This window comes from Xanthobacter lutulentifluminis (assembly GCF_043194675.2).
Classification (GTDB): domain Bacteria; phylum Pseudomonadota; class Alphaproteobacteria; order Rhizobiales; family Xanthobacteraceae; genus Xanthobacter.
Genome location: NZ_CM195525.1, coordinates 3,576,719 through 3,690,079, shown reverse-complemented (window position 1 = coordinate 3,690,079; position 113,361 = coordinate 3,576,719). Strand labels below are relative to the sequence as shown.

Here is a 113,361-nt window from a genome sequence, read left to right as displayed (position 1 = left end):
AGCTTACAAAGGCCGGCAGATTCAAATTCGCATCAAAGCTACTCGAAAGGAAGGCTAGCCCAGAAGCACGAGACGCTTTAATATACTTTGAAATTGATAGATCTAATAAATGTATTTCGCGCTCAATCATCTGATTTGAAAAGTCTGACGACCTAATATTGGCATATATTGTATCAAGATACGAACGAATAGACAACAACTCGTCGCGATATTTTTCCTTGAATTCAATCACTTCATTTAATGGAACATCTTTTACTGGAACCGGAATAACATTATGTAGACGCACCGAAATGCCTCGATCGCGCTCTAGGTCTCCGTAATCGAAGTCGATCGAATTTACCCCCTTGCCAAGACTCCAGACGCCAGGCTCGGAACGGTCTAAGGCTCTATAGACGCGCCTATGTCCATCGACAAAGGCCGGCTCCATGAGAAACGCACCTGTCGGCGTTGGCATTTTGGAACGCTGCAGTACCCCGATATCGATAAGATACTGCGCATCCTGGGAGAGTCCAAAAGACAACAACGAGGACTCAGGCCAATCTAATTTATCCCAAAAAAGCAAAGAGAATCGGAGATCCTGCGGATCGAGATTGGTGTCGATCTTTAAGCTTCTCCCTCCCGCCTCGGCCTTGATAGGACAAGAAATCACAAGCCCTCTGCGATCCATGGCCGTTCCGCTCCGCGCTCTTTAGTTGTAAGTCATCATAATTCTCGTTCTAGTTCAATCTCCATCTCACCCTTGACACCCGCCCCCGCCCGGGCGTATCGCCATCCGCGGGACACCTCCCCCCAACGGGAGGCGCCCATCTGTGAGGATGGATACATGACTGCGAATCCTGCCCCGGCCACGCGCCCGGAGAATCCCAATTTCTCGTCGGGCCCCTGCGCCAAGCGTCCCGGATGGACGCTCGAAGCGCTCGCGGATGCTCCGCTCGGCCGCTCTCACCGTGCCAAGGTCGGCAAGACCAAGCTGAAGGAAGCCATCGAGCTCACCCGCGAGGTGCTCGGGGTTCCGGCTGACTACAAGATCGGCATCGTTCCCGCGTCCGATACCGGCGCCGTCGAGATGGCGCTGTGGTCCCTGCTCGGCGCCCGTCCGGTGGACATGCTGGCCTGGGAATCCTTCGGCGAAGGCTGGGTGACCGACGTCGCCAAGCAGCTCAAGCTGGCCGATGCCCGCACTCTCACCGCCCCTTACGGCGCCCTGCCCGACCTGACCCAGGTGGACTTCACCCACGACGTCGTCTTCACCTGGAACGGCACCACCTCCGGCGTCATGGTGCCGGATGCGGAGTGGATCCCGGCCGACCGTCAGGGCCTCACCATCTGCGACGCCACCTCGGCCGCGTTCGCGCAGAAGCTCGATTTCGCCAAGCTCGATGTGGTCACCTTCTCCTGGCAGAAGGTGCTCGGCGGCGAGGCGGCCCATGGCATCCTCATCCTCTCCCCCCGCGCGGTGGAGCGGCTCGAGACCTACAAGCCGGCGTGGCCCCTGCCCAAGATCTTCCGCCTCACCAAGGGCGGCAAGCTGATCGCCGGCATCTTCGAGGGCGAGACCATCAACACCCCGTCCATGCTGTGCGTCGAGGACTATCTCGATGCGCTCAAGTGGGCGAAGAACATCGGCGGCCTTGAGGCCCTGCAGGAGCGGTCCAACCGCAACTTCGAGGCCATCGCCCAGTGGGTGCACCGCACCGCGTGGGTGGACTTCCTCGCCGCCGATCCGGTGACGCGCTCCAACACCTCGGTCTGCCTGAAGGTGGTGGACGCCGACGTGACCGCCCTGCCGGCGGACGCGCAGGCGGCCTTCGCCAAGGCCATCGCCTCGGGCCTCGAGAAGGGCGGCATCGCCTACGACATCGGCGCCTATCGCGATGCCCCTCCCGGCCTGCGCATCTGGTGCGGCGCCACGGTGGAGCGCGCCGACGTGGAAGCTCTGACCCACTGGCTCGACTGGGCCTACACCGAGGCGAAGTCCGCGCTGCCCAAGGCGGCGTGATCGGACCTGCGTGAGGCGCCCGGAATGATCCGGGCCCATCGGTCAAGGTCCGCGTGAGGCGGCGGCGGGTTGGGCCGCCCCGCCTTTCGACGGCCCGGTCCTAAGGCCCGCATCGCCGGCACGCCCCGCAACGCCAGCCGCCTCGGGACCGTCCCGAGCGCCCCACAGACGAAGGCGGCGCGCCGCCTTCCCTCCCCCAAGGTTCCGCCGGGCCGTGCCCGGCCCTTCCCGCGGCCCGATGGCTGCGCCCGAACGGGCGCGCCGACGCCGGTCGCGGATGCCCGGCCGGCTGCCGGGCAGGACGGCACTTCGTTCGGCACCTTCATCCGGCACCCGCCGCGCAATTCCCTTCTCCGGAGGCCCATCATGGCACCCCGCGTTCTCATCTCCGACAAGCTCTCCCCCGCCGCCATCCAGATCTTCAAGGACCGCGGCGTCGAGGTGGATTTCCAGCCCGACCTCGGCAAGGACAAGGACAAGCTGGCCGAGATCATCGGCAATTATGACGGCCTCGCCATCCGCTCGGCCACCAAGGTCACCCCGAAGATCCTGGAGAAGGCCGACCGCCTGAAGGTCATCGGCCGCGCCGGCATCGGCGTGGACAACGTGGACCTGCCGGCCTCCACGGCCAAGGGCGTGATCGTGATGAACACGCCGTTCGGCAACTCCATCACCACCGCCGAGCACGCCATCGCCATGATGTTCGCGCTGGCCCGCGAGATCCCCGCCGCCGACGCCTCCACCCAGGCCGGCAAGTGGGAGAAGAACCGCTTCATGGGCGTCGAGGTCACCGGCAAGACGCTGGGCATCATCGGCTGCGGCAACATCGGCTCCATCGTCGCCGAGCGCGGCGTCGGCCTGCGCATGAAGGTGATCGCGTTCGATCCCTTCCTGTCGGTGGAACGCGCCCTCGACCTCGGCGTGGAGAAGGTGGAGCTGGAAGACCTGCTCGCCCGCGCCGACTTCATCACCCTGCACACCCCGCTCACCGAGAAGACCAAGAACATCCTCTCGGCCGAGAACCTCGCCAAGGCCAAGAAGGGCGTGCGCATCATCAACTGCGCCCGCGGCGGCCTGGTGGACGAGGCGGCCCTGCGCGCGGCGCTCGACAGCAAGCACGTGGCCGGCGCCGCTTTCGACGTGTTCACCGTCGAGCCGGCCGAGACCAACCCCCTGTTCGGCCATCCCAACGTGGTGTGCACGCCCCATCTCGGCGCCGCCACCACCGAGGCGCAGGAGAACGTGGCCCTGCAGGTGGCCGAGCAGATGAGCGACTACCTGCTCACCGGCGCCATCTCCAATGCGGTGAACTTCCCCTCCATCACCGCCGAGGAAGCCCCCCGGCTGAAGCCGTTCATCGAGCTCGCCGAGAAGCTCGGCTCGTTCGCCGGCCAGCTCACCGACACCAACATCAAGACGGTCCGCATCGTCTATGAGGGCGCGGTGGCTCAGCTGAAGGTGAAGGCGCTCACCTCCGCCGCCGTGGCCGGCCTGCTGCGCCCGGCCCTGCCGGACGTGAACGTGGTGTCCGCCCCGTCCGTCGCCAAGGAGCGTGGCATCATCGTCGAGGAGACGACCCGCGCCGCCACCGGCGACTTCGAGAGCCTCATCACCCTCACGGTGGTGACCGACAAGTACGAGCGCTCCGTGTCGGGCACCGTGTTCGCCGACGGTCACCCGCGCATCGTCAACATCAAGGGCATCAAGGTGGACGCCGAGTTCGCGCCCTCCATGGTGTACATCACCAACGAGGACAAGCCTGGCTTCATCGGCCGCTTCGCCAGCGTGCTGGGCGATGCGGGCGTGAACATCGCCACCTTCGCCCTCGGCCGCGACCATGCGGGCGGCGACGCCATCGCCCTGGTGGCGGTGGACGGCAAGGTGCCTGCCGAGCTGGTGTCCAAGCTGGAGGCCCTGCCCCACGTGAAGCAGGCCAAGACGCTCGGCTTCTGAGCGCCCTCGGCTTCTGGGCCCGCTCGGGCTCGGAGCCCTGCGCCTCCCGCGCGAGGAGGCGCCCCCGGTACGCGAAACGGCCGCCCCCTCGGGCGGCCGTTTTTCCTTTGGCGACTACCGGGCCCGGCGCTGTGTCCGGCGAAGACCGTCTCGCGCCAGCGCGTGCCGGTAGCGGCCGGAAGCTCCGGGCGCGGATCTCAGTGCGGCAGGCGGTCGGCGATGCGGGCGAGGCCGGCGGCGGCGCAGGCCTCGTCCTTCTCGCCGCCGGGCGCGCCGCCGACACCGATGGCGGCGACGATCTCGCCCTTCACCTTCACGCCCACGCCGCCAGCCAGCAGCAGCACGTCCGGCAGCGACGCCAGCGCCTGCGTGTTCGGCCCACCGCGGGTCTTCTCCACGAAGGTGGAAAGCGCATCGAACCCGAACACCGGGCCCAGCGTCACCACCGTGTAGGCCTTGCGGAAGCTGGAGACCTTGGTGTGGACGGTGCTGTGGTCGCCCTTGGCCAGCACCTTGGTTTCGCCCGAGGCGTCCACCACCGCCGCGGTCACCGGCCAGCCCCGCTCGGCGCACACGCGCACCGCTTCCAGAGCCGCCTCGCTGGCGAGGGCGAGCGGCAGGTCATAGCCGACGTTGCGCACCTGCGCGCCGGCGGGCCCGGCCCAGCCGGATGCCCCGGCGAGCACGGTCATGCCCAGTATTGCGGAACAGAGCCTGCGCCGCAGCGCGGCCGTCTCATGCGTCATCGGTCTCACCTCCTGCCGGGTCGGTCCGGCAGAGGGCTCATACCAATCTGGAGTAACCTATATAATCAGTTTTTACAGGTTTCACGCGCCTGTGACGTCACCCCCGCTGCCGCCGCCGCCCGCTGCCGTACGCCGGCCTTGGCGGAGGCTGTCGCGAAGCCGATGCCGAGAATGACCAGCGCGTAGCCGAGGAAATGGTACCAGGCGAGGCTCTCCCCCAGCACCACGATCGCCAGCGCTGTGCCGAACACGGGCATGAGATGCAGGAACGGCGCGGCCGCGTTGGCACCCACGAGCTCCACGCCCCGGTTGAAGAACAGGTAGGCCAGAAGCGAAGGCCCGGTCATCACGTACAGCAGCGTGCCTATGGTCAGCCGGTCGAAGTGCAGCACCCGTCCCTCATGCATCTCCCACAGGGCGAACGGCGTCAGCAGCACCGAGCCCAGCGCCATGATGACCGCCAGGAACGACAGCGGCCCCAAAGCCGGCCGCTTGCGCAGGATGGCGGCATAGAAGGCGTAGATGACGAGGGCGGAGATGATCCAGATGTCGCCCACGTTGGGCTTGAGATGCAGCAGCACGTCGAGGTCGCCGCGGCTGATGATGATCATCACGCCCGTCAGCGAGGTGATGATGCCCGCCAGCTGGCCGAGCCGCAGGCGCTCACGGAACAGCACGAAGGTCCACAGCGCCACCAGCAGGGGCGCGATGGACTGCACCATCAGCCCGTTCACCGCCTGGGTATATTGCAGGCCGTAATAGCTCATGGCGTTGTAGCAGGCGATGCCGGTGGCCGCGAGCAGCGTCAGGAGCCAGAAGTGGGCGCGGATCAGCGGCATGTCGCGCCGCAGCTGGCCGTAGGCGAAGGGCAGGATGATCAGCGTCGCGCCGATCCAGCGCAGCCACGCCAGCGACACCGGGGGCACATGTCCGGCGATGAAGCGGCCCACCACCATGTTCACGGCCCACAGCAGCGAGGTCAGCGTGAGCAGCAGGTAGGGCGCATCGAACGCCGCAAGATACAACGGACGCGGGGGCTTCGCCGTCATGGATCCTCCCGTCGCGCCGTTCATGCGGCGCTGACGCTTCGCTGGTCTTGTGCCCGCGCCACGCCTGCCGCGCCCCCCACGGCCCGCCGCGCGCCGGCCCGCCCGCGGACGGGCCGGTTGCACAGCACCCTCTAGCGCCAGACGCGCCGGGTGGGAAATTCAATCTGCCGCCCGCGCCCATCACGACGGGTGATGGGTGCAGGCGCGGGGCTCAGGCCGGCTCGAACCGCGCCGTATTGCCGGAGGGATCGCGCACCAGCAGGGCGCCCGCCTCGATGCGGGTGGCGATGCCGGCGGCAGCGAGCCGGGCCGCCAGCGCGGCGATGGCATCGGCGGGCAGCCGCACCACGAACTGATCGAGCCCGGCCGTGCCGTCTGCCGGCACCGGCGCTCCGGACGACTGCCAGGTGTTGAGGCCGATGTGGTGGTGGTAGCCGTCGGCGCTCAGGAACAGCGCGCCGGGATAGCGCGCCATGATGGTGAGGCCCACCGTATCCACCCAGAACCGCCGCGCCGCCTCGAGGTCGGACACCTTGAGATGCACGTGGCCCATGTCGGTCGCGGCCGGAGCCGGCACCGGCGCGGCGGGCGCCTCGCGGGCAAGGGCGGCCAGATCGAGCGGCAGCGTCGCCATGGCGATGGTGCCGTCGCCGGAGCGCGGCCATTCGCTCTCCGGCCGGTCCCGATAGATCTCGACGCCATTGCCGTCCGGATCATCGAGGTAGAGCGCCTCGCTCACCAGATGGTCCGACGCGCCGAGGCGCAGGCCCAGCCGGTGGATGGCGAGAAGACGGGTGGCGAGGCTCTCGCGGTCGGGCACGCGGATGGCCATGTGGAACAGGCCAGGGGCGCGGCGGGGCGCAAGGCCGGCGCCGGCGTGGCGCTCCAGCACCACCAGCGGCCGCCCGCCGGCGCCGAGCACCGGCGCCTCGCCATCCGACAGCACGTCGAGGCCCACCGCATCACGGTAGAACGGCACCAGACGGGCGGGATCGGCGCTGCGCAGGGTCACGGCGCCGAGGGCGAGATCGTGCGGGCGGGTTTCGGCGGAAGGAAGGGTGGTCATGATGAAGCTCCGGGCCGGCGACGCCTCAGGACGTCGCGTTGGCGTTGTTCCAAATATGGTCGAGCGCGCAGCCGGATGCCATTGCGCTGATGCAAGCAAGTCCCGGCGACGCCGCATGGCGGCGCTCAGTCCGTGGACCACTCCTCGCTCACCGTGCGCAGCTTGCCGCGGCGCCACTCATAGGTCTGGGAGCAGCGCATGTAGCGGTCCGGATTGGGCAGCTTGCAGTGGGCGTAGTGCGAGAACACCTCGAGGCGGGGCGGCTGCCCGTCCTTCGCCTCGGTGATCTCGAAGATGCGGGCGGGCCGGTCGAAGGCGCGTGTCCACCGGCCCGGTCCGGTGGACACGAACAGGATGTAGCGGAAGCCGTCCGAGCCGACCCACGGCGTGACGCCGCCGTCGCAGGCGATGGCGTGGGTGTCGATCAGAAAGTCCGGCCAGCCGTCGGTGGAGACGTTCACCACCTGGTACACGCCGGCGGGAGACCAGTGCGCGGTCCCCTCCTCCTTGCGGCAGGCGGCCTCCAGCTGGCGCACCGCCCGCGCCACCACTTTCGGCAGGCCGCGATAGGGACTGCCCCCGGGTGCGGCGGCCGGCGCAGCCGCGTCCGCATCGGCAGTCGCGGCAGCGGGGGATGACACGGGCGCGGAGGCGGCAGGCGCCGGCGGCACAGCACCGGTGGAGACCGCCGGCGCGCCAGCGGCTCCCGTCGGCGGAGCCCCGGACGCGGGAGCGGGCGAGGCAGGCGCGTCCTTGCCGGGCACGGCCGCAGGAGGGGCGGCATCGCCGGGAGATGCGGGGCCGGCGCCCGAAGCCGCCACCGTCGGGGCGGCCGCAACGGGACCGGACCCGGCGCCGGGAACATCCTCCGCGCGCACCGGTCCGCCGAGGGCGGCGAGCAGGACAATCACACAGGGTACCGGACGCAGCCGCATGGGCCTTCCTGCGCCTCGACAGGTCACCGCGGTGACGGGCGAGGCGGGCCCGTCACCGCGGGATGGCACCTCATGCCCGACCGGCGCGCCGCTCCGGCCGCTGCGACCGGACACAGCCTGTGGGGGCGCATGCCTTGCGGGCGCTACCGCCGCGCGGGGCAAGGCCCCGCGCGGCATGCGGACTCAGGCCGCCTTCTGGTTCTGGCCGTCCACGATGGTGACGATGTCGGCCATGATGCGGTTCAGCTCGAAGTTCTTCGGCGTGTAGACGGCGGCGACGCCGAAGCCCTTCAGCTGGGCCTCGTCCTCCGGCGGGATGATGCCGCCCACCACCACCGGCACGTCGGACAGGCCTTCGGCGCGCATGCGGTCCATCACGTCCTTCACCAGCGGCACGTGGGAGCCGGAGAGGATGGAGAGGCCCACCACGTGGACGCTCTCTTCCAGCGCGGCGTTGACGATCTCCGCGGGGGTCAGGCGGATGCCCTCGTAGACCACTTCCATGCCGCAGTCGCGGGCACGCACGGCGATCTGCTCGGCGCCGTTGGAATGGCCGTCGAGACCCGGCTTGCCCACCAGGAACTTGATGCGGCGGCCGAGCTTCTCGGACACCGCGTCCACGCTCTTGCGCACCTCGTCGAGGCCCTGCGTGTCGACGCGGGCGGCGCGGCCGACGCCGGTGGGGGCCCGGTATTCGCCGAACACCTCGCGCAGGCAGGTGCCCCACTCGCCGGTGGTCACACCCGCCTTGGCGGCGACGATGGAGGGCTCCATGATGTTGCGGCCTTCCTGCGCCGCGCTCTTGAGATCGGCGAGAGCCGCGGCCACCGCCTTGGCGTCGCGCGCCTCGCGCCAGGCCTGAAGCCGCGCGATCTGCTCGGCCTCCACGCCCTCCGGCACGGTCAGGATGGCGCCTTCTCCGGTGGTCAGCGGCGAGGGCTCGCTTTCGGTCCAGCGGTTGACGCCCACCACCACCTGGTCGCCGCGCTCGATGGCCTCGAGGCGGCGGGTGTTGGACTCCACCAGCTGCTGCTTCATGTAGGAGTTCTCGATGGCCGCGACGGCGCCACCCATGGCATCGATGCGGGCGAGCTCGGCGCGCGCCTCCTCCTTCAGCTCCTCCACCTTCTTGGCGATCTCGGTGGAGCCGTCGAAGATGTCGCCGTATTCGAGCAGGTCGGTCTCGTAGGCCACCACCTGCTGCATGCGCAGCGACCACTGCTGGTCGAACGAGCGCGGCAGGCCGAGCGCCTCGTTCCAGGCCGGCAGCTGCACCGCGCGGGCGCGGGCCTTCTTGGAGAGGGTGACCGCCAGCATCTCCAGCAGGATGCGGTAGACGTTGTTCTCCGGCTGCTGCTCGGTGAGGCCCAGCGAGTTCACCTGCACGCCGTAGCGGAACAGCTTCTGCTTGGCGTCCGTGATGCCGTAGCGGTTGACGCAGATCTCGTCCCAGAGGTCCACGAACGCGCGCATCTTGCACATCTCGGTGATGAAGCGCATGCCCGCGTTCACGAAGAAGGAGATGCGCCCCACCACCTCGCCGAACACGGCGCCTTCCGCCTCGCCCGACTTCTTCACCGTGTCGAGGATGGCGATGGCGTTGGCGAGCGCGAACGCCAGCTCCTGCACCGGCGTCGCGCCAGCTTCCTGCAGGTGGTAGGAGCACACGTTCATCGGGTTCCACTTCGGCAGGGCGCCGGTGGTGAAGATGATGGTGTCCTTGGTCAGACGCATGGAGGGCGCGGGCGGGAACACGTAGGTCCCGCGCGACAGATACTCCTTGATGATGTCGTTCTGCGTCGTGCCCTGCAGCTTCGAGCGGTCGGCGCCCTGCTCGTCGGCGGTGGCGATGTAGAGCGACAGCAGCCACGCCGCGCAGGCGTTGATGGTCATGGAGGTGTTCATCTCGGCCAGCGGGATGCCCTGGAACAGGGTCCGCATGTCGCCGAGATGGGAGATGGGAACGCCCACCTTGCCCACCTCCCCGCGCGCGAGCGGGTGGTCGGAATCATAGCCGGTCTGGGTCGGCAGGTCGAAGGCGACGGACAGGCCGGTCTGGCCCTTGGCGAGATTCGAGCGGTAGAGCTTGTTGGATTCCGCGGCGGTGGAATGCCCCGCATAGGTGCGGAAGAGCCAGGGTTTGTCGCGGACTACCATTCAATCTCCCCATCGACTGGATCTTGTGTCGGCGGGATTGTGCGTCGCAATGCGCGCGCCGTCGATGGGAAATTTGTCCGACGGCCGCAACCACCGGCGGGCGATCGCGGCCGATGTGTCCATCCCTTGCCGCGTCAGCGTTTCACCAGCGAGATGACGAACAGCAGGATCACCGCGCCGATGGTGGCGGAGATGATCTGGCCGATCATGCCACCCACCACGAACACCCCGCCGAACAGAAAACCGCCGATGATGGCGCCGACGATGCCGACCGCGATGTTGCCCACGAGACCGAAGCCGTAGCCCTGGAACAGCTGCCCCGCGAGGAAGCCGGCGACGGCGCCGACGATGATCATCCACAAGATGCCCATGTGCCTCTCCCCTGCCCGGCGCCGGACGGGGAAGAGCCCCCGGGCGGCGCGAGCGTCACTTTAGCGGGCGGCGGCGGCCGCGGGAATGGCGGCGCGAGCGTGGCCGTTCGCCGCCCTGCTCAATTTTCCACCCTGTGGGAATGGTTCCAAAGAGGGGTATCGCCATGGAAATTTTCTCTGCTACGCTGCACTGCGATACAGCCCCCAAAAAGCGACCGAAACGGTCCCGAGGGTCAGGAGAGGACGAGCGCTATGGCACAGACGGCAGCCGCCAACACGAACGAGGGACCGGTGAAGGACCTTTATGAGCTTGGCGAGATCCCGCCGCTCGGTCATGTGCCGTCCAAGATGTACGCTTGGGCGATCCGCCGCGAGCGCCATGGACCGCCGGAAGAGTCGTTCCAGCTCGAGGTCGTTCCCACCTGGGAGCTGGGCGAGAACGACGTGCTCGTGCTCGTGATGGCGGCGGGCGTGAACTACAACGGCATCTGGGCCGGCCTCGGCCAGCCGATCTCGCCGTTCGACGTGCACAAGGCCCCGTTCCACGTGGCCGGTTCGGACGCGTCCGGCATCGTGTGGGCCGTGGGCTCCAAGGTGAAGCGCTGGAAGGTGGGCGACGAGGTGGTCGTCCACTGCAACCAGGACGACGGCGACGACGAGGAGTGCAACGGCGGCGACCCGATGTTCTCCCCCTCCCAGCGCATCTGGGGCTATGAGACGCCGGATGGCTCGTTCGGGCAGTTCTGCCGCGTCCAGGCCCGCCAGCTCATGGCGCGCCCGCAGCACCTGACCTGGGAAGAGAGCGCCTGCTACACCCTCACCATGGCTACCGCCTACCGCATGCTGTTCGGCCACCCGCCGCACACCGTGAAGCCGGGCGACTACGTGCTGGTGTGGGGCGCCTCGGGCGGCCTCGGCGTGTTCGGCGTGCAGCTCGCCGCCGCCTCCGGCGCGCACGTGATCGGCGTGATCTCCGACGAGACCAAGCGCGACTACGTGCTCGGCCTCGGCGCGAAGGGCGTCATCAACCGCAAGGATTTCAAGTGCTGGGGCCAGCTGCCCAAGGTCAACTCGCCGGAATACGTCGAGTGGACCAAGGAAGCCCGCAAGTTCGGCAAGGCCATCTGGGACATCACCGGCAAGCGCGACGTGGACATCGTGTTCGAGCATCCGGGCGAGAGCACCTTCCCGGTCTCCACCCTGGTGGGCAAGCGCGGCGGCATGATCGTGTTCTGCGCCGGCACCACCGGCTTCAACATCACGTTCGACGCCCGCTACGTGTGGATGCGCCAGAAGCGCATCCAGGGCTCGCACTTCGCGCACCTGAAGCAGGCCTCCGCCGCCAACCAGTTCATCATCGACCGGCGCGTGGACCCCTGCATGTCGGAAGTGTTCCCGTGGGACCGCATCCCCGAGGCGCACACCAAGATGTGGAAGAACCAGCACGCCCCCGGCAACATGGCGGTGCTGGTGAACTCGCCGCGCACCGGCCTGCGCACCTTCGAGGACGTGCTGGAAGCGCTGCCGAAGAAGTAACACGGCGCCGCCCCGCGCGGCTGCCACACAAAGACAGGGGGGCTGCGGCGTGCCGCGGCCCCCTTTGTTTTGGCGCGCTCTGTTCTGGTGCGGTCTGCTCCGGTGCCGAGGTGCGGCCTGCCGCTCCCCGGAGCCGCCGGTCAGGCCGCCGGCTTGAGGGCGGCCAGTTCCCCCGGCAGGGCATAGGCCCAACCGGAGATGGAGCCGGCGCCGAGGCAGATCACGTAGTCGCCGGGCTTCGCCAGCCCCGCGACGATGCCGGCGAGCTGCTCCGGGCCCTCCAGCGCGGTCACCGAGCGGTGGCCGTGGGCGCGCAGGCCCTGCACCAGATGGTCCCGGTCCGCCCCCTCCACCGGCGCCTCGCCGGCGGCATAGACGGGGGCCACCACCACATGGTCGGCATCGTTGAAGCAGGTGCAGAATTCATCGAACAAAGAGGCGAGACGGGTGTAGCGGTGCGGCTGCACCACAGCGATCACCTGCCCCTCGCTGGCGGCCCGGGCGGCGCGCAGCACGGCGGCGATCTCCACCGGATGGTGGCCGTAATCGTCGAACACCGTCACACCATTCCATTCGCCGGTGCGGGTGAAGCGGCGCTTCACCCCGCCGAAGCCGGAGATGGCCTCGATGATCTTGTCGTCCGGCACCTTCAGCTCGTGGGCGACGGCGATGGCGGCAGTGGCGTTCAGCGCATTGTGCTTGCCGGGCATGGGCAGCTTCAGGCCGCGGATCTCGTGCACGGTCTCGCCCGCACGGTTGCGGAAGACGACGCCGAAGCGGGTGATGCCGCCCTTCAGGTCCACGTCCACGAGGCGCACGTCCGCCTGCGGGTTCTCGCCATAGGTGATGACGCGCCGGTCCTCGATGCGGCCCACCAGCGCCTGCACCACCGGATGGTCGATGCACATCACCGCGAAGCCGTAGAAGGGCACGTTCTCCACGAACGCCTTGAACGCCTCCTGCACCTTGTCGAAGGTCTTGAAGTGGTCGAGGTGCTCGGGATCGATGTTGGTGACGATGGCCACTTCCGTGGGCAGCTTGAGGAAGGTGCCGTCGCTCTCGTCGGCCTCCACCACCATCCAGTTGCCGTCGCCGCGCCGGGCGTTGGTGCCATAGGCGTTGATGATGCCGCCGTTGATGACGGTCGGGTCGAAGTTGCCGGCGTCGAGCAGGGTCGCCACCAGCGAGGTGGTGGTGGTCTTGCCGTGGGTGCCGGCGATGGAGACGCAGCTCTTCAGGCGCATCAGCTCGGCCAGCATCTCGGCGCGGCGCACCACCGGCAGGCGGCGGGCGCGGGCGGCGACCAGCTCGGGATTGTCGCGCTTGATGGCGGAGGAGACCACCACCACGTCGGCGTCGTCCACATTGGCGGCCGCGTGGCCGATCATCACCTTGATGCCGAGCTCGCGCAGGCGCTTCACGTTGGCGCTGTCCGCCACGTCCGAGCCCTGCACCTCGTAGCCGAGATTGTGCAGCACCTCGGCGATGCCGCTCATGCCGATGCCGCCGATGCCGACGAAGTGGATGGAGCCGAGGCCGGACGGCAGCTTCATGCCTTGTTTCCCCTGAAGGTTGCGACCGTGCCGCCGCCCGCCAGGTGCTGGACGAGATCGCCCAGCCGCTCCGCGGCGTCGAGCACGCCCTGGCTTCTGGCGCGATCGGCCATCCGCGTCAATGACATGGGTTCGGTGGCGAAGGTGTTCAGCTCCAGCGCCACGCGGTCGGGATCGAACTCCACCTGCCGCAGCACCAGCGCGGCGCCGGCATCGGCCAGCGTGCGGGCGTTGGCGGCCTGGTCCTGGTCCAGCGCATGGGGCAGCGGCACGAGGATGGAGGGCCGGCCGATGGCCGCAAGCTCCGCCACCGTGCCCGCGCCCGAGCGCGACACCACGAGGTGCGCTGCGGCCATGCGCCGGGGCAGATCATCGAAGAAGGGCGCCACCTCGGCCGCGACGCCGAGCCGGGCATAGGTGGCCTTCACGCGATCGAGGTCCTCCTCGCGCGCCTGCTGGGTCAGAACGAGGCGGGCGCGCAGCTCGGCCGAGAGCCGCTCCACCGCCTCCGGCACCACGTCGGACATCACCCGTGCGCCCTGGCTGCCGCCGAAGACGAGCACCCGCAACGCACCGCCCGGCAGGGGCGGATCATAGGGCGTCGCGGCGGCGGCGATGGCCGCCGGGCGCAAAGGATTGCCGGTCCATACGGCCTTCGCGGAAAGGGCGGGATCGGCCACGACCACGCCGGAAAAGCCGGTGGCGATGGCGCTCACCCGGCCCGCCAGCATGCGGTTGGCCCGGCCCATCACGCCGTTCGCCTCATGCACGATGCTCGGCACGCCGGAGAAGGAGGCAGCGAGCAGCGGCGGCACGGTGGGATAGCCGCCGAAGCCGATCACCGCGGCCGGGCGGATCCGCCGCAGCAACGCGAGGCTGGAGACGAGGCCCGAGGCGAGCGCGAAGCCGGTGCGGGCCAGCGCCACGGGCGAGCGCCCGCGCACCGTGTCGGCCGGCAGCACATGCAGCTCCCGCGCTGGGAAGTGGCTGGCGTAGCGGGCGGCTCTGGCGTCGGTGGCGAGATCCACCTGAAGGCCGCGCCCGGTCAGCACCGCGGCCAGCGCCTCGGCGGGAAACAGGTGGCCGCCGGTGCCGCCGGCGGCGAGAAGAACAAGATTGCCCACATCCACCTCGTTCGGCCGTGCTGCGGCCGCCGGGGCCTCACTGCCCCGGCAATGCGGCGGTTCCGCGATAGGTCAGGCCGGCCCCGGCACCGCGTCCGGCACGGCCGGCTCGATGGGACGGGCGGCGCGCTGCTCCGGCGCCGGCTTCTCGGTCAGCGCCGCCAGCGCCGCCGCGCCCGGCCGCCGCCGCGAAAGCGCGAGCAGCATGCCCATGCCGAAGGCCAGAGAGATGAGCGAGGAGCCGCCATAGGAGATGAAGGGCAGCGTCATGCCCTTGGCGGGGGCGATGTGCACGTTCACCGCCATGTTGATGGACGCCTGCAGGCCGAACAGCAGCGCAAGGCCGGTGATGGCGAAGCGGGCGAACGGGTCCTGCTCCCTGGCCGCGCGGGAGAGCGCGCGCAGGATGATGAAGGCGAACAGGGCGAGGATGATGAGGCACAGGATGATGCCGAATTCCTCGCCCGCCACCGCGAACACGAAGTCGGTGTGCCCGTCCGGCAGCAGGCGCTTCATGGTGCCCTCGCCCGGCCCTTGGCCGAACCAGCCGCCGTTGCGGAACGAGTTGAGCGCGGCGTCGATCTGGTAGGTGTCGCCGGAATCGGGATTGATGAAGCGGTTGATGCGCTTCTGCACGTGCGACACGGTGAGATAGGCGATGAAGCCGCCACCCGCGCCCACGCCGACGAGGCCCACCATCCAGATCCAGCGCAGGCCGGCGAGGAAGAACAGCGACGACCACACGAGGCTGATCAGCAGGCTCTGGCCGAAGTCGGGCTGCTTCACCAGCGGGCCCAGCACGCTGAACAGCAGGCCGAAGGCGAGCAGCTGGGCCGGCATTTCCGGCCGCTTGGTGCTCTCGGAGAACAGCCAGGCCGCGAGGATGACGAACGCCGGCTTGATGAATTCCGACGGCTGCACGGTGATGCCGGCGATGGTGAGCCAGCGCCGCGCGCCCTTCACTTCCGGTCCCACCACCAGCGTCGCCAGCAGCAGCAGGAAGAACAGGCCGAACACCACCACGCAGATGCGGCGGATGGCGCGCGGGGAGAGGAAGGAGGTGGCCACCATGACCACCGCCGCGGGCACCAGGAACAGCACCTGCCGGTTCACGAAGTGGAACGGGTCGGAGATGCTCAGGCGCGCCGCCACCGCCGGGCTCGCGGCGAGGCACAGGATGATGCCGATCACCATCAGGCCGACGAGGCTCGCGAGCAGGGCACGGTCCACCGTCCACCACCACTCGCTCAGCACGGTGCGGTCGGCGCGCGACATCATGGGACGGCAACTCCGGGTACGGGTTCTTTCCCGCACCATGCCCCCGCGAGGGTTGACGGCCGATTAAGGACGTTGCCGCGCCCCGCGCCTGCAGGAGGAGAATGGCGGCGCGGGAACATTCGCTCGCCGGCGCCGGCCGGAAGGCTCGCGGATCGGGCCGGGGCTGCCTACATTCGCCCCGTGTCCAAGGCGAAGCGCAGGGGGGCGCGGCCCCTTCCCGAACCGTTCGAGGGCTGGTTCCGCGCCCGGGGCTGGTCGCCGCGGCCGCACCAGCTCGACCTGATCGACGCCGCCGAGAGCGGGCGCTCCGTGCTGCTCATCGCCCCCACCGGCGCGGGCAAGACGCTGGCCGGCTTCCTGCCGACCCTGATCGAGCTCACCCGGACCGAGGCCGAACGCAAGGCCCGCGCGAAGGCCGCCTTGCCGGCGAAAGCGATCCGCCTCGCCCCCTCCGACGCCCTGCCCGGCTCCGCTCCGGCCGTTGCCGGGGAACAACCGCCCAGCCCCGGCGCGCAGGCCGCGAAGGCGAAGACCAAGGCGAAGGCGAAGGACACGGCGCGCCCCGGCGCCGGCGCGGTGGCGATGCCGAGCGACCTAGCCCCCTCCGGTCCCGCCGAGCCGCCTGCGGCCCCCCTCCCCTTCGCCCGCTGGCAGGCCGAGCGGGAGAAGTCGCCGCTGCACACGCTTTATATCTCGCCGCTGAAGGCGCTGGCGGTGGACATCGCCCGGAACCTGGAGGCGCCCATCGAGGAGATGGGCCTCGACATCCGCGTGGAGACACGCACCGGCGACACGCCCGCCTCCCGCCGCCAGCGCCAGCGGCGCGATCCGCCCCATATCCTGCTCACCACCCCCGAGCAGATCTCCCTGCTGCTCGCCTCCAAGGATGCCGAGCACCTGTTCTCGGGCCTGAAGCGCGTGGTGCTGGACGAGTTGCACGCCCTCGTCACCTCCAAGCGCGGCGACCTGCTCTCGCTGGCGCTGGCGCGGCTGCGGGCCATCGCGCCCGGGCTGCAATGCGTCGGCCTCTCCGCCACCGTGGCCGAGCCGGATGACCTTCGACGCTGGCTGGTGCCGCAGGGCGGCGGCGACGGCGAGGCGGACACGGGCGCCGGGCCGCTCGCCGATCTCGTGGTGGCGCAGGGCGGCGCGGCGCCGGACATCTCCATGCTGGAGAGCCGGGCGCGCATGCCGTGGGCGAGCCACACCGCCCAGCACGCTTTCGGCGAGATCTACGAGATGATCTCGCGCAACACCCTCTCGCTGGTGTTCGTCAACACCCGCTGGCAGGCGGAATTCCTGTTCCAGGAGCTGTGGCGCATCAACGAGCTGAACCTGCCCATCGCGCTCCACCACGGCTCGCTGGCGGTGGAGCAGCGGCGCCGGGTGGAGGCCGCCATGGCAGCCGGCAAGCTCAAGGCGGTGGTTGCCACCTCCTCCCTCGACCTCGGCATCGACTGGGGAGACGTGGATCTCGTCATCAATGTCGGCGCGCCCAAGGGGGCCTCGCGGCTCATGCAGCGCATCGGCCGCGCCAACCACCGGCTGGACGAGCCCTCCCGCGCCGTGCTGGTGCCGGCCAACCGGTTCGAGGTGCTGGAATGCCGGGCGGCGCTGGAGGCGGTGCGGGCCGGGGCGCAGGACACCCCGCCCGAGCGGACCGGCGCGCTGGACGTGCTGGCCCAGCACATTCTCGGCATGGCGTGCGCCGCGCCATTTCATGCCGACGCCCTGTTCGCCGAGGCACGCTCGGCCGCCCCCTACCGCGCCATCAGCCGTGCGGATTTCGATGCCACGCTCGATTTCGTCGCCACCGGCGGCTACGCGCTGCGCGCCTACGAGCGCTACGCCAAGATCCGCCGCACCAGGGACGGCCTGTGGCGCGTCGCCAACCCCATGGTGGCGCAGGCCTACCGGCTGAACGTGGGCACCATCGTGGAAGCCTCCATGCTCAAGGTCCGCCTCGTCTCCGCGCGCGGATCGGCGCGCACCGGGGTCGCCGGACGGGTGCGGTTCGGCGGGCGGATGCTGGGCGAGGTGGAGGAATATTTCGTCGAGACCATGGTGCCCGGCGACACCTTCGTCTTTGCCGGGGAGATCCTGCGCTACGAGACGCTGGTGGAGGACGAGGTCTACGTCTCGCGCACCACCGCCAAGGAGCCGCGGGTGCCGGCCTATGCGGGGGGCAAGTTCCCGCTTTCCACCTTCCTCGCCGACGGGGTGCGGGCGCTGCTGGCGGCGCCGGAGCGCTGGCCGGCGCTGCCGCCGCAGGTGCGCGACTGGCTGGAGCTGCAGCAGGCCCGCTCACGCCTGCCGGGACGTACCGACCTGCTGGTGGAGACGTTCGAGCAGTCCGGGCGGCATTATCTCGTCACCTATCCGTTCGAGGGCCGCCTCGCCCACCAGACCCTGGGCATGCTGCTGACCCGCCGGCTGGAGCGGGCGCGCCTGAAGCCGCTGGGCTTCGTGGCCAACGACTACGCGCTCGCAGTCTACGCGGCCGGCGACATGAGCCTCGCCATCCGGCAGGGACGGCTCTCGCTCGGAGACCTGTTCGACGCGGACATGCTGGGGGACGACCTGGAGGCGTGGCTGGCCGAGAGCGCGCTCATGAAGCGCACCTTCCGCCATTGCGCGGTGATCGCGGGGCTGATCGAGCGGCGGTTCCCCGGCAAGGAGAAGACATCGCGGCAGGTCACCATCTCCACGGACCTGATCTATGACGTGCTGCGCCGGCACGAGCCCGACCACATCCTGCTGCGCGCCGCCCGCGCCGACGCCGCCACCGGGCTGCTCGACGTGCGGCGCCTCGCCGAGATGCTGGCGCGCGTCCGGGGACGCATCGTCCACCAGCCGCTGGAGCGGGTGTCGCCGCTCGCGGTGCCGGTGCTGCTGGAGATCGGGCGGGAGAGCGTCGGCGGCGAAGCCAGCGACGCTCTCCTCGCCGAGGCGGAGGAGGAACTGATTCGAGCCGCCACCGAATGAGGCGCAGCCGCCATCCGGGCCATGTCGGGACAGACTCCCGACCGGCGGCGGATGCCGTCCGGCATCCGTCTCGCAGCCGCGAAGGGGCCGCACAGGCTGTTGCGCAGGAGATACGGGCAACTAGGTACGGCCATCCTTTCATTCACAAGAGCGTGATCGGATGGCGTGCACAAGCCCCGCGCAACGTGCCGGATATCAGAACATCGGAGCCCCGAGCACGGCTGCCGTGGCGGCAGACGCCTCGTGGGGCGCGAAAAACGCAGCAATTCCAAGGATCGTCACCAGCGCACCGGTGACCGCAAGCTTCCGCAGCATGGCCACACTCCCAAGTCGCAGTCTGCATGGTTAACGATGCAGGCTGATTAAGAGTTCCTTAACCAAACCTCTCTGAACCCCATTTGATGCTTGTGTTCAGACAGTGTTCAGGAAAGTCACGGCTGCGTGACGTCCTCCCCCCTCGGAGGGGCAGGAGGATTGACCTTTGCCCCGCGCAATGCTGCATCGCCACAGGAGCGTGCCGCCCGCCGGGCGGCGCGGCGACGGCGGGAGAACAGGGCCATGACGCAGAACGGCGGCGGGCGCAGCCGGTGGCATGATGTGGAGGCCCCCGGCCTCGATGCCTTCGAGCAGCTGGCGGCGGAGGCCTTCGCCGGCCTGCCCGACTCGTTCCGCGCGCTGTGCCGCGACGTGGTGATCCGGATCGAGGACTTCCCCACCGACGAGGTGCTCGACGCGCTCGACGCGGAAACCCCGTTCGACCTGCTCGGCCTGTTCCAGGGCATCGGCCGCGCCCAGGACGGCGCCGTTTCCCAGACCGGGCAGATGCCGAACATGGTCTTCCTGTACCGTCGCCCGATCCTCGACTACTGGGCCGAGCATGAGGAAACCCTCGGCGACATCGTCACCCATGTGCTCGTGCACGAGATCGGCCACCACTTCGGGCTGTCCGACGACGACATGGAAGCCGTCGAGGACCGAGCCAATTGACCGCAGGGAAAGTGCCCCCAGGCGGCTGGACCTCGGCCGCGCTCCTTTCTTAGAATAGCTCAAAACAAGGAGGCTTCCCGTGCCCGTCGATCCCCAACTTCAGCGTTACGGCGCATCGCTTCGCGCCATCCACTGGCTCACCGTGCTCGCCATCATCACCGTCTATGGCGTCACCTATCTCGAAGAGCTGTTCGCGCGCGGGACGCCTGCGCGGGCGATGGTGTGGTGGGTCCACATGTCGGTGGGCCTGCTGGTGCTGGCGCTGGTGGCGCTGCGCATCCCGGTGCGCATCTTCGGCCGCCACCCGGCGCCGTCGCGGGCGCTGAGCCGGCCGGTGCAGATCGCCTCGGCGGCGGCGCACGGCCTGCTCTACCTGCTCCTCATCGTCACGCCGCTGGTCGGCATCTACCTCGCCTTCCTGCGCGGGGCCGACATCCCCTTCTTCGGGCTGTTCACCATCACCCCGCCGATCCCGGCGGACCGGCCGCTCGCCCGGCAGGTGCAGGAGGTGCACGAATGGCTGGCGAACGGGCTTGTGATCCTCGCCCTGCTCCACGCCGCCGCGGCCATTGTGCATCACGTGATGCTCAAGGACGACGTGCTGAAGCGTATGCTGCCGGCGCCGCGCTGACCGCGCCCGGCCGCCGGGGCCCGCTCCGGCATCGGGGCGCGGCGCTGGGCAAGCGCCGAAACGCCTGATATGGAAGGGGGGACAGGCGCCGCCGGCATCCGCCCGGCCCGCGCCGCCCCCCAACCGTCTCAGGAACGCACAAGGGTCCCATGGACAAGTTCACCGTTCTCGAAGGTGTCGCGGCGCCGCTGAAGCTGGTCAATGTCGATACCGACATGATCATCCCCAAGCAGTACCTGAAGACGATCAAGCGCACCGGCCTCGGCAAGGGCCTGTTCTCCGAGATGCGCTACAAGGAGGACGGCTCGGACGAGCCCGGCTTCGTCCTGAACCAGAGCGCCTACCGCAATGCCAAGGTTCTGGTGGCGGGCGACAATTTCGGCTGCGGCTCCTCCCGTGAACACGCCCCGTGGGCGCTGCTCGACTTCGGCATCCGCTGCGTGATCTCCACGTCGTTCGCCGACATCTTCTACAACAACTGCTTCAAGAACGGCATTCTGCCCATCGTCGTCTCCAAGGACGAGCTGGACAAGCTGTTCGACGATGCCGACCGCGGCTCGAACGCCACCCTCACCATCGACCTGCCGGCGCAGGAGATCCGTGGTCCGGACGGCGGCGTGATCCACTTCGAGATCGACCCCTTCCGCAAGCGCTGCCTGATCGAGGGGCTGGACGACATCGGCCTCACCCTCGAGAAGGCGCCGGCCATCGCCGCCTTCGAGACCGCCAAGGGCGCCGAACGCCCCTGGCTGTGATGACGCGCCGGGCGCTGCCGGCCACGCGCGGGCCCGAGGCATCGCGCCCCCGGACGGCGCGCGCGCCGCGCGGCGATAGCACCCGAGGCGCACGCCGGTGAACCGGCGCCTGCCCGACGCCCTCGACCGGGCCCTCGACCGCGCCACGCGGGAAGGGCCCGCCCGGCGGGCGGTCGTGGTGGGTGCCTCCGCCGGCGGGCCGGCCGCGCTCCAGCAGTTGCTGCCTGGCCTCGATCCCGCGCTGGATGCCGCGGTCGTGGTGGTGGTCCATGTCGGTCCCGACGGGCCCGACCTGCTCCCCTCCCTGCTCGACCGGAGCTCGGCGCTGCCGGTTGTGCTGGCGACCGAGCGTCGCCCCCTGGTTCCCGGGGTCGTGCACTTCGCGCCCAGCGGCTATCACCTGGAAGTGGAGCGGGACCGGCGGTTTTCCCTCTCGACGGACGCGCGGGTATGCTACTCCCGTCCTTCAATCGATGTGTTGTTCACGAGTGCAGCGGCAGCGTATGGCGAAAGTCTCGCGGGCGTGGTGCTCAGCGGGGCCAGCAGCGACGGCGCCGAAGGGCTGGGGACTATTCGCGACCTGGGAGGTCTCGCTCTGGTGCAGACGCCGACTGAAGCCGAGATCGACACCATGCCCGCGGCGGCGCTGGCCCGGGCCGGCGCCGACCTGTGCGCGCCCGTGACGGAGCTGGCGCAGCGCATCAACGCCTTCGGACGGCGCGGATGACGCCGGCCGCGCCCGCAGCCGAGGAGCTGCCCAAGATCCTGGTGGTGGACGACGTCCGCGCCAATCTCGTCAGCATGCGCCGGCTGCTGTCGCCGGTGAAGGCGCAGATCTTCGAGGCCCATTCCGGCAACGAGGCGCTGGCCCTGTGCCTCGACCACCGCTTCGCGCTGATCCTGCTCGACGTGCAGATGCCCGACATGGACGGGTTCGAGGTGGCCTCGCTGCTGAACAACGATCCCGAGACCTGCGACATCCCCATCGTGTTCGTGACCGCGGCCTATCACGACGACATCAACCGCCTGAAGGGCTACACGTTCGGGGCGGTGGACTACATCGCCAAGCCGATCAACGACGCGGTGCTGCTGTCGAAGGTCACGGTCTTCCTCGACCTGCACATCTCCAAGCTGCGCCTGAAGGGCGCGCTGGAGGAGCTGGAGAAGCGCAACCGCCAGCTGGAGGTGGAGATCGAGGAGCGCCGGCGGGTCGAGAAGCAGATCCGCCACATGGCCACCCATGACGCGCTGACCGGCCTCGGCAACCGCATCCTGTTCGTGGACCACCTCTCCCGCGCCCGGGCCCGCGCCCAGCGCGACAAGACCTCGTTCGCCCTGCTCTACATCGACATCGACGGCTTCAAGCAGGTGAACGACCGGTTCGGCCACCTGATGGGCGACCGGCTGCTGTGCGCCATCGCCGAGCGGCTGCGCGGCAGCCTGCGGCACGAGGATTACGCCGTCCGCCTCTCGGGCGACGAGTTCGCCGTCATCATGGTCGGACTTGCTGCCGCCGAGCAGGCGCTGGAGCAGGGCGAGCGCCTGTGCCTGCTGCTGCGCCAGCCCTATGCCATCGACCTCGACGGCGGCACCCCCGCCTTCACCATCGGCGCCAGCATCGGCATCGCGCTGTTTCCCGACCATGCGCGCGAGGAGGCCGAGCTGATCAAGCTGGCCGACGCGGCCATGTACCAGGTGAAGCAGCAGGGCAAGGCCGGCGTCCGCCTCTGCAGCACGGACGCCGCGGCCACGGCGCCCTAGAACGGTCTCGCACGAAGCGGATACTGGTTCGGGACGAGAGCCGCCTGGATCGATGATCGGGCGCGATGTTCGCGCGCCAGGGTGATTGGAAATCACGCTGGAGGACGGTCCGCGCCGGCTCCGGCCCCGGGCGCCCCTCGTCGGCGGCCACGCCCCGCCCGCGCGCCCTTGTGGGCGAAGGGTCGACGCGCGCCCGGGCCGCCTTTCTCGGCTGCCGCGCCCATGCTATCGCAGAGCGATGGGACGGCGCAGCCGGCCCCGCCGTCCGGGAGCATCATGCCGAGTTCGCCGCGCGCCAGCAGATCCGTCGCCGTCGATCTCATCGCCGTGCTCGCGGCCGTCACCGCGGGGGAGCCGCGGGTGATGACCGTGGACCGGGGCAGCGCCCTGCCTTCCGGCCCGTTCGGCCTCGCCCACCGCTCGCTTCAGCAGGGCCTGCGCGACTGGGTGGAGCAGCAGACGCACCATCCGCTCGGCTATGTGGAGCAGCTCTACACCTTCGCCGACAAGGATCGCGCCGGGGCGGAGACCGGCCCGCGCACCATCTCCATCTCCTATCTCGGCCTCACCCGGGAGCAGGGCGATGCCGAGGCCGGCTGGCACGGCTGGTACGAATACTTTCCCTGGGAGGACCACCGCGCCGGGCCGCCGGCCCTCATCGGACGGCAGATCGCGCCCGCCCTCGCCGCCTGGGCGGATACGGCGCCGGGCCCCGGTGCCCGCGCCGAGCGGCGGATGCGCGCCGCCGCCACCTTCGCGCTGGACGGCGCCCGCTGGAACGAGGAGCTGACCCTCCAGCGCTACGAGCTGCTGTACGAGGCCGGGCTGGTGGCCGAGCGGCTGCGCCATGACGCAAGCGAGGCAGGCAACGGCGCGGGCGAGCCGGCCGTCCCCGAACCCCTCGGCGCCGGGCGCCCCATGATCGCCGACCACCGGCGCATCCTCGCCACCGGCATCGCGCGGCTGCGCGCCAAGATCAAATACCGCCCGGTGGTGTTCGAGCTGATGCCCCCCACCTTCACCCTGCTGCAGCTGCAGCGCTGCGTGGAGGCGATCGGCGGGCGCACCCTGCACAAGCAGAATTTTCGCCGGCTGATGGAGCAGCAGGAACTGGTCGAGGAGACCGGCGGCACCACATCCGAAACCCTTGGCCGGCCTGCAAAACTCTTCCGCTTCCGCCACGCGGTGCTGGAAGAGCGGGCGCTGGCGGGAACGAAATTGCCCCTCGCACGCTCTTGACAGTGCTTATGCTCAGTATAAGCATATGACCAACATATGCTCAAACTGAGTATAGACAATGGTTGGATACGCCCAGACTGCGGCCCCGGTTGCCGCCCGAGTTGCCGCCGCCGAGACCCTCGCCCGCACCGCCCCGCTCTATGAGCGGATCCGGCGGGTGGTTCCCCCCGCCGACTGGGCCTTCCTGGCCGATGACGCGGAAGCCATCCTGCGCCTGAAGCGCGAGCGCAACGCGGTCATCCTCGCCCACAATTACCAGACGCCCGAGATCTTCCACTGCGTGGCCGACATCGTCGGCGACAGCCTCGCCTTGGCGCGCGAGGCCATGCGGGTGGATGCGGACGTGATCGTCCTCGCCGGCGTCTACTTCATGGCCGAGACGGCGAAGCTCCTGAACCCGTCCAAGACCGTGCTGATCCCGGATCAGGACGCCGGCTGCTCGCTGGCCGATTCCATCACCGCCGCCGACGTCCGGCTGATGCGCCAAGCCCATCCCGGCGTGCCGGTGATCGCCTATGTGAACACCTCGGCCGCGGTGAAGGCGGAGGTGGACGTGTGCTGCACCTCCGGCAATGCGGCGCGGGTGGTGAAATCTTTCGGCGTGCCCAAGGTCATCATGCTGCCGGACCAGTATCTGGCGCGGAACGTGGCGGCCGAGACCGGGCTCGAGATCATCACCTGGGCCGGCCAGTGCGAGGTGCACGAGCGCTTCACCGCCGCCGACGTGCGCGAGCTGCGCGCCGCCCATCCCGGCGTCACCGTGCTGGTGCATCCCGAGTGCCCGCCGGAAGTGGTGGCGGAGGCCGATTTCGCCGGCTCCACCGCCGCCATGAGCGATTATGTGGGCCAGAAGCGCCCGCCGCGCGTGGTGCTGCTCACCGAATGCTCCATGAGCGACAACGTGGCGGTGAACTACCCGGACATCGACTTCGTGCGGCCGTGCAACCTGTGCCCGCACATGAAGAAGATCACCCTGGCCAACATCCGCAAGGCGCTGGAGGAGAACCGGCACGAGGTGACCATCGCGGCGGACGTGGCGGACCGCGCCCGCGCCTCGGTGGAGCGGATGCTGGCGCTGTGACCGCGCCCGAGCGGCTCGAGGGCCGGCCGATCATCGTCGGCGCCGGCATCGCCGGGCTCGCCGCCGCCCTCTTCCTCGCCCCCGAACCGGTGGTGCTGGTCACCCGCGCCCTGCTGGGCGGTGACGGCTCCAGCCCGCTGGCGCAGGGCGGCATCGCCGCGTGCGTCGGCGCCGATGACGATGCCGACCTCCACCTGTCCGACACCCTCGCCGCCGGCGACGGCCTGTGCGATGCCGATGCGGCGCGCCGCATCCTGGCTGCCGGCCCGGCCGCCATCCAGGCGCTGGAGCGGCTCGGCGTCGCCTTCGACCGCACGGCGGAGGGCACGCTGGCGCTGGGGCTGGAGGCCGCCCACAGCCGGCGGCGCATCGTCCATGCCGACGGCGACGCCACCGGGCGGGAGATCGTGCGCGCCCTCGCGGCGGCCGTGCGGGCCTGCCCATCCATCACCGTGGTGCAGGCGGACGCGCGGCGCATCCTGATGGAGGACGGCGCGGTGGCCGGCCTGCTGGTGGTGCGCGGGGCGGAAGCCCAGGTGTTGCGCACCCGCCGGCTGGTGCTCGCCACCGGCGGCATCGGCGCGCTGTTCGAGCACACCACCAATCCCGCATCCGCCTTCGGCATGGGCCTCGCGCTCGGTGCCGAGGCCGGAGCGGTGCTGGCGGACCCGGAATTCGTGCAGTTCCACCCCACCGCGCTGGCCGCCGCCGCGCGCCCGCTGCCGCTGGTGAGCGAGGCGGTGCGCGGCGAGGGCGCGACCCTCGTGGACGCCGCCGGCCGCCGCTTCCTCGCCCGCGTGCCGGGGGCGGAGCTCGCCCCGCGCGACGTGGTGGCCCGCGCCGTGTGGCAGGAGATCATGGCCGGGCGCGACGTGTTCCTCGATGCCCGCGCCAGCCTCGGCGCGCGCTTTTCCGGGCGCTTCCCCTCCATCGCCGCCGGATGCCGGGCGGCGGGCATCGACCCGGAGCGCGACCTCATCCCCATCCGCCCCGCTGCGCACTACCACATGGGCGGCATCGCCGTGGACGCGGAGGGCCGCAGCTCCATCGACGGCCTGTGGGCGGCCGGCGAAGTGGCCTCCACCGGCCTGCACGGCGCCAACCGACTCGCCAGCAATTCGCTGCTGGAGGCGGTGGTGTGCGGTCGCGCCGTGGCCGAAAGCGTCGCCGGCGCCGGTGCGCGCCCCGCCGCGCGGTGCCGCGCCGCGCCGGCCCTGCCGCCCGCGCCCGATGCCGGCCCGGTGCGCCCCTTGGTCTCCCGCCATCTGGGGGTGACGCGCGATGCCGCCGGCATTTCCACCGCCATCGCCCGCCTGCTGCCTCTGGCGGAGGGCACCGGTCCTGCCGCCGCGCCGGCCCGCGTCGCGCTCATGATGGCAGTCTCAGCCCTCGCCCGCACCGAGAGCCGGGGCGCCCATGCGCGCACCGATTTCCCCGCCCGCGCGCAGGCTGCACGGCGCTCGCGGATCACGCTGGCCGAAGCGCTCGCCGCGGCCCGCGCGCTCACCGCCGAGGCCCACTCCCGGCGCGCCGTCGCGGCGCCCGTGGCCGCGCTCGGCGCCTGAACGCACCTCTTTCTCCCATCCGGACGGACACATCCATGGCCCTCGACCCGCTTCCCGAGCTGATGGTGGAGCCCATCGTGCGCGCTGCGCTCCTCGAAGATCTCGGACGCGCCGGAGACATCACCACCGATGCCGTGGTGCCCGCCGGCCATGTGAGCCGGCTGGTGCTGGCGGCGCGCCAGCCGGGCGTGGTGGCGGGGCTGGACTGCGCCCGCCTCGCCTTCCGCCTGCTGGATGCTTCCGTGCATTTCACCCCGCGGGTCGCCGACGGCACGGCGGTGGAACCCGGCACCGTGCTGGCGCAGGTGGAAGGCCCCTCCCGCGCGCTGCTCACCGGCGAGCGCACCGGCCTCAACCTCGCCTGCCGCCTCTCCGGCATCGCCACTGCGACGGCCGGGCTGGTGGCGGCGGTGGCGGGCCACCGGGCGCAGATCGTCTGCACCCGCAAGACCACGCCGGGCCTCAGGGCGCTGGAGAAATACGCGGTGCGCGCCGGCGGCGGCTCCAACCACCGCTTCGGCCTCGATGACGCGGTGCTCATCAAGGACAACCACGTGGCCATCGCCGGCTCGGTGCGCGAGGCGGTGGCGCGGGTGAAGGCGCGGGCCGGGCACATGGTGAAGATCGAGGTGGAGGTGGACACCCTGGCCCAGCTGGAGGAGCTGCTGTCCATCGGCGCCGACGCGGTCCTGCTCGACAACATGGACCCGCCGACGCTGGCGGAAGCCGTGCGCATGGTGGGCGGACGCATGCTCACCGAGGCCTCCGGCCGGGTGAGCCGCGACACCGCCCCGGCCATCGCCGCCTCCGGGGTGGATCTCATCTCCGTGGGCTGGCTGACCCACAGCGCGCCCATCCTCGACATCGGCCTCGACTGGGTGGGCTGAACTTCCGCGCAAACGAAAACGGCCGGGCAAGAGCCCGGCCGTTCGCATTCAGGAAGCCGCGCGGCGCTCGGAGCACCGAGGGCCGTTCAGAACTCAGGACGCCTTGGGCCAGTGGCGCACGTCCACGAACTTGCCGGCGATGGCCGCCGCCGCCGCCATGGCGGGGGAGACGAGGTGGGTGCGGCCCTTGAAGCCCTGCCGGCCCTCGAAATTGCGGTTCGAGGTGGAAGCGCAGCGCTCCTCGGGCGCGAGGCGGTCGGCATTCATGGCGAGGCACATGGAGCAGCCCGGCTCGCGCCACTCGAAGCCGGCGGCGAGGAAGATCTTGTCCAGCCCCTCGGCCTCCGCCTGCTCCTTCACGAGGCCGGAGCCCGGAACGATCATGGCGTTGACGTTGGCGTTGACGGTGTGGCCCTTCACGATGGCCGCCGCCTGGCGGATATCCTCGATGCGGCCGTTGGTGCAGGAGCCGATGAACACCCGGTCGATGCCGATGTCGGTGATCTTGGTGCCGGCGGTGAGGCCCATGTAGGCCAAAGCGCGGATCTTGGCGGCGCGCTTCACCTCGTCGGCGATCAGCTCCGGATCCGGCACCATGCCCTCCACCGAGATCACGTCCTCGGGGCTGGTGCCCCAGGAGACGATGGGCGGCAGGTTGGCGCCGTCGAGCCGGATCTCGCTGTCGAAATGGGCGCCCTCGTCGGTACGCAGGGTCTGCCAGAACTTCACCGCCGCATCCCAGTCCGCGCCCTTGGGCGACTTGGGACGGCCCTTCAGGTACTCGAACGCCTTCTCGTCCGGCGCCACGAGACCGGCACGGGCGCCGCCCTCGATGGACATGTTGCACACCGTCATCCGCCCTTCCATGGACAGGGAGGTGATGGCGTCGCCGGCATATTCGATCACGTAGCCGGTGCCCCCGGCGGTGCCGATGGTGCCGATGATGGCGAGCACCACGTCCTTCGCGCCCACGCCCTCGGGCAGCGGCCCGGTGACGGTGACGCGCATGTTCTTTGCCTTCTTCTGGATCAGCGTCTGGGTGGCGAGCACGTGCTCCACCTCGGACGTGCCGATGCCGTGGGCGAGCGCGCCGAATGCGCCGTGGGTGGAGGTGTGGCTGTCACCGCAGACGATGGTGGTGCCGGGCAGGGTGAAGCCCTGCTCGGGACCCACCACGTGGACCACGCCCTGGCGCTTGTCGAAGCCGTCGTAATACTCGACGCCGAATTCCCTGGTGTTCTCGGCCAGCGCGGCGATCTGGGCGACGCTCTCCGGGTCCGGATTCGGCAGGGTGCGGTCGGTGGTGGGGACGTTGTGGTCCACCACGGCGAGCGTCTTCTGCGGCGCGCGCACGGTGCGGCCGGTGGAGCGCAGGCCCTCGAACGCCTGCGGGCTCGTCACCTCGTGCACCAGGTGGCGGTCGATGTAGAGCAGGCAGGTGCCGTCATCCTGCCGGGCGACCACGTGGTCGTCGAAGATCTTGTCGTAGAGGGTGCGGGGGCCGTTCGCGGAGGCGGTCATCGGATCTGTCCTGAGGAGAGGCCGGCGCGCGCGGGCGGCCGGTCCGGTGTCTGTGACGGGTGTGCTCGGGCGCGTCAGGCGCGAAGCTGGGCCGAGGCCGCCGTCGTGAAGCGGCCGAAGAAGCGGCCCGGCAGGCGCACGTGGTCGGGCACCGCCGCGAACTCCATGGTGGTGCGCGCGAACGGGCCGGCGGCGCACAGGGCCACCCGGCTCAGGATCTCGATAGGCGCGCACGCATGAGGCATGGGCCGGCTTGTACCAGTTCCAGCCTGCCGCGACAATCCGGCGCGCGGGCATGTGAAAACGTCTTCAGCGCCGCTTTCCCCTTGCCCTGCCGGCCGATGACGGCGAGGAAGTGCCCCCATCGGCACCGGCGGCTGGGGGACATCGCCTTGCGCTTCATCGCGACCTTCGATGCGGTTTCCTTTCTCGACACGATGGTGAGCCTTTTCGCCGCCTTCGTGCTCGGCACCCTGATCGGCGCGGAGCGGCAGTACCGCCAGCGCACCGCGGGCCTGCGCACCAACGTGCTGGTGGCGGTGGGCGCGGCCGCCTTCGCCGATCTCGCCTCGCGCATCGGCGGGCCGACGGATGCCATGCGCGTGGTGGCCAACGTCATCACCGGCGTGGGCTTCCTCGGCGCCGGCGTCATCATGAAGGAAGGCCTCAACGTGCGGGGCCTGAACACCGCCGCCACCCTGTGGTGCTCGGCCGCCGTGGGCAGCTGCGCCGGCACCGACATGCTGGCGGAGGCGGTGCTCATCACCTTCATCATCATCGCCGGCAACACCATCCTGCGCCCGGTCGCCAAGGCCATCGACCGCATCCCCATCGACGACCGGCGCTCGGAAGTCAGCTACGAGGTGCGCGTGACGGTGGACACGCCGCAGCTCACCGCCCTGCGCGACACGTTGATCGAGGCGCTGGAGGCGGCGAAATATCCGGTCGGCGACGTGGAGGAGGCGCCCGGGCCGGACTATACCGCCGTGCTCATCGCCAAGCTGGTGGCCACCGCCGTGGAGCCGGCCGAGCTCGATGCGGTGACGGACCGGCTCGCCGCGCTTCCGGGCGTGCGCCACGCCACCTGGGAAAGCACCACCGAGGAGTGAACGCGCCTCACACCCCGGCCAGATGGTGCAGCACGATGCCGGAGGTTGTGGCCACGTTGAGGCTGTCGAAGCCCGCCGCCATGGGGATGGAGACGGTGCGGGTGCGGGCCATCACCGCATCCGGCAGGCCCGGCCCCTCGGTGCCGAACAGGGCCGCCACCCGCTCCGGGCGTTGCAGCCGGGAGAGCACCTCGCGGCCGGAGGGCGAGAGCGCCACCGTCTCGAACCCCCGCGCGGCAAGAATGTTCAGCAGGCTCGCGGCATCCGCCACGCGGGCGAACGGCACCACGAGGCTCGCGCCCACCGACACCCGGATCGCCTTGCGATAGAGCGGATCGCACGAAGCGCGGTCGATCAGCACCGCATCGGCGCCGAAGGCGGCGGCGTTGCGGAAGATGCCGCCCATGTTGTCGTGGTTGGTGAGGCCGAGGGCCGCCACCACCAGCGCCCGTGGCCCCAGCCTGTCCAGCAGCGCGCCCGGCTCCGGCAGCGGCCGCGCCGCGCCCAGCGCGAGGATGCCGCGATGGATGGGAAAGCCGACGATCGCGTCCATCACCGCCTGCCCGGCCACAAAGACGGGGAGCTCGGCAGGCAGCGCCGCGATCACGTCCGCCAGCCGCTCGGCCTGCTGTTGCGACAGCAGGAGCGACAGCAGCCGGTGCCCGCCCGCCTCCCCCAGCCGCGCGGCGAGGAGGCGCAGCACCACCTCGCCCTCGGCCATGAAGCGGCCGTCGCGGCCCACGAGGTCGCGCTCGCGCACCGCGTGATAGTCGGCGATGCGCGGGTCGTCGGCGTCGGCAACCGGAACGATCATGCGGGCCGGCGCTTCACCGGCACGGGCGGCGCGGTGGTCGAGCGCACCACCAGCTTCGGCGCCATCTCCACCCGCTCCACCGGGCGGGCGGGATCGGCGATGCGCTTCAGCACGAGATCGGCGGCGGCCCGGCCATACTCGGGGATGAAGGTGTGCACCGTGGTCAGCGGCGGATGCCAGAGCTTCGATTCGGCGATGTCGTCATAGCCCACCAGCGAGAAGTCCGTGCCGGCGGTGAGGCCCGCCGCCTGCAGGCCCATGAGGGCGCCGAAGGCGGAGAGATCGTTGAAGCAGACGGCCGCGGTGGGCGGCTCCTCCAGCGCCAGCAGGCGGCCCACCGCCCGGCGGCCCTCCTCGCGCAGGCCGGGCCCCTCCATCACCAGCTGCGGGTCGTAGGCGATGCCCGCGGCCGCCAGCCCCGCCCGGTATCCGGCGAGGCGCTTGCGGCCGGTGGAAATGGCGTCATAGCCGCCCACCATGCCGATGCGCCGGTGCCCCAGCTTCACCAGATGGGCGACGCCCAGCGCCACACCCGCCGTGTCGTCCGAGCCGGCGAAGTCGAAGCCCGAGCCCTCGATCTCGCGCGTCACCTGCACCACCGCGATGCCGGTGGAGGCGAGCGCCCTGAGGTCGTCGACCGTGGAGAAGGCGGCCGGGGAGACGATGAAGGCATCCGGACGATATTCCGCGAGCGTGCCGAGGGTGCGCGTCTGCCGCGTCACATCCTCCTGGCTGACGCCGAGGAGCACCGTCTTGCCGGCGGCGGACAGCGCCTCCTCCACCGCCGCGAGCAGCTCGGTGAAGGACGGGTTGACGATGTCGTGCAGGCCCATGGCCACGATGTTGGTGCGCGCGGTGCGCAGCGCGGCGGCGCCGCGATTCGCCACATAGCCGCGCAGGCGCGCCGCCTCCTGCACCTTGAGGCGCGTCGCCTCCGCCACCATCGGGCTGTCGCGCAAGGCGAGCGAGATGGTGGCAGTGGAAAGCCCGAGCTCGCGGGCGAGGCCCTGGAGCGTGACCTTGCCGAGGGGAGGTGAGGCCTGAGCGGGGATCGTCTCGTCCATGGGCGTTCCCTATAACCGGAACCGATGTGTCTCGCGCCATCCTTATCTTCATGCTAAACGATTTAACCGTTGGGCCAAGACCTATCGGGAGTGGAATTATGACCAAGGCGCGCGTGGGCTTCATCGGCGTCGGCCTCATGGGCCACGGCATGGCGAGCAACATCCTGGCCAAGGGCTTCCCGCTCACCGTACTGGGCCACCGCAACCGGGCTCCGGTGGAGGATCTGGTTGCCAAGGGCGCCGCCGAGGCCACCTCCCCCGCCGACCTGGCGCGGCGCAGCGACATCATCGTCCTGTGCGTCACCGGCGCGCCGCAGGTGACCGAGGTGCTGCGCGGCGAGAACGGCATCCTCGCGGGCGCGCACGAGGGCCTGCACATCGTCGACACCTCCACCTCCGAGCCGACCCTCACCATGGCGCTGGCGCAGGAGCTGGCCGGGCGCGGCATCGCCTTCTGCGACGCGCCGCTCGGCGGCACGCCGATCCAGGCGGAGACGGGCCAATTGTCCGCCATGGTGGGCGCGACCGATACCGCCTTCGCGGTGGTGGAGCCCACCATCGCCGCCTTCGCCAGCCGCATCGTGCGGGTGGGCGCGCCGGGGGCCGGGCACACCATGAAGCTGCTCAACAACTTCCTGTCTCTGGGCTACGGCGCCATCTACGCCGAGGCGCTGGCCATCGCCGCCAAGGCGGGCGTGACGCCGCAGGTGTTCGATCAGGTGATCCGCGGCGGGCGCATGGACTGCGGCTTCTACCAGACCTTCATGGGCTATGCGCTGGAGGGAAACCCCGAATCGCACCGCTTCACCATCACCAATGCGCACAAGGACATGCGCTACGTCACCAACCTCGCCACCAACACCGGCGCGGCCGCCTTCATCAGCGCCACCGTCAAGAATCTCTATGCCACCGCCGACGGCCTCGGCTACGGCGCCAGCAACGTGCCGCTGATGGTGGACGTGGTGGGGCGCATGAACGGCGTCCCGCCGGTGACCGATCGGCGCGAGGCGGCGGAATAGCGCGCCGGGCGCCGCGCGGGGAGGCTCGGGCCCGGATGATCCGAGCGCGTGCCCGACACGGCATTTCGGTTGCCGCCGGGCGCATCCCCTTCACCCGCCTTTAACCCCTGCCCCCCACACTGCAACCCGTGCGTAAGCGTTGCGTAGGGTTGCGTCATGCGTAGTGTGGCCAAGGGGGCGGCCGGGCGGACGGCGCGCCGGTTGGGCGTCCGTCCGGAGTATCCCGAACCTGCCCCCTTGGCGGCCCCCTCCCCCGTGGGGAGCGCCGCCGGGCTGCCGCTCGATCAGGTGATCCTGGGCGACAGCGTGCGCGCCATGGCGGCCCTGCCCGCCGGCAGCGTGGACCTCGTGTTCGCCGATCCCCCGTACAATCTCCAGCTCGGCGGCGAGTTGAAGCGGCCGGACGAAAGCCGCGTCGATGCGGTGGACGACGCCTGGGACCAGTTCGAGAGCTTCGCCGCCTACGACGCCTTCACCCGCGCCTGGCTGCTGGCCGCGCGCCGGGCGCTGAAGCCCGACGGCACGCTGTTCGTCATCGGCTCCTATCACAACATCTTCCGCGTCGGCGCGATGCTGCAGGATCTGGGCTTCTGGATCCTCAACGACATCATCTGGCGCAAGGCGAACCCCATGCCCAACTTCCGGGGCCGCCGCTTCACCAATGCCCACGAGACGCTGATCTGGGCGGCGCGCGACCCGCAGGCCCGCTATACCTTCAATTACGAGGCGTTGAAGGGCGGCAACGACGACGTTCAGGTCCGCTCCGACTGGCTGTTCCCCCTGTGCACCGGGCAGGAGCGGCTGAAGGATGGCGCCGGGCGCAAGCTGCACCCCACCCAGAAGCCCGAGGCGCTGATCGCCCGCGTGCTGCTCTCGGCCACCAAGCCGGGGGATGTGGTGCTCGATCCCTTCTTCGGCTCCGGCACCACCGGCGCGGTGGCCAAGCGCCTGCGCCGCTCCTTCATCGGCATCGAGCGGGAGGAGGCCTATGCCGAGGCCGCCCGCGCCCGCATCGCCGCCGTCGAGCCCCTGTCCGAGGCCGCCCTCATCGCCCCGCCGAGCGCGCGGGAAGCGCCGCGCGTCGCCTTCTCGGCGCTGGTGGAGCGCGGGCTGGTGACGCCGGGCGCGGAGCTCACCGACGCCAAGGGCCGCTTCCGCGCCGTGGTGCGGGCGGACGGCACCATCGCCCTCGCCGAGCCGGCGCCCGGAGCCCAGAACGTCGGCTCCATCCACCGCGTCGGCGCCCTCGCGCAGGGGGCGGAAGCCTGCAACGGCTGGACCTTCTGGCACGTGGAGGAGGCCGGCCGCCGCCACCCCATCGACGTGCTGCGCGCCCGCCTCAGGGCGGAGATGGGCATCGCGGCGGAGTGAGCCCGGCCGGGCTCGCGTCGCACGCCCCCAGACGGCGAGGCGCCGCCCCGCCCTGCGCACCTGCACGGATGACTGCACAGAAGCGCCCTGCGCAGGACGATCCCGCGGCGCCGAACCTTGCGGCCTTAACGCGCCGGCGCATCTCCCACCCGCCCGTGGGCGAGCACCTTGCGCATGAGCGAGGGCAGCGCCTCGGCATCGAAATCCCTCGGCAGCACAAAGCGCGCGCCAGCCGGTGCCGGCGTGCCGGCGGGCAGGTCCGCGCGCCACACGGCCAGCTCCAGCTCGAAATGGGTGAACACGTGCCGCACGCTTCCCGGCAGCGGCCGCCAGCGCGTCTCGAGCGGAGCGTGGACGGCCGGGTCCGCCGGCATCGCCGCGCCGCGTGCAGACCAGGGGGTGGCCGGCACCTCGGTCATCTTCGCCAGCAGGCCCTTGTCGGGGCGGGTGCGCAGCAGCACCGCCCCGTCGGCACGGACCGCCAGGAAGGCGACGCCGGCCCGCCGCGGCTTCTCCCCCTTCGCCGCCTTCACCGGATAAAGCGCCGGCTCGCCCTCCGCCCGCGCCCGGCAGGCGGCGGTGAACGGGCAGAGCGGGCACGCCGGGGAGCGCGGCGTGCAGATGGTGGCGCCCAGATCCATCATCGCCTGCGCGAAATCCCCCGGCCGCGCGTCCGGCGTGAGGGCGGCGGCCAACGCCTTGATGACGGGCTTCGCGCCGGGCAGCGGATCGGCCACCGCATGAAGGCGGGAGATGACGCGCTCGATGTTGCCATCCACCGGGCTCGCCTTGCGGTCGAAGGCGATGGCGGCGATGGCGGCCGCCGTATAGGGGCCGATGCCCGGCAGGGCGAGCAGCGCAGCCTCTTCCTGCGGGAAGGCGCCGCCGTGCCGCTCCGCCACCGCCTGAGCGCAGGCGTGAAGGTTGCGCGCCCGGGCGTAATAGCCGAGCCCCGCCCAGGCCGAGAGCACCTCTTCCAGCGGCGCCGCCGCGAGGTGCGAGACCGTGGGCCAGCGCGCGAGAAAGGCGCCGAAATAGGGCCCCACGGCCTTCACCGTGGTCTGCTGCAGCATGATTTCCGAGAGGAACACATGGTAGGGATCCGCCCGCCGCCCCGGCTCGGCACGCCACGGCAGCCGGCGACGATGGCGATCATACCAGGCGAGGAGGTCGGCGGGATCGGGAGCGTGCACAGGTGCACGGAGGGGCTGCGCGGGACGGGCGACGCCTACCGGCGCGCCGGCACCCTCCCCGCTCGCCCCGGCCTCAACCAAGACAGTGCGCTGGCGGCGCTTCCCCGCACCGACCGCGTCCACGGGAAGCGCGAGCTGATGTTGAAGCCCGACATCCCCCGGCGCGCCGTGCTCACGAAGAACCGGGCGGTCCGCGGCCTCCCCGCGCTCCTCCGAGACCGCGGGAACGGGAGCGGTACCGGCAATGGCAGGCCGGCGGCGGCCGCGGGCGGCCCTTGAGCCGGGCCTGATGCCGGAATCGCCGACGGAATCGCTGGCGGCCTTAGCCCCAACCTGCGTGCCGACCCGTATTTCGGCCCGGACGCCGGGATCGGCGGCGGCTTCGGCGAAGGGATCGGTGCCGGCCCGGGCGGCCTTCCCGGCGCCGGCGGCAGCGGCCCGCTGCGAGCCTTCCCTCGCGGCTTCCCTGGCGGCTTCCTTGGCCCCTGCCCTTGTGGCGGTGCGATCGTCGGGAGAGGATGTCATGGCGCCAAGGTGGCCGCCTCGGCGCCCGCCGGCAAGGGGATGGCGGCAACAGGATGCCGGCCGCCGCCGCACCCGCGCGCCTCTGCGCCCCCATAGATACGCCCCCATGGATACGCCGCCTGCGCCGGTCCACGCGCGGCGCTGCTCCACCGTTGGCATTGATCGATCGGTGGCGTTGATCCACAGTCCCCGGCGCCCGCCGTGCCGGCGCGGCCGCCGTTCCACCACACCCGCAACGATCCGCACAGAGCCGCCCGTGTCCCGCCCCGCTCCTTCCCGCCGCCGCGCCGGCCCCCGTCCCCTCGCCAATTTCGTGGCGCCGGGCATCGCCGACGTGTGCGGCAAGGCGGGTTTCTCGGCGGTGGAGGTGGTGACCCACTGGGACGAGATCGTCGGGCCGGACCTCGCGCCCCGCTGCCTGCCGGTGCGCCTGCAATGGCCGCGCGAGGAGGGCGCCGCCGCCACCCTCGTGGTCCGGGTGGAGGGCGCCTATGCCATCGAGCTGCAATACGCGGCCGGCATCATCGTGGAGCGGATCAACTCCTATTTCGGCTGGCGCTGCGTCGGCCGGCTGCAGCTGCGCCAGGGGCCGGTGCCGCAGCGCCACGCCCGCCCGCCCGCGCCCGTCGAGCCGGACCGGGCCAGCGTCGCGACGGTGCGCGAGGAGATCGGCCGGTTCGAGGACGAGGCGCTGGCCGCCTCCCTCGCCCGCCTCGGCGCGCTGGTGCGGCGCGAGCGCGGGCGCTCCTGATCCTTCGGGCCCGGATGCTGAACGAGCTGTGATCGCAGCGCGGTTTGCCGCCACAAGGGCGACATGTTAGAGCGCGAGGAATGGTGAGGCATTCCCCCGTGCCTGCCGGGTCCGCGCGCGCCACAGGCCGCGCAGCACGATCCGGGAGGCGCGACGGGCAAGGCTTCCGCCACCCGGGCGCCCACGCAGGCGCCGCGACCATTTCTTCCGGTCCTCTCGGAGATGTCCATGATTGTCGATCGCCGCCGCTTCCTGGTCGGGGCCGGCCTTGCCGCCCTCGCCGCCGGCCTGGGCGTGCCCTTCACCTTCGAGCCGGCCGCCGCCCAGACGGTGGAGCAGGCCAAGCTGATGGCGCCCGCGGCCAGCCCGCTGCCGGAGAAGGCGCTGGGCAGCGCCACCGCGCCGGTGACGGTGATCGAATACGCCTCGATGACGTGCAGCCATTGCGCGGCCTTCCACACCACCACCTTCCCCGAGCTGAAGACGAAGTACATCGACACGGGCAAGGTGCGGTTCGTCTTCCGCGAGTTCCCGTTCGAGCCGGTGGCCACCGCCGCCTTCATGCTCGCCCGCTGCATGCCCGAGGACAAGTATTTCCCCATGGTCTCGACCCTGTTCGAGACGCAGAAGACCTGGGCCTTCAGCAACGATCCGGCCGCCGGCCTCCTCGCCGTGGCCAAGCAGGCGGGCATGAGCCAGGCCGATTTCGAGAAGTGCCTGACCGACCAGAAGCTCGGCGAGAACGTGCAGGAAAGCGCGCTCTACGCCAACAAGGAGCTGGGCGTGAACGCCACGCCCACGTTCTTCATCAACGGCAAGAAGATCTCCGGCGCCCTCGGCATCGCCGAGTGGGACAAGGAGCTCGCGCCCCTGCTCGCCGGCAAGTAGCGCCTGCGAGTGATACGCGCGGCCGGTCCTGCGGGGCCGGCCGGTTCTGGATGTGGCGGGTGGCGACGCCCTGCCTCAAGGCGCCGGCGCGCACGCCCGGCGCCTTTTTTTGCTTCTCAGGCGGCGCGCAGCTTGCGCTCCACATAGCGGCTTTCCTGGGTGCGCCCGCCGTAGCCATAGGCATCGGCCTTCACCTCCCGCACCAGGATGTAGCTCTCCGGATGAAGCCGGGGCAGCAGTTCGGCCATGGCGTCGAACACGGACTGAAGGTAGGCCGCCTTCTCGTCCTTGGTGTTGGTGCCGTCCACGATCAGGATGTCGAGGGCGAAGGAGGAAGCGTTCGCCTCCACCAGCGATCGCCCGCCCACGAACCACTGCTCCCCCGGCACGAACGAGACGGCGACGGCGGTGAGCGCCGGGTCCTTGCGCAGGATGCGGGCGGTGAGGTCCGACAGGGTGGCGGCCGCGCGGGCGGCGAGGGCCGGGTCCGGCGCGCCGGAGAGCTTGACGTCGAGAAGGGGCATGGCAGCCTCCGTTTCAGTGAGCACGGCGAGAAGCTAGCGCCGGAATTATCATGAGAAAAATTGAATTCAAAAATCTCAGAGATTGGTTATCCTCATGAAATGATCCGCAACCTCGACCTCGATCTCCTGCGCAGCTTCGCCGCCGTGGCGGACCTCGGCTCCATTTCCGCCGCCGCCCGCAAGGTGGGGCGCAGCCAGTCGGCGGTGAGCCTGCAGATGGACCGGCTGGCCGAGATGGTGGGCTTCCAGGTGCTGGAGCGGCGCGGCCGCGCCGTCTCCCCCACGCCCCGCGGCGCCGCCTTCCTGGACGACGCCCGGCGCCTGCTGGACCTGAACGACCACCTGCTCACCCAGCACGTCCATGGCGCCTTCGCCCAGCCGCTGCGGCTCGGCTTCGTGCAGGACGTGGGCGAGGCGGTGATGCAGCGCATCCTCACCCGCCTCGCCGCGAGCTTCCCGCAGGCGCCCATCACGGTGCGCGTGTGCACCACCTCCACCATGCTGGACAAGCTGAAGGCGGAGGATCTCGACCTTGCCGTGGGGCTGCGCAACGACAGCGATCTGCCCGCCACCCTCATGCTGCGCGAGCCCATGATCTGGATCGCCGCCCGCCACCTGCGGCTCGACCGGGACCAGCCGGTGCCGCTGGTGCTGTTCGAGACGCCGTGCGTGTGCAGGAGCGCCGCCATCTCCGCAATGAATGCGGCCGGGCGGCCGTTCCGCGTCGCCTTCACCAGCCCCAGCCTGCCGGGCCTGATGGCCGCCGTCGGCGCGGGCATCGGCGTCACCGTGCGCTCGCCGCGGGCGCTGCGCCCCGACCTCGCGGTGGTGGCCGACCTCGACCGGGCGGCTCTGCCGGACATGGAATTCATGCTCTATGCGCGCCCCGGCAACCGCCCGCCGGCGCTCGGCAAGGTGGAGGAGATCCTGACGGAGGAGCTCCGGCGCGAGCATCCGCTCTACGCGGTCGCCTGAGCCGGCGGGCGGGTCGGCGCCGCCACGCTGGACATCGCCCGGCCCAGTCCCCACCTTTGCCACATATGGACCGCCCGGGGGTCTGCCCCTTTTCTAGCCCCGGGGGAGATTGCCCGCATGAGCCTTTCCGCCTCTCACGTTGCCGCCGGCGAAGACACGTCGGCCCCCGACCTGTTCCCGTTCGACAATTCCTATGCCCGCGACCTCGCCGGCTTCTATGCGCCCGCCACCCCGACGCCGGTGGCCGCGCCGGCGCTGATCAAGCTCAACGTCCCGCTCGCCGAGACGCTCGGCCTCGATCCCGTCGCGCTCGCCAGCCCGGCGGCGGTGGAGGTGTTCGCCGGCCAGCGCCTGCCGGCGGGTGCCGAGCCCATCGCCCTCGCCTATGCCGGCCACCAGTTCGGCCATTTCACCCCGCAGCTCGGCGACGGGCGGGCCATCCTGCTGGGCGAGGTGGTGGGCCGCGACGGCCTGCGCCGCGACATCCAGCTGAAGGGCGCCGGCCCCACCGCCTTCTCCCGCCGCGGCGACGGCCGCGCCGCGCTCGGCCCGGTGCTGCGCGAATACATCGTCTCCGAGGCCATGGCCGCGCTCGGCATTCCCACCACGCGCGCGCTGGCGGCGGTGACCACGGGCGAGCCGGTGCTGCGCGAGCGCCCGCTGCCCGGCGGCGTGCTGGTGCGCGTGGCCGCGAGCCACATCCGCATCGGCACCTTCCAGTTCTTCGCCGCCCGCCGTGCCGTGGATGCGGTGCGCCAGCTCGCGGACTACGCCATCGCCCGCCACTATCCCGAGCTGCAGGGCTCGGCCGAGCCGCATCTCGCCCTGCTGGAGGCGGTGATCGCCCGGCAGGCGGCGCTGGTGGCGCGCTGGCTGAACATCGGCTTCATCCATGGGGTGATGAACACGGACAACATGTCCGTCTCCGGCGAGACCATCGATTACGGTCCCTGCGCCTTCATGGACGCCTACGACCCGGAAACGGTGTTCTCCTCCATCGATGAGTTCGGCCGCTACGCCTTTGGCAAGCAGCCGGACATCGCCCACTGGAACCTCGCCCGCCTCGCCGAGAGCCTCGTGCCCCTGTTCGATCCGGACAAGGAGGCGGCGGTGGCCAAGGCCAATGCGGCGCTCTCCCGCTTCCCGGAGCAGTTCCGCGCCGCCTACCACGCCGGCCTCGCCGCCAAGATCGGGCTGCCCGGAGCCACCGAGGACGACACGACGCTGGCGCTGGACCTGCTCTCGGTCATGGCGGCCTCGAAGGCCGATTTCACCCTCACCTTCCGCCGGCTCGGCGCGGCGGCGGCGGACCCGGAGGCGCTCGGCGCGGTGCGCGACCTGTTCCTCGACCGCGAGGCGTTCGACGCCTGGGCGGCGCGCTGGCAGGCCCGCCTCGCCGCCACCGGCCGCCCGGCGGACGAGGTGCGCGCGGGCATGGATGCGGTGAACCCGCTGTTCGTGCCCCGCAACCATCTGGTGGAGGCGGTGATCACCGCAGCGGTGGAGGACGGCGATTTCGGCCCGTTCGAGACCCTCAACCGCCTGCTCGCCCATCCGTACGAAGAGCAGCCCCGGTACGCCCGCTACGCGGAGCTGCCGCCGTCGATGGAAGGGTATCGGACCTTCTGCGGGACCTGAGGGGGAAGCGGCGCCGCGGGACACTCGCCGCCGGCCCCGCACCCTCTCGGCCGAGGGGCTTAGAGGGACAGTCCGCGGGTCGAGCCTTCGGGGGCCGCCATAAGCGGAGGCTCCCTGCGGCGCGCCTCCTGTCTGCCAGAGGGCGGAAGCTGGAGCCCAAGGCATGACGGCAAACGAAAAGGGCGCGGCCAAAGCCGCGCCCTTTCCTTTTCGATCATGACCGGACATGCCCGAAGCCGGCGCCGCCGGCTTCGGTACCGGACACGGACTTCCTCAGAAGTCCATGCCGCCCATGCCGCCCATGCCGCCGCCGGGCATGGCGGGCATGCCGCCGTCCTTCTTCGGCAGCTCGGCCACCAGCGCCTCGGTGGTGACGATGAGGGCCGCGATGGAGGCGGCGTCCTGCAGGGCGGTGCGCACCACCTTCGCCGGATCGACGATGCCGGAGCCGATCATGTCCACATATTCTTCGGTCTGGGCATTGAAGCCGAAGTTCTGGTCGTTGCTCTCCTGCACCTTGCCCACCACGATGGAGCCTTCCACGCCGGAGTTCTCGGCGATCTGGCGGATGGGGGCCTCGAGCGCGCGGAGCACGATCTTGATGCCGGCGGCGATGTCGGGGTTCTCGGAGTTGAGGGCCTCGACGGCCTTCTTGGCGCGCAGCAGGGCCACGCCGCCGCCGGGAACGATGCCCTCTTCCACCGCGGCGCGGGTGGCGTTGAGCGCGTCGTCCACGCGGTCCTTCTTCTCCTTGACTTCCACCTCGGTGGAGCCGCCGACGCGGATCACCGCGACGCCGCCCGCGAGCTTGGCCAGGCGCTCCTGGAGCTTCTCACGGTCGTAGTCCGAGGAGGTCTCCTCGATCTGCGCCTTGATCTGGGCGACGCGGGCCTCGATGTCGGCCTTCTCGCCGACGCCGTCCACGATGGTGGTCTTCTCCTTCTCGAGGATCACCTTCTTGGCGCGGCCGAGCTGGGCGAGGGTCACGTTCTCGAGCTTGATGCCGAGATCCTCGGAGATGACCTGGCCGCCGGTGAGGATGGCGATGTCCTCGAGCATGGCCTTGCGGCGGTCACCAAAGCCGGGGGCCTTCACGGCCGCGACCTTCAGGCCGCCGCGCAGCTTGTTCACCACGAGAGTGGCGAGGGCCTCGCCCTCCACGTCCTCGGCGACGATGACGAGCGGCTTGCCGGTCTGCACCACGGCCTCGAGGACCGGCAGGATCGGCTGGAGGCCGGAGAGCTTCTTCTCGAAGATGAGCAGGAAGGGGTCTTCCAGGTCGGCGATCATCTTCTCCGCATTGGTGATGAAGTACGGAGAGAGATAGCCGCGGTCGAACTGCATGCCCTCGACCACCTCGAGCTCGGTCTCGGCGGTCTTGGCTTCCTCGACGGTGATGACGCCCTCGTTGCCCACGCGCTGCATGGCGCCGGCGATCATCTCGCCGATGGAGGCATCGCCGTTGGCGGAGATGGTGCCCACCTGCGCGACTTCCGCGGAGGAGGAGACCTTCTTGGCGCGGGCCTGGATGTCCTTGATGGCCGCGGCGACGGCGAGGTCGATGCCGCGCTTCAGGTCCATCGGGTTCATGCCGGCGGCGACCGACTTGGCGCCTTCCTTCACGATGGCCTGGGCCAGCACGGTGGCGGTGGTGGTGCCGTCGCCGGCGAGGTCGTTGGTCTTGGAGGCGACCTCACGCACGAGCTGGGCGCCGAGGTTCTCGAACTTGTCCTCGAGCTCGATCTCCTTGGCCACCGACACACCGTCCTTGGTGATGCGGGGGGCGCCGAACGACTTCTCGATCACCACGTTGCGGCCCTTGGGACCGAGGGTGACCTTCACCGCGTTGGCGAGGATGTCAACGCCGCGCAGCAGCTTCTCGCGGGCGTCGGAGGAAAACTTGACTTCCTTGGCAGCCATTCCGGCCTCCTGAATATGAATGTCCGTGCCGACGGGCGCGCGGGATGGGCCGCAGGGGCCGCGCGCGCCCGGACCGGCGCATCAAACGCGTGTCAGGAGCGCATCACTTGGCGATGACGCCGAGGATGTCGCTTTCCTTCATGATGAGCAGGTCCTGGCCGTCGATCTTCACCTCGGTGCCGGACCACTTGCCGAACAGCACGCGGTCGCCGGCCTTCACGTCCAGCGCAACCAGCTTGCCGGCCTCGTCGCGGGCGCCGGGGCCCACGGCCACCACCTCGCCCTCCTGGGGCTTTTCCTTGGCGGTGTCGGGGATGATGATGCCGCCAGCCGTCTTCTGCTCGGCTTCGATGCGCTTGACGACGACGCGGTCGTGCAGGGGGCGGAAGGTCATGGATCTTACCTCTCGGGAGAGAGCGAGCCGGAGCCCGCCGGTTCTGGCACTCCCCAAACAAGAGTGCCAAGCTCGCGGCGGAGATAAGGTCGCCCTCCGCATCCGTCAAGGCGCGTCGCAGCATCTCGCGGAGGGACGCGTTGCGAACCGGAAGCTAGCAAAGCGGTAACCATGCCCGGCGTAGCCTGTGGGCTGCGTCGTCGCGCCTGCCGGCTGGGGGCCGAGCGGCGGGAATCGACGCGGACGGCGCCAGCCTTTATGTTCGGCGCCACCGGCTGACAGGGTGGATGCTTCTATGACTTGTTCCAGGCGGCGGGGAGGCCTCGGAAATCACATGACGAAGATGAATGCGTGGGCAAAGTCGCAGGCAACCACCGTGCGCCGCGCCGGCATGGCGGCCGTCGCCGCCACCGCCCTGGCGCTGGCCCTCTCGGCCTGCACCACCGGCCCGACCGAGGCGCCGCCGCTGGCGCGCCCGCAATACACCAGCCCGATCGCCGCCGACCGCCTGGTGGGCCGCTGGGGCCTTGCCGCCTACCACCGGCCGGACGATGCCACCCGCACCGAGAACCAGGCCCGCGCCCAGTGCTCGAACCCCTACGTGATCACCGCCGGCCCGAACGGCGGCTTCATGATGTACCTCGCCGACGACAACAAGCTGACGGAAGTGGTGTCGAAGCAGGTCGCCGGCGGCCCGGTCTTCATCGGCCCGCCCGACGAGCCGGCCGGCAGCCAGGCCGACCGCCAGGTGGTGCGCTTCGACGGCAACGTTCTGGTGCTGAAGTGGTTGGACCCCGAGGTCTCCCGCCGCTACGGCACCATGGTCTACGTGCGCTGCTCCTGATCCATTCGCGCGCGGCCCGGAGACCGAGCCCGGGCCGTCCGCCGCGCCGCTTCCCCGCCCCTCAGCGCCCGAACGCGCCGAGCAGGGACGAGCCGCGATTGGTGGGATCGAACACGTGCAGGCCCATCTCGTCGGCCAGTTCCCGGAACACGGCGATGCCGCGCACCGAATTGCCCTTGGCATCGAGCCGCGGCGAATAGGTGCCGATCCCCAGCTGCCGGTTGACCACGCCGAGAATGCCGCCACCCACACCGCTCTTCGCCGGGACGCCCACATCGAACGCCCAGTTGCCGGCGAAATTGTACATGCCGCAGGTGAACATCACCGCGAGCGTGGCGCGCACCGCATCCACCGCGAACACGCTCGAACCCGTCAGCGGGTTCTCGCCGATGTTGGCGAGCGTCGCGCCCATGCGGGCGAGATCCGTGGCGGTGACCAGGATGGAGCACTGGCGGAAATAGAGGTCGAGCGTGGCATCCACATCCGCCACCAGCGCGCCCGCATTGGTGAGCAGGTGGGCGATGCCGCGGTTGCGATGGCCGGTCTCCGCCTCCGAGCGATACACCGCCTCGTCCAGCGCGAGGGGGCGGCCGGCGGCGGCCGAGAAGCGGTCCAGCACGGCCGCATAGCCTTCGGCGCCGAGTTGCTCGACGATCAGCCCGGTGACGGTGATGGCCCCCGCGTTCACCATGGGATTGAACGGGCGGTTCGTGTCCGGATCGAACACGATGGCGTTGAAGGCGTCGCCCGAGGGCTCCACCCCCACGCGGGAAAGCACCTTCTCCCGCCCCGCCAGCTCAAGGGCGAGGCAGAAGGCAAATGCCTTTGAAATCGACTGGATGGTGAACGGGATCTCGGCATCGCCCGCCGCCACCACCTCACCCTCCACCGAGACCGCGGCGATGCCGAAGCGATCCGGGTCCACCCGCCCGAGCTCCGGGATGTAGGTGGCGAGCTCGCCCGAGGTGTCGCTCCGGATGCGATCGAATGCTTGGCCGACTACGGATTCAAGCCCGTAGGCGGACAGCCCGGTGCCCTTCGATGCCATGCCCCCTCCCCTTCGCCGGAACGCGACACATGCCCCGCGGCTGCGGCGGCTGGCTGACCGGCAAACCTGTTCCTGGCAGGATTGCTCCTAGCAGGAATAATGCCATCGCTTGGGGAAAGAGGGTGGCAGATTAAGGCAGAATGAGCAGCACGGGCCACCAGCACCGCGCCGGCAAGCCACGCATCCTGCAGGGCCGTGCGATCAGCTCTTGGTCTGATCGTCGACGCTCGCGCCTGCGACGTTCTTCTTGATGGATTCGATGGCGTCCAGGGCCGATGTCTTGGCCTTGTAGCCCTCCGAGGAGAACATGACCTCCCCGTTGGACGCCTTGTAGCGGAACCGGAATTCGCCGGCCTTGTCCTTGTAGACCTCGAACTTCGCCATGGCTGGACCCCCTTGCCGGGTGATACGACCGGAAGACGTGGACGCGGGCACAATGCGCCGATTCGCGCGGGTCGGACAGGGGCCTACTCGTCCATCTTCAGCGCGGCGATGAAGGCCTCCTGCGGGATCTCCACCTTGCCGAACTGGCGCATCTTCTTCTTGCCCTCCTTCTGCTTGTCCAGCAGCTTGCGCTTTCTGGTGATGTCGCCGCCGTAGCACTTGGCGGTCACATCCTTGCGCAGGGCCTTGATGGTCTCGCGGGCGATGATCTTCGCCCCGATCGCAGCCTGGATGGGAATGTTGAACAGGTGCTGGGGGATCAGATCCTTCAGCTTCTCGCACATCACCCGCCCGCGCGCCTCCGCCCGGGTGCGGTGCACCAGCATGGAGAGCGCGTCCACCGGCTCGCCATTGACGAGGATGGACATCTTCACGAGGTCGCCGGTCCGGTAGTCGGTGATCTGGTAGTCGAACGAGGCATAGCCCTTGGAGATGGACTTCAGCCGGTCGTAGAAATCGAACACCACCTCGTTGAGCGGCAGGTCATAGGTGACCATGGCGCGCGCGCCCACATAGGTGAGCTCGATCTGGTTGCCGCGCCGGTCCTGGCACAGCTTCAGCACCGAGCCGAGATAATCGTCCGGGGTGAGGATGGTGGCGCGGATCCACGGCTCGCGGATCTCCTCGATCTTCACCACGTCCGGCATGTCGGCCGGATTGTGCAGGTCGATCACCGAGCCGTCGGTCATCTCGATCTCGTAGATGACCGAGGGGGCGGTGGCGATGAGGTCGAGGTTGAACTCGCGCTCCAGCCGCTCCTGGATGATCTCCAGGTGCAGGAGCCCGAGGAAGCCGCAGCGGAAGCCGAAGCCCAAAGCCGCCGAGGTCTCCATCTCGAAGGAGAAGCTGGCATCGTTCAGGCGCAGCTTGCCCATGGCGGCGCGCAGGTCCTCGAAGTCGGCGGCATCGACGGGAAAGAGCCCGCAGAACACCACCGGCTGGGCCGGCTTGAAGCCCGGCAGGGCCTCGGCGCAGGGGCGCTTGTCCTCGGTGATGGTGTCGCCGACGCGGGTGTCCGCCACCTCCTTGATGGAGCCGGTGAGGAAGCCGATCTCGCCCGGCCCCAGCTCGGCCATGGCCACCATCTTGGGGGTGAACACGCCAACGCGGTCCACGTCATAGACGGCGCCCGAGCCCATCATCTTGATGCGCTGGCTCTTTTTCAGCACGCCGTCGACGATGCGCACCAGCACCACCACGCCGAGGTAGGTGTCGTACCAAGAGTCCACCAGCAGCGCCTTCAGCGGCGCCTCGCGGTCGCCCTTGGGGGGCGGCAGGCGGGTGACGATGGCTTCCAGCACCTGGTCGACGTTCAGGCCGGTCTTGGCGGAGATGCCGATGGCGTCGGAGGCGTCGAGGCCGATCACGTCCTCGATCTGCGCCTTCACCTTCTCCGGCTCCGCCGCGGGCAAGTCCACCTTGTTGAGGACCGGCACGATGTCGTGGTTGTTGTCGATGGCCTGGTAGACGTTGGCCAGCGTCTGCGCCTCCACGCCCTGGGAGGCGTCCACCACCAGCAGCGATCCCTCCACGGCGGCGAGCGAGCGGTTCACCTCATAGGCGAAGTCCACGTGGCCGGGGGTGTCGATGAGGTTGAGGGTGTAGGTCTCGCCGTCCTGCGCCTTGTAGGAGAGGCGCACCGTCTGGGCCTTGATGGTGATGCCGCGCTCACGCTCGATGTCCATGTTGTCGAGCACCTGGTCCGTCATCTCGCGCTCGCTCAGGCCGCCGGTGATCTGGATCAGGCGGTCGGCGAGGGTGGACTTCCCGTGGTCGATATGGGCGACGATGGAGAAGTTGCGGATGTTCTTCTGGGCGGTGGCGGTCATCCGCGCCGCATAGCATCGGCGCCCGGCGGCCACAAGGCATGAGCCGCCGGCGACGGGGGATGACCCGCCGCCGGAAGGCGCATCGCCGGGCCCGTTACAGGCCCATCAGGCGGCGGCTCTTGCCGGTGCCGTTGGTGTCCGGCTCCTCGGGCTCCGGGCCGGGATCGTCCGGCAGGGGCGGCAGGGCGATGATGGCCTCGCCGCGCGGCGAACGGCCGGCACCGGCCGGGCGCGACGCCGGCCCCGCCGTCTGCCCCGACACTTGCCCCGACACTTGCCCCACGTCCCCCCGCGCGCCCTCAGCCGGCCTGGGCCGGAGCGGGGAGGCGGTCTCTCCCGTCGCATCCTTGCCGGACAGGCCCTTGACGACATTGTCCTTTCCGGCGCCATGGGCGTTGCCGGCCGCGCTGCTGCCCGCCTCGGCAGGCGCGGCAGCGGGAGCGGCGGCGACCTTCGGTTCCGGCGGGGGCGGCGTCTCGACCGCGGGCGGCTGAGCCTCCGGCACCGGGATCACGGCGGCTTCGGCGGCGAGAGACGCGGCCAGTGCCGCGGCCTCTGCGGCCTTGGCCTCCTCGCTGGCGCGGACGGCGGCGATGGCCGCCTTCACCCGCTCCGCCTCGTGCTCCAGGATCGGGGTGGCGGAGACGCCGGGGGGCACTTCCCACACGAAGGCGTCCAGCCGGCCGGACACGGGAGACACCGGCGCCCAGTGGTCGGAGACCACGCCGTCGGCGATCCAGGCGGGATCGCGATTGGCCCGGACCGCCCGCGCGGTCCATTCCCGCGCCTTGCCGATATCGGCATGTTCCACGGCTTCGAGTTCGGCCATGAGCAGGCAGACCCGCTGGCTCGGATCGGCGAGCAGCGGCTCCAGCACCAGGCGCGCCTGGCGGAACTCGTGGGCGTCGATGGCGGCGTGGGCGAGGGCGATCGCGCTCTCCCGGTGGCCCGGCGCGCGGTTCACCAGCGTGCGGATGCGCTTCAGCCGGTCCTGGGCGGCGTCACCCGGGCGCAGATGGGCTTCCACGTCCGCCAGCTCGGGGTGGGGATTGGCGGCAAAGGCGGTCTCGACGATCTTGGCGGCCTTGCGCAGCTCCCCGGCGGCGCCCAGCAGGCGGCCGGCGCAGGCGGCGGCGGGCACCAGCGTCGGGGCGAGGCGCACCGCCTCCACCGCCTTCTCGCGCGCCACCGGCGGGTCGGTCTGCTCCAGGGCGATGGCCTCGGCGGCGAGCAGCACGGCCTTGCGGCGGCGGTACTGGGCCTTGTCGATGCCCTTCAGCGCCATCTGCTTTTCCAGCACGGCGCGGGCGCCGGAATAGTCACCCCCGGCGCAGCGGGCCTCGATGACGGCATCCGCGGCCCAGCCCAGCGTCGGCGCGGCGGCCGCCGCCTCTTCGGCGATGGCATAGGCGGCGAGCTTGTCGCCGGCCTTGCGGGCCTCCATGTGCAGGCCGCGCAGGCCGAGCAGGCGGGTCTTGGGGTCGTCCACCATGGCGCGGAAGGCGGCCACCGCCACCTCGTGCTTGCCGTCGAGCTGCGCCGCCTGGGCGGTCAGCAGGTGGGTCAGCGGCTCGTTGGGCAGAAGGCGCGCCGCCTCCATGCGGGCCTGCCGCACCGAGGCATTGTCGCCGATGCCCACCGCCAGCAGGCCGCGCGTCACCGCGTTCCAGCCCTTCTCGCGCCGGCGGCGGCGGGAGAAGCGGGCGATCAGCGCCGGCGAGCGCACCAGCACCGACAAGAGCCGCCACAAGAGCAGCAGCACGCCGGTGACGACGGCGATGATGGCGAGGGCCACCGGCACCGTGGTGCCATAGGCGACGCCCTCCCACACCACGTTCACCTCGCCCGGCCGGTCGGCCAGCCAGGAGACGCCGAAGGCGATGGCGACGAGGAGGAGAAGGAAGAGGACGAGGCGGATCACGGCGTCTTCCCCGAAATGGCGGCAAGCTGCTGCTGGTAGAGGGCGGAGGCGAGGCGCAGCGCATCGGCGCGCGTCTCGATCTGGCGCAGCACGGCGAGGCGCTGGCGCACCGGCTCGGGCAGCGGCTTCAGGGTGGCGAGGGCGGCATCGGCCTGCCCCGCCTTCAGCTGCGCGACGGCGGTGGCGATGAGGCCTTCCGCATCGGCGCCGCCGGACCCGGCGGGCCGCACCTTCACCAGCCCCTCGGCCGAGGCGAGCAGGCGATCCACCAGCGAGACCGAGCCGGCGGGCGCCGGGGCGGTGGCGCCGAGGGCGGCGGCGCCTTCCTGCGCCAGGGTGGCGGCGAGCTGGCCGGGCGCCGGCAGCCCCTGCGCGGCGACGGCCGCAAGGGCATCGAGCTGGGCGGCGCCCGTCCCGAGGGTCGCCTTCGCTGCGGAGAGCTCGGCCGCGAACGGCCGGCCGGAGGCGACCGCATCGCGGAAGGTGGCGAGCACCACCAGACCGGCGGCGGTGCGGTTGAACTGGGTGGCGGCGGCGGTCGCCTCGTCGATCTGCTTGCGCAGCGCATCGAGGCGCGGGCCCACGGCCTGCACCTGCGGCGCCAGCGCCTGCACCTGCGCGCCGGACTGCTGGGCCTGCGCACCGGCCTGCTGGGCGGCGGAGGCGGCGGCGGTGATCGCGGTCTGCAAGCCGGCTTCGGCGGTGCGCACGGCCTCCAGATCGCGCTTGAGGGCGGCGAGCTGCTCGCGCGTCGCGTCGGCGCCGGACTTCAGCTCGTCCACGGACCGGGCGAGGCCGGCCGGAACGGCGGGCTGGGCCGCCGGCGCGGGAGACGCCGGCGCGGCCTTCAGGGCGGAGACGGCGGCATCCATGCCGCGCAGCTGGCTCTCGGCGCGCTCCAGCCGCTGCGACAGGGCGGCGAGCGCGGCGGGATCGGCGGCGGGCTTGCCTTCCAGCGCCGCGAGGCGGGCCTGAAGCGGACCGAGATCCACCGCCGGGGCGCGGGAGGCCGCGACGGGCGCGGGCGGCTGGGGCGCGAGCATGGGCAGGGCGAACCACAGGCCGCCGGCCACCACGCCGCCGCCGATGGCACCGGCCACGAGCGCCGGCAGGATGCCGCCGGAACGGGCGGGCGCAGGCTGAGCCGGCGCGGCGGCTTCAGGCGCAATCGCGGCTTCGGCGATGGCGGCTTCCGCCGCCTGATCGGCGCTCTGCTCCGCCGAAGCCGGCTTGCCGGCGGAGGCGCCCGCCACCGTGGCGGCGGATTTGTCGGGGGTAGTGTTGTCGCGGGTCATCTTGTCGGCGGAGGCCTTGCCGGCGGCGCCGGCCTTGGGGTCCGGGACGCCGGCGGCCGGGGCGGTCTTGTCGCTTGCGGACGTATCCCTGGCGGGCGTGTCCCCGGCGGACTTATGCCCTGCAGCGGTGTCGGCGGAGACGGGTTTTGCGGCGGTGCCGGACCCGGCCGAATCAGCCGCGGGCGCCGCAACCGGTGCCGCATTCGCCGGAGCGGAGCCCGCTTCGGACGGCTTCGCGGGCGCGCCGGATGTGCTGGCGGTGCCGGTGGCGGCCGGCGCAGGGGCAACAGCCGCATGCCCTCCGGCGGCCGGAGCGGGGGCCACGGCCACCTCCTCCGCCTTCAGATCCAGCGTCGGCGGCGTGCGGGGCGTGCGGGAGGCGAAGCTCCCGGCCTTCGGATCTTCGCTCGCCATGGGCCTCCCTCGTGAGATCGGATCCGCTGTCACGGATCGGGATAGACCGCCCCGCGCGCCGCCGCAACCATCCGGGCCGGGACGCCGGGGCGAAGCCGCTTCACGGCATCGTCACAGCAGCGCGAAAAGCGCGTCCTCGTTGGGCGCCGCCGCGATCTCCACAGGCAGGCCGGCTTCGGTGAACGGATCGCCCACCTGCCGCGACAGGCAGAGCTGCCGCACCCCGGCCAGCCGATCCGCCAGCCCCGCCGCGCTGACGCAGCCGAGGAAGGTGCGCGCCGTCCTGTGGGAGAAATGCAAGGCCGCGCCCACGGTTCCGGCGGCGATGGCGGCACGCGCCTCTTCCGACAGGGCGTCGGCCGGGACGGCGGCATAGATCTCCGCCAGCACCACGCCGATGCCGGGGGAGGCCATGAGCTGGGCGAGGTCCGCCGCCCGCTCCTCCCCCGCCACATGCAGCACCCGCGCCCCGGAGGGCAGAGCGGCCGCGAGCGCGGTGGCGAGGGCATGGGCGTCGCCGGCGCAGTCGGTCACGTTGGAAAAGCCGGCGGCGCGGGCCTCCTTCGCCGTGCGGGTGCCCACAGCGAAGGCCGGAAGGGCGAGAAGATCCCGCCCCGCCGGATGGGCGGCCAGCGCCTGCACGCCGTTGATGGAGGTGAAGGCCACCGCATCGAACGGCCCTTCCGGCAGCGGGATGCCGGTGGGGACGATGCGCAGCATGGGGTCGACGATCGCCCCGTGGCCGAGGGCGGCGAGCCGGCGCGCGGTCTGGCCGGCGGCGGGCTCGGGGCGGGTGACGAGTATCTGCATCTGCGCGTCCTTCAACCGGGACCGCGCGCCGCGCGGTCCCATCATGTCCAGGCCGGGGCCGGCGCACCGCGCTCCCGGCAGCGCCCCGGCAGCCGCCGGCGCGGGCGGGATGCGCGGAACGCCGGCGCGGCCGCAGCCAGCGCCTCCGGCTACAGCCCCAGCGCGCGGGCGGGGGCGCTGTCGCGCAGCACCGCGCCGCAGCGTGCGCCGAGCGCGGCGGCCTCGGCGATGGGCGCCACCTCCTCGATCTCGGCGGCATCGGCGCCGTCGGGGGCGAGCACGATGCCGCGCAGGCGCACCTGATCCCCCTCCACCCGCGCGAGGCCGGCGATGGGCGTGCGGCACGACCCGTCCAGCGCCGCGAGGAACGCCCGCTCGGCCTCAAGGGCGATGCCGGTGTCGCGGCAGGCGATGGCGGCGATGGCGGCGTTGGTATCCGGATCATCGATCCGGCATTCGATGGCCACCGCGCCCTGCCCCACGGCGGGCAGGAAGGCGTCGGTGTCGAGCACCGAGCTCGCCACCTCGGCGAGGCCGAGGCGGGTGAGGCCGGCGAGCGCCAGCAGGGTGCCGTCGAACTCCCCGTCCCGCACCTTCGACAGGCGGGTGTGGACGTTGCCGCGCAGCAATTCCACCTTCAGGTCGGGCCGGATGCGCCGCAGCTGCGCCTCGCGCCGCAGCGAGGCGGTGCCGACGCGGGCGCCGGCCGGCAGGTCCTCAAGCCGCGCGCCCTCCTTGAGGATCAGCGCATCGCGCACGTCGGCGCGGGGCAGATAACCGGCAAGGTGCAGCCCCTCGGGCAGATAGGTCGCCACGTCCTTGGCCGAATGGACGGCGAGGTCCACGCGCCCGTCGAGCAGCGCCTCCTCGATCTCCTTGGTGAACAGGCCCTTGCCGCCGGCCTCGGAGAGGGCGCGGTCCTGGATCTGGTCGCCCGAGGTGCGGATCACGTTCACCGCGATCTCCTCCTCCGGCACCTTGAGCGCGCCCGCCAGCGCCGCGCGCACCGCATGCGCCTGCCACAGGGCGAGCGGGCTGCCGCGGGTGCCGATGGAAAGACGAGGGTGGACGGGGATCGCTTCGGATTTCGTATTCTCGGTCATGGGCGCGTACAATGCGCGAGGGAATCGAAATCGAACAGAGCGGCGTTCCGGCGCAGCGGCGGGGCGAAAGGAACAGGGGCTTGGCCGATCTTCTGGTGCTCGGCATCGAGACCACGTGCGACGAGACGTCGGCGGCGGTGGTGGCGCGCTCGCCCTCCGGGGCCTCCGACATCCGCTCCAACGTCATCCGCTCGCAGGTGGAGATCCACTCGCCCTATGGCGGCGTGGTGCCGGAGATCGCGGCCCGCGCCCATGTGGAAATCCTCGACCACGTGATCGCCGAGGCCATGCGCAAGGCCAATGTGGATTATTCCCAGCTCTCCGGCATAGCCGCGGCGGCAGGGCCGGGGCTGATCGGCGGGGTCATCGTCGGCCTCACCACGGCCAAGGCCATCGCGCTCTCGGCCAAGAAGCCGCTGGTGGCGGTGAACCATCTGGAGGCGCACGCGCTCACCGCCCGCCTCACCGACGGCGTCGCCTTTCCTTATCTTCTGCTCCTCGTCTCCGGCGGCCACACCCAGCTGCTCGCGGTGGAGGATGTGGGCAAATACACCCGCCTCGGCACCACGCTCGACGACGCGGTGGGCGAGGCGTTCGACAAGGTGGCGAAGATGCTGAGCCTGCCCTACCCCGGCGGGCCGCAGGTGGAGGCGCAGGCCAGGCTCGGCTACGCCGGCCGCTTCGCCTTCCCCCGCCCGCTCATGGGCCGGCGCGAGCCGGACTTCTCCCTCTCGGGCCTGAAGACCGCCGTGCGGCTGGAGGCGGACCGCCTCGCCCCCCTCACCGACGACGACGTGGCGGACCTGTGCGCCTCGTTCCAGGCGGCGGTGGTGGATGTGATCGCCGACCGGGTGCGCGCCGGCGCCCGCGCCTTCCGCGACAAGCTCGGCCGCGGCCCCACCGCGCTGGTGGTGGCCGGTGGCGTCGCCGCCAACGGCATGATCCGCGAAAGCCTCGCCAAGGTGGCGGCGGAGCTCAACACCCGCTTCGCCCTGCCCGCCCCGGAGCTGTGCACCGACAATGGCGCCATGATCGCCTGGGCCGGGGCCGAGCGGCTCTCCCGCGGCATCCGCGACCGCCTCGACACCAGCCCCCGCGCCCGCTGGCCGCTGGACCCGGCCGCCGCCGCCTCCGCCAACGCCCGGGCGTGATCGTGGCGGCCCATCGTTTCCAGCGCATCGGCGTGATGGGGGCGGGCGCCTGGGGCACCGCGCTCGCCAATGCCGCCGCCCGCGCCGGGCGGGACGTGGTGCTGTGGGGGCGCGATGCCGCCGCCATGGCCGAGATGGCCGAGCTGCGCGAGAACCGCGCCGACCTGCCGGGCCTCGCCCTCGACCGCCGCGTCGCCCCCACCGGCGACCTCGCGCGCATCGCCGATACGGACGCCGTGCTGCTGGTGGTGCCGGCGCAGGCCTGCCGCGAGGCGCTGGGCCGGCTCGCGCCGCTCCTGCCCGCCGGCCTGCCGGTCATTTCCTGCGCCAAGGGCATCGAGCGCGGCACCCGCGCGTTCATGACCGACGTGATCGCCGAGGCCGCCCCTGAGGCGGTGCCCGCCGTGCTCTCCGGCCCGAGCTTCGCGACCGATGTCGCGGCCGGCCTGCCCACCGCCGTCACCCTCGCCTCTTCCGACGAGGCGCTCGCCGGCGCGCTCGCCGGTGCGCTGGGCTCGAACACCCTGCGGCTCTACCATTCCAGCGACGTGCGCGGGGCGGAGATCGGCGGAGCCGCCAAGAATGTGCTCGCCATCGCCGCCGGCATCGTTTCCGGGCGGCGGCTGGGGGCGAGCGCGGCGGCGGCGCTGGTGGCGCGCGGCTTCGCCGAGCTGATGCGCTTCGGCCGGGCCTATGGCGCGCGCGCCGAGACCATCACCGGCCTGTCCGGCCTCGGCGATCTCATCCTCACCACCTCCGGCCCGCAATCGCGCAACTTCGCCTTCGGCCGGGCGCTCGGTGCCGGCGAGGCGGTGGCAGGCAAGCTGGCGGAAGGCGCCTTCACCGCCAGCGTGCTGGTGGAGATGGCCAAGGCCAAGGGCGTCGACGTGCCGGTGAGCGCGGCGGTGGATGCGGTGCTCGCCGGGCGCCTGTCCATCGACGGCGCCATCGAGGCGCTGATGGCGCGGCCGCAGAAGGCCGAGGGATAAGGCGCTTTCAAGCGGTCCGGGACGCGATGGGCCTGGCGCAGACCCGATCCGGCGGGATTGCCCCGCGCCGGGGATCTCCCGCAGCGGCAGGCACAAATCGTGACCCGACGGTCATTCTTGATCCGGCGCAAGACCATGCCGGCGCAGCTGGAATATGGTATTTCAAAACGAACAAGGCGAAAGCGCCGGAACACAATGCCGCTGCCAGGGAGGCGCCAAGGCTCATGTCCACGTTGCTCGTCACTCATCCCGCCGGTCTCAACCACGCGACGCCGCCCGGGCACCCGGAGCGCGCCGACCGGCTGCGAGCCCTGGACCGCATCTTCGAGCAGGAGAAGTTCGCGCATCTGGTGCGTGATCTGGCGCCGCTCGGGGATCGCGAGGATATCATCCGCGTCCATCCGGCCGATTTCTTCGACGCCATGGGCGAGGCCTCGCCCGCCGAGGGGCTGGTGCGGATCGATTCGGACACCGTGCTCTCGCCCGGCAGCTGGGAAGCCGCCATGCGCGCCGTCGGCGGCGCCTGCTTCGCCGTGGACGAGGTGATGGAGCGCAAGGTCAACAACGCCTTCGTCGCCATGCGCCCGCCGGGCCACCATTGCGAGACGCGCAAGCCCATGGGCTTCTGCCTGATGAACCAGGTGGCCATCGCCGCGCGCCACGCCCAGGCGAAATACGGCATCTCCCGCGTCGCCATCATGGATTTCGACGTGCACCACGGCAACGGCACCCAGGACATCTTCTGGGCCGACGACAGCGTGATGTACGCCTCCACCCACGAGATGCCGCTCTATCCCGGCACCGGCGCCCTCAACGAGACCGGCGCGGCCGGCACCATCGTCAACGCGCCGCTGCGCTCGGGCGATGACGGCGCGGTGTTCCGCGAGGCGATGGAGACGCGCGTGCTGCCGCGCATCACCGCGTTCTCGCCCGAGCTGATCCTGATCTCCGCCGGCTTCGACGCCCATGTGCGCGACCCGCTCGCCTCGCTGCGCCTCGTCGACGCGGATTTCGGCTGGGTCACCCGCCGGCTGATGGAGATTGCCGACGCCAAGTGCGGTGGCCGCCTCGTCTCGGTGCTGGAAGGCGGCTACGATCTCGAAGGCCTCGCCTCCTCCGCCTCGGCCCACGTCTCCGCGCTGATGCACGGCTGACGCCGCTCGCCCGCTCGTGCCCGTGCCGTCCGGCGCCGCGCCCGCTCAGCGGCGCTCGCCGGCCGGCAGGTAGGGCGCGAGCGCGTGGGCGAGCTTGGCCGGGGTGAGGGACTGGAACCACACCTTCCCCGGCCCGGACAGGCGGGCGAGGAACAGCCCGTCGCCGCCGAACAGCATGGTCTTCACCCCCGGCACGGTGGTGATCTCGAACGAGACGCTCTCCTCGAACATGCCCACATGGCCGGGGTGGACCAGAAGGTCCTGCCCGGCCTCCAGCGTGTAGCTGACGATCTCCCCGCCCAGCTCCAGGAAGGCCGTGCCCTCGCCGGTGATGTGCTGGAGCACGAACCCGTCGCCGCCGAACACCCCCACCCCCAGCGACTGCTGCACCGCCACCCCGATGGCGAGCGTGGGCGCCCCGGCGAGGAAGCCGTGGCGATGCACCAGATAGCCCCGGCCCGGCGCCACCGGCATGGCGAAGATGCTGCCCGGCACGGTGGCGGCGAAGGCCACCAGCGCCGCCCCGCCCCGGGCGGTGAACTCGGTCATGAACAGCCCGCCGCCCCCCAGCGCCCGGCCGATGGCGCCGAACAGGCCGGACCCGCCACCGGCGCCGGTGGTGGTGCGCATGGCCACGTTGGAGGTCATCCACGACAGGCGGTCGGTCTCGGCGAGGATGGTCTCCCCCGGCTCCAGCGTCACCGACAGCACGGGCAGCGTGGTTCCGGAAATCTCGTGGCGCATGGCTTTCCTCCCGGTATGATGGCACGGCAGGATCGGACCGGCGCCGCGGCAGGGCAAGGGCTCCGCGCGGCGGAACCGACCCCAGCGCAGCGAGATCCCATGAACACAGCCGCCGTTCCCGGCTCCGCGATCCCTGCCCCGCCGGACCTGCGCCGGACGCTCCCCATTCCGGCGCCGCCGCCGATGCGGGCGGATATTTACGCCGGCGCGGCGGTCTCGAACCGACTGGTCCGCTCAGCCCTCCCGGTGGCCCGCGCCGGGGGCCTCGCGCGGGTCCTGCGCAGCGGCACCGGCCTCGGGCCCGCCGGCGTGGCGGCGTTCCCCCGGTGGGCCAGGCTTTGCGAGGCGGTCGCCCCTGCCCTCCGGGCGGCCCTCGCCCGCGCGCCGATGGCGATGCGCCTGGTGACCCTCGGGCGCCTGGCGGCTCCCGCCGCCTGCGGTTCCTCCCAGCCGCACGCCTCCCGCAGGGCGATCGCCGGCGACGGGCGCCTCGCCCGGATTGCCCTCGCCCCGGCGCTCCTCGTGCTCGCGGCGGGGACGGCGGCGGCGCAGCAGCCGGTGTTCCTGCCCTATTTCAACGCCCCGGCCGACGGCATGCCGATCCATCGGCCGCCCACGCTCGGCCTCGCCATCGGCGGGGCGGTGCACCGGGCGGTGATGGATACGGGCTCCACCGGCGTCGTCATGGCCGCCACCTCCATCGCCGGCTTCGGGCGCCTGACGCCCCTCGGCCCGGGCGAGATCACCTACACCTCGTCCGGCCGCATCATGCGCGGGGTGAATGTGGAGGTGCCGGTGACCATCGTCGGCGCCGATGGCTCGCAGGTCACCACCCGCCCCATCCCGGTGCTGGCGGTGACGCGCATCGACTGCCTGCGCACCGCCCGCGACTGCCAGCCCGACGCCGCGCCCCGCCGGGTCGCCATGCTGGGCATCGGCTTCGCCCGTGCGCGCGACCGCCAGCCCGGCGCCGGCCCGGCGCGCAACCCGTTCCTCAACCTGCCCGGCATGGGCGCGACTGGAGCCGCCGCCGGCCCGCTCGGGCGCGGCTATGTCGTCACGCGGCGGGGGGTGCAGGTGGGGCTCGCGCGGGAGGATGGCGCGTCGTTCCGGAAGGTCGCGCTGAAGCGGGACGCCGCCGCCGGCGATTTCGCGCCCGTGCCCGCCTGCCTCGCGCTGGACAACCGCACGCCCGCCGCCTGCGGCACGCTGCTGCTCGACACCGGCGTCGCCACCATGTTCCTCACCCTGCCGCCGGCCCAGACGGAGGGGCTGGAAACCCTCGACCCGCGCGGCGCCCGCGTGCTGGCGGACGGCGTCGCGCTCTCGATCCGCCCCGGACCGGATGCCGCCGCCCCCGCCTACGGCTTCACCGTGGGCGACCGGGACGACGCGGTGGTGCCGGAGCGCGTGATCCTGGTGGGGCGGGGCCAGCGCCCGCCCTTCGTCAACACCACCGTGCGGGCGCTGAATGCGTTCGACTATCTGTTCGATGCCGAGGCCGGCGCGGTGGGCTTCCGTCCGCTCCCGGCACCGACGGGCCGGTAACCGAGGCTGGCCGGCGGCGGCGGTTTCTGCCACGCTGCGCGGGTGCGAAAAGAACGCGCGCCGGAGAAGCGCCATGGTCTTCTGGGTTCCCATCCTCGCCTATGTCGCGGTGGTCCTGCTCACCGCTTTCTCATTCATGCGGGCGGCGGCGCCGCGCGGGCCGGGTCTCGTGGCGCGGCTGCTGCTGCGCTACATCTGCCTCGTGCCGGTGGGGCTGATGGGCCTGTGGGGCGCGCTCGGCCATCTCGTCTTCCCGGCCCAGTCCGCGGCCGCCATCGGCTGGACCACCAGCCCGTTCCAGACCGAGGTGGGCCTCTCCAACCTCGGCATCGGCCTCGCCGGCGTCATCGGCGCTTTCTATGCCGATCGTGGCTACCGCCTCGCCCTCGCGGTGATGACGGCGGGCTTCCTCGGCGGCGCCGGCATCAATCACATCGTGGAGATCGCCCGCACCGGCAACATGGCCGCGGGCAATGCCGGCCCCATCCTCTACACGGACCTGCTGACGCCGCTTTTGCTGCTCATCCTCCTCGCCGTGACCCCATCCGACCGGCGCGCAGGCGCGTAGACCTTTCGGACAGACAAGGCGGACAGACAAGGCGGCGCGCGGCATGGCTGACGATGAGCGGAACCGGTTCTCGGCGCGGGCGGCGCGCTATGCGCGAGTGGGGGCGAACGTGGGGGGCGTGGCGGCGCGCATCGCCGGCACCCGCCTCATGGGGCTCGACCGCAACGGCAGCAACGCCGCCGCCCTCGCCTCGGCTCTGGGCGGGCTGAAGGGGCCGCTGATGAAGGTGGCCCAGCTGATGGCCACCATCCCCGACGTGCTGCCCCCCGAATATGCCGCCGAGCTGCAGAAGCTGCAGAGCGACGCCCCGCCCATGGGCTGGGCCTTCGTGCGCCGGCGCATGATGGCCGAGCTCGGCGCCGACTGGCAGGCGCGCTTTACGTCCTTCGAGCACCAGCCGGCGGCCGCCGCCTCGCTGGGGCAGGTGCACCGCGCCGTCACCCTCGACGGGCAGGAGGTCGCCTGCAAGCTCCAGTATCCGGACATGCAGGCGGCGGTGGAGGCGGACCTCGCCCAGCTCGACATCCTGTTCTCCCTGCACCGGCGCATGGACGGGGCCATCGACACCCGCGAGATCGCCGGCGAGATCGGCGAGCGGGTGCGCGAGGAGCTGGACTACCGGCGGGAGGCGCGCCACGCCGCGCTTTATGCCCACATCCTCGCCGGCGAGCCTTCCGTGCGCGTGCCCGGCGTGCGGGCCGACCTCTCCACCGGCCGCCTTCTCACCCTGGACTGGCTGGAGGGCGAGAAGATGCTCGCCTTCACCGACCACCCGCTGGAGGAGCGCAACGCGCTGGCGCAGGCCATGTTCACCGCGTGGTGGCTGCCGTTCTCGCGCTTCGGCGTGATCCACGGCGACCCGCACCTCGGCAACTACACCGTGTTCCGGACCGACGGGCGCCCGGCGGGCATCAACCTCCTCGACTACGGCTGCATCCGCATCTTCCCGCCGCGCTTCGTGGCCGGGGTGGTGGACCTTTATCGCGGGCTCCTCGCCGGCGACGAGGCGCGGGTGGTGCACGCCTACGAGACCTGGGGCTTCCGCGGGCTGAAGCGGGAACTGATCGACGTGCTGAACATCTGGGCCCGCTTCATCTACGGCCCGCTGATGGACGACCGGGTGCGCTCCATCGCCGACGGGGTGGCGCCGGGGCAGTACGGGCGCAAGGAGGCGTTCCGGGTGCACACCGCCCTGAAGGAGCTGGGGCCGGTGACGGTGCCGCGCGAGTTCGTGTTCATGGACCGCGCCGCCATCGGCCTCGGCGCCGTGTTCCTGCACCTGAAGGCGGAGCTCAACTTCCACCGCCTGTTCGAGACCGCCATCGCCGACTTCTCGGCCGAGACGGTGGCGGAGCGCCAGGCCGCCGCCCTCGCGGCGGCGGGGCTCTAGGTTCTGAACCCATAAAGGTTGCGGAATGCTGGCGTCGCTGATTCAAGGTTCCCGGGAGGAGCCTTTGGATGGCGCGTTACGATTTGAGCGAAGGGGAATGGCGGTTGGTCGCGCCGCTGTTGCCGAACAAGCCGCGCGGGGTCGCCCGCGTGGACGATCGACGGGTGATCAACGGGATCTTCTACGTGCTGCGGACCGGCTCGCCCTGGCGCGACCTGCCCGCGCGCTACGGCCCGCACACCACGGTCTACAACCGCTACAACCGTTGGGCGAAGGCGGGCGTGTGGCTGAAGGTCTTCGAGGCGCTGGCGGCCGCCTCGCCCCAATCCCTGCACCTGATCGACAGCTCCATCATCCGCGCCCACCAGCACGCTGCCGGCGGAAAAAAGGGGGCCCGGATCACGCCATCGGCCGGTCTCGTGGAGGACTGAGCACCAAGATCAACGCCCTGGTGAACCAGGACGGCCTGCCGCTGAGGATCGTGCTCTCCGCCGGCCAGGCCTCCGACAAGGCGGCGGTCGCCGCGCTGCTGGAAGGTGTTCCGCCGGCCCCGGCGCTCGTCGCCGACCGCGGCTATGACGCCAAAGCCATCGTCGACCTGGTCGCCGACCACGGCGGGTGCGCCCACATCCCGACCCAGAAGGACCGCAAGGTCCAGCGCTCCGTCGACCCGGCGATCTACCGCCAGCGCAACCAGATCGAGCGCTTCTTCTGCAAGCTCAAACACTTCCGACGCATCGCCACGCGCTTCGACAAGCTCGCGCGAAACTTCCTCGCAGCCGTCCTCATCGCCTCAACCCGCATATGGCTCAGAGCTTATGAGTCCACGCCCTAGAGCGCGCGGCCCTCGATCACCATGCCCCCGTCCTGCGCGCGCCGCACCGGCAAAGGTGCGATGCGGCGGTGGAAATGCACCATGAAGGCCGTGCCGAACACCGGCATGATGAGGTTCAGCACCGGCACCAGCAGGATGGGCGCAATCAACAGGCCGGCGATGAACACCTCCACCGCATGGCTCTGGCGCAGGCGGCGTGCCTCCTCCGGCGTGCGGTAGCGCATGGCGGCGAGCTCGAAATATTCGCGGCTGATGAGATAGGCGTTGGCGACGTAGAACACGATCACGTTCACCCCCGGCACCAGCAGCAGCAGCAGGGCCGCGAGGTTCACCGCCAGCACCAGCCCGAAGAAGCGCAGGGAATAGAGGAGCGAGCGCAGCACCGGCTGCGGCCGGCCGGGGGGATCGGCCGGATAGCTCGCCTGCTCCACCCGCTCGGCCACGTCGTCGAGGAACAGGCCGGCCACCAGCGAGGACACCGCCGGCATCAGGTAGAACACGCCGAACAGCAGCCCGAGCCCGGCCACCACCGCCAGCGTCGTCTCCACCCACGGGTAGGACGGCACGTGGACAAAATGCGTCAGCGCCGCCTCCAGGCCGATGGCCATCACCACCAGCAGCAGCAGGGCGAGCGCCATCGACTTCAGCAGCACGCCGCGCAGCAGCGGCGAGAAGGTCTGGCGAAAGGCTTCGAAAGCGGCCGCGAGCATGGCACCGTCCCGGTTGGAGCTTCCCGACAGTTAGGCGCCCGCCCCCTCCGCCTCAAGGGGCAGCGCAGCGGCGCGGGGCGCCGCTTCAACGGGGCGGGGTCATCGACAGGGCGCCGCCTCATGGGTGCGATCATCGGCGGCGGGCGCCGCCTCATGGGTGCGATCATCGGCGGCGGGCGCCGCCTCATGGGTGCGATCATCGGCGGCGGGCGCCGCCTCATGGGGCGCACCGCGGGCGCACGTCACAGGGTCACGCGCACCGCGTTCGTCACCTGCAGCACGCCCCACTGGTGGAAGCGCTCGGAATAGAGGCGGCGGATGTCGTCCAGCTTGCGCGCGGCCTCGGGCGTGTCCGGGTGGTAGATCAGGACAAGGCGCATGTTCTCCTGCACCACCTGCGCCGTGCCGTGGGCCTCCCCCTTCACCTGCCCGTAGGCGGCGATGACGGTGAGACCGTCCGGGAAGCGCGACGTCACCTCGTTGGCGAGGAAGTGCGTCCATTCCTGCTCGCTGACGCCGCTGCCGTCGGCGGAAGCGAGGCCGAACAGAAGCTTGGTCTCGATCATCACCACGGATACGCCGGGCCGCAGCTCCGCCGGCCGCGCCTCTTCCGCCTGCGCCGGAGCCGCGAGGGCAAGGACGGCCGGCAGCAGCATCGCCGCCCCCAACGCGGCAACCGGGCGCCACGGACGGCGCGCGGACGGGGACCGGTGCAGCAAGATGCGGGCGGCGGTGGACGGAACCGGCTGGATGGGAGACGGCATGGAGGGGCTTCCGGCAGGCGTTGCGGTGATTCCGCCGCCCAGTTGAAGCGTGCGCGGGGCGCGGCGCAACCCGCCTCCAGCCCCTCTTGCGGACACGGCCCGGACCGCGGCGCGGGTGATGGAGCGCTGCGCGCCATGACCCGACGGGATATCGCCGCGCTGGAAAAGGCCGCCGCCGTCTGAGGGGAGCCTGCCCGAATGCCGGAGAGCCCCGACCGGGTGCAGGGCGGCGTCGGCGGCAGCAGCCGTTTTCAGTCAGCCCGCGTCGGGAGCCGCTCCCGGACGCGGGTGGCGGGTCGCTGGGTGACCGCCCTCCTCCCGGACGCCTGGCCTAGCGCGAGCGAACATTCGTTCGCGCTTTTCTCGCCCGGGCGTCCGTGATACATGCGAACGAACATTCGCTCTCACTCCGGCCGGAGCCGCCCATGTCCGCCCGCCCGCCGTCCGCCGCCCCAACGGTACCGGCGCCGAAGACCGACCACCGCGCGGGGCAGCGCCAGCGCATCCTTGCGGCGGCGCTCGCCTGCTTTTCCCGCGACGGCTTCCACGGCGCCTCCATGCAGAAGATCTGCGCCGAGGCGGGCATGAGCCCGGGCGCGCTCTACCGCTATTTTCCGTCGAAGGAATCCCTCATCGCCGCCATCGTCGAGGGCGAGCGGACCGAGCAGCTCGCCTTGTTCGATGCGGTGACGCAGGGCCCCTCCGTGCTCGGCGCGCTCACCGCGTGCCTGGGCGAGATCCTGCGGGACGAGACGCTCTCCTCGGCCCGGCTCGGGCCGGAGATCATGGCCGAGGCCATCCGTAACGCGGACCTGCGCGCCGCCATGGAGCCGCACGAGGCGGAAAGCCGCGACCAGCTGCGCGCGGCGCTGGAGACGGCGGCGGCGCAGGGCGAGATCGATCGCGCGCTCGATCCCGATACGGTGCAGATCCTGATCCAGGTGATCGGCGACGGGCTGATCCTGCACCACCAGCTGCATCCGGAATGGGACATTGCCGGCCGCCTGCCCGCCATCGAGGAGATGGTGCGGCGGATGCTCGCGCCCCCGCCCTCCTCCCCTTCCGCCGCGGGGGATTGACCGCGATGCGACAGCGTGACGCCCGCGTCACCCCCTTCACCTTCCGTCACGGTGCTGCCGTGGTCGGACCGCATTTTCCCGATCCGTCCCGGAACGAGGCCTTTCGCACCATGTCCGCCCCTGCCCGCCTGCCGCTTCGCTTCGCCCTCGCCGCCGCGCTGCTCTCCGCCTGCGCCATGGCGGCACCGGGCGCGGCCCGCGCGTCCGACAAGGCCCCGGCCAAGGCGCCGTCCGCCCTCTCCGTGACCGTGGTGAAGCCCCGGCCGGATACCCTCGCCGACACCCTGCTCGTCACCGGCACGCTCAAGCCGCGCGAGGAGATCGAGGTGGGGCCCGAGATCGAGGGCTACCGCCTCGTGGAGATTCTGGTGGAGGCCGGCGACCGGGTGGAGAAGGGCCAGGTGCTGGCCCGCCTCTCCCGCGAGGTGCTGGAGACCCAGCTCGCCCAGAACACCGCCTCCGGCGCCAAGGCCCGCGCCGCCATCGCCCAGCAGCGCGCGGCCCTCGACCAGGCCGCCGCGCAGGAGACCGAAGCCCAGGCCGCCGTGGAGCGCACCCGCCAGCTGCGCAAGACCGGCACCGCCTCCCAGGAGCAGCTCGACGAGCGCGAGCGCGGCGTGAAGGTGGCGACCGCGCAGGTGGCCGCCGCGCGCGAATCGCTGGTCGCCGCCGAGGCCGAGGCCGTGTTCGTGCAGGCCCAGCGCGACGAGATCGAGGTGCGGCTGAAGCGCACCGACGTGCGCGCCCCGGCCGCCGGCCTCATCCTCTCGCGCGAGGCCCGGCTCGGCGCCATCGCCCTGTCCACGCGCGCCGCGCCCTTGTTCCGCATCGCCGAGGACGGCGCCATGGACCTCGAGGCCGAGGTGCCCGAGAGCGCCATGCCGCGCATGAAGGACGGCCTTGTCGCGCAGGTGCTGCCCGCCGGCTTCGAGACCGCCATCGATGGCCGGGTGCGCCTGGTCTCGGCCGAGGTGGACCGTGCCTCGCGCCTCGGCAAGGTGAAGATCGCCCTGCCCGCCGACCCGCGCCTGAAGTCCGGCGCCTACGGCCGGGCGGTGGTGGGCCTCGGCGAGGTGAGCGGCCTCAGCGTGCCCCAGTCCGCCGTGATGTTCGATGCCGACGGCGCCTATGTGCTGACCGTGGTGGACGGCCTCGTGGCGGTGAAGCGCATCGTGCCCGGCCTGAAGAAGAGCGGCCGCGTGCTGGTGACCAGCGGCCTTTCCGCCGACGAGAGCGTGGTGGCGCGGGCCGGCAGCTTCCTGCGCGACGGCGACCGGGTGACCCCGGTCACCGCTCCCCTCTCCGTGGGCGAGGCGCGCTGATGGCCCTCAACGTCTCCGCCTGGGCGATCCGCAAGCCGGTCCCCCCGCTCGTCCTGTTCTTCATCCTCACGGTGCTCGGCATCGTGCACTTCCGCTCGCTGCCCGTGACGCAGATGCCGAACGTGGACGTGCCCATCGTCATGGTCACCATCACCCAGCCCGGCGCCGCCCCGAGCGAGCTGGAGACGCAGGTGACCAAGAAGGTGGAGAACGCCATCGCCGGCGTGACCGGGGTGAAGCACATCACCTCCTCCATCTCCGAGGGCGCCAGCGTGGTGCTGGTGGAATTCCACCTGGAGACCCAGGTGGACCGGGCGGTGAACGACACCCGCGACGCCATCACCAAGATCCGCGCCGAGCTGCCCCGCGCCATCGACGAGCCGCAGGTGCAGCGCGTGGACATCGAGGGCCTGCCCATCGTCACCTATGCGGTGTCGGCCCCCGAGATGACCACCGAGGACATGTCCTGGTTCGTCGACGACACCATCGCCCGCGCCCTGCAGGGCGTGCGCGGCGTCGCCCAGGTGAAGCGCGAGGGCGGGCTCGACCGGGAGATCCGCATCGCGCTCGATCCCGACCGGCTGATGGCGCTGGGCATCACCGCCGCCGAGGTGAGCCGCCAGCTGCGCGCCACCAATCTCGACGTCTCCGGCGGCCGCGGCGAGGTGGGCACGCAGGAGCAGTCCATCCGCACGCTCGCCGGCGCGCCCACGGTGGAGGCGCTGGCGGAGACCCGCATCGCCCTCTCCAACGGCCGCTCGGTGCGGCTCGGCGACCTTGGCCAGGTGGTGGACGGCGCGGCCGAGCAGCGCGTGTTCGCGCGGCTCGACGGCAAGAGCGTGGTGGCCTTCGGCGTCTACCGCGCCAAGGGCTTCTCGGATGTCACCGTCTACGACCGCGTGACGGAGGAGCTCGGCCGGCTCGTCGCGTCCCATCCCGGCATCACCGTGACGGAGATCGACACCACGGTCCGCTTCACCAAGTCGGACTACGAAAGCGCCATGCACACGCTGATCGAGGGCGCCATCCTCGCGGTGATCGTGGTGTTCCTGTTCCTGCGCGATTTCCGCGCCACCCTCATCACGGCGCTCGCCATCCCCCTGTCCATCCTGCCCACCTTCTGGGTCATGGACATGCTGGGCTTCTCGCTCAACGCGGTGTCGCTGCTCGCCATCACGCTGGTCACCGGCATCCTGGTGGACGATGCCATCGTCGAGATCGAGAACATCGTCCGGCACATGCGCATGGGCAAGTCGGCCTATCGCGCGGCCATCGAGGCGGCGGACGAGATCGGCCTCGCGGTGGTGGCCACCACCCTCACCATCGCCGCGGTGTTCGCGCCGGTGTCGTTCATGGGCGGAATCGCCGGGCAGTATTTCAAGCAGTTCGGCCTGACGGTGGCCATCGCGGTGCTGTTCTCGCTGGCGGTGGCGCGGCTCATCACGCCGTTGCTCGCTGCCTATTTCCTGCGCGAGGCCGGCCACCACGAGAAGCCCGACAGCGCTGTGATGCGCGGCTACATGCGCCTGCTCGGCTGGTCGGTGAAGCACCGCTTCGCCACCATCGGCGCGGGCATCGCCATCTTCGCCGGCACCATCTGGCTGTCCACCCTCCTGCCCTCGGGCTTCCTGCCGGCCAACGACATCTCCCGCGCCTTGCTCTCCATCGAGCTGCCGCCGGGCACCACGCTGGCGGAGACGCAGAAGGTGTCGGACGACATCACCCGCACCCTGCTGAAGCTGCCGGAGGTGAAGAGCGTCTACGCCACCGCAGGCTCCGGCGGCGCCGGTGGCCTGGCGCTGATGGCGGGCGAGGTGCGCAAGGCGCAGATCGTCATCAACCTGAAGCCGCGCTCAGAGCGCGACATGGACCAGAAGACCTTCGAGACCCAGTTCTCGCGGACGCTGGAAGCCATGCCCGACATGCGCTTCTCCTTCAGCCAGAACGGGCAGAACACCCAGCGCGGCTTCCAGGTGGTGCTCTCCGGCAATGACGGCGCCGCCGTCGAGCAGGCGGCGCTCAAGCTGGAGAAGGAGATCCGCGCGCAGATGCCGGAGCTCGCCAACGTGGTCTCCTCCGCCGCGCTCGACCGGCCGGAGATCCGCATCGTGCCGAAGCTCGACGAGGCGGCGGAACTGGGCGTGTCGGTGGACACCATCGCCGAGACGGTGCGCATCGCCACCATCGGCGACATCTCCGCCAACCTCGCCAAGTTCTCCGCCAAGGACCGGCAGATCGACATCCGCGTCCAGCTCACCGAGAAGGCGCGCACCAGCCTGTCCACCTTCGACGCCCTGAAGGTGCCCACCGCCACCGGCGGCGCGGTGCCGCTCTCGGCGGTGGCGGACGTCAACTTCGGCAAGGGCCCCACCGCCCTCGACCGCTACGACCGCGCCCGGCGCGTGGCTGTGGAGGCCGACCTCGTGGGCGACACCCCGCTCGGCGATGCGCTCTCCCGGGTGAAGGCCCTGCCCACCGCCCAGAACCTGCCGGCCGGCGTCACCCTCAAGGAGGCCGGCGACGCCGAGATCATGGGCGAGGTGTTCTCCGGCTTCGCGCTCGCCATGGCCGCGGGCCTGATGCTGGTGCTGGCGGTGCTGGTGCTGCTGTTCCACGACCTTTTGCAGCCCATCACCATCCTGGTCTCCCTGCCGCTGTCGGTGGGCGGCGCGTTCATCGCGCTGCTCATCACCGGGCATGCGGTGTCCATGCCGGTGGTCATCGGCTTCCTGATGCTGATGGGCATCGTGACCAAGAACGCCATCCTGCTGGTGGATTTCGCGGTGGAGGCCATGCACCACGGCGCCGACCGCACCACCGCCCTGCTGGAGGCCGGGCACAAGCGGGCGCAGCCCATCGTCATGACCACCATCGCCATGGTGGCGGGCATGGTGCCCTCGGCCATGGCGCTGGGCGAGGGCGGCTCGTTCCGCGCGCCCATGGCCATCGCGGTCATCGGCGGCCTCATCACCTCCACCGTGCTGTCGCTGGTGTTCGTGCCGGCGGTGTTCACGGTGATGGACGATCTCTCCCACATCTTCGGGCGCCTGTTCGGCCGGTTCATCGGCGGGCGGGACGAGCCGGACGATGCCGCCGGTCACGCCTCCCCCCACGGCGGGCCGGGCCATCCGCGCCCGGCGGAATAGTCCTTCACGATCCGGCGAACGGGGCGGGATGCAGATCCCGCCCCGCTTGACTCGCACCCGCCCATGTACCATTCAGTACATTATTGACTGATCGGTACAGGAGACGCCCCGTGACCCAGCCGCCCGCCCAGCGCCCGCCCTTGCCCCCCTTCACCGCCGAGACCGCCGCGCAGAAGGTGCGCATGGCCGAGGACGCCTGGAACACCCACGACGCCGAGCGCGTCTCCCTCGCCTACACGCCGGACAGCGTGTGGCGGAACCGCTCCACCTTCCTCAAGGGCCGCGCCGAGATCGTCGCCTTCCTGACCGGGAAGTGGGCCAAGGAGCGCGAGTACCGTCTCATCAAGGAATTGTGGGGCCTCAAGGACAACCGCATCGCCGTGCGCTTCCAGTATGAATGGCGGGATGCGGACGGGGCGTGGTACCGCTCCTACGGCAACGAGCAGTGGGAGTTCGACGAGAACGGCCTGATGCGGCGGCGCGAGGCGTCCATCAACGACGTGCCGATCGCCGAGGCCGAGCGCCGCTTCCACTGGCCGCTGGGCCCGCGTCCGGCGGATCATCCGGGGCTCACCGAACTGGGGATGTGATGGCGAAGACGGTGACCGAGCGGGCGGACATCCTGCCCGCGCTGGGCGAGGTGCTCCGCGAGCACGGCTTCGAGGGCGCGAGCCTCGCCCAGATCACGGCCCGCACCGGGCTCGGCAAGGGCAGCCTCTATCACTTCTTCCCCGGCGGGAAGGAGGAGATGGCGCAGGCGGTCCTCGCCGAGATCGACGGCTGGTTCGAGGCGCAGGTGTTCGCGCCGCTGCGGGCCGCCGGCGATGCCCCGCCCGGCACCGCCGCCCGCGCGGCGGCGGAGGCGCATGCCGACCCCCGTGCCGCGGCCGCGGCGGTGCGCGACATGCTCGCCCGGGTGGATGCCTATTTCCGCTCAGGCCGGCGGGTGTGCCTCGTGGGCGTGTTCGCGCTCGGCGAGGTGCGCGACCGGTTCTCCGGACAGGTCGCCGGCTATTTCGCCCGCTGGCGCGACGCGCTCGCCGCCGCCCTCATGCGCACCGGCCTGGCGGAACCGGTGGCTGCGGACCGGGCCGAGGACGCGGTGCTCGCCATCCAGGGCGCGCTGGTGCTGGGGCGGGCGCTGAACGACCCGGCCGTCTTCACCCGCTCCCTCGCCCGGCTGGAGACGCGGCTGCTGGCGCCCGCGGACTGACAATCTATAAACTTCATGGATTATGTTGCGACTTGACGCGTTCGATAAATCGAACGATAGTAGGATCATCACTGCCCCAGCATGGATGGGCGTCGCCATGAAGATGTGTCGCTGAAATCAGCCCCAAGCGCGTGACCCGCACTCCCCTGCCCGGCTCCTGGTAGCCCTTCGGCAGAGTGGCCGGTGTCCGCCCCCGCGATGCAGCCGCACCATGCCGCCTCCCGCTTCCGCACCGACCCAGCGGACGGTTTGGCGAACAGACCGAAAAGCTCCGGAGCTCTCCCCGTGAACGCCCCCCTCACCCTGCCGCCCCAGGATGCGACGCCTCAGGATGCGACGCCCCAGCAGGGCACGCCGCCGAAGGCCGCGCCGGCCGCGAAGGCCATCATCCGCTTCGCGCAGGTGGCGAAATCCTATCCCGCCCGGCGCGGGCAGGCGCCCGTCTCCGCCCTCTCCGACATCTCGCTCGACGTGCCGGAGGGCGCCATCCTCGGCGTCATCGGCCGCTCCGGCGCCGGCAAGTCCACCCTGATCCGGCTGGTCAACGGGCTGGAGAAGCCCACCGCCGGCCAGGTGATCGTGGACGGGGTGGACATCGGCGCCCTCGACGAGGCGGCGCTGCGGGCCGAGCGGCGCTCCATCGGCATGATCTTCCAGCACTTCAACCTGCTGGCGCGGCGCACTGCCTTCGACAACGTGGCCCTGCCGCTGGAGATCGCCGGCGTCCCCGCCCGCGAGATCAAGGCCCGGGTGGAGCCGCTGCTGGAGCTCGTGGGCCTTTCCGACAAGCGCGACCGCTATCCGGCCGAGCTGTCCGGCGGGCAGAAGCAGCGCGTGGGCATCGCCCGGGCGCTCGCCACCCGCCCGCGCGTGCTGCTCTCCGACGAGGCCACCTCCGCCCTCGACCCGGAGACCACCAACCAGATCCTCGCCCTGCTGCGCAAGGTGAACGCCGAGCTGAACCTGACCGTGCTGCTCATCACCCACGAGATGGCGGTCATCAAGGCGGTGGCCGACCGGGTGGCGGTGATCGACGGCGGCCGCATCGTCGAGGAAGGCGCCACCTATGAGGTGTTCGCCCGCCCGCAGCACCCCACCACCCGCTCCTTCCTCTCCGCCCTCACCGGCCAGACCCTGCCGCCGCAGATCGCCGACCGGCTGGTGCAAACCCCCGGCGCCGGGCGCGAGGCGGTGCTGCGCATCGTCTTCACCGGCCACCACGCCACCGACCCGGTGCTCTCGCGCGTCTCGCGCCTTTTGTCGGTGGACGTGAACATCATCCAGGCCCAGGTGGACGAGATCGCCGGGGCGCCGTTCGGCGTCATCGTGGTCTCCGTCCCGGGCGAGCCGGCCACCGTCTCCGCCGTGGTGAGCGCGGTGGAACGGCTTCATCTGTCGGCTGAGGTGCTCGGCTATGTTTGACATCACCTTCGGCCTGCTGCCGCCCACCATCGTCGACCTCATCATCGACGCCACCGGGCAGACCCTGTTCATGGTCGCCGTTTCCGGCGTGCTCGGCACGCTCCTCGGCCTGCCGCTGGGCGTGTTCCTCGCCACCAGCCGGAAGGGCGAATTGTTCGCCGCCCCCCTCGCCAACCAGACGCTGGGACTGGTGGTGAACGCCGCGCGCTCCACCCCCTTCATCATCCTGGTGGTGGCCATCATCCCCTTCACCCGGCTGGTGGCCGGCACCTCCATCGGCACCAACGCGGCCATCGTGCCGCTGACGGTGGCGGCGGCCCCGTTCATCGCCCGGCTCATCGAGGCCGCCATCCGCGAGGTGGACCAGGGGCTGGTGGAAGCCGCCCGCGCCATGGGGGCGAGCCCGCTGCAGATCGTCGCCAAGGTGCTGCTGCCCGAGGCGCTGCCGGCCATCACCCTCGCCCTCACCCTCGCGGCGGTGTCGCTGCTCGGCTACTCGGCCATGGTGGGCGCGGTGGGCGGCGGCGGCCTCGGCGACCTCGGCATCCGCTTCGGCTACCAGCGCTTCATGCCGGAAGTGATGGCCGCCGTGGTCATCGTGCTGATCCTTCTGGTGCAGGGCGTGCAGACCCTGGGCGACGTCCTCGCCCGCCACCTCGACAAGCGCAGCCGCGGCTGACCCGCGGCGCCTCGATCCCGTTCCATCCTTCAAGGAGCAGACCCATGAAAGCCCTCGCCCTCGGGCTGGCGCTCGCCGCCGGCATCACCCTTCCGCTCGCCCCGGCTTCCGCCGAGACCATCAAGGTCGGCGTCACCCCCGGCCCGCACGCCCAGATCCTGGAGAAGGTGAAGGAGATCGCCGCGCCCAAGGGGCTCGACATCAAGGTGCTGGAATTCTCCGACTACGTGGTGCCCAACGCCGCGCTCGCATCCGGCGAGCTGCAGGCCAACTCGTTCCAGCACAAGCCCTATCTCGACAACCAGATCGCCGACCGCGGCTACAAGATCGTGCCGGTGGCGCTCACCGTGAACTTCCCGATCGGCGTCTATTCCAAGAAGTACAAGAGCTTCGAGGAGATCCCGGCCGGCTCGTCCATCGGCATCCCGAACGACCCCACCAATGGCGGCCGCGTGCTGCTGCTGCTCGCCGACAAGGGCCTCATCAAGCTCAAGGACGGCGTGGGCGTGAAGGCGTCCGTGGTGGACGTGGTGGAGAACCCCAAGAAGCTCAAGTTCGTGGAGATCGACGCCGCCCAGCTGCCGCGCTCCCTGCCCGACCTCGCGGCCGCCGGCATCAACACCAATTATGCCAAGGAAGCCGGCCTCGACCCGGTGAAGGACCCGATCCTGCGCGAGGATCCCAAGGGGCCCTACGTCAACGTCATCGCCGTGCGCGCCGAGGACAAGGACAAGCCGTGGGTGAAGGCGCTGGTGGAAACCTACAATTCCCCCGAGGTGAAGGCCTTCGTGCTGGAGACCTTCAAGGGCGCGGTGCTGCCCGGCTGGTGAGGACCATTCGGCCGGGGACCGGTCGAGCGCGGCGCCGCAGGTCCCCGGGCCTGCGGCGCCTTTCTTTTGGACGGCCGGGCCTCAGCGCACCGCCACGATGAACAGGCGCGGGAAGGCCAGCAGCACCTTCCCGTCCACCCGCGCGGGATAGGGCTCCACCAGCCGCGCGGCATATTCCTCCAGGAACTGCACGCGCTCGTCCCCCTCCAGCGGATCGAGGAAGGGGCGCAGGCCCGTCCCCTTCACCCATTCCACGATGGCCGGCACGCCTTCCAGCGCGTGATTGTAGATGGTGTGCCACACATCCACGCGTCGCGCCGCGGGGGCCAGCATGTCATAATAGGTGGCGGGCGGCGGCAGCACCGTGCGCGCGCCGGTGGCCAGCGCCAGCTTGTCGCCCCATGGGCCGGACATGGCGGTCTCGCGCATGGCCACGTGGGACGGCTCGTCCAGATTGTCGGGCATCTGCACCGCCAGCGCGCCGCCCGGCGCCAGCATGGACATGAGCCGCGGCAGCAGCTGCGGATGATCCGGCACCCATTGCAGCACCGCATTGGCGAAGATGAGCCGGGCCGGCCGCGGCAGGGTGAAGGTGGTGGCGTCGGCCAGCTCGAACCGCGCCGCCGGCAGGCGCTTGCGCGCCGCGTCCAGCATGGCGGGCGAGGTGTCGAGGCCGAGGATCTCGGCGCCGGGAAAGCGCTCCGCCAGGAGCTCGGTGGAATTGCCGGGGCCGCAGCCGAGGTCCACCACCAGGCCGGCATCGTCCGCATCGCCGGCGGCGGCCGGCACCTGGGCCAGCAGGTCGCGGGCCGGGCGGGTGCGCTCATCCTCGAACTTCAGATACTGGCGGGCATTCCAATCTGCGGGCATGGGCGGCGGGTCTCCAGTCGCGTGGAGTCTAGCGCAGCCTGTCCCGACGCGCAGCCGCGGCCGCCGGTCTCGCGACGCGGCATGCCGACGCCCGCGCAGGCCGGCTGCGGCTGGTGATGCACCTTTGACCGCCGGCGCATTGGCGCGACCCGCGCCGGTGCCGGTCCGCCGCGCGCGCCGCTCCGGCGCCGGCCTGGCTCGCCCCCACCGGCGAGGGCCGCATGGAGCGCCCCGGCGACGCATCGCGCCCTGCGAGTCGCGCCCAGGACAGTGGCGCACGCCGTCACGCACGGCATCGGCGCCGAAAGTCGGTACTATCCCGGCAGGCATGAAAAAGCCACGGCGCGGTTGCCCGTGCCGTGGCTGATGGCTGAGACCCGGCGTCTCCATGGTCCCGGCGTCGCCCGGAGGCGGCGCCGGTTCCGGACCCGATCAGGCCGCCGCGGAGGAGCCGGCGGAGGTCGGGACGGAGGCGATGGTCTTCAGGATCTGCGAGGCGATCTGGTAGGGGTCGCCCATGGAGTTCGGGCGGCGATCCTCGAGATAGCCCTTGTAGTCGTTCTTCACGAAGGAGTGCGGGACGCGGATGGACGCGCCACGATCCGCAACGCCGTAGGAGAACTTGTTCCACGGGGCGGTCTCATGCTTGCCGGTGAGGCGCATGTGGTTGTCCGGGCCGTAGACGGCGATGTGGTCGTCGAGGTTGGCCTCGAACGCCGCCATCAGCTTCTCGAAATACTCCTTGCCGCCCACTTCGCGCATGTAGGAGGTGGAGAAGTTGGCGTGCATGCCCGAGCCGTTCCAGTCGGTGTCGCCGAGCGGCTTGCAGTGGAACTCGATGTCCACGCCGTACTTCTCGGTGAGGCGCAGGAGCAGGTAGCGCGCCATCCACACCTCGTCGGCGGCCTTCTTGGAGCCCTTGCCGAACACCTGGAACTCCCACTGGCCCTTCGCGACTTCCGCGTTGATGCCTTCGTGGTTGATGCCGGCGGCGAGGCAGAGGTCGAGATGCTCCTCGACGATCTGGCGGGCGATGTCGCCCACGTTCTTGTAGCCGACGCCGGTGTAGTACGGGCCCTGCGGCGCGGGATAGCCGGCCTCGGGGAAGCCGAGCGGACGGCCGTTCTTGTAGAAGAAGTATTCCTGCTCGAAGCCGAACCAGGCGCCGGCGTCATCGAGGATGGTGGCGCGCTTGTTGGACGGGTGGGCGGTGACACCATCGGGCATCATGACCTCGCACATGACGAGGATGCCGTTGGTACGAGCCGGGTCGGGATAGAGAGCGACGGGCTTGAGCACGCAGTCGGAGCTGCGGCCCTCGGCCTGCTGGGTCGAAGAGCCGTCGAAACCCCACAGCGGCAGCTGCTCGAGCGTGGGGAACACGTCGAACTCCTTGATCTGCGTCTTGCCACGCAGGTTCGGCGTGGGGGTATAGCCGTCGAGCCAAATGTACTCGAGTTTAAACTTTGGCATTGCAGTCTCTCATAAGCCGATGACGTGACGTTCTGGCACTCTTGTGGGTGTCCGGCCGCGCAGATCCACAGGCCTCATTTGACCGCGCCAATCTTTGCATTTTGCGTGCCAATTGCCGCAGCGCACGGTTCGGCGGGATGATCCCCAAGGGAAGGCCGGCGCCCTGCCCTTGTCCGCGCCTGCGCTATGCCTATCTGAAGTGCAGCGCGCCCCCGGAATGGGCAGCTGCACGGCTCCGGAAGCCTGCCGGAAGGGACGAGCACGCCGGCGGGAACAAAAGCGCGGCAGATTGGCTTGATGCTCGAAGCCTCGCTGCATTGCGAAAGAAGCCGGGCCGCCATGCTTGCTGCGCACAAATAATTCCGGCAGCTGACGCAAAATCCAGTCCGCCTATTTTTTAATCATTCAACTAACTTTTTAGGCATTTGATGTATTGCAGTCCGGATTTTTCTGCTATGAACGACCCAATGGATGATGGCCAGGAGGCTCATCGAACGGAGTTGGAGTGATGACTGAAGCCCCGAAGCAGAACAGCGCGAAAATCTATATCTTCCCGGTGAAGGGTGGCGCGAATATCGGCATGCCTTCCAATCAGGCGAAGATGGACGCCGAGCTCGCCGCCATGGGCGTGGTGCATGCTGCCATCGGCAGCAGCTGGTACCACGAGGAAGCCGTGAAGGACGCCGAACGGCCGTTCCGCCGCTGAGCTTGGGGCACGGCAGCCGGCGCACGCCCTCCGCAGGCGGGCGCGGCCGCCATCCGGCAGGAGGGCCGCCAACGGCCTCCGGGCGCGCGCTACCGCGCCCATAACACCCGCGATCCACCCCGGAGTGGTGGTGGAACGCGCCTTCGCGACAGGGCGGGCTTCGGTCCGCCCTTTTCTTTTGCGTCGTCCGGTCGCTCCGCCGCCCCCGCGAATCACCTGCGCTGGACCGCTTCTTGCTCCGCCTCCTGCCGGACACCCTTCCGCGTAGGAGACGCGACATGCCCGCCATTCTCGACCTCGCCGGCGCCTGGACCGACGCCGATCTTGCCGCCCTCCTCGCCTCGGTCACGGACGACCGGGACTGGCGGCTGGAGGTGACCCCCGACGGCCTCGCCAGCCTCGCCGACAAGACCGCCAACCCCACCGGCGCCGACTATGACGAGGGCCTGCACTGCTATTTCGAGACCTGGATGGCCGGCACCGATTTCGTCGGCCCCGGCGCCGCCGGCGACAAGACCCTGGTCGGCAAGCTCGCCGGCGCGCTGCGGGCAAACTACCCGGCGCTGAAGGGCGAGCGGTTCGTGTATGTGGATTTGTGAGGGGGCTACCCCTTGAAGCAATGCGCGCGGTGCCAGGACAGAAAGCGAGGATCGGGCCGGTCCAGCGCCCGCGACGGCGAATAGGCGTGCCCACTCTTGTTGACGAAGGCACGAACGCCTTCGACGTCGTTCACCTGCCGGGAAACGAGGATTTCGAGATCGTCGGCGAGGCTGATCAGGCCGCGGTCGAACATCCAGTGGGCCGTTCCCGACAGCGCGATGCCATTGGTCACGATGTCCGGCCCGTTCGCCTCAACGGGCCGAATGTGGGCGGCCTCCACCTCGGCACGACCGCCGCCGTTGATGAGCTTCAGGCCAGAAATGGCGCACCGTTCTCCATACGCACGGAGCACGACCCGGCGGAACACGCGGTCGCGCACGATGCGCGTCATCATCAGGCCGACGCGATCGCGCTCGACTTCCAGGTCGAACGGCGTCTGGTCCTCGTGAAAGCCGTTTGGATCGGAAGGTTCGCCGGAGCGCGGGAGCAGGGTGTCGGTATCGCCCAGCCCGAGGCCGAGAATCCGCTCGAAATCGCTTTGCGAGATTGGGCGCACGGCAGACTGTGCTCGCCCGGAGATGCGCCCGGCGGCGTTCAGAACGCCTCTTTCGACTAGCCCGTCCGGCCCACTGAACGGCACGGGATTTGAGAATTCAAGGTAGCTGCCGGGCTCGATCAAGGCGATCTGCATGCCCGGAGCCGACAGGTCGGGGACGACACGCGCAACCTTCGCTACAGCGAAGTAGCCGCGCGTATCCGTGACCTTTCGTGGCTCGTAATAGATGATCCAGCTGCCAATACAGGCTTGTACGCGGCTCAGATACTGCCGCGGAAACTGGTATCGCTCCGCAGGACTGTCGTCATAGATCGAATCGGAGCGGTGGATAAAAACCCCGTAGCCCATTCGGCACTATACCCTGCCCGCTGGCAGCGGTGTCCAGCGCAAGCGGGAGGCAGCCACGGAACGGGCGCCCTCTATAGAGCGCCCGCCCCTCCCCTCACCTCGAAAACTTCTTGTACTGAATCCGCTTCGGGATCACCGAATCCGTCCCCAGCCGGCGCTTCTTGTCTTCTTCGTAGTCGGCGAAGTTGCCCTCGAACCATTCCACGTGGCTGTCGCCCTCGAAGGCGAGCATGTGGGTGGCGACGCGGTCGAGGAAGAAGCGATCATGCGAGATGATGACGGCGCAGCCGGCATAATCCTCCAGCGCCTCTTCAAGCGCGCGCAGGGTGTCCACGTCGAGGTCGTTGGTGGGCTCGTCGAGCAGCAGCACGTTGCCGCCGCGCTGGAGCACCTTGGCGAGGTGGACGCGGTTGCGCTCGCCGCCGGAGAGCATGCCCACCTTCTTCTGCTGGTCGCCGCCCTTGAAGTTGAAGGCCGCGCAATAGGCGCGCGAGGGGATCTCCTTCTTGCCGACGTAGATCACCTCGTTGCCGTCGGAGATTTCCTCCCACACGGTCTTCTTGTCGTCGAGCGCGTCGCGGCTCTGGTCCACATAGCCGAGCTTCACCGAATCGCCGATCTCGATGGTGCCGCCATCCGGCTTCTCCTGCCCCGTGATCATGCGGAACAGCGTGGTCTTGCCCGCGCCGTTCGGCCCGATGACGCCGACGATGCCGCCCGGCGGCAGCTTGAAGGAGAGATCGTCGATCAGCATCTTGTCGCCGAACGCCTTGTTCAGGTGATCGAAGGCGATGACGTTCTGCCCGAGGCGCTCGGCCACGGGGATGACGATCTGGGTCGCCGAGGGCTGGCGCTCGGAGGCGCGCTGCAGCAGTTCCTCGTAGCGCTGGATACGCGCCTTGTTCTTGGCCTGGCGGGCCTTCGGGGAGGCGCCGATCCACTCCTGCTCGCGGGCGAGCGCGCGCTGGCGGGCCTCGTCCTCGCGGCCCTCCTGCTGCAGGCGCTTCTGCTTCTGCGCCAGCCAGGAGGAATAATTGCCCTCGTAGGGAATGCCGCGGCCGCGATCGAGCTCGAGGATCCAGCCGGTGACATTGTCGAGGAAGTAGCGGTCGTGGGTGACGATCAGGATCGCGCCCGGATAGGTGCGCAGGTGCCCTTCCAGCCAGTTCACCGTCTCGGCGTCGAGATGGTTGGTGGGCTCGTCGAGCAGCAGCAGCTCGGGCTGCTCCAGCAGCAGGCGGCACAGCGCCACGCGGCGGCGCTCGCCGCCCGAGAGGCGGGTCACCTCCCAGTCGTCGGGCGGGCAGCCGAGGGCGTTCATCGCCTGCTCCACCTTTGAATCGAGATCCCACAGGCCCTGGGCCTCGATCTCGTCCTGAAGCTGGGTCATCTCGTCCGCGGTCTCGTCGGAATAGTTCATGGCGAGCTCGTTGTAGCGCTCCATGATGGCCTTCTGCTTGGCCACGCCTTCTTCCACGTTCTGCCGGACGGTCTTGGTGGCATCGAGCGGCGGCTCCTGCGGCAGGTAGCCCACGCGCACGCCCTCGGCCGGGCGGGCCTCGCCGGTGAAATCCTTGTCGATGCCGGCCATGATGCGCAGCAGGGTCGATTTACCGGCGCCGTTGTTGCCGAGCACGCCGATCTTGGCATCCGGGTAGAAAGACAGGTGCACGTTGTCGAGCACCTTCTTGCCACCCGGATAGGTCTTGGTCATGCCGTGCATGTGGTAGGCGTACTGATAGGGGGCCATGGGCCGCCGTCTCCTGAAAAGGGATGCGGGAAAGTTGGCGCCGTTCTAGCCTTGCCGGCAGGGCGCGGCAAGGCGCGCGCGCATGCGCAGGCGCCTCGGCTTCAGGAGGAAGAGATGGGCGCGGACCACACCCATGGCAAGCCGGACTGGCGCACCAGCGGCGTTCAGGTGATCCCCGGCGACAGCCTCGATCCCAATACCGCGCAGACCCCGGGCATGAACCGCGCCGCCGCCATCAACCGCGCCCGCGCCGGGGCGGAGAAGATCTGGGCCGGCACGGTGCACATCCACCCCGACGCCAAGACCGGCGCCCACCACCATGGCGACCTGGAGAGCGTCATCTATGTGGTGAAGGGCCGGGCGCGCATGCGTTGGGGCGAGCATCTGGAGTTCGTGGCGGAGGCCGGGCCCGGCGACTTCATCTTCGTGCCGCCCTACGTGCCCCACCAGGAGATCAACGCCTCGCCCGACGAGACGCTGGAATGCGTGCTGGTGCGCTCGGGGCAGGACCCCGTGGTGGTCAACCTCGACATCGAGCCGGTGGAGAAGCCCGAAGCGGTCAAATGGATCGACCCGATCCACCGGGAGTGAGGCGAAATCCCCCGGCGGCGGCGCGCCGGGGCCCGGATTCGCCCGCCGTCCGCGCTCCCTGCGCGGCCATCGGCGCCGTGGCGACAACGCCGGCGGCAGCCTTCGCGCCCGGCAGGACACATCCACAACGCCTTTCCTCTCAAGGGTTTGAGCGGCTCCGGCGGCGGCGTCATCCACAGGCCGGCGGAGAAAGGATGCAAAGGGGTGTTGCATTCGCCGCCGGCATTTTCTATAGAACCGCACCCGCCGCTGACACACTGTGTCGCCGGCAAATGGATGCGGGTGTAGCTCAGGGGTAGAGCACAACCTTGCCAAGGTTGGGGTCGTGGGTTCGAATCCCATCGCCCGCTCCAATATTCTCAAAATAATCAATAACTTATAGCGACACCGCCGAGAGGCGGTTTTGCCGTTTTCGGTATGGTGACCACTTGGTGACCACCGATGCCGAGAGCGTCCGCCATCTCTCCCCTTGTGGAAAACCGCATGCCTTCTCTCGAACGAGGCGGCTCGCCACCGTACGCAGTTGAATTACGTCCAGCACGGCGAACGAGCCTTTCGGACCTTGCCCGCCTTCCATCGCTCGTGCGGAAGAGAGCGCCGCCTGCGCTGAGATCCAATGCAGCAGCCTAGATCGATCGAGCTCGGCGCGGGACGCTACGCGTTCGAGGTGGGTGTCATATTTCCTGATTCGAGCGCCGTCTCGGCGCCGGATTGGATTATTCTGGATGCTCACCAGAGATTCGGTTCCAGCCATGCACCCTGCCTTACAGCGTCTCGTGAACGCCAACACAGCTCTTGAAAACGCACAGCGCGCACTTGAACTTGCACAGGATCAGCGGCGGCAGGCGGCTCTGGCGCTCATTGAGATCGAGGATGAGGATCAGCGCTGGCAGGCAGCGATCTTTGCGTATCGCGAGTTCGGCCACGGCCTTAGTCTTGCTCTGGCGGAGGCTGCGACGGGTCTTCCGGGCAAGAAGGCGCAGTCGAGGTTCCTGGTTCGCGCAGGCCGGAAATCATACCAGCCCAAAGGCCACGGGTCCGACGCTGGCATGCATATACCGGAGCCGATGTCAGAATGGCCGGCTCCGGACCAACTGGAGCGCGATGTGATCAGCTCGCACATCGCCCATGGCGAACCGTACTGGGTCGACCGAGGCCTCGGTTGGGGCAGGCTGAGGGTGGATCTGCAACCAGACCAGGCGCGAACCTATTTGGAAGACGCGACCGGCGCGATGGCCGCTCGGGTCGGCTTGACGCGGGAAGAGTTCGTCGAGTGGCTTTCAACGGAGGGCTTTGTTCGCTGCAGCGGCGTGACCATGAAGGGCGCGCCTTGCAAGGCGGGGGTCAAAGGCCTCAGCGGCCAGATGGCGATCGGACCGTGGAAAGCCGCGAAGGATCGTGGCGGGTACTGCGCCACGCACGGCGGCTAAGACCAGTGTCGCACACAGCCTATTCGCAGCATTTTGCCCAGGAGCTGGACTTCAAGCAATTGCTGAAGCGCCGGGGCGTCACCGCATCCTTGGAGCAGGTAGACTACGGCCTGAGCCAAGCCGAGCGAGACTGGATGCGTAGCGACTTGCTGTGCCCGTCGTGTCGATGCGGCGGGGCGAGCTTGGTCCGGTCCGATGCAAACGGTACTGGGCGTAACACGCGACAGGCGCACTTCCGGTTTATCGACGCCTCGGGCCACACGGCCCACAAGCTGGGCTGTGATTTCTTCGCAATGGATGACGTGCCCGGTGTTCAGAGAGGCGTCGACGTTCAGTTCTCCGCGAACGACAAGGACACCAAGGTTATCCGGGAGTTGGTCTGCAAGGCCATTGCAATCGGTGAGCTGAGCAAGCCGGCGATTTTCGAGATGCGGTCGTGGTTTCTAGCCCAGCGCGACGCTGACGCATTCGAGGTCAAGGGTACCCCGGCCGTGGCCGACTGGCTGTGGTCCATCAACCGACTGCAGATATACGAAGCCCTGGAGTTCCAGCCCTTCCATCTCATCTTCCCGGGCTTCGACACGCGTCGGGCGGCGCTTCGCGACCTCGCCTTTTACTACCGTGACTTCGTAAAGCGGATCCCTCGCATCGGTTTCGACGCGGCGGTGCGCGATCGGACGAAACGCATTCTGATGGCCAATCAAGGGCAGCGGCTTATCGCCATGGAGCCCCTGCGGTCGAGGTACGAGATGACCGCCAGGCTGGCCGGGCTTATGGCGGCCTATGGAAACCTGTCGCTGACCAGGCGACGGTCACTTGGAAGCATCTACGGCGATACGCCGGAGGCTCTATTGGCCTTTACCGCGACGCTGCTCTTTGTTTCCCACTGGGACGAAAACGCGGCGCTCGGCCGCTTCGCCAAGATCATTGCCGCGGCGACGCCAGATGACCTGACCTTGGGCAACGTCATCGGGCTCAATCCCTTCCACGACTTCGCCGCTCTTGAGGTGGCCCGTTTTATCGCTGGCCTAGCGCCACCGTCGGAGCGTGCTTACGACTTTGAGGCGGAGTTGGCCGGCGCCATCGCCAAAATCAACGCGGCGCGCGGGTAGTCAACACGCGACCCCAGGCAGGGCGTGACCGCATCAATGGCGTGCCCGCACGACACACGCTAAAGCTGAGCTATTGGCCGTTTCAGGAGTCGCCAGCCAGATGTACGTGGCCAGCCTCAAGATCGAGAATTTCCGGCAGTTCGGGGAAAACGAGCACGCGGTCGAGTTTGTCTTCTCGCCCGGCTTCAATCTGCTGGTTGGCGAGAATGACGCCGGCAAAACAACGGTCGTGGACGCCCTGCGTCATCTACTTTGGACCACGAGCCAGGACTACCATCGTTTGACGGTCGACGACTTCCACGTGTCGGGCGCCGAGCGCGCCGAAACTCTCTCAATCTCGGCGATCCTACGTGGCCTGACGACGCCCGAGCAGGCAACGTTCCTTGAGTACCTGACCACCAGCCCCGGCGAGACGCCGCACCTGTCGGTCTCCCTGACCGCGAGCAGGTTAGACGGCGGAACGGCCGCGAAGGGGAGAATCGCCGTCAGCTTCCGCGCCGGCGCCCTGGGCTCTGGTCCGCCGATCGAAGGCACCATACGCGAGTTTCTACGTACGACATATCTTCGGCCACTACGAGACGCAGAGGCAGAGCTCACGGCAGGCCGAGGATCACGCCTTTCTCAAATCCTGGCGTCACATCCCGAGTTCGCGGGCCAGCACGTCAGCGACTACCAAGACGGGGGGCCCCCGCCAGCGACGCTCGTCGGTATCATGGCTCAGGCCGAGGCGTTGATTCAGGCTAACCCGGTCGTCACCAGTGTCCGCGACACGATCAATCGCGAGTTCCTCGCTAGCCTCTCCCTGGCTGCGGACCCCTTGGCGGCGGCCATTTCCGTCGCGAGGCGTACGGATCTGCAACAGGTTCTCGAAAAGCTCGAGCTCGCGTTGGGATCGAGGGCCGGGGTGCAATTGCCGACGCGGCGGGGCTTGGGCCTGAACAACGTGTTGTTCATGGCGACGGAGCTCCTATTGCTTGGAGCCGCCGAGGGCATGCCTCTGCTCTTGATCGAAGAGCCGGAGGCTCATCTCCACCCACAAATGCAGTTGCGGTTGATGGAGCTGCTGGAGCTGCGGTCCAAGCCCGGCCCCGGTCGGGTTCAGGTCATTGCGACAACCCACAGCCCTGCCCTGGCGGCCAAGGCCGATATTGAGGCGATCACTTTGCTCGCCGATCACAAGGCCTTCCCCCTCGACCACAAAAGCACGGCGCTTGAGAAGGCAGACTATGCGTTCCTGCGACGTTTTCTCGACGTCACCAAGGCCAACCTGTTCTTCGCCAGGTCTGTCATCATCGTCGAAGGTGATGCTGAGAACATCCTGCTTCCGGCGCTCGCCGAAGGTTTGGGGCGGCCGCTCGCAAAGTACGGCGTATCGATCGTCAACGTCGGACATCGAGGGCTTTTCCGGTACGCGCGCATCTTCCAGCGCACCGACGGAACGACCTCCCCGATCCGGGTCGCCTGCTTGACCGACCGGGATTTCCCGACTGCGGCTAGCGCGGCTTATGTGCCGCCTCCCGCCCCCCCAGGGCCGGGGGAGGCCGCCCGAAGAAAGTTCGAGAACGATTTCACTGTGGAGGAACTGGAAGCCGCGGTCGCTGGCCTTAAGGCGCGTGACGGCGGTTCCGTGCGGACGTTTGTGTCGCCGCGCTGGACACTGGAGCATGACATTGCGGCGGCCGGACTTGGCCAGCTCAGTCACCGTGCGATCCGCATGGCGAGGCGGGCCAAGGACAAGAACGATGTCCTGACTGATCAGGAAATCGCCCACCAGATTCAGACGGCGGATGCGGAGTTTGCGGGCTGGCAGGCGCAGGAGCTAGCCAGTGACGAGATCGCCGCGCGCATCTATCGGTCGCTCTTTGATAAACGGGCGTCGAAAGTTGAGGCGGCACACTACTTGGCCGCCGAGATTCCCAAGCAGGATTGGGAGCCGGAGAATCTAGCACGGAGGCTGCCGAGATACTTGGTGGAGGCGATAGAGTACGTCACCGAGCCCATCGAGCGGATTGAGGACGTCATCTGATGCCCTTACCGTTTCCCATCGAGCGCAGCGACGTGGCTGAGGTCGAAAGCCTTCTCGGTTGCGATTTTGGGTCCGACGCCCAACTCAGAGCCCTGTGCCACGAGGATAGCGTGGACATCCAGGCGGCTCCAGGTAGCGGCAAGACGACCTTGCTCGTGGCCAAGCTCGCGATCCTCGCGCGAAAGTGGACCTCGCGGTCACAAGGTGTGTGTGTTCTATCTCACACCAACGTCGCGCGGCAGGAAGTCGAAGCCCGGCTCGCCAAGGACGCCCATGGTCGTCGTCTGCTAGGTCACCCTCATTTCATCGGCACATTCCAAGCGTTCGCGCATCAGTACCTTGCCCTCCCTTTTCTACGCGGTTCCGGTCGTGAGCCCCGCTTTATCGACGACGGGCACTTCGCAGCAGCGATCCGGGCTCGGCCGAAGGCTTGGCACATCAACAATTACCTCCAGAACCATCCGGCCACAGCCGACACACTGCTGACGACCCTCCGTTTCGAAGGACCTGACCTGACTGTCGGCTGTGAGGCCACTCTTCCGCAGGCCGGCACGCCGACCGGGCGGGCGTTCCGGGCGCTCAAGTCCGCTATGGCCGACGATGGATATTTCCGGTTCCAAGATATGTTCGCCTATGCCAGCCGGGCCATCCGCGATGTGCCCGGACTGATCGACGTCGTGCGAAATCGGTTCCCCTGTGTCTTCATCGACGAGATGCAGGACACGGATACCCTGCAGCATGCATTTGTCACATCGATCTTTGGAGATGAGACGGTCGTCCAGCGCTTCGGTGACCAGAACCAAGCCATCTTCCACGATGTTGTCGATGCCGATGCCGTCACTGGGTTCCCTCGAGCGGGCTATATCGACTTGGTGCAGAGCCGGCGCTTTGGGACGCACATTGCACGAGCGGCTTCGACCATCACCGTGCGCGCACCACAGGAAATCCAGGGAACCGTCCGCGAGCCCGAGAAGCGTCACACCATCTTCGCCTTCGAGCAGGGCGCGATCGGCCAGGTCCTCCCTGCATTTGGCGACCTTCTGTTTGAAGAATACCCCGATGGGTTTCCCCGAGGCTTTGTCGCCAAGGCTGTTGCCGGTCGCAAGACTGGGGCGGGCCAGAACATGCCGCGCCACCTTGGCGACTACTGGCCGCCCTTCGCCGCCGGGCACGCCGGCTCGCAGGCCAGCTTCTCGAACCTCGCGGACTATGCGCGCCGCGCGCAGATGTTGCTCACCGAGGCCTGTGATTGTGCGCCGGCGGCCGATGCGATCTGGGACGGCCTGTTGGCACTCGCTCATCGCGGCAACATTGCCCACGGGACACCAAGACTGACGAAGCGGGGCCTTTTGGCCGCGCTTGACGCCGCCGATCCGGCTGCCGGATTGGCATTACGCTTGGTGGCTCACCGCCTGTGTTTCAGCGTGGATTCGGGCGATGCAGACGCTTGGCCGCAGACCGCCCAGGAGATTGAAAACGCGCTCAGGCTCTTGATGCTTGCCCCGCCTCCTCAAGCGTTCGCCGACTTCCTCGCTTGGGTGCCCGACGGCGCTGCCGCCGCGGTCGTCGGCCGCTCACGGCAGAACATCGTGCGCCACGTCAGTGACGATCGCTCAGTTGAGATTGCCCTTTCGACTATTCACGGTGTGAAGGGCGAGACGCACAGCGCTACGCTCGTTCTATCGACGCCGAGCCGAAGGATGTTCGATTTGAAGGAAGCCATCGGCCCGCTCACAGGCACGGGCGATGCACGGCGGCGCGAGAGACAGACTGTCGCCAGGCAACTGACCCTCGTTTTCGTGGGGATGACTAGGCCTTCCCAACTGCTCTGTCTTGCGATGCCTCTCGACCACCTAGAGGCCAATGAGATCGCGGCGCTCGAAGGTAACGGCTGGCGAGTTCATACGCTCCGGGCTGGCTGACATCATCGGTTTAAATTCGCTCAGCAACGATCAGAGCCGGTCGTAGGCGTCGATCCGACGGAGAACGGCTGAGCTCCTCACCGCCTGCACCGTCCCAAGACCATACCGCGAGCTGCGCTCGCTTTGTCCTGATCGGCTGCGGCTGAAGCCTTGCCGATCCCGAAAGGGGAGAGATGGTCTTAGCCCTCTCTCCCCCGCGACCGCCGCCTGCGCGAGGGCGGGGCCGCGCGCTCGCAAGGCGGCGCATGGCTACCATTGTCCCAACCGTTCCGATCCACCCCGCTCGCGGCGCAGCCCAGCCCTGCTCGCCGGCAGCCGCCCCCCTCTCTGCCGCGCGCTCACGCGCCCCCGGAAGGCATGTCGGAGGACATGCCTTCGGCATTTACGGAGAAAGGATCGGAACAATGGCCAGAACATCGAAGAAGGCACGGGCCGTCACCGAGACGATGGCGGATCAGGTTGCGGATGCGGAAGTCCGTAGCATTGGGGAAACGGCGAAAGAAATCGTCGGCGCGCTGCCCGCACCGGAGGCGGAGGCCGCGAGCGGCGCGGCGGATTTCATTCCGCTCAACAAGTTGAAGAAGTCGCCGCGCAATGCCCGCAAGACCCCGCACAGCGAAGCGACCATCGAGGCGCTGGCCGCCAGCATCGCCGTCAAGGGTATGCTGCAAAACCTTGTGGTGGAGCCCGAGCTTGATGCAGCGGGAGAGCCCACCGACAGCTATTTCGTGACGGTGGGCGAAGGCCGCAGGCTTGCCCAGCTTCTCCGCGTGAAGCGCAAGGAGATCAGGAAGACCGAGCCGGTGCGCTGCGTCATCGACACGGCGAATGACCCGCACGAGATCAGCCTTGACGAGAACGTCACCCGCGAGGCGATGCATCCGGCCGACCAGTTCGAGGCGTTCCGCGAGCTTGCGGAAAATCGCGGGTGGGGAGCGGAGGAGATCGCCGCCCGCTTCGGCGTGACGGCGCATGTGGTGCGCCAGCGCCTGCGGCTCGGCGCTGTCAGCCCCAAGCTGTTGCAGGTGTACCGCGACGGCGGCTTGAACCTCGACCAGTTGATGGCCTTCGCCCTCACCGAGGATCACGGGCGGCAGGAGCAGGTTTTTGCGAACCTCTCCTACAACCGCGAGCCGTGGATCATCCGCCGCGACCTCACCAAGGCACACATTCCGGCAACGGATCGCCGGGCGATCTTCGTCGGCCCGGAGGAATACACCGAGGCGGGCGGCACCATCCTGCGCGACCTATTCACCGAGGATCGCGGCGGCTTCTACGAGGATGCCGCGCTGCTGGACCGGCTCGTCACCGGGAAGCTGGAGCGGATCGGCGCCGAGGTTCAGGCGGAAGGCTGGAAGTGGGTCTCGGTCCACATCGACTATCCCCATGCCCACGGCCAGCGCCGCGCCTATCCGCAGCCGGTGGAGCTTTCCGAGGAAGATGCCGCCGCCTATGCCGCCGCGCAGGAGGAATACAACCGGCTGTCGGAGGAATGGGACGGCGCAGAGGAGCTTCCCCCGGAGGCGGACGAGCGGTTCGGGGTGCTTGAAGCGGACATGGAGCGCATAGACGCGCTCCGGCACATCTATGACCCGGACGACGTCGCGCGCGGAGGCGTGTTGGTCGTGCTGTCGCATGACGGCACTGCCCGCATCGAGCGCGGCTTCATCCGGGCCGGGGACGAGAAGCCCGAGCCGGAAGAAACCGCAGAGAACATGCGCGTCACCGAGGATGGCGAGATCATCGAGGACGGCACGGATGACAAGGATGGAAACCCCGTTTCCGCGCTCGACGCCGAGGACGAGGATACCGAGGATGCGGGCAAGCCGCTCTCTGACCTTCTCGTGCGGGACCTCACCGCTCACCGCACGCTCGGCCTGCGCCTCGCCCTTGGTGAGCAGCCGGACATGGCGCTGGTCGTCGTCACCCATGCCCTCGCCGCGCAGACCTTCTATCGCGGCGCGGAAGCGACGTGCCTCGAAATCCGGCCGACGAGCAGCACCCTCACCGGGCACGCGGACGGCATCGAGGACACGGCGCCGGCGAAGGCACTAGCGGATCGTCATGCCGGATGGGCAGCGGATATGCCGTGCGATGTGGCTGACCTGTGGGGCTTCATCGCCGCGCTGGATCAGGCGAGCGTGCTGGCGCTGTTTGCCCATTGCGCTTCACTCACCGTCAATGCGGTGAGGCTGCCCTGGGACCGCAAGCCCCGCGTCCATGAGACAGCGGATCGGCTAGCGACCGCGCTTGCCCTCGACATGACGGCGCACTGGACGCCCACGGCACGGACCTACCTCAGTCGAGTGACTAAGGCACACATCGCCGCCGCCGTGCGGGAAGCCGTCAGCGATGAGGCCGCCGACCGGATCGCCGGCATGAAAAAGCAGCCCATGGCGGAAGCCGCCGAGCAGCTTGTCGCCGCCACCGGATGGCTCCCCGCACTCCTGCGCACCGAACGGCCCGCATGGCTGGATGCCCCGGAGGCTGAAGCCGGCGCGGTCCTAAATGCGCCGACCGCAGCCAGTCGCGACGATACCGGCACGGTCGAGGACGGCGCAGCCTTCAACCACGCCGCCGAGTGAGCCCAACGGCCGGAGCCGCTTCGGCGGTTCCGGCCAGTCTCTCGACAGCATCGAGAATTTTCCGGCCGCGCCGGTACGGCGCGGCCGGAGACCTCGACTGCGCGAGAGCAGGAACCATAACCATGAGAAGCTATATCGAGCAGCGATCGCAATGATGATCGCTCCGTTTCCTGAAATCCGCTTTTGCGGATTTCAGGCGGCCTTGACGATGCCGACCACAACGCCCGCCACAGCGCCGGCCTCGTCGGCAAACGGCAAATAGAGCCGGACGATGCGGGCAGACCCACCCGGAAGCTGCGCCTGGTCTTCCATCATCAGCGTGCGCCCGGATGCGAGAACGATGGCCGCCTCATTGTCCGCATCCGCGCTCGACGGCGTGAGCCGGCCGACCGGCTCGCCGGCCAAAGCAACTCCATAGAGCCGGTCGACATCCTTGCCGCTGCGCTCGATCCTCAGCGGCTCATCCGATTCGGACGGGCGCCGGATCACGACGATCACATCATCCAGATCGGCCAGACGCTCGGTGATATTTCCAGCCAGCGGCATGGCTGCGCCTTCACCGCGCGCAAGCCAGACGCGATAAAGCTGACCTAGCGCTGGATGTCGGTCCGCCAACAATCGAGAATCCATGCCGGAATCCGTCGTGCCAAGGCTAACCAGATTTTCTGGTTATCTGTATTTCGGTTTAATTGATCTGCCGGTTTCGTCAATGACCGGCAGGGCATATGCAAAAAACGCTTCGCTCGCCAAGGCATATGCGTCTGGTTCAGCTCATCGTCGACAAGCGCCGGGAGGCCGGCATGAGCCAGTCCGATCTGGCCGAAGCGCTCGGCCGATACCAGTCCGTCGTTGCCGCCATCGAATCCGGCGGCCGTCGCATCGATGTCGTCGAGTTCCTTGAGTTGGCCGAAACGATCGGCTTCGATCCCCATGACGTCATCCGCGAGGTATCTGCAATTGCGACGAAGCGTAAAGCGAAGCGAAAGACGTGATGATCGAACATCAGTGCAATTATCCCAACGCTGACAAATTCTCACCCCCTATATTTTTGAGATGCTAGGCATCGCCCTTCGGGTCGGGCTCTACGCCTCCTGCGGTGGCTCCCGAAGCCCCTTCCGGGTTTTCGCCTCCGGTAACAATCCCTTCTATAATCGGACCTCGGACATCAAGGCACGACCGCCTTGTTCAAATCAGTCAATGAAGAGAGGCACCTGGCCCGAACCTTCGCTTGGTTGAACTGGCTATTGCGGGCATAACCAAGCAGGAATGTGAAGACGGGGCGTTGCCAACATTGGAGAATGAAGCAATCTGGTTGGGGATGGCGTTCCTCGTTATCGCCCTGATCTATGCGGCGGTAGGCCAGGCCGGAGCATCGGGTTACATCGCGGCGATGGCGTTGGCCGGCTTTTCGCCACTGGTCATGAAAACGACAGCACTTGCCCTAAACCTCCTCGTCGCAGCAATAGGCACCTTCTATTTCATCCGGGCGCGGCGGTTGTCTTGGCGGAACGTCTATCCTTTTGCCGTACTCGGTTTTCCCTTCTCTCTGCTTGGCGGTGCCATCCATCTGCCCGAAGGGGTCTATTATCCGGTTGTGGGGATAATCCTCATACTGTCGTCGCTCCAGATGGCGCGATCTGCTATCAGGAAGGGCGGGACAAGGGCAGCCTCACCGTCAGCGCCACCGTTCTGGGGTGCGCTATCGACCGGCGCGGTCATTGGCTTCGTCTCCGGAACTACGGGAACCGGAGGCGGCGTGTTCCTCGCACCAGCGATCCTCGCCATGAACTGGGGAACAGCACATCAAACCGCAGCGACCACGGCTGTCTACAATCTCATGAACTCGGCCGCAGCCTTATTGGGTGCCTATTTCTATTGGGATCAGGTTCCTACTTCCTTGCCGTTGTGGCTTGTTGCTGTCGCCGCAGGTGGGTCGATAGGAGCTTTCGTCGGAAGTCGATATCTCTCGGACCGCTGGCTGCGTGGAATCCTTGCGTTGCTCTTGCTGGTTTCCGGAATCAAACTGGTATTCTAGGGGCTTTCGGGTGTGCCCTTGGGGCAGACGCGCTGTGCGCGATCGTACTCTATCTCCGGCCGCATGCCGCCTACGGCCGAACCCGCCATAGCGGTTTCGGCCCATACGGGTCACGATCACTCTGCCGGTCAGTCCGCATCATGCCTCTATTCGGAGTCGCAGCAACCGCGCTCCATGATGGAGTTCGACGAGGTGGTCCGATTATCCCATCTGACGCGCGGGACAACGGCGGCGGGCATTCCCACGATAAAGCCCTCCGCTTTCGCAGGGTTTCCCTGTGGCGGCCGGCGTCACTCGGCGGCGCGGCGGGACGGGATGAGGACGATCCTGCCTCCCGATGCCGGTCTCGATCATGCCCGCATTGCATCGAACGGATCGGGAAAGCCCGCATCGTCCCTGTGCTTGAGGAGGCGGGGCAGCCACGGCCCCACGCAGGAGCAATGTCGTTTCTTGCACGCCGCTCCGAACTCGGTGGCAGGCAGGGCGCGGAGAGGGTTCGGCCCCCTCTCATTGTCGCCGGCCGATCGTCAGGGAGAACCGATCACTTCCCCCCGCCGGTGAGGCTGAGGGCCTGTCCGGCCCTCTCAGAGAAGCCCTTGGCGGTGGCAGTGAAAGCGTCGTTCCGATTGCAGCTATCGGGCTGTTCCTCCTGTCCGCCTGTCTCAAACCACGTCCATCTCGTCCTCGATAGGCAGGGGTCTGACCGAAGACCGGCGACGCGGGCGTCACCTCGATCTTGAACCCGCAACACGCCGCCTGCGGCTTTTTCCCGCCGCCGGCCAGGGCCGGCTTTGCACCGCGAAGCGAAAAAGTCCTCGCCGGATGTTGCGGGCCGATCGTCCCCGGTCTGCCGACCCCCATCGAGATCCTATGAGTAGTGGCGGCAACCTGTTCTGATCTGGTGGACGTCAATCCCGTTACGGAAAGGAGCAGGAAGATGATGCAGGGTGAAACTCATAGACAGCATACGTATCAGAACTTGGAGGCGATTTTCGTCTCGATCGAATTGAGTAAGAAGACTTGGTTGCTCACGTCGATCTCGCCCGGCACCGGCGAAAAGCTGTCACGGCACACCGTCCCCGGTGGCGATATTGCAGGGCTTCTCGACCGGCTTGTTCACCTGCAGCGCAAGGCGCGAGACCGGTCGGGTCGTGACTATCCTTTCGTCATTATTCAGGAGGCGGGCCTCGACGGCTTCTGGGTCCACCGGGTGTTGCAGGCAGAGGGCCACGAAAGCCACATCGTCGATGCTGCGTCGATTGCAACATCACGCCGCAAGCGGCGGGTGAAGACGGACAGACTGGATGGCGAGACGTTGATCCGTGCCTTGCTCGCGTTCAAGCGCGGCGAACCGCGGGTGTGCTCGATGCTGCGCGTGCCAACTCCCGACGAAGAGGATCGCCGCCGCATCGTGCGGGAGCGCAAGGTCCTAATGGAAGAGCGCATCCGTCACAGCAACCGGATCAAGGGTCTGCTCTTCTCGCAGGGCATTACCGGCTATGACCCTTTACGTCCCAAGCGCCGCGAGCGGCTGGACGCGCTTCGTACTGGCGATGGGCGGGAATTGCCCGAGAACATGAAGCGCCAGGTCCTGCGCGAGTTAGACCGGATGGAGCTGCTGCTCGATCAGATCAGGGTCGTCGAAGCTGAGCGCGATGCCATGCTCGCCGAAGAACGGCAGTCTGCGCGCGAGGTGGTCATGCTGTCGAAGGTCGTCGGCATCGGGCCGGAGTTTGCGGCAGTGCTCTGGGGCGAAGGCCTGTTCCGGCACTTCGACAATCGCCGGCAGGTGGCGGCCTATGCCGGGCTCGCACCAACGCCATGGCAGAGTGGGTCGATCGACCGGGAACAGGGGATCGGCAAGTCCGGGAACCCACGCCTTCGATCAACCTTGCTGGAGATGGCGTGGCTTTGGCTGCGGCACCAGCCCGGCTCTCAGCTCAGCCGTTGGTTCAACGAGCGCGTCGCCCGGAATAGCGGCCGCTTCAAGAAGGTGATGATCACCGCGTTGGCTCGCAAGCTTGTGGTGGCCTTGTGGAAGTACGCCAGCGCCGGCGTGGTGATCGAAGGCGCGGTGGTCCGGCCATGACGATCTGATCGCATACGAGTTCGGCCAGGGCCTGATCAGCCTCGCCGGAACCAGGTGGACGACCGCATTGCGGCATGGCTTTGAACGCCGTCATCGAGACTGGTCTCGTCCTCCTGAGCCCTTGCCGCCGCAGGCGGGATTATGGTGCGGCCGCTCGAGCGGCGACCGGATGTGAGGTTGATACGTGCAAGGCGCGGATCAGGAGTTGGGCTCAGACCTGAAGTTCATGGCGTGGGGCAGATCCCGCCGCTGATGCCAAATGCATAGCTGAAGGGTGATGGTCGGCATCGCTCCCGTGAGACCGATGCAGAATCCCCCTGTACGGCCTCTCTTCTGGCTGGTCTGGCGCCTGTCGGGCCTCGGCCCGCAACGGCTTCGCCAACCTTCTTCCCCTGCGGCTTCGCCACATTCCTCGCGGGACAACAAGCTTGGCTGCCGCCGTCCTCCGCTGACGCTGCGGTCCCACAGGATGCAGTCGGCCCAACCGTCGCCTCACGACCGCTATCGAGGCCGCACAGGGCGGCTTCGGCAAACAGTCAGGAGAACGACAATGGCTACCATCGGCACCTTCCAGCAGTCCGGCAACGAGTTCACCGGCGAGATCGTCACCCTCTCCCTCCAGGCCAAGAAGGTTCGCATCGTTCCTGACGGGCGTGCCAGCGGCGAAAACGCTCCCAGCCACCGGGTCTTCGTCGGCCGCATCGATTATGCGGAGAGCGGGATTATGCGGAACGCTGACCTGTGAGATCTGTGTTGGCGCCGGTTTCGGCGGGGTTCTGCTCCGCATAATTGCGAGGGTGGGCGGCGGGCGCCCCGCTGTGAGCGGAGCGCCCTTGGCCGGTCATCGTGACCAGATGAGCCTGTGCTCGCCCTTGTCGCCCTGAACGAGGGAGGCGTAGACCGGGGCGGTGAAGGACGGATCGTCGAGCTTGAGTGAGAGGTATTCGGCGCCCGTCTCGCGGGCGGTCCGGCTCCAGCCGGCTCCGAACTCGACGCCGTTGGCGGTGACGCGATAGTCGGGCGCCTTGTCGTTGTCGCGGTCGCAGGGCTTGATAGTGGCCTTGACGTTAAGGGTGAGGGTCTTGATCGTGCCAGCGAAGGCGCCGTTGTCGTCGCGGATGAAGGTGCCGATCTGAGCCATTGTCGTATCTCCTGAGAGTTGCCCGAAGCCGCCCAATGCGACCTCGATGGCGGTCGAGAGGCGCCGGACCGGACGGCTGCATCCACCGGGGTCCCCGGCGCGCTTGCGCGATGGGGTGGTTCTTAGGGCCGCAGCGTGAGCGGAGGACGGTGGCAGCCGAGCTTGTTGGCTCGCGAGGAATGACCGCTCGCGGTCAGGGGAAGAAGGTCGGCGGAGCCGTTGCAGGCCAAGGCCGGGCCGGCGCCAGACCAGCCCACAAGAGAGGCCGCCTGGGGGTTTCGCCGCATGATCGGCAGAGGACGATGCTGGCAGTCGGCGCCTCATCAGCATGCTCAGCGCCGCCGGTACGTCACCCTCCCGCCGTCACGGTCATCATGCTCCCGACCCAACGACACCAACCGTGCCCGACACGGCATGGACCATGTCGGGCACGATGCCGGTGCAGGATCAGGCCGATTGGGCGAGAGAGCCGCTTCAGGCGCGGACCCGTTCCGATCCGGCCGGGGCCTCCTCCAGGTCAGCGAGCAAGGAAGCGATCAGCGCATCCGGTGCCTTGAACCGGCCACGCCTCAGTTCTGGCGGGACGACCGCCTCGACCGCTTCCAGCTTTTCAGAAGGGTCCATGCGGAGATAGATCTCCGTCGTGCGGATATCGGCATGACCAAGCCACAGGGCGACCTTCCGGATGTCATGGGTCGCCTGCAGCATGACGACCGCGCAGCTATGCCGAAGCTGATGTGGCGAGACGTTCCGATGACGCAGCGATGCGCAGGTCTCGGCCGCCTTGCCGACATGCTTGTCGAGCACATATTCGAACCCAGCCCGAGTCATCGGCTGATCCTGGGCGTTGACGAAGAGCTCCGACACGCGCACAGCGCCCCTGACGCTCAACCATGCGCGTAGATCCCGTACGGTGTCTTTCCAGAGCGGCAGGCAGCGTTCCTTGCGGCCCTTGCCCCGGATCATCACGCTTGCGCCGTGCTGAAGCGATAGGTTTTCGGTGAGAACACCGACCAGTTCAGAGACACGCAGGCCCCCGGCAAAGCACAGGTGCATCATCGCCCGGTCGCGCACGCCCGAGCGTGTCGCGAGATCAGGGGCGTTGAGGATCGTGCGGACCTCCTCCATCGTCAGATGTCGGATGAGCTTCTGGTCGTGGCGCTTGCTCGGGATCGCATGAACCCGGCCGATCTGCTCCAAGGCGGAGGGCACCTTGTGCTCCACATAGCGCATGAACGTCTTGATGGATGCGAGCCGCAGGTTACGTGTGGAAGCGCTGTTGCCGCGTTCCTGCTCGATATGGCCAAGGAAGGCTATGATCATCGGCGCGTCGAGGTCTTCGATCGTCAGCCGTGACGGACGGGTGCCCAGCCGTTTCGCGGCGAAGTCGAACAGCATCTTGAAGCTGAACGCATATGTCTCGCAGCTCTGTAGACTGTAGCCTCTCTGGAGAGGCATGTAATCGCGCAGGAAGGCGGTGATGAGAGGGGCGATCTTCGTCATGCGACGCTCTCCCCGGCCAGCATTTCTGCAGCCGAAGCGATATCCGCCATCATTTCCGGCGTCGCCTCAAGATACCAGTAGGTGTTCCGGATATCGGCATGGCCCAGATAGGTCGACAGGGCGACGAAGTGCCGGGCGACCACACCCCGCTCGGCGCCGCATTGTTCCAGCACCCGGGTTGCGAAGGTATGACGAAGATCATGGATGCGAGGCTGCCGGCTTCGCTCGGGCGCGATCCCCGCCCGGCGCAGGATGCAACGGAAGGTATAGTTCACAGTCGTCGGGCACAGCTGCCTGTGCTGGACGGATGGGAACAACCAGTCGCTTTCGCCGGCGCGTTGGCGGCGGACCTCGAGATAGCGTTCGAGCGCCCCGATGACCGTCGCGTGCAGCGGCACGAGCCGGCTCTTGCGGAACTTGGTCTCGCGGATGTGCAGCACACCATCAGGCCCAATGTCGTCGAGCCTGAGCGCAAGGGCCTCCGAGACGCGCAATCCCGTGGCGGCGATCAGCCCGAACAGCATGACGTAGAGCTCGCGCCGCAGGGGATTGGGTTTCTGACGCCGGAGCCTGCCGGCGGCATCGAGGACGCGGGCGATCTCGTCGGGCGTGTAGATATAGGGGATCGGCCGCGCTTTCCGGCTTGGCGCGAGGTCGGCGCGCGGGATCTCATGCCGAGGATCTTCAGCATGGAGGAAGCGCGCAAACAGGATGAGGTCCGTCAGACGCCGCTCACGGGCGCCCGGCGTCCGGGCGACTGTCGCCAGCCAGGCGAGAACGGATGCCGTGCGGATATGCGCTTCGCCTCGTTCGGCGGCGAAGCGCGCGAAGGCGCGAAGATGCCGTTCGGCCTTGACCAGCTTGTAGCCGAGCGTGCGGCGCAAAGTGATGTAGCGGTTGGCATCGGCGCTCAGCATGGCAGCCTCCCGCCCCAGGGCTGCGCGATCTCCGACAGGAGGCCGATGCCAACCTTGGCATAGAGTGCCGTGACCGATGGCGAGCGGTGCCGCAGCACGGCGCCAACGCCGGCGAGGCTGACGCCGTTGCGCAGCATGGACGTCGCGGCGGAGTGGCGCAGAACGTGGGCGCCGCGATGGACACTTTTGACGCCGGCCCGGTCGAGGGCGCGGCGCACGATGCACTTCACGGCGATCCGGCTCAGCGGGCGGACAGGCGCGGTGTCCGTCAGGAACACCCGCGTCGTCGCGATCCGTAGCCGCGCCCGCTCGATATAGGCGAGGATGGCGTCCCCGATCTCCTGGGTCAGCGGCAGGCGCTCCTCACGCCGCGCCTTGCCGGCAAGGGTCACACGGCCGTTCGCCCAGTCGATCTCATCGAAGTCGAGGTTGGCGACTTCGCTGGCCCTGAGGCCCAGTCGGGCCAGGAGCAGGATGACGGCCCGATCGCGCAGGCGCTCCTCGCCGTCACAAGCGGCAAGGAGGCGGTCGATGTCAGCTTGCCCGAGGCAGCATGGCGTCGTCGCCAACTGCCAGTTCGCGAAGCTCGGAATCGCCCGTTCCCGCCCGACCGGGCACTGGCCGGTCGCCACCAGATATTTGAGGTAGGCGCGCGTGGCGACGGTGATGCCTTGCGCTCGGCCACGCCCGTGCGGCTTTGCCCGATCGAGCACGAAGTCGCGCACCGCGGCAGCTGTATACGCGGTGGGATCGGTGCCGAGCGAGGCCAACAGGTCGATAAGGATCGCCTGGTAGGTGTCTAGCGTGGAGTCCTGGATACCGCGCTGCTCCTGCATCCAGCAACGGAAGGCGCCAAGTGCCGGCCAAGTTTCCTCTAGCGACGGGTACCGCTCCGGGGGCAGGACGCTCGTTTCCTGCAGATAGGAGAGGAACAGCGCGGCGGCACCCTGAGGGGCCCGAGCTGTCTTGCTGCCCCGGAACACCAACGCCGAAGCCTTGAGACCGGAAGCGAGCGTTTCGATTTCGAAGCCGGAGGTGCGCGCCCAATCGCCCCACAGGGCGAGCAGACGCACCAGCTCTGTTATTGTCGCCGGCGAGTAATTCCTCTGGGTGAGCCAGTCCTTGAAGCCATGGACATGCGGTTGCAGCCAGTTGATCCGGACATCGACACTTCGGCGGTGTCTGCGCTTTCGTTTTGTCACCGTGTTTTCCTTCGGTCTGCTTGTTCACGCCGGGAGCGCCCGGCGCGGCGAGCAAAGCGAAGGTTTCGGCCGTATTCCATTCGACAGGCGATCTGCCTGGCCGATCCGAACGCGGCCATGGTCTGTGCCGTGTCGGGCACGGTTGGTGTCGTTGGGTCGGGAGCATGATGACCGTGACGGCGGGAGGGTGACGTACCGGCGGCGCTGAGCATGCTGATGAGGCGCCGACTGCCAGCATCGTCCTCTGCCGATCATGCGGCGAAACCCCCAGGCGGCCTCTCTTGTGGGCTGGTCTGGCGCCGGCCCGGCCTTGGCCTGCAACGGCTCCGCCGACCTTCTTCCCCTGACCGCGAGCGGTCATTCCTCGCGAGCCAACAAGCTCGGCTGCCACCGTCCTCCGCTCACGCTGCGGCCCTAAGAACCACCCCATCGCGCAAGCGCGCCGGGGACCCCGGTGGATGCAGCCGTCCGGTCCGGCGCCTCTCGACCGCCATCGAGGTCGCATTGGGCGGCTTCGGGCAACTCTCAGGAGATACGACAATGGCTCAGATCGGCACCTTCATCCGCGACGACAACGGCGCCTTCGCTGGCACGATCAAGACCCTCACCCTTAACGTCAAGGCCACTATCAAGCCCTGCGACCGCGACAACGACAAGGCGCCCGACTATCGCGTCACCGCCAACGGCGTCGAGTTCGGAGCCGGCTGGAGCCGGACCGCCCGCGAGACGGGCGCCGAATACCTCTCACTCAAGCTCGACGATCCGTCCTTCACCGCCCCGGTCTACGCCTCCCTCGTTCAGGGCGACAAGGGCGAGCACAGGCTCATCTGGTCACGATGACCGGCCAAGGGCGCTCCGCTCACAGCGGGGCGCCCGCCGCCTACAATCATCGACAGTCAATTGGTGGCACATAAAGCGCGACCTCGCAGAAAGCCGAGCGCATCGCAGGCGGCGCCAGCCCACGAAGCGGTCGGCTCCTCGGAGAACGTAGCCGAGTGTTGTCGGTTCGCATGATATAGAAGACGCTGAAGTGACTTATCAGCGGTCGCAATCGCGACGGCCCACCGACGCTTCTCGAAGGAGGGACGGTGATCCCGTCAACGGTCGTACTGACGGAGCTAGACGGCATGCACAAAACGAGCGAAGTGCTTGATGTGAATATACCGCCGGCCGCACCCGACTCAGCCTGGCACGCCGTCGCGCCCGACGCGGTTCTCGACGCGCTTCACACGAACGTCGACGGCCTCTCCGAGCGCGAAGCAACGCGTCGCCTCGATACCTATGGTCCCAACCGCCTGCCTCAGGGGCCCGCGCAAAGTGCCCTCATTCGTTTTCTGCTGCAGTTTCACAATCTCCTCATCTATGTCCTGCTCGCCGCTGCGGCGCTCGCCGCGGCGATGGGACATGGCACGGATGCTCTCGTGATCCTTGCCGTCACGCTGATTAATGCGATCATCGGCTTTGTTCAGGAAGGTCGCGCCGAGAAGGCTCTGGATGCCATCCGCGCGATGATCGGCCCGCACGCTTCGGTCGTCCGCGACGGCCTCCGTGTAACGGTTGGAGCGGACGCGGTCGTTCCTGGCGACATCCTGATGCTCGAGGCAGGCGACCGGGTGCCGGCGGATCTGCGGCTCGTCAGGGCGCGCAGCCTGAGGGTGGACGAGGCGATCCTGACCGGAGAATCCGTTCCCGTCGACAAATCCGTTCAATCCGTCAATGCCGGCGCCGCACTTGGTGACCGGTTGTCGATGGCATTCTCCGGTACCTTCGTGACCGGCGGACAGGGGATCGGCGTCGTCGTGGCAACCGGCGCCGCCACCGAACTCGGGCGGATCAGCACCATGATCGGAGCGGTGACGCAGCTGACCACGCCCCTCATCCGGCAGATGGACCGGTTCGCCCGCCAGATCACCATTGCCGTGCTCGGCATTTCCGCTCTGGTGTTCGCTTATGCGATGCTGGCCCAGGCCTACGACCTCGATGAAGCCTTCATGGTTGTGGTCGGCCTTGCGGTCGCTGCCATCCCCGAAGGCCTGCCCGCGGTGATGACGGTCACGCTCGCCGTTGGCGTCCAGCGCATGGCGCGCCGCAACGCCATCGTCAGGCGCCTGCCCGCCGTCGAGACGCTTGGCTCCGTCTCGGTGATCTGCTCCGACAAGACCGGCACGCTCACCCGCAACGAGATGACCGTGAGCATGGTGGTCACCGCCGACCGAGAGATCGAGGTCGAGGGCGCTGGCTATGCGCCCTCGGGCTGCTTCCGGACCAAGGCTGGCGCCCCCCTCGATCCCGCCAGCGATCCGATCTTGGCAGATCTGTCGCTTGCCGCCCTGCTGTGCAACGATGCTCACCTGCGTCAACACGGCGAGGACTGGCGCGTCGACGGGGACCCCATGGAAGGGGCGCTGGTCTCGCTGGCGATCAAGGCCGGGCACGAGGCGACGGCCGTCCGGGCCAGCTTCCCCCGCCTTGATGAGATCCCCTTCGATTCCCGGCATCGCTACATGGCGACGCTCCACGGCGGCACCGTGCAGCCGCCGGTGGTCGCCTATGTGAAGGGCGCGCCTGAACGCATTCTCGCCATGTGCAGCCATGTGGCGACGCGCGACGGCGAACAGCCGCTCGATCCCCGCGTCTGGCACGACCGGATCGATGCCCTCGCCGCCAGTGGCCAGCGTGTCATCGCGATTGCATGGCGCCCCCTGGAGGCTGGCACACAAGAGATTTCACCGGCCGAGGTCGCTCATCACCTCACGCTGCTCGGCCTGGTGGGGCTCATCGATCCGCCGCGACAGGAGGCGGTCGCGGCGATCGCCGAATGCAAGGCGGCGGGAATCAGCGTCAAGATGATCACCGGCGACCACGCGGCGACGGCACGCGCCATCGCACGCCAGCTCGGCCTTGGCGACCATCCGGCGTGCGTGACCGGCCAGGACCTCGATGCGATGGACGACGCCTCGTTCCGCAGGCACGCCCGGGAGGCGACCGTCTTCGCCCGCACAAATCCCGAGCATAAGCTCCGCCTTGTCGAGGCGCTCCAGCTGGACGGCTCGATCATCGCCATGACGGGCGACGGGGTAAATGACGCGCCAGCGCTGAAGCGTGCGGATGTCGGGGTCGCCATGGGCGGCAAGGGAACCGAGGCCGCCAAGGAAGCGAGCGAGATGGTGCTCGCCGACGACAATTTCGCCTCGATCGTCGCCGCCGTGCGCGAAGGGCGCACCGTCTACGACAACCTCACCAAGGTGATCGCCTGGACGCTGCCCACCAACGGCGGCGAGGCCGCCACCATCATCCTGGCGATCCTGTTCGGCCTCACGCTTCCCATCACGCCGGTGCAGATCCTCTGGGTCAACATGATCACGGCCGTCGCGCTTGGCCTGACCCTCGCTTTCGAGCCGACGGAACCCGGGGCAATGCGGCGTCCCGTGCGCCCCGCCCGGCAGCCGCTGCTCTCGGGCCGCCTCCTGTGGCGCATCCTGTTCGTGTCGGTCTTGATGGTCGCCGGAACCTTCGGCATCTTTATCTGGGCCACATCCCGCGGACTATCGGTCGAAACGGCGCGCACCATGGCGGTCAACATGCTCGTGGTGCTGGAGGTCTTCTATCTGTTCAGTGTCCGCTATGTGCACGGGGGTGCCCTCACCTGGCAGGGAGTGGTCGGCACCCCTGCCGTCCTGGCCGGTGTCGCCACCGTGATCGGGGCGCAACTCGCCTTCACCTATCTCCCGCCGATGCAGGCGATTTTCGGCAGCCGTCCCGTATCGCTTGGCGATGGCATGGCCATCGTTGCGGTCGGCGTTGCGCTGCTGGTCATCGTGGAGGTGGAGAAGCGGCTTGCTGCCGCTTGGGGTGCGCGGCACGCCTGAAAGGGAAGACTTCGCGCGCGAAGTATGGCATCTGCCGCACCGTGACGCATCCTGGGCTCCGCGTAACGTTGCGTCTCGTGTTAGAAGGACGAAGACGAGGTTTTCAGAGAGATGGCTGACAGCCTGTCCGAAGGGACGACGATCCGCAGAGGGAATCCTCAATGCTGAAAAACGTGCTGGTCCTGCTCGGCGAGAGCCCCTCCAGTGCCGTGGCAAGCGCATATGCCCGGCGGATCGTCAAGGCGCAGGACGCTGGGATCACATCTGTGTCAGGCGTTGATCTGTCCTTCATCGAAGCGCCCATGCCTGGCACCATTGGCGGTGCCGCTTATCACACGCAGATGGAAACGGGCCTCAAGGCTCAGGCCAAGAAGGCGCGCCGGCGTGTCTCGGAAATCTTTGAGAGAGAGTGTGCCGGCGATGGAATCATGCCGAAAAGCATCAGCTTCGACGGCGACCCCTTTGAACAGGTGACGGCCGCAAGCGCGACGTCCGATCTTGTTGTCACTGGCCACGATGTCACTTTTCGCGGCACACAGCGCGAGCGGAACTCCGACACCTTGAACCAATTGCTTTTCACGACCCCACGTCCGGTTCTCGTCTGCCCAGATCAGCTTCCCTCCGAAGGCACCGTCCTCATCGCGTATGACGGAAGCCTGCCGGCCATGCGCGCGCTCCAGCTCTTCGTGCTGGTCGGCGCCTGGAAAGGCCGCCGCGTGCAGGTTTCCTCCGTCGATTCGAACCTCGAGAACGCGGAACGGCTGGCCACCGAGGCGTCTGCCTACCTTCATCTCCATGGATACGAGGCCGATCCGCGCCCTATCGGCTCCGCGGAGCCCCCCGCGGAGATCATCGGCATGCTGGCCACCCATGGCGAGGTCGAGCTTCTGGTCATGGGCGCCTACGGCCATCGCGGTCTCAAGGAATTCCTCTTCGGATCGACGACGCAGAGCCTCATTGGCGCGCCGAAATCCTGTATCTTCCTGTACCATTAGCGCAGCCGCGCCGTCGGTCCTGCCCTTTGAACCATATCGGGGGCGCTCCGACCAAACAGGGTCGCCACATTCCATCGGGGCTCGCAGAGCCTCATCCACCTGACCAAAGCCAGGCGTGACGAGGCGTTCGACGGTGACACTGCTTCTTGTAATCCTCATTCCCTTTGTCGGTGCCCTGATCCCGCCGCTGGTGATCCGCTCCGGGCGGAACATCTGTGCGGCGGCGACCGGCTGCGTGACGCTGCTCGCCCTCGCCCTGCTCCTCTCCCACGCGCCGGCGGTGTTCTCGGGCGCGGCCCCCAGGGCGGGCGTTTCCTGGGTACCGTCCATGGGCCTCTCCCTGTCCGTGTTCGCGGACGGGCTGGGCTTCTTCTTCGCGGCGATGATCCTCGCCATCGGCCTGCTGGTGATCGTCTACGCGCGCTTCTATCTGTCGCGCGAGGACCCCATGGGCCGCTTCTTCGCCTACCTGCTGCTGTTCCAGGGGGCCATGGTGGGCGTGGTCCTGTCCGACAACGTCATCGCGCTGCTGGTCTTCTGGGAGCTGACGAGCCTCACCTCCTTCCTGCTCATTGGCTTCTGGACCAAGCGCGCGGAGGCCCGGCAGGGCGCCCGCATGGCGCTGGTCATCACCGGCGGCGGCGGGCTGGCGCTCATCGCCGGCCTGCTGCTGGTGGCGCAGGCGGCGGGTTCCTACCAGCTCACGGAAATCCTCGCCCGCGGCGAGATGGTGCGCGCCTCCCCGTTCTATCTGCCGGCGCTGCTGCTGGTGCTGGTGGGCGCCTTCACCAAGTCCGCCCAGTTCCCGTTCCATTTCTGGCTGCCCCACGCCATGGCGGCGCCGACGCCGGTCTCGGCCTATCTCCATTCGGCCACCATGGTGAAGGCGGGCGTGTTCCTGCTGGCGCGGCTGTGGCCGGTGCTGGCGGGCACGGAGGCCTGGTTCCTCATCGTCGCGCCGGTGGGGCTCGTCACCATGCTCATGGGCGCGGCCATCGCTTTGTTCCGGACCGACCTGAAGGGCCTGCTCGCCTATTCGACGGTGAGCCACCTCGGCCTCATGACCATGCTGCTCGGCCTCGGCACGCCCATGGCGGCGGTGGCGGCGGTGTTCCACATCATCAACCACGCCACCTTCAAGGCCGCCTTGTTCATGAGCGCCGGCATCGTCGACCACGAGGCCGGCACCCGCGACATCCGCCGCCTGGGCGGCCTCATGGCGCTCATGCCCATCACCGGGACGCTGGCGCTCCTCGCCGCCGCCTCAATGGCCGGCGTGCCCTTGTTCAACGGCTTCCTCTCCAAGGAGATGATGCTGGAGGAGGCGGCGCACACGTCCTATCTGGGCCTCGACTTCCTCTTTCCCGTTCTGGCGACGCTGGCGGCCGTCTTCTCGGTGGCCTATTCGGCCCGCTTCGCCATCGGCACCTTCCTCGGGCCGGCGCGGCACGATTATCCCCACCACCCCCACGACCCGCCGCTGGGCATGTGGCTGCCGGTGGCGGTGCTGGTGGTGCCGGTGATCGCCATCGGCCTGTTTCCCGGTCCCGTGGCCGGGCCCCTGGTGGCGTTGACCGCGGCTGCGGTGATCGGCGGGCCCGTGCCGGACTATCACCTCGCTTTGTGGCACGGCATCACGCCGGCCCTCGTCATGAGCATCGTCGCCTTTGCCGGCGGCGCGGCGCTCGTCCTCGCCTTCCGCGGCGCGGACGGCGTGCGCGCCCGCCTGCCGCGCCTCGATGCCAAGGCCATGTTCGAGGTCGCCGCCGGCGCCCTCGTGGTGGCCTGCCGGCGCAGCCTCACCGCCCTGCACAACGGCGCGCTGTCGCGCTACATGGGCGTGACGGTGGCGACGCTGGTCGTGGTCGGCGGCTACGGCTTCTTCAGCGCGACGCACGGCGCCGGCACCCGGCCGATGCTGCCGGTGACCGCGCCCGCCGCGACGGCCTTTCTCGCCCTCCTCCTGGCGAGCGGCGCGGTGCTGCTGTTCCATGGCGAGCGGCTGACGGCGCTGATCCTCACCGGCGTGGTGGGCGTGGTGGTGGCACTGGCCTTCCTGCAATTCTCCGCCCCGGATCTTGCGCTGACGCAGATCTCGGTGGACGTGGTGACCACGATCCTCATGCTGCTCGCCCTCAACCTGCTGCCCAAGACGACGCCGCCGGAGGAACGGCGGGCCGTACGCTGGCGCGACGGCGCCATCGCCGGCCTCGCCGGGCTGGGCGTCGCGAGCCTCGCCTATGCCGTGATGACGCGCAACGGCACCTCCATCGCCGATTATTATCTTGCCCAATCCAAGCCCGGAGGCGGCGGCACCAACGTGGTGAACGTGATCCTGGTGGACTTCCGCGGCTACGACACCTTTGCCGAGATCATCGTGCTCGGCATCGCTGCGCTCGCCATCTACGCCCTGCTCGATCCGACGCTGAAGGGCGCGGCGGTGCGGCGCATCAAGGCGATGCTGCCGCGGGAGGAATCACGGGATGCCCACCCGCTTCTCCTCGTGGTGGCGACGCGCGTCCTCCTGCCCCTGTCGCTGGTGGTGGGGGCCTACATCTTCCTGCGCGGGCACAACCAGCCCGGCGGCGGCTTCGTCGCCGGGCTCGTCGTCGCCATCGCGCTGATCATGCAATACATCGCCTCGGGCTACGCCTGGGCGGCGGAGCGCATGAAGGTCGACGCCCAGTCCATGATCGGCGCCGGCGTCGCCATCGCCGGGCTCGCCGGCATCGCCGCCTTCGCCTTCGGCCGGCCATTCCTCACCTCGACGTTCGGCTATCTGCACTGGCCCGTGGTGGGCACGTTCGAGGTCGCCTCCGCCATCGCCTTCGACCTCGGCGTGTTCCTCACCGTGGTGGGCGTGATGGTGCTGTCGCTGGCGCAGCTCTCCCGCGTCGCGCGGCGCATCGATCCGGCGCCGCAAAGCGCGGAGCCGATGGACGTCAAGCTCGAAGGCGCCGCGTCCGGCGTCGCCGTCAGGGAGGGCTGAGCCATGGAGCTTCTCGTCGCCGCCGCCATCGGCATCCTCACCATGGTCGGCATCTACCTGCTGCTGCGCGCCCACACCTTCCCGGTGATCCTGGGCCTGACCTTCCTGTCCTATGCGGTCAACGTGTTCCTGTTCGCCATGGGCCGGCTTACCATCGACCACCCGCCGGTGATCTCGCCCGATGCTTCGGGCTACACCGATCCCCTGCCCCAGGCGCTGGTGCTCACCGCCATCGTCATTTCCTTCGGCATGACGGCGCTGATCGTGGTGCTGGCCTTGCGGGGCTATCTGGAAACCGGCTCCGACCACAGCGCGCTCGATGCACCGCGCCGGACCGACGCGGGAGGCGAGCCATGAGCGCGCCACTCGACCATATGGAGATCCTGCCGGTCATCCTACCCGCCATAACAGCGGCCTTTCTCGTCCTTGTTCTGCGCCACCATTTGTGCGGGCAGCGCATCGTCTCCATCGTCGTCACGCTGCTTCTGGTGGGGATCACCGCCTTTCTCTTTGCTCAGGCATCGGATGGAACGGTTCGCGCCTACCGGCTGGGCGATTGGCCGGCGCCCTACGGCATCACGCTGGTGCTCGACCGGCTGTCGGCGACCCTGTTGCTGCTCACCGCCGTGCTCGCCTTATGCGTGGTGGTCTATTCCGCCGGGGGCGTGGACGGGCGGGGGCGGCACTTCCATCCCTTGTTCCAGTTCCAGCTCATGGGCATCAACGGCGCCTTCCTCACCGGCGACGTGTTCAACCTGTTCGTGTTCTTCGAGGTGATGCTGATCGCCTCCTACGGGCTCATGCTGCACGGCGGCGGCCCGGGGCGGTTGAAGGCGGGTTTCCAATATGTGGCCATGAACCTGCTCGCCTCCGTCGTCTTCCTCGTGGGCGTGGGGCTGATCTATGCTGTCACCGGCACCCTCAACATGGCCGATCTTGCCGTGAAAGTGCCGCAGGTGGCGGCGGCCGACGCTGGGCTGCTGAAGGCGGGGGCGCTGCTGCTGTTCCTCGTCTTCGCCACCAAGGCGGCGCTGGTGCCGCTGCACTGGTGGCTTCCCGCCACTTATGCCGGAACCTCGGCGCCAGCCGCCGCTTTGTTCATGATAATGACCAAGGTGGGCGCGTACGCCATCATCAGAGTCTACGGCCTTGTTTTTGGTGCAGGCGCGGGGCCGTTGGCGCTGGCGGCGGCGCCGTTCGTCATTCCTGCGGCCCTCGTGACGCTGGTGGTGGGCACCATCGGCCTTGTTGGAAGCCGCACCTTGCGCGATCTGTCCGCCTTCGCGGTCATCGCCTCCATGGGCACGCTGCTGATCGCCATCGGCCTGTTCGATGCCGCGGGGCTCTCGGCGGGGCTGTATTATCTCGTCCACTCAACGTTTGCCGGCGCGGCCCTCTTCCTCATTGCCGGGCTGGTGCAGGAGCAGCGGGGGGCTGCCAGTGACCGGCTGGTATCGGCCCCCGCCATGGCCGGCGAGACGCTGCTGGGCGGCCTGTTCTTCCTCGCGGCCATCGCCCTCGTGGGGCTGCCGCCGCTGTCCGGCTTCCTCGGCAAGGTCATGATCCTGAAGGCGGTGCAGGCGTCCGTCATCTGGCCCTGGATCTGGGCTCTCATCCTTTCGGCAAGCCTGGTCATGACCTTCGGTTTCGCGCGGGCGGGGTCGGTGCTGTTCTGGGCCAGCGGCCCGGCATCCGAGACCAAGCCGCCGCCGGCCTTACCCTTGGCTGCGGCGGTGGCGCTGCTGGCCCTCACTCTGGCCTGGACGTTGGCGGCCGGGCCCGCGACGGACTGGCTGCAGCTCACCGCGCAACAGGCCCTCGACCGCTCCGCTTACATCGGCGCGGTACTGGGGCCGGACACGCGCCCCCCGGCGGGAGACTGACATGCGCGCGCGCCTCCTCCCCCATCCCTTGCTCACCGTGCTCCTCACCCTCGTCTTCGTCTTTCTGATGAATGAGGTGACGGCGGGTGTGGTGGTTCTGGGGGTGATCCTCGGCCTCGCCATTCCCCTGCTCACCGCGCCCTTCTGGCCCGGCCGGCCCCGCCTGAAGGCGCCCCTCACCATCGCCGAATACGCGCTGCTCGTGATGTGGGACATCGTGGTCTCCAACATCGAGGTCGCGAAGCTGATCCTGTTTCGGCGCGGCGCGAGCCTGCGCACCCGCTATGTCTGCGTGCCGCTCGACCTTGAGACCCCCGAGGCCATTGCCATGCTGGCGGGCACCATCACCATGACGCCCGGCACGGTGAGCGCGGACCTTTCCGCCGACGGCAAGGCACTTCTGGTGCATTGCCTCGACGCCGGCGATCCCGAAGCAACGGTCGCCGCCATCAAGGCCCGCTACGAACGCCGGCTGAAGAGGATCTTCGAATGATCGCCTCCGCCATCATCATCGCGGGGGGGGCCGTCTGCCTCGCGATCCTACTCACGCTCTATCGCCTCGCGGCCGGCCCGGACGCCACCGACCGCGTGTTGGCGCTCGACACACTGGTGATCGAGACCATCGCGCTCATCGTGCTTGGCGGAATCGCCTATGGCACGGCCATGTATTTCGAGGCGGCGCTGCTGTTCGCCATGGTTGGGTTCGTGACCACCGTGGCCTTCTGCAAGTTCCTCCTGCGCGGCAACGTCATCGAATAGGAGACGCCCATGCATCCCCTCGTCGAGGCACTGGTCGCAGCGCTGATCCTCATCGGCGCATTCTTCCTGTTTGTGGGCGCGCTGGGCCTCGCCCGTCTGCCCGATATGATGCGTCGCCTGCACGGCCCCACCAAGGCAACGACGCTTGGCATCGGCGCGCTGCTCATCGCCTCCATGATCTATTTTGCGGCGGTGCGCGGGACACTCTCGATCCACGAGCTTCTGATCACTCTGTTCCTATTCCTCACCGCGCCGGTAAGCGCGCACATGTTGGCAAAGGCCCACATATTGCGAGCGAAGGGAGAACGTGATCGCCTCCCTCCGACCGGAACGTCCACAGGATGGGCAACCCTCGACAGCGGAAAGCAGGAGAAGAGCTGACGGGCCACCCCTTTGCAGACCGTGCAATGTGTTGACGGGCCCTGGCTGTAGAACATTCATATCTACGCCGGACCCGTGGTGGCGTTAACGGCATCCGGCCAGCGTCGGCTGGTCAAAATCTGGAGTACGCACAGAGCCATGGGACACCTCCAGTGCACAATCCTTGCGGGGCTCGTGGCGTTCCTGCCTCTCGCCATCACCATTTGGGCTGTGGGGCTGGTTCTCGATCTCCTATCCGGTGTCGGGCGCCCCATGGTAAATGCGCTGTTGGGCTGGGCCAGGGTCGTCGCGTCTGAGCTCACAGACGTGCTGACCCGTGACGCCGTCGCAGGCATTCTCGCCATCGCGGTGACGATCCTCCTCTTTTACCTTCTGGGCCTGATGACGCGAGCCATGATCGGCCAGCGTCTCGTTGCGCTCATGGATACCGTCATGAACCGCGTGCCCGTGGTCGAAAGCCTCTATCGAGCGGTGCGCAAGCTTCTCGCCTCGTTCGAGGTGAGGGATGGAGCGAGCCAGCGGGTCGTTCTGATCGAGTTTCCCTCACCGCAGATGAAGGCTGTTGGGCTGGTGACGCGTGTGTTCACCGATGCGGAGAGCGGCGCGGAGATTGCTGCCGTCTACGTGCCGACGACGCCGAATCCCACCTCCGGCTACATGGAACTCCTGCCCGTTGAGCGCCTCGTTTGGCTGGACTGGTCGGCGACCGATGCCATGCAGTTTATCGTGTCAGGCGGAACCACCGCTCCGGACACCATCAACTTCAACGGACGACCTCCTTTGACACCGCGAGCCGACTGATGTTTCGGCCGCAGTGGATCCTCGCCGCTGAGGCCCTCCTGCTCGACGAGTGGCATATTCTGCAGGACTTGGAGTAATTCCGGGTCACATTTTAAGACATCAATCCTGGGACAGGCCATGAGGCGATATTGACTGATCGCCGCTAACCACGTCCGCACGTACGCCCGGCTTGGCAGCAGGTGCCCCAGCTTGATCTTTGAGTCCTCGAATTCACCACATCCGTCGATGCACCCAGAGCAGCCATAATGATTTTCGGTCACAATAACTTGGCCAGTGACGCTAGAGGCGACTGGCTTACCCCCCAGTTATGCATAGCAGAACTCACCGAAAACGGCGGAAAACCAGCGCTCACAGGCCAGCGCTCCGCATAATCCCGTTCTCCGCATAATCGGCGTTATGTGGAGCTCCACATAACGCCGAAATCGGCGCCGCCTGGTCCAAGCAGTCCAACGAGGGCCGCAACTACCTGGGTCTCAAGCTCGACGACCCGAGCTTCACCGCTCCGATCTACGCCAACCTAGTCGAGGACGAGGACGGTCAGAGCCACAGCCTGATCTGGTCGCGACCTAACCGCCGCAACAGCGACTGACACCCTCGGCAGGACGCCTCGCACGCCGCGGGGCGTCCTCGAGACCGACCACTCAGCAGCTCGGAACGACAGCTTGACGAGCACCCCCTCATGTGAGGCCGCGATGGGCGCGGCCCGGTCAGCAGAAAGAACCACCGCAATGGCCACCATCGGCACTTTCACCGCCACCGCCAAGGGCTTCAAGGGCGCGGTCAAGACCCTGAGCCTCAACGTCAAGGCGGTCGAATTCGTCCCCGCCGAAGGCGACAACGAGAAGGGGCCGGACTTCCGCATCTTCTCCGGTGCCACCGAGTTCGGAGCGGCGTGGAAGAAGACCTCGCGCGAGGGCCGCGACTACCACTCCGTCAAGCTGGACGATCCGTCATTCCCGGCTCCGATCTATGCGAGCCTGGTCGAGACGGAGACTGAGGGTGAGTTCGCACTTATCTGGTCCCGCCGCGCCGCCGAGTGACACCGGCCGCCACAGGGGGAGCCCCGCGAAAGCGGGGCTTCGCCGTGTTCATGTCCGCCGCCGCCCGAAGGAGATACGGCGAGCCGTGCTCCCTTTGCCCTGATCGGCTGTAAAGCGTCCTAACGGCGCTTCTTCGCCGCCTCATACACCTCAGAACGCTCGCGCTTCCCCACGGCGACGACGACGACCATGACCCTTTCATCCTCGACGCGATAGACCAACCGATAACCGGCCGAGCGCAGCTTCATCTTGTATTGATCCGGCATGCCGCGCAGCGCGTCGGCCTGCACATGCGGTTGGCTCACGCGCTCCGCCAGCTTCTTCTTGAACTGCTCGCGCAGCGTCGCGCCGAGCTTGTCCCATTCCTTGCGCGCGGAGGGCAGGAATTCCAGCCTATAGGTCATCGAGGCTGACCGGCACGCCCTTCTCGTTCGCGCGCGCCTTGGCGATCTCGACGAGCACCTGATCGTCGAGCGCGTCCATCATCGCCTCATAGGTATCGGCCGGCACCATATAGGCCATGACCCGGTTGTGGTTGAGGATCGCGACCGCGCTGCCCCGCGCGCCGTCGACGATGGCAGTCGGGTTCTTCTTCAGGTCGGAAACGCTGACGGCAATTTCGGCTTCCACGCGCTGCATGGCCTCGTCCTCGAATAACGGCATCAAAATCAGGTCAGATTTCGATATTGAATTTCGATCTATATAGCCCATCTCCGCAACGATTGCGAGAGGCGGACGACCATCGGCCGGGGCTGACGAAGGTTCCCACAGCCAGAATCGAGTATGGCGAGCTGCGCTCCCTTTGTCCCGATCGGCCGCGGCCGGAGCCTTGCCGATCCTCGGGGGAGCCAAGGGGGACTTTCCCCTTGCTCCCCGCAAATGCCGCCTGTTGCGGAGCAGGGCCGCCGCCTCGCAAGGTGGTCATGACGGTCATCCTTCCCATCATCGGACCCACCTCGCTCGGCCTGGCAGTCCGGCTCCGCGCGCCGGCATGTGCCCCCTCCATTCCCGCGCGCTCTCGCGCCCCCGGAAGGCATGTCGGGGGACATGCCTTCGGCATCTACGGGAAAAGGAGCAACGACCATGAACATCATCGGCACCAGCCAGAATGGCCAGACTGTTGAAAGCGGCTTCCGCGTGGACATCTCACGTGGCGAGCGGATCGGCCGCGTGTCGTCGGAGTGGTTCTCGCGCCCCGACGACGAACGCTTCCTGTCGCTCACCGAGCTTTACGATGCCGTGAAGGCCCGCGCGGATCGCGCCAAGGCCCGCACCGTGGAGAGCCGCGCCGTACGCGTGGAGGCAAGCCGGGAGGATGCGGAGCGGCTTTCGCTGATCGTTCCCGGACAGGATGCGCCCATCGCCCCGACGCATTGGAGCTTCGGGCAGTTGTGCAGCCTTGTCGGCGCGCCCGCCACCTATATGCGCCAGCTTCCCGCGCCGCTCGCCGGCATCAACCTGCAGCACGGCTTGCTGTCGCACCGCGCCTTATCCTGACTCTGTGATCCTGTCTCAGAATCATGCATTGGAGGCGCCTCACCACGGCTCCGGTGAAGCTCTTCAGACGTCCGGGTCAAGCGTTCCCGCAGCGTAGCGAGGACAACGCTTGACGCGGCGGCGGCACGACAAGCTGTTCATGGGGTGCAGGCTAAGTCCTGCACCCCTGCCACGCGGCGAGCGGGAGAGCGCGAGGGGAACCCCTCGCATTCTAAACAATGAAGTTGCGCCGAAGGCGCTCCGCTTGGGTATCGTGCGTGCATTTGTATTTTACCGATCTTGACACTATTTCGCGTCCGCTTTTCCTTGATGACCTTGCAGTGAGCCTCGCGCCCGGTGCGCTCGACGCGGTCGAGCGCACCGGGCTGATTCACGGCATGCCGTTCATCCTGATGGATGACGGCAGCTACGATCTCGCTCTCAACCGGTTCTTTCGTGCCTGTCCTGCTATGGGAGCGCGATCGCCGAACACGTGGCGCTCCTACGCCCGCGACATTCTCGTCTGGGCGCGCTTTCTTGTCGAACGGCGCGGCGGCAAGACGGTCTGGCAGGCCGGCCGCGACGATGTCCTGGCCTTTCACCGGGCGCGTCGGCTGTCGGCAGCTCCCTACCGCATCTCGGCTGCGAGCTGGAACCGGAGCGTTGCCGCGCTCGACAAGCTCTATCGCTGGGCTGTCGAGGAAGGAATCATTGCGATCTCGCCCTTCAGCTACGGCGCCACCCTTCGCAGGGCCGGCGGTAGCCGCGCAGTGCTCGCTGTGACGACGAACCGTGCCCGCGAGCGCGCCGCGCGGCGCCACGATACCCGTTACATCGATCTTGGCCGCTACCTGCTGTTCCGCGAGGTGGGATTGCGCGGCCGGCTTCCCGACGGCTCGGAGGACGCGACGTGGCGCGGCCGCAACGGCGAGCGCAATGCGTTGTTTGCCGAGCTTCTCGTCACGACCGGCCTGCGGCTGACAGAGGCCGGCAGTCTGCTGCTGAGTGAGCTGCCGCGCCTGACCGATCCCGAATCGCGCTCGGTGCCGTTCGATCTCCCCGGTCCGATCGCCAAGGGCGGACGACCACGGCGCATCCGCGTTCCCCGCCGGGTACTGAGATTGATCGGCGACTATGTCGATCTCGAGCGCACGGTCTCTGCCGCGCGCTCAGAGCCTTCGGTGTCCGATCCGCTCTGGCTGATGCTGGAGGACGGGAAGGCAACAGACGCGGCGGGCAAGCGTGTCCGGCTCGACCGTCTGACGCTGGGCGAACGCCGCCGCGTGCTGGTCGGCACGCCCGGCCAGGCGCAGCATGCCTTGCTCTGGCTGACTGAAGGCGGCAAGCCCGTGCCCTCGGCGACTTGGGAAGCTGCCTTTCGGCGGGCCTGCACCCGCTGCCGCCGTTTCGGCATCGAGGTCGAGGTGACGCCACACACGCTGCGGCACACCTTCGCCGTCAACATGCTCTCCATGCTGATCCGCGAGCAGATCGGATCCGTGTTCGATCCGCAGGACCAGCACGGCGCAGCCTATCGGCGGATTCTCGGCGATCCTCTGCAGAAGCTCCAGCACCTGCTGGGGCATGCGAGTATCACCAGCACCTACATCTATCTCGACAGCCTCGCCGAGGCGCAGGAGCTGGTCGAGGCCGCCGCGGATCGCTGGGCCGAAGACACGGCTGGCGGCGCGGCATG

At 68.9% G+C, this 113,361-nt stretch carries 101 protein-coding genes, 1 tRNA gene and 2 pseudogenes (3 of these 104 cut by a window edge); 64 read left to right on the top strand and 40 right to left on the bottom strand.

Features of this window, described 5'->3' with window-relative positions; genetic code table 11:
* Positions 1-667 carry the 5' portion of a DUF6236 family protein gene (locus tag V5F49_RS16985; protein ID WP_394116728.1) on the bottom strand. The gene continues 161 nt to the left of window position 1, outside the view, so 667 of the gene's 828 nt are visible here — the first part of the coding sequence; its start codon is at positions 665-667; its stop codon lies off the left edge, out of view.
* A 156-nt stretch (positions 668-823) separates the two neighbouring features.
* On the opposite strand from V5F49_RS16985, the gene V5F49_RS16980 reads away from it, so the two are divergent.
* Together V5F49_RS16980 and serA are read left to right on the top strand one after the other, a co-directional pair.
* Positions 824-1,999 (top strand): phosphoserine transaminase, encoded by a 1,176-nt coding sequence (locus tag V5F49_RS16980; RefSeq protein WP_394116727.1) that lies wholly within the window; start codon positions 824-826, stop codon positions 1,997-1,999.
* Between the two features lie 363 nt (positions 2,000-2,362).
* Complete coding sequence (gene serA, locus V5F49_RS16975) at positions 2,363-3,952, top strand: phosphoglycerate dehydrogenase (RefSeq protein WP_394116901.1); 1,590 nt, start codon at positions 2,363-2,365, stop codon at positions 3,950-3,952.
* A 197-nt stretch (positions 3,953-4,149) separates the two neighbouring features.
* Here the strand turns inward: serA and V5F49_RS16970 are convergent, their stop codons facing one another.
* From V5F49_RS16970 to V5F49_RS16945, 6 genes are all read right to left on the bottom strand, one after another.
* Complete coding sequence (locus tag V5F49_RS16970; protein ID WP_509210704.1) at positions 4,150-4,644, bottom strand: heme-binding protein; 495 nt, start codon at positions 4,642-4,644, stop codon at positions 4,150-4,152.
* A gap of 119 nt (positions 4,645-4,763) precedes the next feature.
* The gene (locus tag V5F49_RS16965; protein ID WP_394116725.1) at positions 4,764-5,747 is read right to left on the bottom strand and encodes a DMT family transporter; all 984 of its coding nucleotides are present in this window, start codon (positions 5,745-5,747) and stop codon (positions 4,764-4,766) included.
* Positions 5,748-5,958: 211 nt separating this feature from the next.
* On the bottom strand, positions 5,959-6,813 hold the full coding sequence (locus tag V5F49_RS16960; protein ID WP_394116724.1) for a VOC family protein: 855 nt from the start codon (positions 6,811-6,813) through the stop codon (positions 5,959-5,961).
* Positions 6,814-6,938: 125 nt separating this feature from the next.
* Positions 6,939-7,454, bottom strand: coding sequence for a hypothetical protein (locus V5F49_RS16955; RefSeq protein ID WP_394116723.1), 516 nt, complete (start codon positions 7,452-7,454; stop codon positions 6,939-6,941).
* A gap of 477 nt (positions 7,455-7,931) precedes the next feature.
* Positions 7,932-9,905 carry a methylmalonyl-CoA mutase family protein gene (locus tag V5F49_RS16950; protein WP_394116722.1) on the bottom strand — a complete coding sequence of 658 codons (1,974 nt, stop codon included), beginning with the start codon at positions 9,903-9,905 and terminating at the stop codon, positions 7,932-7,934.
* A gap of 134 nt (positions 9,906-10,039) precedes the next feature.
* A complete protein-coding gene (locus V5F49_RS16945) occupies positions 10,040-10,276 on the bottom strand; it encodes a GlsB/YeaQ/YmgE family stress response membrane protein (protein WP_394116721.1) in 237 nt (78 codons plus the stop codon).
* A gap of 252 nt (positions 10,277-10,528) precedes the next feature.
* On the opposite strand from V5F49_RS16945, the gene ccrA reads away from it, so the two are divergent.
* Complete coding sequence (gene ccrA / locus V5F49_RS16940; protein WP_394116720.1) at positions 10,529-11,812, top strand: crotonyl-CoA carboxylase/reductase; 1,284 nt, start codon at positions 10,529-10,531, stop codon at positions 11,810-11,812.
* Positions 11,813-11,952: 140 nt separating this feature from the next.
* Here the strand turns inward: ccrA and murC are convergent, their stop codons facing one another.
* The 3 genes from murC to ftsW all read right to left on the bottom strand — a co-directional run bounded on the left by murC (position 11,953) and on the right by ftsW (position 15,767).
* A complete protein-coding gene (gene murC / locus V5F49_RS16935) occupies positions 11,953-13,365 on the bottom strand; it encodes a UDP-N-acetylmuramate--L-alanine ligase (protein ID WP_394116719.1) in 1,413 nt (470 codons plus the stop codon).
* On the bottom strand, positions 13,362-14,495 hold the full coding sequence (murG, locus tag V5F49_RS16930; RefSeq protein WP_394116718.1) for an undecaprenyldiphospho-muramoylpentapeptide beta-N-acetylglucosaminyltransferase: 1,134 nt from the start codon (positions 14,493-14,495) through the stop codon (positions 13,362-13,364). Before murG ends, murC begins: the two co-directional genes overlap by 4 nt.
* A gap of 66 nt (positions 14,496-14,561) precedes the next feature.
* Positions 14,562-15,767 (bottom strand): putative lipid II flippase FtsW, encoded by a 1,206-nt coding sequence (gene ftsW, locus V5F49_RS16925; RefSeq protein ID WP_394116717.1) that lies wholly within the window; start codon positions 15,765-15,767, stop codon positions 14,562-14,564.
* A 180-nt stretch (positions 15,768-15,947) separates the two neighbouring features.
* Here ftsW and V5F49_RS16920 point away from each other — a divergent pair, with 180 nt between their 5' ends.
* The 10 genes from V5F49_RS16920 to nadC all read left to right on the top strand — a co-directional run bounded on the left by V5F49_RS16920 (position 15,948) and on the right by nadC (position 27,658).
* On the top strand, positions 15,948-18,752 hold the full coding sequence (locus V5F49_RS16920) for a ligase-associated DNA damage response DEXH box helicase (protein ID WP_394116716.1): 2,805 nt from the start codon (positions 15,948-15,950) through the stop codon (positions 18,750-18,752).
* Between the two features lie 558 nt (positions 18,753-19,310).
* Entirely contained in the window at positions 19,311-19,739 is a 429-nt protein-coding gene (locus tag V5F49_RS16915) for a metallopeptidase family protein (protein WP_394116715.1), read from the top strand.
* 79 nt (positions 19,740-19,818) lie between these two features.
* Positions 19,819-20,370 carry a cytochrome b gene (locus V5F49_RS16910; RefSeq protein ID WP_394116714.1) on the top strand — a complete coding sequence of 184 codons (552 nt, stop codon included), beginning with the start codon at positions 19,819-19,821 and terminating at the stop codon, positions 20,368-20,370.
* Positions 20,371-20,519: 149 nt separating this feature from the next.
* The gene (gene leuD, locus V5F49_RS16905; RefSeq protein ID WP_394116713.1) at positions 20,520-21,125 is read left to right on the top strand and encodes a 3-isopropylmalate dehydratase small subunit; all 606 of its coding nucleotides are present in this window, start codon (positions 20,520-20,522) and stop codon (positions 21,123-21,125) included.
* 97 nt (positions 21,126-21,222) lie between these two features.
* Positions 21,223-21,852 (top strand): chemotaxis protein CheB, encoded by a 630-nt coding sequence (locus V5F49_RS16900; RefSeq protein ID WP_394116712.1) that lies wholly within the window; start codon positions 21,223-21,225, stop codon positions 21,850-21,852.
* Complete coding sequence (locus tag V5F49_RS16895; protein WP_394116711.1) at positions 21,849-22,886, top strand: two-component system response regulator; 1,038 nt, start codon at positions 21,849-21,851, stop codon at positions 22,884-22,886. Before V5F49_RS16900 ends, V5F49_RS16895 begins: the two co-directional genes overlap by 4 nt.
* Before the next feature lie 276 nt (positions 22,887-23,162).
* Positions 23,163-24,125, top strand: coding sequence for an NUDIX hydrolase (locus tag V5F49_RS16890; RefSeq protein ID WP_394116710.1), 963 nt, complete (start codon positions 23,163-23,165; stop codon positions 24,123-24,125).
* 58 nt (positions 24,126-24,183) lie between these two features.
* Positions 24,184-25,206 (top strand): quinolinate synthase NadA, encoded by a 1,023-nt coding sequence (nadA, locus tag V5F49_RS16885; RefSeq protein WP_394116709.1) that lies wholly within the window; start codon positions 24,184-24,186, stop codon positions 25,204-25,206.
* The gene (locus V5F49_RS16880; RefSeq protein WP_394116708.1) at positions 25,203-26,771 is read left to right on the top strand and encodes an L-aspartate oxidase; all 1,569 of its coding nucleotides are present in this window, start codon (positions 25,203-25,205) and stop codon (positions 26,769-26,771) included. Before nadA ends, V5F49_RS16880 begins: the two co-directional genes overlap by 4 nt.
* Positions 26,772-26,806: 35 nt before the next feature.
* On the top strand, positions 26,807-27,658 hold the full coding sequence (nadC, locus tag V5F49_RS16875; RefSeq protein ID WP_394116707.1) for a carboxylating nicotinate-nucleotide diphosphorylase: 852 nt from the start codon (positions 26,807-26,809) through the stop codon (positions 27,656-27,658).
* A gap of 93 nt (positions 27,659-27,751) precedes the next feature.
* Here nadC and leuC read toward each other — a convergent pair whose 3' ends face one another.
* Entirely contained in the window at positions 27,752-29,179 is a 1,428-nt protein-coding gene (gene leuC, locus V5F49_RS16870; protein WP_394116706.1) for a 3-isopropylmalate dehydratase large subunit, read from the bottom strand.
* 74 nt (positions 29,180-29,253) lie between these two features.
* Positions 29,254-29,424: a hypothetical protein gene (locus tag V5F49_RS16865; RefSeq protein WP_394116705.1), complete on the bottom strand. Its 171-nt coding sequence runs from the start codon at positions 29,422-29,424 to the stop codon at positions 29,254-29,256.
* Between the two features lie 147 nt (positions 29,425-29,571).
* Here V5F49_RS16865 and V5F49_RS16860 point away from each other — a divergent pair, with 147 nt between their 5' ends.
* Positions 29,572-30,288, top strand: coding sequence for an MgtC/SapB family protein (locus tag V5F49_RS16860; protein WP_394116704.1), 717 nt, complete (start codon positions 29,572-29,574; stop codon positions 30,286-30,288).
* Between the two features lie 7 nt (positions 30,289-30,295).
* Here V5F49_RS16860 and V5F49_RS16855 read toward each other — a convergent pair whose 3' ends face one another.
* Positions 30,296-31,102, bottom strand: a complete 807-nt coding sequence (locus V5F49_RS16855) for a TrmH family RNA methyltransferase (RefSeq protein ID WP_394116703.1) — start codon at positions 31,100-31,102, stop codon at positions 30,296-30,298.
* Complete coding sequence (locus tag V5F49_RS16850) at positions 31,099-32,166, bottom strand: LacI family DNA-binding transcriptional regulator (RefSeq protein WP_394116702.1); 1,068 nt, start codon at positions 32,164-32,166, stop codon at positions 31,099-31,101. The genes V5F49_RS16855 and V5F49_RS16850 overlap by 4 nt, the downstream gene beginning before the upstream one ends.
* Positions 32,167-32,264: 98 nt before the next feature.
* On the opposite strand from V5F49_RS16850, the gene V5F49_RS16845 reads away from it, so the two are divergent.
* Positions 32,265-33,185: an NAD(P)-dependent oxidoreductase gene (locus V5F49_RS16845; RefSeq protein ID WP_394116701.1), complete on the top strand. Its 921-nt coding sequence runs from the start codon at positions 32,265-32,267 to the stop codon at positions 33,183-33,185.
* Positions 33,186-33,341: 156 nt separating this feature from the next.
* Entirely contained in the window at positions 33,342-34,556 is a 1,215-nt protein-coding gene (locus V5F49_RS16840) for a site-specific DNA-methyltransferase (protein ID WP_394116700.1), read from the top strand.
* Between the two features lie 125 nt (positions 34,557-34,681).
* Here the strand turns inward: V5F49_RS16840 and mutY are convergent, their stop codons facing one another.
* Entirely contained in the window at positions 34,682-35,749 is a 1,068-nt protein-coding gene (mutY, locus tag V5F49_RS16835) for an A/G-specific adenine glycosylase (protein ID WP_394116699.1), read from the bottom strand.
* A 781-nt stretch (positions 35,750-36,530) separates the two neighbouring features.
* Here mutY and V5F49_RS16830 point away from each other — a divergent pair.
* Positions 36,531-37,025: a DUF721 domain-containing protein gene (locus V5F49_RS16830; protein WP_394116698.1), complete on the top strand. Its 495-nt coding sequence runs from the start codon at positions 36,531-36,533 to the stop codon at positions 37,023-37,025.
* A 228-nt stretch (positions 37,026-37,253) separates the two neighbouring features.
* A complete protein-coding gene (locus V5F49_RS16825) occupies positions 37,254-37,913 on the top strand; it encodes a DsbA family protein (protein ID WP_394116697.1) in 660 nt (219 codons plus the stop codon).
* Between the two features lie 116 nt (positions 37,914-38,029).
* Here V5F49_RS16825 and V5F49_RS16820 read toward each other — a convergent pair whose 3' ends face one another.
* The gene (locus V5F49_RS16820; protein WP_394116696.1) at positions 38,030-38,437 is read right to left on the bottom strand and encodes a tautomerase family protein; all 408 of its coding nucleotides are present in this window, start codon (positions 38,435-38,437) and stop codon (positions 38,030-38,032) included.
* Between the two features lie 99 nt (positions 38,438-38,536).
* On the opposite strand from V5F49_RS16820, the gene V5F49_RS16815 reads away from it, so the two are divergent.
* Complete coding sequence (locus tag V5F49_RS16815) at positions 38,537-39,412, top strand: LysR substrate-binding domain-containing protein (protein ID WP_394116695.1); 876 nt, start codon at positions 38,537-38,539, stop codon at positions 39,410-39,412.
* A 117-nt stretch (positions 39,413-39,529) separates the two neighbouring features.
* Entirely contained in the window at positions 39,530-41,050 is a 1,521-nt protein-coding gene (locus tag V5F49_RS16810) for a protein adenylyltransferase SelO (RefSeq protein ID WP_394116694.1), read from the top strand.
* Between the two features lie 273 nt (positions 41,051-41,323).
* On the opposite strand, the gene groL is transcribed toward V5F49_RS16810, so the two are convergent.
* Entirely contained in the window at positions 41,324-42,970 is a 1,647-nt protein-coding gene (gene groL / locus V5F49_RS16805) for a chaperonin GroEL (protein WP_394116693.1), read from the bottom strand.
* 103 nt (positions 42,971-43,073) lie between these two features.
* Positions 43,074-43,364, bottom strand: a complete 291-nt coding sequence (groES, locus tag V5F49_RS16800) for a co-chaperone GroES (protein ID WP_394116692.1) — start codon at positions 43,362-43,364, stop codon at positions 43,074-43,076.
* A gap of 334 nt (positions 43,365-43,698) precedes the next feature.
* Between groES and V5F49_RS16795 the strand changes: the two genes are divergently transcribed.
* Positions 43,699-44,208 (top strand): hypothetical protein, encoded by a 510-nt coding sequence (locus tag V5F49_RS16795; RefSeq protein ID WP_394116691.1) that lies wholly within the window; start codon positions 43,699-43,701, stop codon positions 44,206-44,208.
* Positions 44,209-44,269: 61 nt separating this feature from the next.
* On the opposite strand, the gene glsA is transcribed toward V5F49_RS16795, so the two are convergent.
* The 7 genes from glsA to hemC form a co-directional block, all read right to left on the bottom strand.
* Positions 44,270-45,256: a glutaminase A gene (gene glsA / locus V5F49_RS16790; protein WP_394116690.1), complete on the bottom strand. Its 987-nt coding sequence runs from the start codon at positions 45,254-45,256 to the stop codon at positions 44,270-44,272.
* A 201-nt stretch (positions 45,257-45,457) separates the two neighbouring features.
* Positions 45,458-45,640, bottom strand: coding sequence for a YegP family protein (locus tag V5F49_RS16785; RefSeq protein ID WP_394116689.1), 183 nt, complete (start codon positions 45,638-45,640; stop codon positions 45,458-45,460).
* 83 nt (positions 45,641-45,723) lie between these two features.
* Positions 45,724-47,529 (bottom strand): translation elongation factor 4, encoded by a 1,806-nt coding sequence (gene lepA / locus V5F49_RS16780; protein WP_394116688.1) that lies wholly within the window; start codon positions 47,527-47,529, stop codon positions 45,724-45,726.
* Between the two features lie 94 nt (positions 47,530-47,623).
* Entirely contained in the window at positions 47,624-49,450 is a 1,827-nt protein-coding gene (locus V5F49_RS16775; RefSeq protein ID WP_394116687.1) for a heme biosynthesis protein HemY, read from the bottom strand.
* Positions 49,447-51,159: a COG4223 family protein gene (locus V5F49_RS16770; protein WP_394116686.1), complete on the bottom strand. Its 1,713-nt coding sequence runs from the start codon at positions 51,157-51,159 to the stop codon at positions 49,447-49,449. The genes V5F49_RS16775 and V5F49_RS16770 overlap by 4 nt, the downstream gene beginning before the upstream one ends.
* 111 nt (positions 51,160-51,270) lie before the next feature.
* Positions 51,271-51,969, bottom strand: a complete 699-nt coding sequence (locus V5F49_RS16765) for a uroporphyrinogen-III synthase (RefSeq protein WP_394116685.1) — start codon at positions 51,967-51,969, stop codon at positions 51,271-51,273.
* Positions 51,970-52,118: 149 nt separating this feature from the next.
* Entirely contained in the window at positions 52,119-53,072 is a 954-nt protein-coding gene (gene hemC, locus V5F49_RS16760) for a hydroxymethylbilane synthase (protein WP_394116684.1), read from the bottom strand.
* Positions 53,073-53,152: 80 nt separating this feature from the next.
* On the opposite strand from hemC, the gene tsaD reads away from it, so the two are divergent.
* The 3 genes from tsaD (at position 53,153) to V5F49_RS16745 (ending at position 56,366) form a co-directional block, all read left to right on the top strand.
* Complete coding sequence (tsaD, locus tag V5F49_RS16755; protein WP_394116683.1) at positions 53,153-54,223, top strand: tRNA (adenosine(37)-N6)-threonylcarbamoyltransferase complex transferase subunit TsaD; 1,071 nt, start codon at positions 53,153-53,155, stop codon at positions 54,221-54,223.
* A 35-nt stretch (positions 54,224-54,258) separates the two neighbouring features.
* A complete protein-coding gene (locus V5F49_RS16750; RefSeq protein ID WP_509210795.1) occupies positions 54,259-55,212 on the top strand; it encodes an NAD(P)H-dependent glycerol-3-phosphate dehydrogenase in 954 nt (317 codons plus the stop codon).
* Between the two features lie 224 nt (positions 55,213-55,436).
* Complete coding sequence (locus V5F49_RS16745; protein WP_394116681.1) at positions 55,437-56,366, top strand: histone deacetylase family protein; 930 nt, start codon at positions 55,437-55,439, stop codon at positions 56,364-56,366.
* 45 nt (positions 56,367-56,411) lie between these two features.
* On the opposite strand, the gene V5F49_RS16740 is transcribed toward V5F49_RS16745, so the two are convergent.
* Positions 56,412-57,110 carry a TIGR00266 family protein gene (locus tag V5F49_RS16740; protein WP_394116680.1) on the bottom strand — a complete coding sequence of 233 codons (699 nt, stop codon included), beginning with the start codon at positions 57,108-57,110 and terminating at the stop codon, positions 56,412-56,414.
* A gap of 402 nt (positions 57,111-57,512) precedes the next feature.
* Between V5F49_RS16740 and V5F49_RS16735 the strand changes: the two genes are divergently transcribed.
* The 4 genes from V5F49_RS16735 (at position 57,513) to V5F49_RS16720 (ending at position 61,451) form a co-directional block, all read left to right on the top strand.
* Entirely contained in the window at positions 57,513-58,658 is a 1,146-nt protein-coding gene (locus V5F49_RS16735) for a hypothetical protein (protein WP_394116679.1), read from the top strand.
* A 73-nt stretch (positions 58,659-58,731) separates the two neighbouring features.
* The gene (locus V5F49_RS16730) at positions 58,732-59,226 is read left to right on the top strand and encodes a DUF6790 family protein (RefSeq protein ID WP_394116678.1); all 495 of its coding nucleotides are present in this window, start codon (positions 58,732-58,734) and stop codon (positions 59,224-59,226) included.
* A 43-nt stretch (positions 59,227-59,269) separates the two neighbouring features.
* A complete protein-coding gene (locus tag V5F49_RS16725; RefSeq protein ID WP_394116677.1) occupies positions 59,270-60,616 on the top strand; it encodes an ABC1 kinase family protein in 1,347 nt (448 codons plus the stop codon).
* Between the two features lie 68 nt (positions 60,617-60,684).
* A protein-coding gene (locus tag V5F49_RS16720) for an IS5 family transposase (protein WP_394118573.1) occupies positions 60,685-61,451 on the top strand; the annotation gives its coding sequence in 2 pieces (ribosomal slippage) (positions 60,685-60,994 and positions 60,994-61,451; 768 coding nt in all).
* On the opposite strand, the gene V5F49_RS16715 is transcribed toward V5F49_RS16720, so the two are convergent.
* From V5F49_RS16715 to V5F49_RS16705, 3 genes are read right to left on the bottom strand one after another with little or no spacing between them, the layout of a single operon-like run.
* Entirely contained in the window at positions 61,448-62,161 is a 714-nt protein-coding gene (locus tag V5F49_RS16715) for a sulfate transporter family protein (RefSeq protein ID WP_394118516.1), read from the bottom strand. The genes V5F49_RS16720 and V5F49_RS16715 overlap by 4 nt on opposite strands.
* Positions 62,095-62,349, bottom strand: coding sequence for a hypothetical protein (locus V5F49_RS16710; RefSeq protein WP_509210794.1), 255 nt, complete (start codon positions 62,347-62,349; stop codon positions 62,095-62,097). The genes V5F49_RS16715 and V5F49_RS16710 overlap by 67 nt, the downstream gene beginning before the upstream one ends.
* 54 nt (positions 62,350-62,403) lie before the next feature.
* Entirely contained in the window at positions 62,404-62,925 is a 522-nt protein-coding gene (locus tag V5F49_RS16705; protein ID WP_394118517.1) for a DUF3574 domain-containing protein, read from the bottom strand.
* A gap of 425 nt (positions 62,926-63,350) precedes the next feature.
* Between V5F49_RS16705 and V5F49_RS16700 the strand changes: the two genes are divergently transcribed.
* The 8 genes from V5F49_RS16700 (at position 63,351) to V5F49_RS16665 (ending at position 72,616) form a co-directional block, all read left to right on the top strand.
* Positions 63,351-64,004 carry a TetR/AcrR family transcriptional regulator gene (locus tag V5F49_RS16700; RefSeq protein ID WP_394118518.1) on the top strand — a complete coding sequence of 218 codons (654 nt, stop codon included), beginning with the start codon at positions 63,351-63,353 and terminating at the stop codon, positions 64,002-64,004.
* A gap of 5 nt (positions 64,005-64,009) precedes the next feature.
* On the top strand, positions 64,010-65,326 hold the full coding sequence (locus V5F49_RS16695) for an efflux RND transporter periplasmic adaptor subunit (protein WP_394118519.1): 1,317 nt from the start codon (positions 64,010-64,012) through the stop codon (positions 65,324-65,326).
* On the top strand, positions 65,326-68,472 hold the full coding sequence (locus V5F49_RS16690; RefSeq protein ID WP_394118520.1) for an efflux RND transporter permease subunit: 3,147 nt from the start codon (positions 65,326-65,328) through the stop codon (positions 68,470-68,472). The genes V5F49_RS16695 and V5F49_RS16690 overlap by 1 nt, the downstream gene beginning before the upstream one ends.
* Positions 68,473-68,654: 182 nt before the next feature.
* Positions 68,655-69,062, top strand: coding sequence for a nuclear transport factor 2 family protein (locus tag V5F49_RS16685; protein ID WP_394118534.1), 408 nt, complete (start codon positions 68,655-68,657; stop codon positions 69,060-69,062).
* A complete protein-coding gene (locus V5F49_RS16680; RefSeq protein ID WP_394118521.1) occupies positions 69,062-69,685 on the top strand; it encodes a TetR/AcrR family transcriptional regulator in 624 nt (207 codons plus the stop codon). Before V5F49_RS16685 ends, V5F49_RS16680 begins: the two co-directional genes overlap by 1 nt.
* Before the next feature lie 285 nt (positions 69,686-69,970).
* Positions 69,971-71,107: a methionine ABC transporter ATP-binding protein gene (locus V5F49_RS16675; protein ID WP_394118522.1), complete on the top strand. Its 1,137-nt coding sequence runs from the start codon at positions 69,971-69,973 to the stop codon at positions 71,105-71,107.
* Positions 71,100-71,786 carry a methionine ABC transporter permease gene (locus V5F49_RS16670; protein WP_394118523.1) on the top strand — a complete coding sequence of 229 codons (687 nt, stop codon included), beginning with the start codon at positions 71,100-71,102 and terminating at the stop codon, positions 71,784-71,786. Before V5F49_RS16675 ends, V5F49_RS16670 begins: the two co-directional genes overlap by 8 nt.
* A 44-nt stretch (positions 71,787-71,830) precedes the next feature.
* On the top strand, positions 71,831-72,616 hold the full coding sequence (locus tag V5F49_RS16665) for a MetQ/NlpA family ABC transporter substrate-binding protein (RefSeq protein WP_394118524.1): 786 nt from the start codon (positions 71,831-71,833) through the stop codon (positions 72,614-72,616).
* An 81-nt stretch (positions 72,617-72,697) separates the two neighbouring features.
* Here the strand turns inward: V5F49_RS16665 and tam are convergent, their stop codons facing one another.
* Together tam and V5F49_RS16655 are read right to left on the bottom strand one after the other, a co-directional pair.
* Positions 72,698-73,486, bottom strand: coding sequence for a trans-aconitate 2-methyltransferase (tam, locus tag V5F49_RS16660; RefSeq protein WP_394118525.1), 789 nt, complete (start codon positions 73,484-73,486; stop codon positions 72,698-72,700).
* A 432-nt stretch (positions 73,487-73,918) separates the two neighbouring features.
* A complete protein-coding gene (locus V5F49_RS16655) occupies positions 73,919-74,959 on the bottom strand; it encodes a glutamine synthetase beta-grasp domain-containing protein (RefSeq protein WP_394118526.1) in 1,041 nt (346 codons plus the stop codon).
* A gap of 508 nt (positions 74,960-75,467) precedes the next feature.
* Here V5F49_RS16655 and V5F49_RS16650 point away from each other — a divergent pair.
* Positions 75,468-75,665: a DUF2735 domain-containing protein gene (locus V5F49_RS16650; RefSeq protein WP_394118527.1), complete on the top strand. Its 198-nt coding sequence runs from the start codon at positions 75,468-75,470 to the stop codon at positions 75,663-75,665.
* Positions 75,666-75,943: 278 nt separating this feature from the next.
* On the top strand, positions 75,944-76,264 hold the full coding sequence (locus V5F49_RS16645) for a hypothetical protein (RefSeq protein WP_394118528.1): 321 nt from the start codon (positions 75,944-75,946) through the stop codon (positions 76,262-76,264).
* A 5-nt stretch (positions 76,265-76,269) separates the two neighbouring features.
* Here the strand turns inward: V5F49_RS16645 and V5F49_RS16640 are convergent, their stop codons facing one another.
* Together V5F49_RS16640 and ettA are read right to left on the bottom strand one after the other, a co-directional pair.
* Positions 76,270-77,169, bottom strand: a complete 900-nt coding sequence (locus V5F49_RS16640; RefSeq protein WP_394118529.1) for an HNH endonuclease — start codon at positions 77,167-77,169, stop codon at positions 76,270-76,272.
* Positions 77,170-77,263: 94 nt separating this feature from the next.
* Positions 77,264-78,919: an energy-dependent translational throttle protein EttA gene (ettA, locus tag V5F49_RS16635; RefSeq protein WP_394118530.1), complete on the bottom strand. Its 1,656-nt coding sequence runs from the start codon at positions 78,917-78,919 to the stop codon at positions 77,264-77,266.
* Between the two features lie 114 nt (positions 78,920-79,033).
* Between ettA and V5F49_RS16630 the strand changes: the two genes are divergently transcribed.
* The 7 genes from V5F49_RS16630 (at position 79,034) to V5F49_RS16600 (ending at position 88,585) form a co-directional block, all read left to right on the top strand.
* Positions 79,034-79,510 (top strand): cupin domain-containing protein, encoded by a 477-nt coding sequence (locus V5F49_RS16630; protein ID WP_394118531.1) that lies wholly within the window; start codon positions 79,034-79,036, stop codon positions 79,508-79,510.
* A 278-nt stretch (positions 79,511-79,788) separates the two neighbouring features.
* Positions 79,789-79,863: transfer RNA gene (locus V5F49_RS16625), tRNA-Gly, on the top strand.
* A 372-nt stretch (positions 79,864-80,235) separates the two neighbouring features.
* Complete coding sequence (locus V5F49_RS16620; RefSeq protein ID WP_183856669.1) at positions 80,236-80,940, top strand: hypothetical protein; 705 nt, start codon at positions 80,236-80,238, stop codon at positions 80,938-80,940.
* Between the two features lie 5 nt (positions 80,941-80,945).
* Complete coding sequence (locus V5F49_RS16615; protein WP_183856671.1) at positions 80,946-82,052, top strand: hypothetical protein; 1,107 nt, start codon at positions 80,946-80,948, stop codon at positions 82,050-82,052.
* Between the two features lie 100 nt (positions 82,053-82,152).
* Complete coding sequence (locus V5F49_RS16610) at positions 82,153-84,078, top strand: ATP-dependent nuclease (protein WP_183856673.1); 1,926 nt, start codon at positions 82,153-82,155, stop codon at positions 84,076-84,078.
* 32 nt (positions 84,079-84,110) lie between these two features.
* Positions 84,111-86,000, top strand: coding sequence for a UvrD-helicase domain-containing protein (locus V5F49_RS16605; protein ID WP_183856675.1), 1,890 nt, complete (start codon positions 84,111-84,113; stop codon positions 85,998-86,000).
* 404 nt (positions 86,001-86,404) lie between these two features.
* On the top strand, positions 86,405-88,585 hold the full coding sequence (locus V5F49_RS16600) for a ParB/RepB/Spo0J family partition protein (protein ID WP_183856677.1): 2,181 nt from the start codon (positions 86,405-86,407) through the stop codon (positions 88,583-88,585).
* A 192-nt stretch (positions 88,586-88,777) separates the two neighbouring features.
* Here V5F49_RS16600 and V5F49_RS16595 read toward each other — a convergent pair whose 3' ends face one another.
* Positions 88,778-89,215: a PDDEXK family nuclease gene (locus V5F49_RS16595; RefSeq protein WP_183856679.1), complete on the bottom strand. Its 438-nt coding sequence runs from the start codon at positions 89,213-89,215 to the stop codon at positions 88,778-88,780.
* 170 nt (positions 89,216-89,385) lie between these two features.
* On the opposite strand from V5F49_RS16595, the gene V5F49_RS16590 reads away from it, so the two are divergent.
* From V5F49_RS16590 to V5F49_RS16575, 4 genes are all read left to right on the top strand, one after another.
* The gene (locus tag V5F49_RS16590; RefSeq protein ID WP_337927146.1) at positions 89,386-89,577 is read left to right on the top strand and encodes a helix-turn-helix domain-containing protein; all 192 of its coding nucleotides are present in this window, start codon (positions 89,386-89,388) and stop codon (positions 89,575-89,577) included.
* 236 nt (positions 89,578-89,813) lie between these two features.
* Entirely contained in the window at positions 89,814-90,620 is an 807-nt protein-coding gene (locus V5F49_RS16585; RefSeq protein ID WP_246429777.1) for a sulfite exporter TauE/SafE family protein, read from the top strand.
* A gap of 940 nt (positions 90,621-91,560) precedes the next feature.
* Positions 91,561-92,709, top strand: coding sequence for an IS110 family RNA-guided transposase (locus tag V5F49_RS16580; RefSeq protein WP_281810084.1), 1,149 nt, complete (start codon positions 91,561-91,563; stop codon positions 92,707-92,709).
* Between the two features lie 550 nt (positions 92,710-93,259).
* Positions 93,260-93,454, top strand: a complete 195-nt coding sequence (locus V5F49_RS16575; RefSeq protein WP_394118533.1) for a DUF736 family protein — start codon at positions 93,260-93,262, stop codon at positions 93,452-93,454.
* Between the two features lie 96 nt (positions 93,455-93,550).
* Here V5F49_RS16575 and V5F49_RS16570 read toward each other — a convergent pair whose 3' ends face one another.
* From V5F49_RS16570 to V5F49_RS16555, 4 genes are all read right to left on the bottom strand, one after another.
* The gene (locus tag V5F49_RS16570; protein ID WP_394118574.1) at positions 93,551-93,850 is read right to left on the bottom strand and encodes a DUF736 domain-containing protein; all 300 of its coding nucleotides are present in this window, start codon (positions 93,848-93,850) and stop codon (positions 93,551-93,553) included.
* 474 nt (positions 93,851-94,324) lie between these two features.
* The gene (locus tag V5F49_RS16565; protein ID WP_394118564.1) at positions 94,325-95,353 is read right to left on the bottom strand and encodes a tyrosine-type recombinase/integrase; all 1,029 of its coding nucleotides are present in this window, start codon (positions 95,351-95,353) and stop codon (positions 94,325-94,327) included.
* Complete coding sequence (locus tag V5F49_RS16560) at positions 95,350-96,270, bottom strand: tyrosine-type recombinase/integrase (RefSeq protein WP_394118565.1); 921 nt, start codon at positions 96,268-96,270, stop codon at positions 95,350-95,352. Before V5F49_RS16560 ends, V5F49_RS16565 begins: the two co-directional genes overlap by 4 nt.
* Positions 96,264-97,472: a tyrosine-type recombinase/integrase gene (locus V5F49_RS16555; RefSeq protein WP_394118566.1), complete on the bottom strand. Its 1,209-nt coding sequence runs from the start codon at positions 97,470-97,472 to the stop codon at positions 96,264-96,266. The genes V5F49_RS16560 and V5F49_RS16555 overlap by 7 nt, the downstream gene beginning before the upstream one ends.
* A gap of 540 nt (positions 97,473-98,012) precedes the next feature.
* Between V5F49_RS16555 and V5F49_RS16550 the strand changes: the two genes are divergently transcribed.
* The 12 genes and pseudogenes from V5F49_RS16550 (at position 98,013) to V5F49_RS16495 (ending at position 110,189) form a co-directional block, all read left to right on the top strand.
* Positions 98,013-98,312: a DUF736 domain-containing protein gene (locus tag V5F49_RS16550; protein ID WP_394118574.1), complete on the top strand. Its 300-nt coding sequence runs from the start codon at positions 98,013-98,015 to the stop codon at positions 98,310-98,312.
* Positions 98,313-98,599: 287 nt separating this feature from the next.
* Complete coding sequence (locus V5F49_RS16545) at positions 98,600-101,341, top strand: cation-transporting P-type ATPase (RefSeq protein WP_394118480.1); 2,742 nt, start codon at positions 98,600-98,602, stop codon at positions 101,339-101,341.
* Positions 101,342-101,502: 161 nt separating this feature from the next.
* Entirely contained in the window at positions 101,503-102,336 is an 834-nt protein-coding gene (locus tag V5F49_RS16540) for a universal stress protein (RefSeq protein WP_394118479.1), read from the top strand.
* A 133-nt stretch (positions 102,337-102,469) separates the two neighbouring features.
* Positions 102,470-105,325 carry a monovalent cation/H+ antiporter subunit A gene (locus V5F49_RS16535; RefSeq protein WP_394118478.1) on the top strand — a complete coding sequence of 952 codons (2,856 nt, stop codon included), beginning with the start codon at positions 102,470-102,472 and terminating at the stop codon, positions 105,323-105,325.
* Positions 105,326-105,328: 3 nt separating this feature from the next.
* Positions 105,329-105,682, top strand: coding sequence for a Na+/H+ antiporter subunit C (locus V5F49_RS16530; RefSeq protein WP_394118477.1), 354 nt, complete (start codon positions 105,329-105,331; stop codon positions 105,680-105,682).
* Entirely contained in the window at positions 105,679-107,208 is a 1,530-nt protein-coding gene (locus V5F49_RS16525) for a monovalent cation/H+ antiporter subunit D (RefSeq protein WP_394118476.1), read from the top strand. The genes V5F49_RS16530 and V5F49_RS16525 overlap by 4 nt, the downstream gene beginning before the upstream one ends.
* 1 nt (position 107,209) lies before the next feature.
* Positions 107,210-107,701 (top strand): Na+/H+ antiporter subunit E, encoded by a 492-nt coding sequence (locus tag V5F49_RS16520; RefSeq protein ID WP_394118475.1) that lies wholly within the window; start codon positions 107,210-107,212, stop codon positions 107,699-107,701.
* The gene (locus V5F49_RS16515; RefSeq protein WP_394118474.1) at positions 107,698-107,967 is read left to right on the top strand and encodes a K+/H+ antiporter subunit F; all 270 of its coding nucleotides are present in this window, start codon (positions 107,698-107,700) and stop codon (positions 107,965-107,967) included. Before V5F49_RS16520 ends, V5F49_RS16515 begins: the two co-directional genes overlap by 4 nt.
* Before the next feature lie 9 nt (positions 107,968-107,976).
* Entirely contained in the window at positions 107,977-108,348 is a 372-nt protein-coding gene (locus V5F49_RS16510; RefSeq protein ID WP_394118473.1) for a Na+/H+ antiporter subunit G, read from the top strand.
* 138 nt (positions 108,349-108,486) lie between these two features.
* Positions 108,487-109,149, top strand: coding sequence for a DUF502 domain-containing protein (locus tag V5F49_RS16505; protein WP_394118472.1), 663 nt, complete (start codon positions 108,487-108,489; stop codon positions 109,147-109,149).
* Positions 109,150-109,567: 418 nt separating this feature from the next.
* A pseudogene (locus tag V5F49_RS16500) lies at positions 109,568-109,738 on the top strand (DUF736 domain-containing protein); the annotation flags it as partial.
* A 139-nt stretch (positions 109,739-109,877) separates the two neighbouring features.
* Complete coding sequence (locus tag V5F49_RS16495; RefSeq protein ID WP_183856684.1) at positions 109,878-110,189, top strand: DUF736 domain-containing protein; 312 nt, start codon at positions 109,878-109,880, stop codon at positions 110,187-110,189.
* A gap of 119 nt (positions 110,190-110,308) precedes the next feature.
* On the opposite strand, the gene V5F49_RS16490 is transcribed toward V5F49_RS16495, so the two are convergent.
* Both V5F49_RS16490 and V5F49_RS16485 read right to left on the bottom strand, forming a co-directional pair.
* Complete coding sequence (locus V5F49_RS16490) at positions 110,309-110,593, bottom strand: type II toxin-antitoxin system RelE family toxin (RefSeq protein WP_394118471.1); 285 nt, start codon at positions 110,591-110,593, stop codon at positions 110,309-110,311.
* Positions 110,583-110,828: a type II toxin-antitoxin system Phd/YefM family antitoxin gene (locus tag V5F49_RS16485; RefSeq protein WP_183856688.1), complete on the bottom strand. Its 246-nt coding sequence runs from the start codon at positions 110,826-110,828 to the stop codon at positions 110,583-110,585. The genes V5F49_RS16490 and V5F49_RS16485 overlap by 11 nt, the downstream gene beginning before the upstream one ends.
* 444 nt (positions 110,829-111,272) lie before the next feature.
* Here V5F49_RS16485 and V5F49_RS16480 point away from each other — a divergent pair.
* Positions 111,273-111,677 (top strand): annotated as a pseudogene (locus tag V5F49_RS16480) (DUF932 domain-containing protein); the annotation flags it as partial.
* 329 nt (positions 111,678-112,006) lie between these two features.
* On the top strand, positions 112,007-113,361 hold the 5' portion of the coding sequence (locus V5F49_RS16475) for a tyrosine-type recombinase/integrase (protein WP_245283067.1). 1 nt of this gene lie beyond the right edge of the window; the window shows 1,355 of its 1,356 coding nt (coding positions 1-1,355); the start codon lies at positions 112,007-112,009; the stop codon is cut by the window's right edge — 2 of its three bases fall inside, at positions 113,360-113,361.
* On the top strand, positions 113,359-113,361 hold the 5' end (the start) of the coding sequence (locus V5F49_RS16470; RefSeq protein ID WP_012112822.1) for a site-specific integrase. It continues 1,839 nt past the right edge of the window; only the first 3 of its 1,842 coding nucleotides appear in the window; the start codon lies at positions 113,359-113,361; its stop codon lies off the right edge, out of view. The genes V5F49_RS16475 and V5F49_RS16470 overlap by 4 nt, the downstream gene beginning before the upstream one ends.

Excerpts from the sequence above, each read along its gene's own strand:
- V5F49_RS16980 (WP_394116727.1), top strand. The coding sequence starts at position 824 with ATGACTGCGAATCCTGCCCCGGCCACGCGCCCGGAGAATCCCAATTTC.
- V5F49_RS16970 (WP_509210704.1), bottom strand. The coding sequence starts at position 4,644 with ATGACCGTGCTCGCCGGGGCATCCGGCTGGGCCGGGCCCGCCGGCGCG.
- V5F49_RS16965 (WP_394116725.1), bottom strand. The coding sequence starts at position 5,747 with ATGACGGCGAAGCCCCCGCGTCCGTTGTATCTTGCGGCGTTCGATGCG.
- V5F49_RS16960 (WP_394116724.1), bottom strand. The coding sequence starts at position 6,813 with ATGACCACCCTTCCTTCCGCCGAAACCCGCCCGCACGATCTCGCCCTC.
- V5F49_RS16950 (WP_394116722.1), bottom strand. The coding sequence starts at position 9,905 with ATGGTAGTCCGCGACAAACCCTGGCTCTTCCGCACCTATGCGGGGCAT.
- V5F49_RS16945 (WP_394116721.1), bottom strand. The coding sequence starts at position 10,276 with ATGGGCATCTTGTGGATGATCATCGTCGGCGCCGTCGCCGGCTTCCTC.
- ccrA (WP_394116720.1), top strand. The coding sequence starts at position 10,529 with ATGGCACAGACGGCAGCCGCCAACACGAACGAGGGACCGGTGAAGGAC.
- murC (WP_394116719.1), bottom strand. The coding sequence starts at position 13,365 with ATGAAGCTGCCGTCCGGCCTCGGCTCCATCCACTTCGTCGGCATCGGC.
- ftsW (WP_394116717.1), bottom strand. The coding sequence starts at position 15,767 with ATGATGTCGCGCGCCGACCGCACCGTGCTGAGCGAGTGGTGGTGGACG.
- V5F49_RS16915 (WP_394116715.1), top strand. The coding sequence starts at position 19,311 with ATGACGCAGAACGGCGGCGGGCGCAGCCGGTGGCATGATGTGGAGGCC.
- leuD (WP_394116713.1), top strand. The coding sequence starts at position 20,520 with ATGGACAAGTTCACCGTTCTCGAAGGTGTCGCGGCGCCGCTGAAGCTG.
- V5F49_RS16895 (WP_394116711.1), top strand. The coding sequence starts at position 21,849 with ATGACGCCGGCCGCGCCCGCAGCCGAGGAGCTGCCCAAGATCCTGGTG.
- V5F49_RS16890 (WP_394116710.1), top strand. The coding sequence starts at position 23,163 with ATGCCGAGTTCGCCGCGCGCCAGCAGATCCGTCGCCGTCGATCTCATC.
- nadA (WP_394116709.1), top strand. The coding sequence starts at position 24,184 with ATGGTTGGATACGCCCAGACTGCGGCCCCGGTTGCCGCCCGAGTTGCC.
- nadC (WP_394116707.1), top strand. The coding sequence starts at position 26,807 with ATGGCCCTCGACCCGCTTCCCGAGCTGATGGTGGAGCCCATCGTGCGC.
- leuC (WP_394116706.1), bottom strand. The coding sequence starts at position 29,179 with ATGACCGCCTCCGCGAACGGCCCCCGCACCCTCTACGACAAGATCTTC.
- V5F49_RS16865 (WP_394116705.1), bottom strand. The coding sequence starts at position 29,424 with ATGCCTCATGCGTGCGCGCCTATCGAGATCCTGAGCCGGGTGGCCCTG.
- V5F49_RS16855 (WP_394116703.1), bottom strand. The coding sequence starts at position 31,102 with ATGATCGTTCCGGTTGCCGACGCCGACGACCCGCGCATCGCCGACTAT.
- V5F49_RS16850 (WP_394116702.1), bottom strand. The coding sequence starts at position 32,166 with ATGGACGAGACGATCCCCGCTCAGGCCTCACCTCCCCTCGGCAAGGTC.
- V5F49_RS16845 (WP_394116701.1), top strand. The coding sequence starts at position 32,265 with ATGACCAAGGCGCGCGTGGGCTTCATCGGCGTCGGCCTCATGGGCCAC.
- V5F49_RS16840 (WP_394116700.1), top strand. The coding sequence starts at position 33,342 with ATGCGTAGTGTGGCCAAGGGGGCGGCCGGGCGGACGGCGCGCCGGTTG.
- V5F49_RS16825 (WP_394116697.1), top strand. The coding sequence starts at position 37,254 with ATGATTGTCGATCGCCGCCGCTTCCTGGTCGGGGCCGGCCTTGCCGCC.
- V5F49_RS16820 (WP_394116696.1), bottom strand. The coding sequence starts at position 38,437 with ATGCCCCTTCTCGACGTCAAGCTCTCCGGCGCGCCGGACCCGGCCCTC.
- V5F49_RS16815 (WP_394116695.1), top strand. The coding sequence starts at position 38,537 with ATGATCCGCAACCTCGACCTCGATCTCCTGCGCAGCTTCGCCGCCGTG.
- V5F49_RS16810 (WP_394116694.1), top strand. The coding sequence starts at position 39,530 with ATGAGCCTTTCCGCCTCTCACGTTGCCGCCGGCGAAGACACGTCGGCC.
- groL (WP_394116693.1), bottom strand. The coding sequence starts at position 42,970 with ATGGCTGCCAAGGAAGTCAAGTTTTCCTCCGACGCCCGCGAGAAGCTG.
- groES (WP_394116692.1), bottom strand. The coding sequence starts at position 43,364 with ATGACCTTCCGCCCCCTGCACGACCGCGTCGTCGTCAAGCGCATCGAA.
- V5F49_RS16795 (WP_394116691.1), top strand. The coding sequence starts at position 43,699 with ATGACGAAGATGAATGCGTGGGCAAAGTCGCAGGCAACCACCGTGCGC.
- glsA (WP_394116690.1), bottom strand. The coding sequence starts at position 45,256 with ATGGCATCGAAGGGCACCGGGCTGTCCGCCTACGGGCTTGAATCCGTA.
- V5F49_RS16785 (WP_394116689.1), bottom strand. The coding sequence starts at position 45,640 with ATGGCGAAGTTCGAGGTCTACAAGGACAAGGCCGGCGAATTCCGGTTC.
- lepA (WP_394116688.1), bottom strand. The coding sequence starts at position 47,529 with ATGACCGCCACCGCCCAGAAGAACATCCGCAACTTCTCCATCGTCGCC.
- V5F49_RS16770 (WP_394116686.1), bottom strand. The coding sequence starts at position 51,159 with ATGGCGAGCGAAGATCCGAAGGCCGGGAGCTTCGCCTCCCGCACGCCC.
- V5F49_RS16765 (WP_394116685.1), bottom strand. The coding sequence starts at position 51,969 with ATGCAGATACTCGTCACCCGCCCCGAGCCCGCCGCCGGCCAGACCGCG.
- hemC (WP_394116684.1), bottom strand. The coding sequence starts at position 53,072 with ATGACCGAGAATACGAAATCCGAAGCGATCCCCGTCCACCCTCGTCTT.
- V5F49_RS16750 (WP_509210795.1), top strand. The coding sequence starts at position 54,259 with ATGGGGGCGGGCGCCTGGGGCACCGCGCTCGCCAATGCCGCCGCCCGC.
- V5F49_RS16745 (WP_394116681.1), top strand. The coding sequence starts at position 55,437 with ATGTCCACGTTGCTCGTCACTCATCCCGCCGGTCTCAACCACGCGACG.
- V5F49_RS16740 (WP_394116680.1), bottom strand. The coding sequence starts at position 57,110 with ATGCGCCACGAGATTTCCGGAACCACGCTGCCCGTGCTGTCGGTGACG.
- V5F49_RS16730 (WP_394116678.1), top strand. The coding sequence starts at position 58,732 with ATGGTCTTCTGGGTTCCCATCCTCGCCTATGTCGCGGTGGTCCTGCTC.
- V5F49_RS16725 (WP_394116677.1), top strand. The coding sequence starts at position 59,270 with ATGGCTGACGATGAGCGGAACCGGTTCTCGGCGCGGGCGGCGCGCTAT.
- V5F49_RS16715 (WP_394118516.1), bottom strand. The coding sequence starts at position 62,161 with ATGCTCGCGGCCGCTTTCGAAGCCTTTCGCCAGACCTTCTCGCCGCTG.
- V5F49_RS16710 (WP_509210794.1), bottom strand. The coding sequence starts at position 62,349 with ATGAGGCGGCGCCCGCCGCCGATGATCGCACCCATGAGGCGGCGCCCG.
- V5F49_RS16705 (WP_394118517.1), bottom strand. The coding sequence starts at position 62,925 with ATGCCGTCTCCCATCCAGCCGGTTCCGTCCACCGCCGCCCGCATCTTG.
- V5F49_RS16700 (WP_394118518.1), top strand. The coding sequence starts at position 63,351 with ATGTCCGCCCGCCCGCCGTCCGCCGCCCCAACGGTACCGGCGCCGAAG.
- V5F49_RS16695 (WP_394118519.1), top strand. The coding sequence starts at position 64,010 with ATGCGACAGCGTGACGCCCGCGTCACCCCCTTCACCTTCCGTCACGGT.
- V5F49_RS16690 (WP_394118520.1), top strand. The coding sequence starts at position 65,326 with ATGGCCCTCAACGTCTCCGCCTGGGCGATCCGCAAGCCGGTCCCCCCG.
- V5F49_RS16685 (WP_394118534.1), top strand. The coding sequence starts at position 68,655 with ATGGCCGAGGACGCCTGGAACACCCACGACGCCGAGCGCGTCTCCCTC.
- V5F49_RS16680 (WP_394118521.1), top strand. The coding sequence starts at position 69,062 with ATGGCGAAGACGGTGACCGAGCGGGCGGACATCCTGCCCGCGCTGGGC.
- V5F49_RS16670 (WP_394118523.1), top strand. The coding sequence starts at position 71,100 with ATGTTTGACATCACCTTCGGCCTGCTGCCGCCCACCATCGTCGACCTC.
- V5F49_RS16665 (WP_394118524.1), top strand. The coding sequence starts at position 71,831 with ATGAAAGCCCTCGCCCTCGGGCTGGCGCTCGCCGCCGGCATCACCCTT.
- tam (WP_394118525.1), bottom strand. The coding sequence starts at position 73,486 with ATGCCCGCAGATTGGAATGCCCGCCAGTATCTGAAGTTCGAGGATGAG.
- V5F49_RS16655 (WP_394118526.1), bottom strand. The coding sequence starts at position 74,959 with ATGCCAAAGTTTAAACTCGAGTACATTTGGCTCGACGGCTATACCCCC.
- V5F49_RS16650 (WP_394118527.1), top strand. The coding sequence starts at position 75,468 with ATGACTGAAGCCCCGAAGCAGAACAGCGCGAAAATCTATATCTTCCCG.
- V5F49_RS16645 (WP_394118528.1), top strand. The coding sequence starts at position 75,944 with ATGCCCGCCATTCTCGACCTCGCCGGCGCCTGGACCGACGCCGATCTT.
- V5F49_RS16640 (WP_394118529.1), bottom strand. The coding sequence starts at position 77,169 with ATGGGCTACGGGGTTTTTATCCACCGCTCCGATTCGATCTATGACGAC.
- ettA (WP_394118530.1), bottom strand. The coding sequence starts at position 78,919 with ATGGCCCCCTATCAGTACGCCTACCACATGCACGGCATGACCAAGACC.
- V5F49_RS16630 (WP_394118531.1), top strand. The coding sequence starts at position 79,034 with ATGGGCGCGGACCACACCCATGGCAAGCCGGACTGGCGCACCAGCGGC.
- V5F49_RS16620 (WP_183856669.1), top strand. The coding sequence starts at position 80,236 with ATGCTCACCAGAGATTCGGTTCCAGCCATGCACCCTGCCTTACAGCGT.
- V5F49_RS16610 (WP_183856673.1), top strand. The coding sequence starts at position 82,153 with ATGTACGTGGCCAGCCTCAAGATCGAGAATTTCCGGCAGTTCGGGGAA.
- V5F49_RS16600 (WP_183856677.1), top strand. The coding sequence starts at position 86,405 with ATGGCCAGAACATCGAAGAAGGCACGGGCCGTCACCGAGACGATGGCG.
- V5F49_RS16595 (WP_183856679.1), bottom strand. The coding sequence starts at position 89,215 with ATGGATTCTCGATTGTTGGCGGACCGACATCCAGCGCTAGGTCAGCTT.
- V5F49_RS16590 (WP_337927146.1), top strand. The coding sequence starts at position 89,386 with ATGAGCCAGTCCGATCTGGCCGAAGCGCTCGGCCGATACCAGTCCGTC.
- V5F49_RS16580 (WP_281810084.1), top strand. The coding sequence starts at position 91,561 with ATGCAGGGTGAAACTCATAGACAGCATACGTATCAGAACTTGGAGGCG.
- V5F49_RS16575 (WP_394118533.1), top strand. The coding sequence starts at position 93,260 with ATGGCTACCATCGGCACCTTCCAGCAGTCCGGCAACGAGTTCACCGGC.
- V5F49_RS16570 (WP_394118574.1), bottom strand. The coding sequence starts at position 93,850 with ATGGCTCAGATCGGCACCTTCATCCGCGACGACAACGGCGCCTTCGCT.
- V5F49_RS16565 (WP_394118564.1), bottom strand. The coding sequence starts at position 95,353 with ATGACGAAGATCGCCCCTCTCATCACCGCCTTCCTGCGCGATTACATG.
- V5F49_RS16560 (WP_394118565.1), bottom strand. The coding sequence starts at position 96,270 with ATGCTGAGCGCCGATGCCAACCGCTACATCACTTTGCGCCGCACGCTC.
- V5F49_RS16550 (WP_394118574.1), top strand. The coding sequence starts at position 98,013 with ATGGCTCAGATCGGCACCTTCATCCGCGACGACAACGGCGCCTTCGCT.
- V5F49_RS16545 (WP_394118480.1), top strand. The coding sequence starts at position 98,600 with ATGCACAAAACGAGCGAAGTGCTTGATGTGAATATACCGCCGGCCGCA.
- V5F49_RS16540 (WP_394118479.1), top strand. The coding sequence starts at position 101,503 with ATGCTGAAAAACGTGCTGGTCCTGCTCGGCGAGAGCCCCTCCAGTGCC.
- V5F49_RS16530 (WP_394118477.1), top strand. The coding sequence starts at position 105,329 with ATGGAGCTTCTCGTCGCCGCCGCCATCGGCATCCTCACCATGGTCGGC.
- V5F49_RS16525 (WP_394118476.1), top strand. The coding sequence starts at position 105,679 with ATGAGCGCGCCACTCGACCATATGGAGATCCTGCCGGTCATCCTACCC.
- V5F49_RS16520 (WP_394118475.1), top strand. The coding sequence starts at position 107,210 with ATGCGCGCGCGCCTCCTCCCCCATCCCTTGCTCACCGTGCTCCTCACC.
- V5F49_RS16515 (WP_394118474.1), top strand. The coding sequence starts at position 107,698 with ATGATCGCCTCCGCCATCATCATCGCGGGGGGGGCCGTCTGCCTCGCG.
- V5F49_RS16510 (WP_394118473.1), top strand. The coding sequence starts at position 107,977 with ATGCATCCCCTCGTCGAGGCACTGGTCGCAGCGCTGATCCTCATCGGC.
- V5F49_RS16505 (WP_394118472.1), top strand. The coding sequence starts at position 108,487 with ATGGGACACCTCCAGTGCACAATCCTTGCGGGGCTCGTGGCGTTCCTG.
- V5F49_RS16495 (WP_183856684.1), top strand. The coding sequence starts at position 109,878 with ATGGCCACCATCGGCACTTTCACCGCCACCGCCAAGGGCTTCAAGGGC.
- V5F49_RS16490 (WP_394118471.1), bottom strand. The coding sequence starts at position 110,593 with ATGACCTATAGGCTGGAATTCCTGCCCTCCGCGCGCAAGGAATGGGAC.
- V5F49_RS16485 (WP_183856688.1), bottom strand. The coding sequence starts at position 110,828 with ATGCAGCGCGTGGAAGCCGAAATTGCCGTCAGCGTTTCCGACCTGAAG.